The following is a 91105-nucleotide window of genomic DNA, read 5'->3' as shown; positions in this document are numbered from 1 at the left end:
GGGTTTAATATCAGAAGATTCAATGGGAAGTGCATTGTTAAACCTCAGAAGGAAAAGGTAAAGGAAAAACTCAACCAGATTAAAATATGGTTAAAAAAACATCCAAACGCTAAACCTGAAGCGGTTATAGATGTCCTAAATCCAATACTGAGAGGTTGGGGAAACTACTACAAACATGGAGTCAGTAAAAAAACCTTTGCAGACTTTGATTACAAATTAGTCAAAAAGCTAATTAAATGGAGCAAAAGGAGACATCCAAACAAAGGCATGAAATGGGTAATTCCCAAATATTTTGGCAGAATAAAAGGGAACAAATGGGTATTTAAAGCGGATACTAAAAACAGACAGGGCGAAGATACAACCAAGTTTATCCTTAGATTGGCTACCATACCAATCATCCGTCATGTCAAAGTAAAAAGTGATGCCTCCCCAGATGACCCCCAACTGAGAGAATACTGGGAAAAGAGAAAGACCAAAATAGGCAAGAATCATTATGCCAAGGGGTCTAAGCTCTACAGGATTGCAGAATTGCAAAACTGGAAATGCCCCGTTTGTAAACAACACTTGTTTAATCAAGAGTTGATAGAGACACACCATAAACAAGAAGTGGCATATGGAGGAAGCGACGAGGAATATAACCTTGTTCACGTACACCAAAAATGTCACAGACAAATACATGGTAAACGAGCTAAGTCAAAGATAGCTTGAGCCGTGTGATTGGAAACAGTCAAGCACGGTTCTTAGAGGGGGAGGATACGGCGACGTATTCCTCTCTACTCGACAAGAGTAAAGAAGGTTTGTATGTAGCGGTACTAGAACGAGGATTTAATAGCTATATGCGACCACTTCGAGAACTTTCTCTAGATAATCTTCCTTCCGAAAAGGCTTTAGAACAATATGTACGTTGTCTTCTAGAAAATTTAGTCAAGAATCCTAACTGGCCACTGATTATGTGTTACGAAGCACTGCAAAATCAGGGTAAGTATTATCAACAAATTAATATTCACAGCATTGATGAAATATTGATTGCTATCTTGGAGCAAGGTGTCGCAGATAAGAGCTTTCGTTCCCTCGAACCCAAGATGATCGCTAACGATATTATTGGTATTTGTGTGTTCTATTTTTTGAGTAGGGAAGGTCTAAGTCATATTTACCCTGGTAAACAAATGTTGGGCAAGCAGATGTTGGAATTACACACTCAACAGGCAATTGAATTAATTATGGCGGGAGTCCGCGCCTGATACAAGTTCGCATATGCGACCTGGGGGCGAATTTCTTTAAAAGAGAAATAATACAAGGGTATATAGCAATTTGCCACAAAATGACGTATTATTTAGAACCTCTCGGAATCGATCGCCTCAAAAAACAATCGGTTAATTTGTTACTTAGCTTTAAAAATGCCGACTTTAAAAATATTTCTCCCCAATATTCTATTAGTTTAAAGCACATCATACTTAGCCCTACGTTAATAATGCTAGGATCGTAAATACCATAGTATTCAGCTTCTTCTATGATTGCCTCTTGAGTAGAAATAGCTAATTTCATCCAGTTAGTTATTATTAGCAGATAACTTTGTTGATATAAAACTGTAACTAAGCACATAGTTTCTACAACCTTAGATTTTTCTAAATCGTATATGCTGCCTAAAATTATTCGCTTGAGTCGTTATTCCCAAATTTACTAGAACCAAAGTCCTAATAGATTGGGTGTTGTATTTTCAACATTGTTTAGTTGTGTACGAGCAATTACTTTTCTACAGGTAAGTCGGGTGTCCTACTCCATTCATTCCAAGAACCATCATAGTTTTTGACCTTGGGATAACCTAGTAGATATTTCAAAATAAACCAAGTGTGTGCCGAACGTGCGCCCACGGCACAATAGGGAATGATTAATTTATCGGGAGTTATGCCTTTAGAAGAATAAATCTCTCTTAATTGCTCGACAGATTTAAACGTTCCATCTTTATTATGAGCCAGTTCGTAATAAAGACTAATTGCTCCTGGAATATGACCTCCACGTTCGTCGGCTGTAGGTGGATTCATCATATATACTTCGCCACTATATTCTTGAGGAGTGCGGACATCTAAAATAACAGTATTGCTGTCATGCAAGGACTCTTCGACTTGCGGTAGGAGAACGCGCAAATTATTGTCGAAAGACTTAACTTGATAGTTAGTAGGCTCAATAACCGTTTTTTCGGTCGTCAGAGGATAACCGTCTTCAATCCATTTTTGACGACCGCCATCTAAAATACGTACATCAGCATGACCGATAACTTTCAGCAGCCAAAATATAAAACCAGAAGTAGCAGTAAAATTACCATGAACCGCAACTACAGTAGTATGGTTATCGACTCCAGATTTTGCCATTAATTGTTCTATGGCGGTTGGCTCAAAATCAATTTGAAAATTAGGTTTCATTGGTGCAGTACCATCCCAAAAGACAGACCCAGGAAGATGACCTCGTTGGTAAGCTTCTGGATTTAAGTCCATTTCAATAATGCGAACGCGAGGGTCTTCCAAATGATGGGCTAACCAATCAGTAGTTACTAGTTCGGGATGTGTGTAATCGGACATAAGTTATAACCTTTAAATAATTCAACTTATGGCTATGATAGAGATCGGGCTAAAGTGCGGATAGTCCTCAAACGGGTACACTTTGTTAATCGATATCAATGAGTTCTCTAAAATCTCTGGTTAGCGCGATCGCTCTTGCCGAAACTCAGTTACAGCTTGAAGATTCCGTCACTGGTAAGATTGGCGAATATTTTGCAGCCAAACGCTATCGACTATTTTTGTTATCGCAACTTCCTGCTGTGGCTAGTCGGTCTAAATTATTTAAGTTGGCTATCTCTACAGAATATAATCCCGTACTGCGCTATCTCTTAGAACATCACGCCCCCGTCCACGAAGAGGTATTATTACCGACGGAAAAATGGAAAACTATCTGTCCGCGTTTCGACCACGCTCACGTGATGGTAGGACCGATCGTCGATGGTGGTAATTTAATTGGTGGTTTGGCTCTAACGCGCGATCGCCATTCTCTGGCTTTTAACAGTCAAAATTTGCTCGATCTCAGTGCATTATGTCTGCATATCTCTACACGGTTGACAAAAATCCAGTCACCGCATAGACAATTAAATAGCGATTGTCTCAAACTAGTTACTCCCCGCGAACTACAGATTGCTCGGTTAGTCGCTCAGGGATTGACCAATGCCGAGATCGGTCGAAGTCTTTGGATTACCGAAAATTCGGTCAAACAAGCTTTAAAACGAATGTTTCGCAAACTAGGAGTTGCTTCTCGCACTGAAGCTATCGCGCTCTTATTTTGTTCGTCTACAACTGATTGCTAGGACAAATTTCTCATCATTAAATTACTTCAGTTACTATCTTGGTCGTTAGTGAAAAATAGCAGTTGAGAGTTCAGAAAACAGTTTCAAACAAAGAAAGGATACAACTGCTGTATTTACTCAAAAGCGAAGCGAACAAGCTCAGACAATAACGATAGCAGCTAATATTTTAGAAGCCATTTATAGGGGAAGAGCCGAGATACGTGCAAAATAGTGCAAGATAGGCTTTAAATCCTTACTCTGCCTGAGTTATAGCTAATAATACAAATCAACTATCGAATCTAAAATATGATAACTAATCAGTCCAAAAACTCTCGAATCTAGAAGGATTTAGCTGGGTGTAGCGAACGGTATGCTGAATATTTCGATGTCCCAAATAATCCTGAATCGCTCTGGTATCCTGTCCATTAGTTGCCAGATAATAACCACAGGCATGGCGTAACTGATGGGGATGAACTCTACCTTCGATTCCTGCCAATTTTCCTGCCCTGGCAACAATATGACGAACCGAACGAGTAGACAGAGGTGCTTTTCTTTCGGAAACAAAGACATACTGTGTATCGGGATAATCTTTCTTCAATTGTCTCAAAGCTCTTAACTCAGGAGAACGAAGGGGATGTACGCTATGATGACCGTGTTTAACTCTTTGAACCTCTAGATAACCAGAAGTTAGATCTAGTCTCGACCATTTAAGAGCGACTAATTCTGCCGTCCGCAGACCGTGACGAAACATCAACAGAATCATTGCAGCATCTCTGACTCTATTCCTGCCGACACTTTTGGCAGCTTTCATCAAAGCCTGAACCTCTGATGGTCGCAAATATTCCCTTTCTCCTTTCGAGGATTGTTTGACAGGAGGGAAATTTTTAAACTTTGCCGAAAAAGAACCTGGAGCAGTTACTTGTAGCATAGGTTGATACCTCATGCTGCGGTCTATGTCTTAATGATACTTTGCCGAGAATGATGTCTTTTAAGCAAAGTAATGTTTCGTAGCACGAATAAAGATCAAAGCAATGCTGTAATCTCAATAAGAATTGTTAGTCGAGTTTATCTGCGGAGGCGATCGATATTACCGTAATTAGTCGAACTGCTTATCCTCAGTTCAAACGTTATCCATCTAACAAAGAACTACACGAACTTTATACCCCAACGGTCGAAGAAATAAAATTTGTTACCAGTCGTACCAGAAGCAAAACAGGACTGTTGGGCTTAATGGTAATGCTTAAATCCTTCCAAAGATTGGGCTATTTCACTCATCCAGAATTAGTCCCTCAGCCAATTATTATTCACTTACGCACTTGTCTAGAATTAGATGATCGAGTCTCTCCTGTTCCTTCCTTACGGTCGATTCGCTACTATCAAGAAGCTATCAGAGAATATTTGAACATCAGTCCCTATGATAATCGAGGTCAAGAATTAGCAGCGATCGCTATTAGAGATGCAGCCTTTGTCAGAGATCATCCCGCAGATTTAATTAACGTAGCCATTGAAGAGTTAGTAAGACAACGCTACGAATTACCAGCCTTTAGCACTTTAGATCGTTTAGCCTGTCATATTCGCTCGATTGTAAATACCCGTTTATTCAAGCGAGTAGCCCGCAAACTATCCCCCACTGATAGGCAGAACATAGATGGCTTGCTAGTTCCCGATACTGTTGAGAATACTAATGCCAATCTCAACCTCCTCAAATCCCCTCCCAAAAGTCATAAACTCAAGTACATCAAAGAACTACAGGATAAGTTCGATACCATGATGCTGGTGGGAGATGCCCAAAAATTACTCTCATTTATCCCTGCGACCAAAGTTAAATCCTTTGCTGCACTAGCCAGAACTCTAGATATTTCTGAATTTAACGATTTTAGGCTGCCCAAACGCCGAACTTTACTGTTGTGCTTGCTCTACCAAGCTCAAGTGAAAACTCGCGACCACATGGTAGAGATGTTTCTCAAACGGATTAAAAAAATCCACAACAATGCCAAAACCAAGTTGGAGTATTTAAGAGAGAAATATCTCAATCAAACCCAGACTATGTTGGAAATGTTTGGCGAGATTCTGGTTTTCTCCGAGAAATCCCCAAGCTATACTCAATTGGGAAAGCAGGTACAGGGCTTGTTAGACAATAATGGCGGAACTCCTTTACTACTAGAACAATACTCGGAAATTGCCTCTGTTAATACCAAAGACCATTTTCCCTTACTCTGGTCGTTTTATTCCCCCTATCGTAAGGCATTATTTGACTTGGTAAGATCCTTAGAAATTTGCTCTACTTCCAACGAACAGTCAGTCATCGAAGCAGTACGGTTTGTTCTAGACAACCAGCACAAAAGAAGTAAACTTCTCAAAGCCAATTTAGACTTAAGTTTTATCGGCGAACAATGGCTAAAGCTCGTAGTTGTAGAAGTTAATGGCGAAGAATTGTTGGTGCGCCGTCAGTTAGAGATTTGTATTTTTTCCTATTTAGCTCAAGAACTCAAGACGGGAGATGCTTGTGTCATAGGTTCGGAGAACTATGCTGATTTTCGCCAACAATTATTACCCTGGTCGGAATGCGAACCAAAAATCGCCGAATACTGTTCTTCCTTGGGCATTCCCGATACCCCAGAAGAATTTGTCTCCCAACTGCAAGAGCGACTTACTACAGTAGCTCGCGAAGTAGATCTTATTTGCTCAAAGGGCGACCAGATAACCATTAATGAAGAGGGTATTCCCGTTCTCAAAAGAATTACCGCTCAAGATAAACCCGACGGTACAGAAGCTTTGTTTAACGCCATTCGAGAACGTTTGCCCCAGCGTAGCGTGCTAGATGTTCTCTGTAATGTAGAACATTGGCTAAATTGGACGAGACATTTTGGTCCTTTATCGGGCAGCGAACCTAAATTATTAAACCCTCAAGAAAGGTATATCCTGACAGCATTTGGTTATGGATGCAATATTGGTCCTAATGAGATGGCACGTCACGTCCGAGGAAAAGTAACTTCTCATATGCTTTCTTATACCAATCGCCGTCACGTTACCAGTTCTTATTTAGAAGCTGCGATTAAAGATATCATCAATGCCTATAACCGCCTTAGTCTTCCCAAATGTTGGGGTAGCGGAAAAAAAGCAGCAGCCGATGGAAGCAAATTTGAAATCTATGAAAATAACCTGATGAGCGAGTGTCATATTCGCTATGGGGGTTACGGCGGAATCGCTTACCATCACGTTTCCGATACTTACATTGCCCTGTTTACTCACTTCATTGCCTGTGGAGTTTGGGAGGCAGTTTATATCCTCGATGGGTTGCTGAAAAACACTTCTGATATTCAACCCGACACCCTCCACGCAGATACCCAAGGACAATCTTCTACCGTTTTTGCCCTTTCTCACCTATTGGGGATTAAATTGATGCCCAGGATTCGTAATTGGCAGGATTTAGATTTTCTCCGTCCCCATAAGGACGAAGTTTACGATTATATCGAGCCTCTATTCGATGATGTTGCTGAATGGAAGTTAATTCAGACTCATTGGCAAGACCTGATGCGGGTTGTACTGTCAATTAAAGCAGGAAAACTTTTACCTTCAACGGTTTTAAGGAAATTGGGTAGTTATAGTCGGAAGAATAGATTGTATCAGGCTTTTCGGGCTTTAGGGAAAGTCATACGCACCATGTATCTTCTGCGATTTATTTCCGATCGCGCTTTGCGACGAGAGGTTACTGCCTGTACTAATATCGTTGAGAGCTATCATCATTTTTTAGATTGGCTGTTCTTTGGCAAAGACGGCGTAATTACAGACAATGACCCCGTAGAACAAGAGAAGCGACTAAAGTATCTAGATTTGGTAGCTAGCGCGGTAATTCTCCAGAATACGGTAGATATGACTGGGGTAATTCGTTCTTTGAGTGCAGAAGGATTCAAGATTAATCGTCGGATGTTGGCAACTATGAGTCCTTATATCAACCGCAATCTCAAGCGATACGGGGACTACGTGGTGGATTTGAAGAACATTCCCCAACCATTTGAGGTGGCGATTAACCTGCCAGCTAGTATTTTTGAAACTTAAGCAGAGTAAAGGTTAAAGGGCTATCTTGCACTATTTTACACGTATCTCGGCTCTTCCCCTATTTACGTAGAGAAATTATCGAGATAGAAAGTATCTCCAGTGCTGCTAGAGAGCTAGTGCAAAAGTACCAGCAGGAAATTGTATCACCACCAAAAAATATCGAACTCAAAACCCCAATTAACCCCAGTCATCAATTTATTATCGGTAAAAGAAGTAGCCGCAAAGCAATTGAGGAGTTAATTAACCAAGCAGAGGAATTTCTGTTTATTTCTAGCTACATCATAGAAGATCGCAGTATTACCGAGTTAATTTGTCAAAAAGCAGCCATCCTACCACAAGGAGTCTGGATACTTACAGATCTAAACAATGAAGTTGTAGATGCGATCGATACCCAGGTAGAAGATATCCCCAGTTCGAGAGAAGCTTATCAACCCTCCGATGCCAAAAAAGCTCAATGCTTAAAACTGCTTTTAGCTGCGGGTGCGCGTATTCGTGGTGGTGCTTTTCATCTCAAAACTTATATCTCAGAAACAGCAGCTTATTTAGGTTCGTGTAATCTAACTGGAGGAAGTTTAGACTTTAATTTAGAAAGTGGTTTCATCTGTCAGGGAACTACTACTCATCAAAATTTGTGGCAATACTTTATTCGCTGCTGGGAACATAAAACCAAGTACGATATAGTTCCCTTGCCGTCTGGATTTATTCAACGTACTCTTAATAATTCGTCACCTGACAGTAAATTTAGTTCTCAGACACTTTTAACCCCCAAGCAGTATCGAGAGGATTTATCTTGGGAATTGAGTAAAGGTTCGGAAAAAGTAGCAATATACAGCCGCAACTTTTCACCCGATACAGAAATTCTTAGTTTACTTGCAACTCGCTCTACTAGTGTCTATGCTGACGGTTTTATAAATAACCCCAACCATCGGATAACAGCCTATTTAAAATCGGGAGTTCACGCCAAAGTTACGCTTATTGGCGATCGCGTTGCCTATCTTGGCGGAGTTAACTTCCAGTTTTCACGACGCGGATTTAGTTTAATTGACCTAATGTATAAAACTTGCGATCGCGACGAAATCATGCAAATTCAAAGACAATTATCAGTTTCATCTTTTTAATTAGAGGATTTATTTTATGGCTCGTTTATTTAATCTCGAATCATATCCCAAACTTTGTACAAACACCAATCTATACGAATACAAAACGCAAACCGAATACAAAACGCAAATTAATAGCTCAGTTGCCTATAAAAGTTTTTTAGATAACTATAAAGAACTAGGTTATCGTAATGATTCTAATTATTCTCAAGAATTAACTATTACAGAAGAATCAATTCCTTTAAAACATTTGGGAATTAATTTAACTGAAGGCAGTGATAATATATATATTATTAGCGATCGCGTCGATTCTTTATCACTGAAGAACTTTCTCAAGCAAGGAGAACGCTATATTTATCGCAGCGTTTACCACTACTGGAATTACCGCCAACAAATTGCCAATAACTTAGATTTGGATAGTTCTGTTGTGTTTATCGATCTCAACAGCTTAAGTGACGAACCTTATTGCTCTTTACAATTTATAAAGCGATTGCCAACAGATTATTATTTCACCCCAATTGTTGATAATAGAAACGAAGTAAATACTGATTTTAAACCTACTTTAGATATTAAAAAACTTCACGACAATATTTACCGCAATTTAGCACAGGCAATAATATCTCATAACTTTCCACAACTAGCTACTGATAACAATAGTATCAAGCATCTAAAGTCATACTTACAAAAGATTGAAATTTTTAAAATAGCTCAGTCCCAAAGCGATTTAGGAGAGTTCTTTGTTGTTGTTGAAATTTTAGCAAGAGACAAAATTTACTATAAGTCGGTAAGCCTAGCAGTAGAACTATTAGAAAATATTGTTATAGAAGAAATAGATGTTGAGACAATCGCAAAATTTACTCAAAACTACTTACAACAATCATTTGTCTTAATTAGTGACTACAATTTTTTACCTGAATTCAGAAAAGCCTTAGATAGTAGCAATGTTTTTATTCCCGACGCTCGCTTGCAGGAATTTCCACAAATCTGGGAAGAAAAACAACAATACAACTTTCCTTTATTCGGTCAATACCTCGACAAAATCAAATTTCAAATTAAAAGACAAGGAAAACTAGAATGGATTGAAGTTTTATCTAAAAATCAACAGGAGCATATTTATTACGAAGGAGATTCCAAAGCTAAACGATTTATTGCCCGCATACAGGAAACAGGACAAGATTACTTTAAATTAAAAAATTCATCTACTATTTTACCAATCAAGATAAACGATCGCGATTATTGTGTTAATGGAATTACTCAAGAATATATAATTATTCATCCCTTATCAGAATCAAAAGCAAAACCTGAAGAACTAGAAGTAAGAATTGAATTTGTTGTCAAGCTTGGTTCTATACCAAAACTAAGAGTAACAGATAAAGAAAATAAATATAGTATTGAATCCCAGTTGGGCGATCGTATAGCTATCGAAACTTCTTTAAATTGTATTCCTTTAAAAACTATTTTAGAATATCGAGAACAACAGTTTAAAAATAAAATTCCCAACCACGATTTATGTAAAAAAATAGCTGTTTCTATATCCTCAGTAAAAGAAATAGCTTTTTTTGAAAAATTGCCTTCGATTGCCGCGCCTATTCAATCTGCCAACCAAACAATAAAATTATTTAGAGATAATAAAAAAATAGAACCATTTCTTTATATAAATACTAACCATGATATTCTAAAAGACTTGAAGTTTTATATAAGGCGTTTTTTTGAGCGTGGTATAATCAAAGCGATCGCCAATTACTTTGAAGACGTATCTACACTACCTGGTAACGAAAAACAAAATATTCATAACGCTATCATCAATGTATTCAACTTCATAGGTAGGACACATGAGCTTTCAGAACCTTATTTGTCTTCGCTATTCTTCGAGCGACAATACATACAAAAAGCAACTAAAAAAATTGGTAGTCAGTACTATACATTTCTTGCTAAAGTTGCTTTTAACAAAAATTTTCAAATATCGTACTTTAGTATTTTTGATTTATCTTTTAATGGCAAAGTTCCATGTTATCAACTAACAGATTATCTTTGGGGATATAGCCGAGTGCTATTATGGTACTCAGAATTTTATTGTCAATATCAAAATAACGAACTAAACTATTTAAAACATTTTACATTAATTACTAATCATTTGCTCGATGATAAAATTGTTGCTGGAAGTAATCAGTCTAGAGGATATCAACAAGATGCCTTTTTAGCACTAATTTATTTACTGACCTTTCGAGAAGCAGATTCACAATTTTGCTCTACTGATACAGAAGAATATCAGCTATCAAAAAAAGTAATCAAAAAATATAAAAAATCTTTGGTATATTTAAAAACAGTTCCCAATATATCTCTCAATAAATATTTTGAAGAATTATTAAAAGGTAAAGGAACTCTAGAAAATACCGAAGGGTTTCTCGAAGGATAATTAATCAATTGAATAAATGTTGAAAAGTTTGTTCGATACTAGTAGCTGAACTGCTTTTAAATAGCCACAGAGTAGTTTCCCAGCAGAAAAAAGAAACACCATTATAAGCAGCATTTCTAACTATTTCCACCTCGCGTTGAATTTGTTCGCTTGTTTTTGGTGAATGAAACGGTCCAGTATAAAGACCGATAGCAATTGGAGTTTTTTGCTTTAGATAACTCAAGCTATTGTTATTTAGTTCGCCAGCTAATTTGTTAGTAGGGCGATACACCTGTACGATAACCTCGTCGAGTAAATCTAATTCTACCCAGCGCGACCAATTTTGTAGATATTTTTGGTAAGCAAAATCAGGTAAATTTGGAGACAGAGATATAACAGCTTTGTCATTAGCAGCACGGACTTTTTTTACCAGTTGAGTCATAAACTGAGTAATTTTTTCGGCTCGCCATGCAAGCCATTCTGGATCTGAGAAATTATTGGGCGGACTAGAACCATAATGTTCTTGGCGATATAACTCAATTGTGTAAGAATCGTATCCAAACTCAACAGGCAGTCCAAAATGGTCATCTAACTGAATACCATCTATTGAGTATCTTTGAACCACATCAACTATTAGATCGGTAAGGAAATTTTGCACTTCAGGATGAAATGGATTGAGCCATCCTTGATTGAGTCCTGTAATTTCCTCTTTAAAGTTAAATAATCGTTTTGGTATCCAATTTGGTTTATTCCCTCGGTAATTTTTTACAATGTCTCCGTTTTTGGTTGTAGTCAGCCAATCTGGATGTTTCCGAGCAATAGCGGACGTAGTAGGAATCATTAAGCCATACTCAAACCAAGGAATTAACCGTAAGTGTTGACGATGAGCTTGATAAACTAAGCTAGAGAGAATGTCTTCATGAGTCAAAGTTGTTAGAAAATCTTGCTTCCGTCCTTCTGCTTGTTGGGTTACTGGACTAGGATAGAGAGTATAGCCTCTATTCCAAACAGCAGGATAAATAGTATTTAGTTGGTGTTTGGCTATATTAGCTACTACTTCGTCTAGTCTAGTTGTATGGTAGGCAAGAGATGAACCATAATTGGTCATCCAAATTCCTCTTAATTCTTGCCCTTTAACAATTTGCTCGACAGCAGGAGCTTGCCAAAAACATATAATAAGAAAATACGATACAAAAAATATTGTTAATCGTCGATACCACTTGAGCATAAAAAAACTGTTAAAAAGAATTAATGCAGTTAGCTCCGTCAGTCAATAAATATTAATTTTTCGCTCTTTTATAGACTTCAAACCGTACTATCTTAGCTTCTACAAACTCAATAAACTAGCTACTGACTGTTCTACTTATCACTGCTATCGTTCCAATTGTCTGCTTGTGACTCAAAAATATTTTGCAAGGATCTGTCATTGGCTTATAACCAGATTAAAACCTATTTTTTCGATGGAAATGGGAACACTAGGCATAGTGTAACTATTGAGCATTAAATGACAACTGTATACAATCCTTATGAAGATTGGGGCTATAAATTTACTGGTAAAGCAATTGATAGTTTTATTCGGGATATCGAAGGCGAGGCAACTTTAAATAAATATCCAGAATTTTGCGCTCGCCGCGATCGTGCCGAACAGTTAATGTTCGACCTCTTTGGTTCAACCCCCTATTTATTTTATGTACGTCGCATCGAACAAGGTCATAATCTAGGGGAGCAAAAATGGGAATTAATTTTAGCAACAGATTTAGACAACATTCTTAAGTTTCCGACAAAGCTTGAAGACAAAGGATCGACTTTAAAATTAGTATCTATTGTCAATAACGATGGATACGGTGGTTTAAGAATTATTTATGCTCGGTTGCGTCCCAAACATGAAGGAAAAAAAGATAGTTTTGCTCAGTCTTGTTATATTCGTCTTCGCTCCAATTATCAATATGGCATTGGAGTACCACCCGAAGCAATAAAACGCATAATAGATAAGCCATTTAAAAAAGATTATGTTCCAACTGATGAACAGTTAAAGGCTTGGAAAATTTTTCTGAAAGTTTTAGAACGCTTAGCTAGAGAAAAGCAATTTTGTGTACCTTTTGTCAGTCATAATTACGGTGAAGCCACTAGAAATATAACTTTTAAAATTGATGCTCGCTCTGCAACTGTAGATAGTCAAGCTGAGGACAGGATCGAATTAGATGCTTTTTGGCAAAGAGCTAAACGAGCGCGTAATCAAAACATCAAGCTAAAAGAAAATAATCTAAGCGATAGCGATGGAAGAAAATTAGGAACGATTGAATCAATAGATTCTGAAAAGAACTTGCTCAAAATTAGCTTAGATGATGAAATCTTCGACTCTCTTGCTGAAGGACATTATGCCTTACCACAAGAAGGACTGCTATCTTTTGAGGCAGTTGGCGATCTTGTTGCGATCGGGTGGCAGAAAAAAGCGATAAAAGCTTTAGAAAACGGATGGACGCAAAATCCCTATTTAGGTCAGTTTCTGTTTGACGCTTCTCAAGCTAGAGAACCCAAAGAAAACATTCAAATTCAGCCACAAGATTTATTGTTAAAAACTATTAATCCCTCTCAAAAAGCTGCTGTAGAGACAGTGCTATCTGCACCAGATTTAGCATTAATTCAAGGACCACCAGGAACGGGTAAAACTACTGTAATTGCAGAGATTTGCTATCAGGTTGCTTTACGAGGCGGACGTACCCTAATCGCTTCTCAAGCTAATTTAGCCGTAGATAATGCTCTGTCACGATTACAACACAATCCTGTAATTCGCGCTGTTAGGAAAGGAAACAAAAACTCCGTTGGACTTGAAGGAGAGCCATTTCTCGAAGACAAAGTAATTAAAACTTGGCTACAAAATACCTCCGCAGACTGCGAACAACGTCTGAATCAAAAACTCGAACTCGCCAAGATTCTGCGTCAACTGTTAGCGTCAGCAGAACACTTTGACACCTATCTCATAACAGAAGAAAAATTTCAGCCGAAACACAAACAATTAGTAGCTCACCAAGTAATCTTAGAAAAAGATTATCAACATAAACATCAAGCTCATGCGCTCGCCCAAGAGAAACAAAAGGAAATAGAATTACTCTATGGGAATTTAGAGGCTATTCTTGCCTCCTCACCCCCGGTAAATTGGGATTGGACAACAATAGTTAATTGCTTAACAAAACTTACTCCCTACACAAATAAAGATGATTCTGTCGAACAATTAGCGATAAATGTAGATAAGGTAACAGTCCTCGTCAAAGAAATTGACTTAGTTGTTCCAGAGTACAATCTATTTGTTATAGCAGGATGGCTGCAAGACAACCTACCTCTAAAGTTAGCTGAAGCTCGTCTGGTCTTAGATCGTGCTAAAGATGCGAAAACAGCTATGGTTGAGGCTAATTCCGCTTGGCAGACTTTTCAAGAATATTCTGCTAAAGATAGCGAGTTGAAACAAGAACAGCAGGAAATCTCAGACGCTATACAAAATAGACAACAACAAATTGCCACTTTACATGAATGCTTGGATATAGTTCAAAATACTATTTCAGAACTAAATTTATCGATAAAACTTCATTACTTGCAAATTTTTAGGGAGTTAGAACCGCTATCTGTAAAATTTGCCGACTATATTCGAGCAGAATCAACTTTTGTCTCTCAGCAGAAGCTATTACAAGAATGTAAAGCAACTATAGAATCAGAATATCGAGTAAAAAAAGAAGACTGCAAAGAAGCCGAACAAAAAGAGCGCGAGATTAAGTTTCTTAAATTTAATTTAGAGGGATTACTAGCAAAAGTACCGAATGTAAACTGGTACGAGTTAGAAGTCATTGACTTGTTAGCACGTCTCCAACCTTACGTAGATAAAGAAACATCGGCACGAGGCTCGACGGAAAACGTCATTAACGAGATTAGAGAAATAGCTATTAAATTTAATATCTTACCCTCAGAATATCGACTATTAGGTTGGGTTGGATTGTACAACGGCATATCTACTCAACTAGCATCAATTCAGACAGCACTGTCTTTGGCTCAGAATGTGGCTTTGGCAATGTCTGAGATAGATTTCGCAGCCCAAACTTTAATAAAAAATAAAAATTTGATTGCTCAGTTACAAGCAGAAAAATCAAAAATTACTCAAAAGCAAACTGAGTTTCAGAAAGAATTAAACAATTTAAATCTTCAAAAATCTAAGCTAAATTTAGCGAGCGCGGATTTGCAAAAATGGTCGCAAACAGCTTATCTAAAACTGTATGAAGCGAGTGAGCAGTGTTTTCAGCATCAGCAAAGCTTAACAAAATATTCACTTCAGTTACCAGTTTCTTTTGTCGAAATAGCAAATAGCGATCGGGCTAATAGTAAACCTTGGGAAACTTGTTTGCGTTTTGGCAATAACAAACTAAGTAAATTAATTACTCAGTATCATGAATGGAAAGAGATTTTGGTAATTTTTCGTTCGATAGATTTGATGATACAGGAAGGGAAAAACTTAGTAAATGTTAATCCTCAAACTCTTAGTAGTAATACTGTTGATGAATTTTTCAATGCTATTGCTGAAGAAATTAATTCTTTAAATCCCTTACAGGCAATTAAAAAATTACAAAATCGAACTCAAACAACTCTCGGACAAATACAAAAAAAGCTTGGTACTTGGAATCAGCATTGGCAATTTATTAACTATCAGCAACGTAGAGGACTGTTAAGATCTGAACTAAGAGCGATCGCCCAGCATTGTAATGCCATTATTAAACAAAACAAACTAAAAGAACTCGAATCAATTTTCAAACAAATTACAGATGAAACAACTAACGGCATATTTACAAGTTCTCAGCAATTCTTAGATAAGACTAGCGAAGAAATAAACCACAAGGTTCGGCAAATCCAAGAACGATTAAATGAACTTAAAAATGACGAACTAGGAATACTCAGGCAAATATCTTTGGCTCAGGAGTCAGTAAAAAAATCTCGCAACGAAGGCAAATATAACTTTAGCCAAGTCTTAACCTTGCTAAGACAAATGAATGAGTCACCAATTTTACCCGAATCATTACGCAGTATAGCAAAGCAAGATTTACAACCTTCAGATATACGCAGGTTAGCACCACAATTTTTAGGACAAGTAAATTATTATCAGAATTGTTTCGATAAGCTTGAGGTTTTAATTCCAAAACTCAATCCTTTTAGCGTACTTTCAAATGTTAATAGGTTAATTACAGTCGCTCTAGATAGCTGTAGAGAGAACAATGAAAGCCTAGATCGAGAAGTTAAAAATGCTCGACATCAATTAGATAAAATAGATATTCAATTAGAGCAAAATCTAGAAAGTTTAAAAACTCAACGCTCTCAAGCAAAAACTGAAACAGAAGAACTACTTAACCAGCTAACAGAACAGCTAACAGAACAAACAAGATCGGAAACAGATATTCACAGGCAAATACTAATAACAAAAGAGCAAGTAAAAACCAGTAAAAGTGAAGCCGAACACAAGATAGAGCAATTTATCGAACTTTGGCAAGAAATCAGAGAAAGTTCTCAACTACTTCCTCAGTTACATACTTTTTTCAATAAATGCTTTCAAAATCCTAAGACTGGTATAGCTGACTCGTCGGAACTATCATCACTAGTAAAAACCCACGAAAGTCAAATCGAGCAAATAGAAAACTTAATTCCTCAACTTAATCCTTTTCCCGTACTTTCAAAAATTAAAAGTAAAATTGACATCGATCTTCAACAGCAACAAAAAACTACCGTCGAAGCATTCGAGCGACTGCAAGATTCTCAAGCTCAACTCGATGAAATTAAAACTCAACTACAGCAACAAACAAATGCGATCGAACAGGAGCGTCATTGGTGGCAGGAATATTGGCAAACTGTTCCGAAAGATCTCAGACCAGAAGAAGAATTTGCAGATTTATTCGAGCTAAATTTCTTACGCAAATTTAGACTTCAGTTCGAGATTTGGCGACAGCAATTAGGAGGAACAGAGGCTTATCTCAACCGATATCAAAATCTAATTTCTGACTGGATTGAGAGACTAAAAAATCCATCCGAGCAAAATCGTCACGAACTAAGACGAATTTATTTAGATAACGCCAATGTCATTGGTATTACCTGTAGTCAATCAGCTAGGGGAGATTTTTCTAAAGAGTTTAAATCTTTTGATGTAGTCATTATTGATGAGGTTAGTAAATGCACGCCTCCTGAGTTGTTAATTCCTGCTTTAAAAGCCAAGAAACTAGTGCTAGTAGGCGACCATCGACAGTTACCACCTATGCTCAACAATGACACTGTAGAAGAAATTGCTGAAGAATTGGGGACTACGACAGAAGAACTTAAATATTTAAAACAATCTCTATTCAAAAACTTGTTTGAATCTGCTCCAGAGAGTATTAAAAAGATGCTGACCATTCAGTATCGAATGCACCCTCAAATTATGGGAGCAATTAATCAGTTTTATGAAGATAATCTTGAATGCGGTCTGACTAATCCAGAAGAGCAACGCGCTCACTATCTAGCTAACTCTTATATTAAAAATAACAATCATGTAGTTTGGGTAAAAACTCCTCTTAATCAGGAATTCAAAGAAATATTTCATTCTCCTGGATATACTAACCCTAAAGAAATTGAAGTTATTGAAAACATTTGCCAACAATTCGAGCAAACTTGGTCTGTAAAAGTTCGGCAAGGACAACCCAGAAAAGAAATAGGCATTATTACTTTCTATGGTCGTCAACTAAAACTAATAGAAGACATTCTAGACTTTGATAAGTTTCCTTCTCTGCATATTCGTACTGGTACAGTTGACAGATTTCAAGGCATGGAAAGACAAGTCATCATTGTCAGCATGGTACGAAATAACGAACGAAAAAATGTTGGATTTGCCAAAAAGCCAGAGCGGGTAAATGTTGCTTTTTCTCGCGCTCAAGAATTACTGGTAATTATTGGTTGTCACTCACTGTTTACAAAATCGACCGAATATTCTGAGATTGCACATCTAGCTAACTTACATGGAGGTTTAATTGATGTTTCTGACATCTTCCAAGCGACCAATTGACCCAGAATTAAAAAATATAGTAGAAGATATCGAACAAAAAAGTCCCAGTTTATCAGTTTTAGCTGCACGTCAGTTACGCTACTGTGTGTTTCAAACTTCCATAAAAATTGAAATTTCTAAATCGCGCCAATTAAATATATTAGAAGATTTTATTTTCCGCGCAGGTATTGAGTTTGATCCTCTACCAACTGAAGACGAATTAGCTACTGTCCTTGGATTAGACCCGATATTTATCAAAAATACCACAGCAACCCTGCGGAATTTGCATACTTTAGAAACAGAAACCAAATCTGTTATCAAACTTACCTCTGTTGGACAAGAATTTTATCGCGATCGCTCTGTACCAGAAGCTCCAGAACCCAAAACGATATATGCTATATCAGAACCATTAAACAACAGCCTTAGTTTGAAATCTTCTCCTATCGAAGAGCGAGAAATAAACCATCTTCAAGATCTGACAGACTATGTAATAGTTGATGATAATATAAATCGTGTTTCTAGATTATCGCTCTCAGAATTACGAAAACTACTAATTCAAAATCCAGATTTAGAATTTCACTCTCCTGAAAATGGAAAATTCGTTACTTCTTTTAAAGCAGGAGACATCACCGAAACAATTTGGAAAACTTTGTCATTAATTGTTATTTTTGATGTCTTAGAGAATGTTTTTAGAATTCAAGCGAGAGAAGGAAAGAGAGTTTTTTGGTTAGATGATTTATTAGCCAAAGATAAAATCAACCTAAATGCTTTATGTCAGTTGACAGATGAAGAAATTAATAATTGGGGTGAAAGAATTGCCGATCGCAAAAATGCTGAAGTTGAAAAGAGAGTTGAAATAATCAGACAGAAGGCATTAGATAATCTTCGCCAACAACAACAGCAATCTAGTTCTGAATCGATAAATATCGAAGCTGGTACTGCCGTACAGTTACGTGGTGGTAAAATTTCTCAGGAACTAGCAAATATTTTAGATTCTGCTCAACATCAAGTTCTCATTTATTCTCCTTGGATAAGTGCAAAAGTTGTCAACGATAGATTTATCAAACGCCTCCAAAATTTGGCTAACAAAGGAGTTTGGATTTTAATTGGATACGGAATTGCCCAGAGTGAAAAAGAGGAAGAAAGACCAATTCCAGAACAAGTAAAGGAACAATTACAAAGTATTTTAACCAAAGAAGGAATATCTGCGGTTCAAGCTTTTTGGTTGGGTGGTTCTCATGCCAAAGAATTAATTGTTGACCGAAAAGTTCATCTTTTAGGTTCTAATAACCTTCTTTCTTTTCGCGCTAGTTCTGGCTTGTGGGATGAATCAGTATATAAAGTAACGATACCAGAACAAGTTCAACAAGCTTACGAATTTTATGCCCGACGTTTTAAAGCTAAAGCAGAAGAATTGTGGAACATTTCTCTGGAAAATAAAAATATTGAATTAGCTACACAAGCTCTTTGTTTGTGGGGAGCATTGGGGATGGAAGAAATGGCATTAATTCAAATAAAAGCAAATGACTGGGAAGAACTTTATTCCGTATGGATTTCTCTAGTCAGACAAGGAATAAGAGCGGAGAAAATACTACCTGATTCAGCTTGTTTTCAACAATTAAAAGGGCTAGAGCAATTGAGTGAGCAAAATTCTATAAAAAAATCCAACAAGACTTATAATTTATGATGTATTATGTCACAGTATTTTTACATTGAGGCTACGATTTTGATGCGATTACCCTGTGGCGATAAATAGACAATTTCTTATTGCCATTTTAGGTTTTCGTATCTATCATAGTTACATAGCAGCTACACAAGCTAGTAAAGTACAACGTTTAACGTCAATAAAAAACTTTTCAATTAAACCTACATAACAAAGAAAGGAAATTGGATTTACCAACTATCAATTTTGATGCCCTAAACCTTGAAATCTGGGCAAGAGGGTTTGATGATTATTATGTTGCCGACGAACACCATCAATCGGGTCGAGATTTACACACTGTCTCTTGTGACATTATCGAACACATCGGACATCTATTTTGGGAAGCTCAAAGAAAAGAGTGGATGGTTAAATACGGTTGCTATAACGAAGAAACTCATTTCGGAATTTTTTCTCCCCAGAAAATGAACGAGCTTGACCGAAAACTACATCTAGCTGAAATAAGCTTCTCATCTAGTCGAAGACCTGGACTACAACAGTTTCTTTTTATCCAAGATTGGGAACAAGAACAGCAATGGCAACAAGCAGAACAATACTGCCGACAATTCGAGCAGTACTACAACGAAGTTCATCATACAGGATTTACCAAAAATCAAATCGCTAGATATGAATACTATCGTTCCATAGTTAATGATATTTGGGACATAATTGAAGCCCGATATCGGGCGGGTATTCATAGAAAGTTTGATTATGAAGATGCCTACGAACAATGGCAATGGGGCTGCTACTTTAATACCGACGCATCAAAGCTAGAAAGAATAGCCATGTTTGCCGTCGAGACAGACTTGACCACAATGGGTTGTTATATAGAAGAACCTTTTCCCAAATACATGACAGACAATTACTGGCATTTTAAAGAAATCGGTAAATGGCTGAAAGAAATTGAAAATTAATTTGTCGATTTCTAAAAACTGTTGTATTATTGTAATGTTACGTTATTAAGTTGATAACGTAAGCCAAGACATATTTAGGACTTTTCGTCCTCCTACCGACCAGCCCAAGGGCTGAGTGTGTCTATTTACAGGAGGATGTCAATGTCTCTACTAGGTTTACGTTTTCGTGCGATCGCTTCTCACCTTCAATTACTCGACTATCAGCATCAAGATTTAGCTTTTGAAAAAGTTTCTAACTTAGTCGCCACCCAACTAACAAACCGATGGGAAAGGGCGATCGCTCATCGACAAGACCCTGAAGATCCCTACACTGTTTGGGAACTGCTCTATCTAGATGCCGTAATCAATCTAGAAGATTGCCAGGGAAAATTTACTCGCGTAGGAGTATCTTTAGTAACGGAGGAAAACAAAGCATATCGCGTTCTCAAACAGGCTCAAAAGCCAGCTTTTAACAAAGTGCGTAAAAGCTTAAAAATTTATCGCTATTGGGTGTTTTGTGTCGAGCCAAAATATTTTCCCGATTGTGGGGAATGGGTAGATATTCTCTATAGCGAGATTGATAAACCCAATCGAGAAGGTAGTTCTAGACTAATTATTTTATAAATCATCTAATCGCAATACTATATTCTCTTACGCTGGAAGCGTAGGAGGATATCTATTAATAACTCAAAACATAAATCAAAATAATTTTACCGATTTAGAAAACTTGAAAATAAAAAATAAAATTATTGACGTTTTATAAGCCGTAGAATATCTTTGAAGTGTTAGCCTAACACGCAGCTCGCAGAAAATACATGCCTAAAACTCTTACCAAGTTAAATAGCAAACAGCAAAAAACTCTGGAGGATGTTCTTAAAAACCCTATAGCAGCTAATCTGGTCTGGAATGATGTGGAAAGTCTCTTCCGCGCACTAGGATGTCAGGTAAAGGAAGGTAATGGCTCAAGAGTCTCGGTCGTCTCGAACAATACTGTAGGACACTTCCACAAGCCGCATCCTAGTAACGAAACCAACAGGGGAACGGTAAAATCTGTAAGGCTATTTCTGCATAATGCAGGAATTATAGTAGAGTAATCTACTAAATAAAAAAGGGGGGGTAGGTTTATCCTTACCCTCTATTATTTATAGAGGTTGATAAAATAGAAATTGAAGTGTAATGTAGTCAGCTTAAAGTTAGCTAATTAAGGATAGAGAAAATGATGCTGTTTAATTACAAAGATTATGTAGGCTGTGCAGAGTTTGACGAAGAAGCAGAAATTTTCTCAGGTAGAGTTATCAATATTAACCGCGATATAGTAACTTTTTGGGGAGAAACTCGCGAAGAAGCCTATCAAGAATTTGTTATTTCTGTAGATGGTTATTTGGAATTTTGTGAAGAAGAACATCGCCAGCCTGAAGCTCCTCTCTGCATATCATAAATTTTTATGCTCTTGTGTCAACAATTGACCTTTCTCAATGCCTAATTATTTAACCTCAAATGATTAGTCGGTTTATGCACCTTTCTACTTTCTTTTGCTTTTGTGTAAAAAGCGTTTGGTCGCCATCCCATTTGGCTTATCTTTACCAAAATATTTCTCACTACGATAGCGCAACCAAACTTTTAGCTGTTGTGGAATTTGCTCTTTTTGTTCTGGTGTCAAAGTCTCATAAAGTACCAATGCCTTTTCTCTTTCTCCTCTGCAAGCAGCATTATTATGAGCATCCCAATAACTCCGCGCTACCCTAATGCGCCTACATACTTCTTTGACCTTATCCTTATCCTTTAGTTCTTTATTTTTCTTCTTTTTGGCAACCAAATGACCCTCTTCTTTTCTACAAATGCTGGAGCTTCGTCAATTTTAACGCGAGGTAGTTCACAACAGATCGTGTTTGATAACTACTCACCCCAAAAATTCTAGCGATCGAGCCAGTCTGGAATCACAAAGCCATCAGTTTGAAGATTGCACGATATTACCGCACCATTGTTGGTATATTTATTGGCGATTCTGACGTAGTTATTTAAGCCAAACACGAAGTTTTGGTGATTATCGCATTTAATTGACATTTCTTTGATTTTTTGTGCCTTAATTTTCAGAAAATGTGAAGGAGTGTAATTATATTTATGTTTATTAGTTTTGATATACCAAGCCATAGCGTGTAGCAACCAAAAGTACATTGTGTACAGATCTCTATCGCCTTTACCTTGATTATCAATTAGTGTCTGACATTTCTGGCGATACTCTCGATTGCCAATAATATTATTAAAAGTTGGCAGAATTTGTTCTAATCTACTTAATTCAACTTCTGGATCGCCCCAAATATTATTACTCTTGAAAAATGATAGGTCTTCTAAGATATTTATTTTCTCTACCTTTGGTATAGCTATATTAGCATCGGCTATAGTTTTATATCCTATATTTTGAGTACGCTTGCTATCTATTTGTAATTGTTCGGAAGAAAGCAAAAGTCGCTCGCGACAATTATCAGCTTGTTCTGTCATCCCAGCTAGTTCGTATTGTTCGGCAGCTTGTGACCACTGTTTTTCCATCTCAAATAGTTTTGCAGCCCTTACTGGCATTCCAGCTAAGGCGTACTGCCCGGCAGCTTGTTGCCATCGTTTATTGCTCTCAAAAATTTTAGCTCGGCAAAGAGTAACTTCTTTGAGCATTCCAGCTAGGGAATACTGCTCACTAGCTTTTTTCCACTGTTTGTTATTCTCAAAAATTTTGGCTTGGCATCGAGCAACTTCTTTATTTTCACAAACTTGTTGTCTTTTTACATTACCTAATTCACCCCAGCAAACAGCAGCCTGTTGCCACTGTTTTCTAGCCTCAAAATCATTTGCTCGACATCTATCGGCTTCTACGGGCATCCTAGCTAATTCGTATTGTTTGGCAGCTTGTTGCCACTGTCTGTTACTTTCAAGACTTTTAGCTTGGCACAAAATAACTTCTTCGTTCATTCCAGCAAAGGCATACTGCTCGGCAGCTTTTGCCCATTGTTTGTCTCGCTCGAACAATTTTGCAGCCCTTACTGGCATTCGGGCTAAAGCGTACTGCTCGGCAGCTTGTTGCCATCGTTTATCGCTCTCAAAGCTCTTAGCTTTGCAGAGAATAGCCTCTTCTGACATTTGAGCTAATTCGTATTGCCGAGCAGCTTTGTCCCACAGCTTTATTTTTTCATATTGTCGTGCAGCTTCTATCGGCACTCCAGCTAACGCATATTGTCGAGCAGCTTTGAACCACTCTTGCTTGTTTACAAAATACCAGGCTCTATACTCAGCAGCCTTTTCTGGCATTCGGGCTAACTGATATTGTTGAGCAGCTTTGAACCACTCTTGCTTGTTTACAAAATATTTAGCAATATCTTCAGTAGATTTAGCGATACATTTAATAGCCTTTTCTGGCATTCGGGCTAGTTGATATTGTTCTGCTGCCTTTGCCCATTTACGATCGCGCTCAAATAGTTTGGCAGCTTCTTGAGGCAGCTTGGCTAGTTTGTATTGTTCTGCTGCCTCTTGCCATTGTTCTTTAGTTTCAAATTCTTTGGCAGTTGCTATTCTTGTCTCAACTTTTTTAAGCTCATTGTCACTTTTTAGCCAACATTTACGAGCCTCTTTTGAATAGTTTAGTTTTTCCCAAATTAAGGCTGCATCTTCCCATTCAAGTTCTAATTCTAAAGCGCGAGCTTGACAAACTTGTTGCTTATGGGTATTATCTGCTTTGCTCCAGTAAATAGCAGCTTGGCTCCACTGCGCTTCTTTTTCTAATAATGAAGCAGCTTGTTGCCAATCTTCTAACTTGACAAAAAATTCGGCAGCTTTAGTATATTCTTCTTCTTGTAAAGCTAATTTAGCTGAAGCTTGCCATTTTAATTCAGCGTCTCCTGAGTTTTCAAAACATTCAATGGCTTGACGATAGCGTTTATTATCCAGATAATATAGCCCTTTTTCTTGCCAGTCCCGAACTGTTGATTCGAGTCGCTCCATTCGTACAGATTCAGCATCTATTTGCTGCACTAAATCTACTAACTCTCCTTGATTCCAAACTACAGAAAGTCGCTCTTCCCAAACATTTAAAATTCTACGAGCGCGAGTAATAGCAACATAAAGTAAATTTAGTTCCAACCTTAATTGGGGTATCTCTTTATCTTTTAGTACAGGTATGCCTTTAATAGCCTTTGACCATAAATCTTGGTGAGGTAGAAAAAACTCAACTAAAAAAACTGTATCAAATTCTAATCCTTTAGCCTCTTCAATAGTAAATACCAAACTAGAATCTAGCTCAGTGCATAATTTTTCTTTTTGCTCTTGAGTTCTAACTAAGACTGCATCTCCTGAATAAAGCTGTTTCACAATAGGTTTAATATTTTCTGGTGGTGCATTAATTAACCGCGCAGATTTTTCTATCAGGACAGATTTACTAGATTGGCAATCAAGATAGTCGGAATCATTTATTTTTTCTAGCAATAGTCGCGATCGCAATATTAAAATTTGATTCGCTAATCTAACTAATGAGTCAACACTACGAAAGTTAAAATGAAGTTTCTTCTCGACAACTTGTCGATTGATTATACTAAGATGCTCGCTATAGTAAAATAGACTCTTTAAATCTTCCCAGCGAAAACCACTAGGACTAATCATTTGGTAAAGATCGCCAGCAAAGACAAGATGACCATCGGGTGCAATAAGCTGCATTAATAGATATAGCTGTAATTCGGTTAAATCTTGTACCTCATCACAGACAATCATCTGATAAAAGTATTGAGGCTCATGCTGGATGTATTTAAGAGCTTGTCTGGCTAGATCTATTTCATTAAAGCGTTTCTCTTCTTTCAAATAGTTTTGATACCATTGAGCTATTTTATAGATATTAGGACGTTCTTGCGGGGCAATAACTGACGATTGATTTTTACCTAAAGCTTCGTATTCTGTTAATGAAAACGCTTCTGCATCAGTTCTAAGACATGACCCTTTAATGATGCTGCGAATTTCATCCCAAACTAACGCAGCAGGATAAATTCTACTAATAGATTGATGGCAATACAATCGTTCAAAAACTTGATAGTCAACTTCGTTATATTCGAGATAAGTTTCGCCAGCCTTTAGTAAAATCTGCGAACATAAATCTCGAATTGTCTGAAACTGAAACCAAGATTCGATTTCCTCAATTTTCTTACCGACTATTTTTTGAAATTGCTTCGAGGTTTCCTTAACTAAAACAGGATTGTAAGCTACGTAAAGCCGTTTTCCAGAATCAAAACGTTCCAAGCTTTTAAGCAACTGATATAAACCTACTGTTGTTTTACCAGTGCCAGCACTGCCAGATAACAATAAATTACCATAATGATTTACTAAAGCACTTTCTTCTACTGAAAGTCTTAATGGCAAATTTTCATCCTGCTCGACAATTGCTTTATGCCAATCTAATTCCGACTCTAATACCTGCCATTGAATATTACCTAACAGTTCGTCTGTAATATCTTCAAGAATCTGTAATTCTTCATCAATAGCCTCTAGAATAGCGTCTAGTTCTTCTTCCAAAAGCGCGTCGCAGTTTGTTTTTAAATTACCAACTTCTCTAATTACCTCGGCATCTAGCCATCGTGCATCGGGAGTTCTAATTCTGGCTTTGGCTCGCTGAAAAACATCATCGTGATCTAAACAAATATCTTGAACTGCTATATACACTAGCGGTTGTTTCGTATCGGGAGCGATCGATTTTTCATAGGTATAAATAAGCCGAATCGCACTAGTTATTCTAGCTTCCCATACTCCTTTAGCAACACCCTTAAGCTTTTTTGCTCTTAAACCAACATCAAAACTTTGCTGTCTTAGTTTGTCTATACATTTCCAAGTACTGTTTTTCCAATCCTCCTGAAATTTTTTAGTACGAAGAAATTCAGTGACATCAGGATGTAAAATTACTGGCAGAAGCATAAATAAGATAATTTTAAAAGCTTTATTATTTAAAGTTCCCTAAAATCTTTTAAATCTAACAGTTTTAATGAAATAAACTCAATTTCTTGTCCAATTTGGAACTATAACTCAAATTTAGTTAATTGCTCGCTATTTAATTTTTTATTCTAATAAAGTGTATAAAAACAAATGAAACACAGCATGAATAGATTTGAACTTCAAACTCTAGCCAATAAAAGCGTTGTTCGGGTTGTTTGAGCGAAGCAATGGCAGGAATAGAATCTTGATTAGTAACTGATGCTTAAGCCATCCTCTAACTGGTTTTTGCTCTGACCAATTGAATGAATTAATTCTGCTAAAAATTCCTTGAATTTTGTGTTTTTCACTCAGTGCTACGATACGATTGCTTATAAGAGCCATCACAAAATGCTTGTCTAAATTCTGTAGAATAAAGCTCATGTTTTCTTTTGAGGAAAACTATAATTTAATTACTTTCATCTTCAGTTAGTCGTTTCAATGACGTTTTATTGAAAGCAGGAAAAGTGAAATTAGGATATTGCTCGATCGCTTGTTGTAATTCATCAAAAATTGGGCTATCTATTCCAGTAGCTATACACCAAACTCGCGCACGAGTCAGAGCAACAAAAGTTTCATTTCGTTTGTGAAGTTCTTCTTCCTGTTTCCATCCAAGTGGTTGAGTTGCATAGTGAAAACGACAGGCATAAACTTTCCATGCTTCATTTCCCTTGGCACGATATATGTTAGATATAGTCACGCAATCATCTTTACGGAAAATACTGGGATTACCATTAACACCAGCAATATAGCTGTCAACTCCGTATTGGTCTAGCGCATTCTGAAGCTCGTATAAATAGGGTTTTTCATAATCTCCGCACAAAGCAGTAATCATAATGTCCCAAGGATCGAATCCTAGCTCGATATCTTTGGCAACCTGTCGAGCAATCCATTCTCTTTCTTCTCGTTCGGTATTGAACGGTTGAATAGTTAGCGATGTTCCTAAAGCATCTTTTAGATCGAAATCATCTTGGTCGATTGGATGGGGACTAGAAGAAAGCGATCGCGTAATAGTAACTGGTTTGCCAACGCTTCTGAAATCACCCTCAACTTCGTATCCCAAATTTTCCCATTCTTTTTTATGTGTAACTCCTTGTAGAGAGCCTTCTTTACGAAATAGCCCCATATTAATTGCATGGGCAGTCATCAGTAATTGTCGCGGTGTTCGATAACAAGTATTCATATTATGAGCTTTCTGAATACCATCTTCATATACAAGCGGCGTTCTATATGTTGAAGGTTTATCTGGAAGCTTATTACCGCCTAAGTCAACTACTGGTGTGCCATCAGGATTATTTCCGAAAATTGTTTTTGGTCTAGGGACAAGAAGAGAACCAATTCCTTGTGCCTCATCATAAGCCCAGTAGAGTCGTTTAGGGTCAGACAAAATTTGATAAGCTAATTGATAAAATATTGGAGGCAAATCCTGTCCTTCGTCGATCAATAAAGAATCATATATTGTAGGAAATAGCTCTAAGCTTTTTGATTGACCAAAAAACTTTTCAAAAATTTCTTTTTTCTCTAGTACTTCTTTGCCCTCCGAAGAAATTATTGTAGATATTGCATGATTTATTTCTTTGTTTGATTTTGCTTTTAGTTGTGTTTCTAATTGAATAATTACATCTTTAAGCAAGCACAAACAGATATATTCAAAAGATTCTCCAGGTGAGCCATAACCTACCTCGTGTTTTACATCGTTGACAATTTTGGGTCTGACTCCAGATCTTAAAGCTAAATTATAGTAGAATCCATCTTGTTCTCTTCCACCCCAAGCGTGCAGCACTTTCAGTTTTGTCCAGTCTGGTTCTTGATTTTCAGGGTGCATTTCTCGATGATAACAAGCTATAAGTTCGAGAATTTGGTCGTATAAAGAACGAGTGAAAAAGATAAAACCAATTGTCCAATCAGGATGTTTAATATAAATTTTTGCTGCTCTTTTTGCTAACAATACAGTTTTTCCAGTTCCAGCTAAACCACGAAGACGTTGCGCTCCACTCGGTACTTCAAAAGCAATTTTCTGTTGAGTTTCATCTAATATTTTGAGTCTAGATTCAATATTTTGAATAACTCTAAGAGGATTATTTGGTGGTGTTCCTGTAGGAATATCACGAGGTTCTCTTGATGGTAAGATTCCCCCTAAAACTCCTTTAACCAACTCCCACTCGCGATCGCTTAATTTTTGTTGACGATTTTCTGAATCTTCAGTTAGCTTTTTCTTCAAAGCTGTTGAAGTCAGACTCTCATAAACTAATACCACTCCTTGAGTAGATGGTAGTTGCCCGAATCCTTTTGATTCCCATTCTTTCTGTCTAACGTTTGGAAGTGCTACTCGAAAATTAAAAGAAGATACTAATCCGCGAGTTTCTCTACGTTCTGTCAATTTGTTTTTGATAGCAAACATTTCATCTTCTGCCTGAGCAACTGGCGTATCAGTTTCTCGATACCAGTTCTTCATCTGCCATTCATGCCCTTGAATACTATTGATATTGTTTATAGAGCATCCCTTACATTCGATTACCCATAGCCCCAACTTCCGATGCAACATGAGAATGTCTGGTTCACGATTAAGTCTGCCAGTCCTAGTAAAAATTGGATATCGATAATACGCTACTCCTTCTTCATCTTTAAAAGCTCCTTTCAGCCATTCCCAAACTTTTTTCTGAGCTTGATTATCGTCAAATGGTTCGTAGGGGAAAAAATCCATACTACTAACTCCATCAATTATTTACTTTATTTGTAGGGTTTTGATAATGAAACTATTTATTTAGACAAATACTGCGATCGCGCTCTGCGCGCTGGCTGAGTCCGAAGGACTTGCTACGCAATCGCCAATCGCAACTCCTCACCTCGTTCTCCCAACTCTGTAAGCTTTGTCTCGATTAGCTTTGAAGCAGCAGATGAAGGCTTTGTTTTCCCTCGCTCCCATCTACTGATGCTAGAAAAAGAAACTTCCAAACTGTTTGCCAATTCCTCTTGTGTTAATCCTGAAACCTGCCGCAGTTCTCGAATTAATTGACCTACAAAGGGTTGCTTGAGCTTTTTGATTTTTAGTATTTCCATTAATACTGCTGGCATTCAAGACAGCACGGACATCTCACGGTGCTTTCTAGCCGAAAGCATCCGTGTCCTCTTATGACTAAGCAAGTGCTGTGTATTTCGCTCACTATCTTGGCTACTCGATCGATATAAAGGCTGTAATTCAAGTACAGTTCTTGCTATGATGAGCGACACTTACAAACAATAGATATATGCTTAACAATAGTCAGCGATCGCTAGCCACGCAAGCTGAGTCTACGACTTGCGTTGCGCTTCCGCTTATCGGCAAAGCCCAAGTCACGCAGCTAATCGCAATTACTCATTTACAGGACTTGCGCACTTCAGTACTGAAAACCTTGATTTACCGTTACAGACTTGCTGCTCAAACAGCGAAATTTTGTTCAACTGCGTAAGTCCTGATTTAATTAATTTATGTGGTCTGTATATATAATTCGATGTTGCGACAATTCTCTTTATACAGGGATTTCCAATGATGTCCCCAAACGTTTTAAGGTTCACCAATCGGGCAGTAACCAAGCTGCTAAATATACCAGAAATAAACATCCCCTACAGTTAGTTTTCAGCAGTGAAATAGGAAACAAATCGGCTGCTTCTCGTGCCGAATATCATCTTAAAAGACTATCAAAAAGAAACAAGGAATTACTTGTAGCAGGTAAAACTTCACTCTTAAACTTGGGAATTATCGAAACAAAGATTTGAGCGATCGCCACAGCATCTCTCTTCAGTAATAATTTGCTCTAATGAACGTAAATAATTGCCAAAAGCTTTGATTGAATTAAAACGTTATTTAAGAAACTACATTGGGCAAACTAGAAAATACCTGGAAACCTAATTCGTTTAAAGATATTAATTATGAATAATTCGCTAATGGTAATTTTTCCCTATAAATTGCACAATACTTGGGTTTTTGACGACTCTACAGTGGGATTACAGCAAGAACATGCCCTGGAGGGCATCGCCGTTGCATTTGCAACGTCGGCTCSCGAAGCGCGAGCGTAAATGGAATCCCAGAAATAATCGATCTTTTAGTTGAGAACAAAGAACTAGCTAATGCTAAGGAAGGATTTAAACTCATTTTTTCTCAGACTCCTTTCCCTGGTTACGATCTAAAATTAGCCTGGAAGTCAGAAGAATATGGTGGCAACTGGTACTATTGCCAACAATACGATCTTGAAGGTTGGTTATGTCCAGCCTTATTTAAATACTTTAATCGCGCCCCGCAAAACATTTATTGTCAGGCACAGCCGAAGAACTAATCTGCAAAGTTAGATTGTGGTTATTAATTAACAACTGGTATAAATGTGAGGTGGCAGTGGAAACATCGACTTTAAATCGCGGAGAATTACTACTACTACCCATTCTCCGCGATCGCTATCCACTGTAAAAAAACACCATTTTAATTGGCATTCCCTATTGCTGTATCTTGGCATTGATGAGTGTGTAATAATTTGGCTGCAACTGTCTACAGAAAATCCTGATTGTAGATGTCATGAATATTAAACTATTACCTAATTAGCAACACCCTAAAAAACATTGTTTTACAATTAGCATAATGTTTTTTGAGAAAATACTAAGATTCCAAATGAACTTTTCTCATCCACCCCATGAGATTTTCAATCAAATTTGGCGAACTTGGGGAAAATTGTTTTAATTTGCTTGTAGGTTGGTCAGTAATGACACAGATTGCACCTTCAAAGGTATTCAAAGGATCTAGTATACTTTGACTAAATCCCGTCCATTCTGTTTCTAACGCAGTTGAATCGTAAAATACTAAAACTATTAGTTTGTCCGTATTGCGCTGTAGCGAATGCCAATAAGACTTAAGTAAAGGCATAGTTTCTGGTTCGCCATTATCTCTTAGCGGACATTTCCAATCAAGCATTTGGTCATAGATTTCAACAGCAGGATTATTGCGATCGCTTATTTGTCTTTGATTAATACAAATTAATTGAATGCGGTCTTTAAAAATGTCATCTTTATCAATTGAACTTAAAAGCTCAAGAGGCAGGTTCTCTAAATTTAAAGCTAGTATATACGAGTTAGCACCGACACCTTCAAATTCTGACATTTCTTGATGGGAAGGAATTTGAGAATTGTGCCAAGCTCGATGAAATTCGGGATATGACATAGTTTGAGCGCAGTGCCAAAAGATTTTATCTAACTTAGCGTTTTCTTTTTCTATAGATGAATATTCTTTTAATATAAAAACTGTTTGATAAGACTGTGGTTCGGCAATGTTTTTAATCAAACTGTTTACAATAGTATGGGTCAGTTTTTCGTTCTGTTCGACTATCATTTTGAGCAAAACATCAACTACAGCTTGATTTGCTATACTAATTAAACCTAGTTTCCTGATAATAAAAGATTTTCGGATTTCTAAACTTGAATTATTTTCTAAAATGCCGATTAGTAAGTTAACAGCCTTTGAATTGTTTGGTGAAATACAACCTAAAGTACAAGCAATATCAAAGCAAAGGTTTAAATTATTGGTATTTTCAAGCAATTCCGTCAAAACAGCAATTGCTTCTTCATTATAAGTTTGATAACCGCTTTGAGCTAGTAAACTAAGAATAGAAGTAAAATTGTTTTTTGAAAGTTCTGTGTCAAAGTTACTTTCATATTTTAAGTTCTGTAATATTTCAATTAAAGACTCTGTTATCTTTGAGTTTTTGAGTAAATTTTCTTCTAATTTATCTGGCTCGACCACAGTTCCATGAGTTGCATTCTTAGCTTGTACCCAAGAATCAAGTAAAAACTGTAATACTTGAATATTTCTGGAATCAAGTTCTAGAATTTTTAAAGCTGCTCTACAGCGAATTAACGTATCAGGGTAATTATACAAGTCATCGAGAACTTTATTACAATTTGGCAAACGGTCGATACAACTAGAAATATTATCTATTAAAGTCAAAGCAATTGTTTTACGAACAGATTTATTTAAATCTTCATTCAGCAAAATAACCAAATTCTCATATATTTTTTCAAAAGCAACATTTTCAGAGATTTTTTGAATAACTTCACTGCAAATATCTTGATTGCAATTCTTTTTTACTAGCTTTATTAATCTTTCTAAAATACTATTGTTAGTAACAGCTATTTTAGACAAATTTGTTAGTATTCTTGGAATATTTTCTCTTTCAAATCTACTATTAAAAGAAGTATGACGTAAAAAGTCAAACAAAATTTCTAGAGATTGATAATGTTTTGAGTTTACTTCAATTAATTCTGTAGCAACTTCAGTTTTAATTTTTTCATCAGACAAATTGTATAAAGCTTTGTCTAAAGTTCTGCATACAATAGTATTTTTAGAATCGAGTCTTTTTAAAGCTTTAGCGGCTTCGTATTTTAATAACCAATCGTTTGAGTTGCTAATATAATTAGAAAGAAGTTGAATAGCTTCGATGTTTTTTGAAGAAATTATATTCAACCAATTAATAATTTTGATATATAATTTTTCTTTAAAATTAAAACTTAATTCTTTTTCTAAGATATCGATCAGCAACCTAGTTACTTCACTATTACTTATTGCAACTCTAGCTAACGTATCGCCTGCTGCATCAAAACTTTCAGCGGCTTTTTCTAATTTCTCATCTAAACCAAATTGCCGCTTAAGATTTTTTTCTTCTAAAGTTTCTTCTCTTATTACACTTTGTTCGAGAGCTATTTTCCATCTTTCGCTATTTAAACATTTTTGTCCTAATTCATCTTCTACATATAAAGGCATTTCTTCAAGTGAAGGAAGTTGTTCTGTTTCCTTGGAAATTTTATACTTACGATAGTTTCTTAATTTGACAATTCCATCATAGCCAACATTAAGAAAACGTATTATAGCTTTGATAATCTCCGAATTGCCAACTTTTATTTTAAAAAACGGAAAATACTCTTCTGAAAAGTTTGGTGGCTCGTGAATATCAAATTCGCAATCTATTTCAACTAATTTTTTCCAAATGAAAACATTGTCTATCCAATGAATTAGATGTTCGGTAACTACTTCATGTTTGGGAGCGAGTTCATTCAAATACCAAAAATGCTTAAAGGATACTTTACGTTCTTTACAATTGTCAATTTCCCACCAATATACTGTATTTAATAAAGCCTCTAAAACAATGTTTCTGTCCGCTTGTTTTAATGCTTGTTCGGCAAGTTTTATCAAGTTTCTAGGAGCTTCGACCCAGTCCTCAGTTTCTCCATCAAAATAACCATATACCCATCCAATAATTTTTTCAAAAATTTTTATATTAAATTTATTTTCTTTGAATTCGGCAGCTATAGCCGACATTACAAAGTATGTTTTGGCTGAATAGTAGTTATATTTGCCATATAATTGAAAACATAAATTGCTAAACTCCATTAAAGCTTTAATTAATTTGTCTTTTTTATCAACGGAAATATTTTTTCTTCCAAACCATAACAACATTACTTCCTGCCATTGCGGTTCGAGATAACGATATTTTCCTTGAGAGGGATTAGTAGGTACGTGGTCTAAGAAAAAATGCCAGTTATCGATCGCACTAGCAGCAAAATATTCTTCAAAAGTAGGATGATAGAAAGCATAGACTTTTTCAGTAGGATTTTCTGCTGCTACACCCACTTGATTGAGCCAGCCTAGATTTTGTGCTACCTCAAACAAAGATTCTTCTAAATATTGACTAATAAAAGTTTCACGTAAGCGAAAACGCGATTCGTTTCTATCTATTGCCTGTAGTGCTAGCTGTCCTAAAGCAACATTTAATTCGGTTTGGCTAAATCTTTCTCTGACTTTCCCCTGATTCCAATTATAAAAAGAGCTAACAAACCGCTGGTACAATTCTGCCTTAGTTGTAGGAAGCCGCTCTTGGCTCAAACTATTTTGCTGTTGCCAGGAATAACATAGCAACATCAGACGTAGAGGATTTTTGATTAAATCGTTAATGCGTTCTTTTCCTGGTTGTTTGAGAAGCGAGCGCAAGTTTTTTCCCTTTTGAGTGTCACTCTTCTCAAACCATTTACCGATAAACTCGTCAACCTGTTCGGAAGCAAAATCTAGATTGCGGTAAACATCAAAGTCATAAAGGGCATTTTTATTAGCATCCCAAACATTAAGACGACACGTTAATACTACCCGTACATTATTTATCCAACCTTCACTTAGTTGTGAGGTAATATGCTGCAAGGGATTATCTACTGCCATTTCGTCTACTCCATCGAGTAGCAGCCACACTTTACCACTCTCTATTAGTTTTCCAAATGCTTCTTTTAATTCAGAAGAAACTACGAACTTCTGAGTAGCGTTTCTCAGCCAATCTTCTGACAAATAATCTCTTAGCGATTTTGTACCCATCTCACTTAATGAGAGCCAAATTGGTGTACTATCAGTATCTTCTTTTAAAATCCAGCTAGCTATCTGTTGTAAAAGAGTAGTTTTACCTGCTCCTGGCTCGCCAATAATGGCAATGGGTTTATTTTTAGAAGCAATTTGCTCGAAAAACTGTTTGTTTTCAATGGGAATTAGTTTTTCCTGGTATAACTCCGAACCTCTTTCTGGCTCTCCTTCGTTGCAATCGCGTTTTTGCCTTTGTTTCCGTTCTACTATTCCTAAAGGAACATACACCTCATCTCGTTCTAACTCAATTCCATCAATTGCTGTTAAAGAATTACTAGTTAAGCGATCGAATTTTTGTGCTTCTAACACATTGCGACTAACTATGCGCCAGTCAATCTCTGCCTCAATACTTTTTTTGGTTAGTTCGGATAATTGTGTGTAGTTTGGCTCGATTAATTCTTTTCGCTGCTGTTTAACTTTTTCTGCCTCTTCTAGCTTATTAATAGCGATTAGCAACAATTCAGTACTGTGCAAGGCACGATAAGTAAAATCATAGTTAAATCTATGTATTTCATTATGTGAGAAGAAATTGCGAACCTCACGTAACTCGTTTACTATACTGCGTTCGGTGCGATCGAATCCGCTTTCAATACAAAAAGTATCCCAGCAATAGTCAATAATTTTAAACAAAACCAGAGGATCGTTCCACTTAGGTACATCGCCGTTAAAGTTATCAGAATTGAGACGTTTTTTAAGTTTGTTATTCCAGTCTATAGATTTTTTACTCAAATTTTGTTTGACAAAATCAGAAAGAGGCGGAGTTAAGACATGAAACAATATTCTACAAACAAGAATCTGATTATTTTCAAACTTTATTAAATTATTATTAGTCATTACTTTTACTCAAGTTAAAATAGTGCAATGTTTTTATCAATTAGGCTTAAACCATTGATAGCAAACCAACTGTATATCTTCTCTTTTAATTACTTCTAAAATACTGAAATTAATTGTTTCTTCAATCTCGTTATAAAGCTTGTTATCGATAAAAAACTCATCAAGCTCATAAATCAGCAAATTTAAATCTTTATTTGCAACAAAATTATTCCAAATTAACTTGATATCTTTTTCAAAGACGCGAAGATTGACTGTAGTAATAACATTTAATATTTTTTCTTTTGCTTCTTCATCTACAGTTTCAAGTCCAAATAAACTCGGTTGCGCGAGTGCCTCATTAATTTTTTGAAAGACTTTGTTGAGCTTTGGTCTTAGTTTGCTGCTGGTCTGCTGCTGCTGAAAATAAGTCAGCAAGTGACTCGTTGCAGTATCTAAAACTCTAAAGATAGCAGGATCGAACTGTACGGGTGGCAACTCATTTGGAGGTGGAAAATCTGATTCTTCGCACTTAAGCCAGCTAAAGATTTTACGCTTGTCAGTCTCCAACCTGTCTGGTTCGGTAATAATGTGTCCGTTAAAACGAGGATAAAAATGCCAAAAATGTTTATCTCTAGCTCGGAAAGCCAAAAATAATCCACCATCGCGAATATTGGGATCGGGAATATTAAAGTAACGAGTACTATGTATTCCTAAAGGTATTTCTTCAACTGCTTCTGCGGTTTTTTGTTGAATAAACTCCAGTAGAGGTAAACGCATTTCATCGAGAGATACTAAATCTGCTGCTTGTTCGAGAGCTTCTAAAATAGCTTCTTTCTCTGCCTGAGTATCTGCTTGTTTTAGTCGATATAATTCCTCTAAAGACTTTTCAGATATAGTTTCTCCTAATACGCTAGCGTCAAGTCCCACCTCGCGATCGATTGTTGCAATTCTCTGCTGTAGGCGTTCTACCAATCCGAGTAGATTTTCTAAACCTTCTTCTGGAAAACAGTTGTAAACATAAAGAGTCTCGTAATCAGTTCCCAAGCGGTCGATTCTCCCCGCTCTTTGAATCATTCTGACAGGATTCCAGTGAAGATCGTAATTTACCAGTATTCCTGCATCTTGTAAATTTTGTCCTTCCGACAATACATCAGTACAAATGAGAATATCAATTGGATTCTGCTGCAATATACCCAATTCTTCAGGATGCTGATGATTGGCTTTGGGAGCAAAACGCTTGACCTTTTCTTCGCGATGTTTTCCAGAACTGTCACCAGTGATCAGTTCGATTACTGGCTCTCTCATTTGAATCAGCCACTCGCGATCGCTAACTAATTGCTCGTACAAATACTTTGCAGTGTCTTTGTAGTAACTAAATACTAGAATCTTTTGACCTTTGAGTTTATTTAATAGCAACTCCTTGAATGCTACTAATTTGCGATCGTAATCCTGAAGATTTTCTACCGACTGCTGAATTTCATCTAAGGACTTGAGAATACCATTGAGAATATTTAGGTCGGATTGAATTTGCGCTTGCAGGCGATCGATTTGGTAATCTTTTGGCTCCACTTCTTCTAAAGCACCAATAATAGTCTCGATCGCTTCTTCTCCATCTTCATCCGTTTGAGTAGCGAGAAGCAACTTACGGAAATTCCTGCTATCTAGTAATTTTTTTTCTCTCGTCAAAATTTCATAAAATTTGGCTTGAAAATTCCTTTGATTGCCAATACTGTTAGTAAATGCGGTAAGAGAACTTTCCAAACGTTTGAGATAAAGAGCTTTCTGGAGAGAAACTAAAGCATCGTTGCGTTTGATTTCATTTTTTTCTTGGTTAGAGGTGCGCTTCTTAAAAGCTTTGATATTGTAAGGAGCAAGTTGAAGTAGATCGATCCGCTCGGCAATACCAGCATAAAGTCCAGCAAAACTAGCTTCAAAGTTATAGGTAAATTGCTCTAACTCTCTCTTGGGAAAGTGAATAAGTTTGCCACCGACCCTAATTTCTTCTCCTGCTGCCTGTCGCCTGATAACATCTTGACGACTGCGCCTGACCATTGTTTGTAAGAGCAATTCTGTTATTTCAACCTCGCCCTTAGCTAAAGCTCTGAAATAACCTTTTAGTTTGGAAATTCCCCATTCTCTGTAATATGTTTCCTCACCACGAGTCAGTAATAAAATCTGATGGTATAGATCGAAAACACTGTTATTGATAGGAGTGGCAGTAAGCAACAGTACTTTCTTGTTGCGGTTGCCAGTGGTAATCAATTTAAGTAGATTGTTAAAGCGATTTGTAGCACTATTACGGAAACTATGGGACTCATCAACAACTACGATGTCATAGTAATGATATCGACGAAGATCGAAATCTTTGCGGCTTACCGTTTCTTGAGAGACAACATCAGCGTAAATATTATAGTCACGTAACTTTTTAATCCAAACCAGATCGCGTAACTGAGCGGGACATACTACTAAAGCGCGAGGAACGTGACCAGGGCGGCGGTCTTTAATCAAGTAATAATCTAGTACGCGCAAACCAATATAAGTTTTACCCAAACCAACTGCATCAGCTACGATACAGCCTCTATGCTTCTCAATTAATCTAACTGCTCTTTCAAACCCTTCCTGTTGAAAATTAGCTAATTCTAAAGAAGTGCGATCCCCCTCTCCTACAACTGCATCATCTTTAAATAGTTCGTAGAGTGCTTTGAGAAATACCTGATAAGGAGTATAAGGCTTGCTGCCAAACTTAGAGGCATCAAGAGCATCAATGAGCTTGGCTTTGTAATCTAGATCTACACTAGGGTCGTTCCAAAATTTCTCAAACCAGTTTTCTCTTAAATCACGGGCGATCGCCTGGTTTTTGTTGAGAATATTTAATTCGGTATTACCGCTAATGCCAGAAGGGGTAAAGTTACTCGAACCTACAATACTAAAATGGTCAAAGATATAGGCTTTAGCATGAAGAAACTGCGATTTTTCACCCATAGCTCCAAATAACCTAACTTGTATATATTCCTGTTGTAGATAGGCTATTAGTCGATCGATTTGGTTTTTATATTCCTGCTTAAATGGTTCATTTTCTAGCTGATGCTGAATATTTTTGCGAAAGTAGCGAATTAAATCGATGCGATCGCTCTCTGCTGGACGAATGGCAGGGTCGCGCCCAATGAGAAGGCGTAAGTTGATAAGACGGTTCATAGCTTCTTCCAAACGCAACCATGCCTCAATGCGGAAAAAGCCAGTAGCAATATCGAGAACGATTTGCTGTTCGTTCTCAATCAATATTTTAAGAATATCCTCTAATTTATGTTGGGAATTATCTATATAATCTGGTAGTGCCATATTTATACTTGACAATTGAATTTAATTACGAAGAAAAAATATACATTTAAATTCGGGTTTTATCGGACAAGTTTCATCGGTAATATTATTATCATTGAGATATACAGTTCTAATATTTTCTAGATTTTTTAATGAAGTAATATCGGAAATATTATTACCGCTTAATACGAGATACTTAAGATTAACTAAAGAAGCAATTGGCGAAATGTCATGAATTTTATTTTGACCTAGTTTTAACTCCTCAAGCTCAGTTAGACTTCTAAGAGGAGTTATATCTGTAATCTGATTTCTTCCAAGATCTAAATATTCTAATTTATCCAATTTTTGTAGAGATTGAATATCAGATACATTAGCATGGTTGAAGGTAATACTAGTTAAATGAGTCAGCGTTTGAAAAGGTCTTAAATCTAAACTTTCGTTATCTTCACCAAAAATGACAACATAGTTTATCTTTAGTAATCTGCTACTGGCTAAATTGCAATCTGATGTATCTACTTCATTTAGTAATTCATCTATAGTATTTCTCGTGCTTTTCTCAAGATTATTTTTGTTGTTACACCAATCAGCAAAACCAGTAAACTTGTTTATGTCTATAGTTTCAACAAAATTATTTTCTACTACTTTATTGTTTGGTTGGCTCTGATTTTTAAAGGACAACCAAAAAGAAAAAATAACTACTCCTATTAAAAATATTTTATGATTGTTGTTAAAGCTCATATATTATTAGCATTTAAAAATTTAATTTAGTTTAAATCAAAATTTATTATTTTTATTTCTTGTGCAGTTAAACCGTAGAGGTATGCTACTTTATCATTTATTTCTGCTTCCCATTCTTCTACATTTTGTTTTTTAGCATTCAAGCATTTTTGAACTAAATTAGATATAGAGTTCTGCTCTTTTTTTGAAGCTTTAGAAATTGGAATTTGAAAAAGATTTTCTCTGTAAGCTTGTAAGTAGCCATTTTGTAAATCAGTACAAATATGACTAAGAAACCACCACCCTATTGAAGAATTTAAAATAGCTGCAACATATTCGTTGATTCTCGAAACTGTATAAAGAGCATCGTTATGTAAAAAATTATTTTTATCAAAAGCAAATGTCGCTACATTCATAAAACGACCAAGAATAATTTTAGGGGTTTCAAATTCATCCCAATAAGCACAAGACCTTAATTCCCAAAAGTATTTACCTTGATCGCAGCGTTTAACTAACCTTTCTCTAAATAACTCAAACCGAGCATAAATAGCTGGATAAGTTTTAGCAAAAATCTTTTCAGCTTCTTTATCCGATTTATTAGACCAAAGATGTTGTTTGTTTTCAGAAGATTCTATTTTGATTAAATATTGTTCGGCAAAGTTTACACTCCACCTTTTTACATCCCTTCCTCTCAGAAACGGCTTCAATACTTCAGCCGATGATGAATGTTCGGCAATTAGGCGATCGCGTGTGGCTCGATCGACTACAAAAGCTTCATTCAATCCAGTTTTAATACCGTAATAAAACCTTCCATTTACATACTTCCCTAATGGTGTACCAGCATTCCGTAGCTTATCCAACAACCGCAGCACTTCGGGAGATTCCAACCGCCAGCCATCGGAAGTTAGTTGTTGTTGAGCGATGTAAAAACTTTGGGTTTTAAAAACATTAGCAAATTCACTGAGGGGTTGTTCTTTGTCCCAATTCAAAATACGAGTTTGACAATCTTCTGATTTAGCTTTGCTAACCTGGATAATGCTAGGGTAAGCAATCGCTTCAAAAACAGAAGCATCTCCAAAATCAATTAAATACCGTACCGTCGCCCGTTCTCCCAAATACTCGCGTAGCTTCTCACCATAACCAGAACGGAAATATTTATTGGAGGAAATGTAAGTTAGCACACCACCCGATCTTAGTAACCGATACCCTTTTTCAAAGAAGTAAACATAGAGATCGGCAACTCCCGTATAGCATTCATACTCTTCTTTTAGGGCTGGTTTTAGTTCTTTTATTTGCTCTTGTCTTACGTAAGGAGGATTACCAATTACAATATCAAACCCGCCTTTTACTTCAAAAACATCTCGAAAATGTAGGTAAACCCCGTCCAGTTTGAAAACTGGAGTTTTGGCTCAAAATCAAATAGGCTGATTAAGAGAAGAAAAATAAGATCGATTTGATGTTAAAAGTAGATTACGCTCGTTGGAATCAAAGCAAAGAGTTATTAAGAACAGAGGCATTGGCTGCCAAACATCCTCGAACAAGAGAGAGACTGATGGCATTGTATGAAATTAGTGAAGGGAAAAGTGCTACAAAGGTAGGGGAACAAACCCGAAGAAATCCCCAAACAGTAATGGAATGGGTGCATCGTTATAATCAAGAAGGTCTCAAAGCCGTCGAGTATCAAAGAACGGGAGGAAGAAACCCTTTTTTTCCGAAACGGTGCGAAAAGATTTAGGGAATCAAATCCAGAAAGCTCTTTTAAGGTCAGCATTAGCACCACAAGAAAGAGGGAGGAAATCTCAAGGGTTTCCACGTTGGACGTTAAAAAGATTCGTCCACTGGCTGAAACAGAAGTGGAAGATAAATTGTTGTCGAGAGACAGTCAGAAAAACTCTTAAGCAGATGGGTTTTTCCTGGAAGAAAGCGAAGAAGTTGCTTAATAAAGGCAATACCGCCAAAAGAGCTGAATTTGTCGAACAAATTACTGAATTATTAGAGGATGCACTTCATCAAAAGCGATTAATTATCTATATTGATGAAGCCCATATACATTTAGATACCGATGAAGGTTACGGTTGGTCAATTCGGGGAGAAAGGTTTTGGGTCAGCTCTAGTTCTCCTGGAAGAAAGAAAGTCTCTTTTTATGGTGTTTACCTCTATAATCAGGCGCAAACCAGAATTTTTCCTTATGAGAAAGCAGAGAAAATTAATACCATTGATGTTCTCAAAAAGTTGCGAGTCGAATTTCCCCAGCAACAAATAACTGTGGTTTGGGATGGCGCACCATATCATCGTGCTAAAGTGGTCACCGAGGCAGCATCAGCAATGGACATCCATCTTCTACAATTACCTGGCTATAGCCCAGATTTTATGCCTGTCGAACATCTTTGGCAATGGCTCAGAGAAGACATAACTTATCATGTTTGTTATGACCAACAACAAGAGTTAATTTCTGCTGTTGCTGATTTTCAGCATCTAATTAATACTACTCCACTGTTTTTAAGCGATCGCTTGTGGGTTAAAAAACACCTCGATCCAGAAGAAGAAAAACTACGGTTTTCAAAGTAGATGCGGTTTAATACTGAAAAAATGAGAGCGATCGCTTTTTATTTTCTACATCGAGCGACAACTTATCTAATTCTGATATTTGGGCTGCTATTGCTACTTGTTTCTTTTCAGTATTTTTAGTAAGTTTGCCTTTTTTACTAATAGTATTATTGAGTTTTTCTTCTTCGCTTTTCCAGAAATTAAGGCGTTCGGCAATAGCAACTCTAAAGATATTTGCTTCTGCTTCTAATATCTTCTTTTTTAACTCGGCACGTTCGTCAGTTTGAGCATCGAAATACTGCTGCTGTAGTTCTAATAGAGGCTGAATTGCTTGTTGTATGGGTGTAACTTTGAGTTGAAGCTGTACTGCATCTCTATTAGTTACTGGATCTGGAATGAGAACTTCTCCGTTGATGGTAGAGATTAAAGAATCGCCACACATTAATTTATATTCGAGATTGGGCAATGGTTCTACATCGTCAATATCGGGAATATCAACCACTAGAGACAGCCACATTCTCAATTTACCTATTTCTATCGCTTCTGGCTTAATATCTACTCCGTAAAGGTTATTAGCGATAATGTTTCTCTTGAGCCTATTTATTGCCAAACTGCCTCGTCGAATGGGATTCCCTTCTCGTTCGGCAATAGATTGATAGGCATTTAGTATTACCTGCATCATGCCCATTGGAAAAGCAGCCGAGCCGACAGCGGGGTCTAAGCATTTAAGACTTTGTAATGCCAGCTTTAACTTTCGCGCCTGTTGGCGTGATATTAATTCTTTAAAGTAGTCTGCTGGCTGTTCGGGGTCAAACTCGATAATCTTTTTGACCGTTTCTAAATCCATTTCCGTCTCATCAGACAGATAACGAGCCAACACCTCAGTACACATGAAATGAACAATCTCGCGAGGTGTATAAAAAGTACCGCTTTTGCCTCTTTCTTCTACCTCCAGCATATTTTCAAAAACTTTACCCAACATCTCTGGATCTACCGCTACATCTTCATCTCCTTCAACGTTTTCGGCTACAGTAAAGTTATAACTGTTAAAGAAATTAAGAATGCTATTAGACTCGCCTGGATCGAATAAGGAGTTCGGTATTTCTATTCCCTTTGGTGTCTCTAATCCTGCGGCATCTTTTATATTTTTTCCATAGTCTCGATTAAATAAACCTCCATTAAGGTAGGGAATTTTACCCCAAGGAGAATTTCCATTAGGACGCTGTTTATTCAAAGTTTCAAAAAATAAAGGTTCTAAAACCTCGATATAGTAATCACTATCTTCTACGTCTAGTTTTAGCTTTCGATACTGCGTACTTAAAAAAGAGCGATCGCCAGCCAAAAATTCCTTCTTCTGTAAGAAATAGAGAAACATTATTCTTCCCAGAAAACGTTGAGCGAATTGATGTAGGCGATCTCGATCTTCAAAATAAGGATGGTTATTGCGATCCTTAATTACCTGTCGAACGCGATCGAATAATTCTTTGTAACCTTTGAAAAACTGCTTGGTTAATTTCTCAACATCAAAAGCTTCGCACTGAGCTTGATATAGTTCTAGAGGATTTTTATCTCGAACGGCAATCGCCTCTAATCTATCTCTGTCATAGTTCGTTGGATTGGTGCGATCGATCGACAGTTTGCGAATCCCAACTCTTAAGTTCATCTGCTCGTCAAAACTCTTGCGAGGATTAACTAGCATTAATTGGTTGTAATCTTTAGTGCCAAGCAACAGAAAATTGGATGGTCTTCTACATAAACTCTTGGCGATCGAGCGCATTCGACTACTGGCAACCGAAGGCGAACTGAATTCCTCTGGCTGTAGATGAAATAGCAATACTTGCAGTTCGCTATTTCCTTGATTGGCAATTAGATATGCGTTTTGAGTAGCTTCAGTACTACGGGCTGGTAACTCTAAATCGTTGACATCAAGTTGATTGGCTTTAGCGTTATAACCTAACTTACTAAAAAGAAAAGCTATTTTATCTGGTGTTTGGATCTGTCTTAGATCGTCGAGTTGCAGTAATCTTGTAGGCATCGAGCGCAAGGGGATTTACATAGAAAAAAGGCACTAAGTATCCCCCCACACATCTGTAGATGCGTTGGTGTTAGATATTAGTGAATGGTGAAATTCCGTCTTGCTTAGTAACAGGAAGGGTCTATAGCTTTAACTATTGGACTCGGTAGCATACTGCTTGAGCAGCTTCTCACCTCTTTCTCCCAACTCTGTAAGCTTTGTCTCGATTAGCTTTGAAGCAGCAGACGAAGGTTTTGATTTCCCCCGTTCCCATCTACTGATGCTAGAAAAAGAAACCTCCAAACTGTTTGCCAATTCCTCTTGGGTCAAGTCAAGTTGTTGTCGTAACTCCTTAATAAGTTGACCTACAAAGGGTTGTTTGAGTTTTTTGATTCTTGGTATTTCCATTAATGCTGCTGGCATTCGAGAGTGCTTATGACTAAGCAAGTGCTGTGTATTTCGCTCACTATCTTGGCTACTCAATCGATATAAAGACTGTAATATCAACGCAGTTCTAATTGTGATAGGCGGCACTGACAAACAATAGAGATATGCTTAACAATAGTCAGAGATAGGCAAAGCCTAAGTCGCGCAAGCCAATCACAATTACTCATTTAACTAATTCTATAAAGGCATGGCAGCAGAGACGAAAACTTCAAAAATCTCAATTGTTATTGGCAAATTGGGAATATTAAAAGAAAGTCGCCTGTACGAAAAAAATGGCTCGATTGACTGAAGATCCAAAACTATTAGAATTATTCATCCATCATGCTCCTGCGGCAATCGCTATGTTAGACAGACAAATGCAGTATTTGCTAGTTAGCGATCGCTGAATTAAAGATTATCGGTTAGAGAAAACTGAAATAATCGGTCGTTCTCACTATGAAGTCTTTCCTGAAATTCCCCAACGCTGGCGACAAGACCATCAAGATTGTCTCGCAGGAAAGGTAGAGGTTCTTACAAGTAAAGAAGATAGTTTTGTCAGGGCTGATGGCAGACTTGAATGGCTGCGTTGGGAACTACGCCCCTGGTTTGATTTTGAAGGTGAAATTAGCGGTTTGCTGATGTTTAGTGAAGTTATTACCGAGAGAAAAATATTAGAGCAACAACTGTTAGCTGAGAAAGAGCTAGCACAAATTACCTTAAGCTCGATTGGCGATGGAGTAATTACTACCGATGCTCTGGGTAAGGTAAGCTATCTCAATCCTGTAGCCGAACGACTTACTGGCTGGAGCCTGTCAGAAGCGACAGGAAAAGCGATAGGAGACGTTTTTCGGCTTATCGAGTGTTTTTCTAGAAAACCTCTAGTCAATCCCGTAAACTTAGTTCTAAAAGACAATCGAGTTCGCCAACTCCCTAAAGATACCCTATTGGTCGCACAAGATGGCACTGAAATTGCTCTTGAAGATTCTGTAGCACCAATTCAAGATACTCAGGGCAATCTTATTGGAACTGTTGTTGTGTTTCGCGATGTCACCAAAATTCGCGAATTAACTAGCAAATTATCCTGGCAAGCTACCCACGATACTTTAACTGGTCTGTCTAATCGACTTCATTTTGAAACTCAAGTAAAATTGGCAATTGAAGACTCTCAAGTTAATAAGACTCAACACGTTATAGCTTATCTCGATTTAGACCGCTTTAAAAGCGTTAACGATATTTGCGGTCATTTAGCTGGAGATGAACTACTCAAACAAATAACCGCACTACTCAAACAAAGAATTCGGACTTCAGATGTTTTCGCCCGTTTGGGTGGTGATGAGTTTGGAATCTTGTTCTACAAATGTAACTTTAAAATAGCGCAAAACATTGCCGAACAGCTTCGACGCTTAGTTCGAGACTTTGATTTTGTTTGGCAAGATAGAGTTTTTAAAATTAGTGTCAGTATCGGTTTGGCTGCGATTGCTCCAACTACAAACAATCTAACCGAGATTTTAAGTCGGGCAGATACAGCCTGTTATGCTGCCAAAAGAAAAGGGCGTAATAGCGTTTACCTAAGTAAAGCGACCAATTATTAACCGTTAAACAAACCGCTACAATATTTCTTTTCAGTTATAGCTTGCCGATATTTTTTAGATGTTTGAGGGAATGCTGTTAGTATGAAATTTCTTCTCAGCCATCTTGCTCATGAAAACTTCAGATACTTCTCAAGTAATGTTCTGTACCGACGAACTAATGAATGCTGCATCAAATCGCTATCGCATTGTGGTTCAGGTAGCCAATCGAGCTAAACGCCGCCGTTACGAAGACATGGATAATTACCAAAACGAGTCAGTTCAAAAACCCGTTAATCGAGCCATTGTTGAAATGTCCGATGAGCTTACTCAATCAGAAATTATCGGCGAAAATGAGGATTTTTCACCAAGAACTTATTAGAGGCAAGCTTCAATTTGGGCACAATAAGTAGGTAATTAGCACTTTTCTCATGAGAACAATAACTGTCATCTGTGCCTCACTTTTAATTTCCAACTTAACTTCCGTATCTGTAGTTGCTAGCTCGATACTAGAAAATGTCAAAGTTGTTAGCATTGGCGACGGAGATACCATTCGCATCGAGAAAAACTCTCAAACTATTACCATCAGATTAGGCTGTATTGATGCCCCAGAATCTCGCCAAAATCCTTATGGCAACAATGCTAAAGCTCGTTTACAAGAGCTTTTGCCTGTCGGACAGTCTGTCAGCTATCAAGTTATTGATACCGATCGCTACGACAGAACCGTTGCCGAAGTCTATCGGCGAAATCAGTCGATTAATTTGACTATGGTTAAAGAAGGTCATGCTGTTGTCTATCATCAATATTTGAACGGCTGTAAGTTAACTAAAGATTCTTACCTTGCTGCCGAAAATAATGCCAAGCAGAAACGACTTAACTTCTGGAGTGCTTCGGAATTAGTTATGCCTTGGGACTTTCGCAAAGGCAGAAGTAGTTCCAGCCAACCAACAGCTAATCAAAATAATGATAGTAATTGCGATGCCAGCTACCCAGATGTCTGTATTCCGCCCTATCCACCTGATTTAAATTGCGGTGATATCAGCTTTCGACGCTTCAAGGTCAAAGGTAGCGATCCTCACAACTTCGATCGCGATCGCAACGGTATTGGCTGCGAATCTAATTAAATCATACGACAAAAAAAATGCAGTTTAAACGACATTCATAGTAGAATGAATTAGTAAGAACTTAAATTGTACACATGGCTCAAACCATACCCAAGTTACAACCAGTTTTACCAATTTACAATTCTGGTGAATTGAGTCTCAAACAACTAGCTAGTTTTATTGGGGTCAATCAGTCTCAAATGGCAAAAATAGCTGCGGTCAATCCTCGTACAGTCGATCGCGACATAGCTTCAGAAAAAACTACCAAAAAGCTACAGCCCTTAATTCATTTATTAAAGATGCTCATGCTGCTGACGGATGGTTCTGCCGATAATATTCGCTCTTGGCTAAAAGAACCGTTAGTTGAATGGTATGGCGAATCCCCTTTAGATAGTTTGCTAGAAAACGATCTGCAAGCTGTCGAACAACTTGTTGGCAGAATTTACGAAGGCGATTCGGCTGGCTATTGACATCTCAATGGATAATGAAGCAGTCAAACGACAGCAGCAGTTGCTGCAAACCATCGAACAGGTAGATTTAGAGCGAGCTACGATTGCCTCAGTCGATGGTTATTATTACCGTACTACGAATCTTCGCTACGCTAAAGACCCCCTAGCAACTATCGGAGCCGAAAAATACGGAGGAAGATACAATTTCAAGCCTCCTGATGGCTATTCTATTCCCTGCCTTTACTGCGGCGAAGAAGATCTTACCGCAACTACAGAAAAGTTCTACGGTTTGAAGCGTAGCCGTACTTCCTTACCGCCTCATGCAGTTTTTGCTATTAAAGTTACTTTAAACCACGTTCTCGATTTAAGCGATCGCGTCTACTGTCAGGCAGCTAATATTGATTGGCAGGGAATCAATCAACCTTGGGAATATTTTCAAGATCGGTTGAAAACACCTTCTTACAGTCAAAAAATTGGCGAACTTGCCTATAATTTTGCTTCAGTTGAAGCAATTAAGTTTGTCTCAACCAAACAGCCTAGCAAACACAACTTGGCTATCTTTACAGATAAACTATTATTCAGTTCGATAGTAAAAGTTTACGACCCTAAAAACGATCTCAACCAAATTTAGCTTTATGAGCGAACTAATCAGAAGACGACAAAGAAAAAGAGCCGATACCTCAGATCCTTTTATTGAACTTTCTACCAAATCATTGTCACCCCCACAAGACATCGAACCAACTTCTGCCGATGTTCCTCCAACAAACTCAGAACCTATTACCGAAGAAAAACGACAATTACCTGTTTCATCTTCAGCCGCAGATAAGCAACGATATATAGACCGCATTTGTGCCGAAATAATAGAAGACAACCACCACTGTGACTTGGCTGACTCGGAATATTGGGACGGCTCTCATAACCGTTCGTCTTCTTATAGCGAACCATTATCCGACGAGTATTGTCACTTTCTCGGTGGTTATGAATAATTTTTATCTGCCATGCAGCCGAAGATTCGATACCTTGTAAAATTACAACTCTGGCAGAGTTAACAGCGGCAATTGAAACTTTGTGAAACCAAAAAATGCTAATTCTAGCTAGCAACTTATATCAGTATTTATGTACTATAATTTATTGAGTAATCTAAGATAGCCATAGCATAGTCTGAATGCAGATAATTTGGTTTCGTCGCGACCTACGCTTAAACGATAATGAGATTGTTGCCGAAGCTTGTAAGAACCAGCAAGAAGTTTTGCCCTGCTTTATTATCAACCCCTGGTTCTATCAACAACCAGAAATAGGAACGGCAAGAGTACGATTTTTATTCGAGTCTTTGACAAATTTGGATGCTAACTTAAGAAAGCTAGGTAGCAAACTGTATCTTTTTGAAGGCGAATCGGTTGCCGTTATCCGAGCTATTACGCGATCGCTACTAGCGTTGAACAAACAACCCAAGCTCTATTTTAATCGCGATGTACAGGTGCAATATGGTATCGAGCGCGATTGCCAAATTCTAGATTTCTATGGGCAGCATAACTTAGAAACACATCTTGGTAAAAATCATTTCCTGCAAAATGAGGAATGCTACGAAACTTACTGGCGGGATTATCATAATTATCAGGAGCGATCGCTTTATCCCAGACCCAGAAAGATTAATACTCCTCAACTCGCTTTAGGACAGATAGATTATGACGGACTCCAGCAGAAATATTGCCGCTACTTCCAGACACGGAAGCTGTACTATTTCCTTGGCGGTGAAAATAAGGCAGATAAGACACTTCAGAATTTTTTAGACTACAGGTATCGGGGCTATCACTGGAAAATGTCCCGTCCCTGGCTAGCTCAACGGGGAGCTTCATCCCATCTATCACCGCATCTGGTTTTTGGAACGATTTCGACGCGCAGGATATATCAGTCCGCATCTAAGTTACTACAGGAACTATCACCCCAATCAAAAAACGCTTTCTCACTTAAAGCCTTTCTAGATCGCCTACGCTGGCACGATAAGTTTACTCAAAGACTATTCTTCCACCCCCAACTGGTAGTAAAAAATCGCTACCCAGAATTTGACGATTGGTATTCTCTTGAAGAACTAAGCGCAGAAAAACAAGAACTGTTTCTGGCTTGGTGCGAAGGACAAACTGGTTTTCCGCTAGTCGATGCTTCAATGCGGCAGTTAAATCGAATGGGCTGGATGAATTTTCGGATGCGTTCGATGTGTGCGACCTTTCTAACAATTAACTGTGGTGTTTCCTGGCATCATGGGGCGCGTTACTTCATGTCGCGTCTAGTTGATGGCGACATCGCTATCAATCATTGGCAGTGGCAAATGCAGTCGGGAATTACTAACCCTATGAGTAAGACTTTTAGAATTTACAACCCAACCAAAAATTTACAAGAGAAAGATCCAGACTTACAGTTCGTTCGCCACTGGATACCAGAACTGCGCGGTCACAGCATGGAACAACTATTAGCTAGAGATTATCAAAATAATAGCTACCCTCAACCAATCCTCGATTGGAAGCAAACCCGTTTGACCAACGGTAAGGTAGTTTCCCAAATAAGAGCTAAAGTTAGGGAACGCTTAGAAAAAGAAGGAGGGGAAGAATACAAAAGTGCTTTAGGTGCAAAAAAGACCGTAGAAAAATATTTTACAGCTAAAGACCGACAATATCGAAACTTGAAAAAGTCTTAATGATAAAGTAGACCGCAATTTAGGTTAATTAAGTACGTAAATTATATAGAGTTTTTGGGAACTATAAGCAGCAGATAGAAAATATTAGAGCTTAAGAATTGTTCATCATGAGTACCGCCAACAATAAGCAAATAAATCTAGAGTATGCCGATTCGCTACATCAGGTGCTGAACATAGATTTATTGAAGGTATTTGCTTTTGGGATCGTTACTACCATTGGTATTTATGGGGGAATTTTACTCACTGGTAGTTCCTATTTAATTGATTTGCTTTACAATCGTGGCTTTACTCAGTATTTAGTGATTTTTTTGGCAAGCTGCGTATCTGTGTTTATCTGCTTTAAATTCAGAAAAATTTATGCCGAGCGCAAGCTATTGACCAAAGAAATCATTCCCGCTCGAACTGCTTTTATCAATCATAACTCCTATGAAATAGCTAGTTTGCAGAAAAGTTTGGCACAAGCTAAAAGTTTGCTTGCCATTCGCTGTAGTCGAGTAATCGCTTCCTATATCACTACAGGCGACCGCCAAACCGTAGCCGATTTTATCACTGATGATTCTTCATTTTTTACCGCAGCTTCGGCATCTTCTTATGTTTTACCTCGTATTGTAGTTTGGGCAATTCCGCTACTGGGTTTTATCGGAACTGTTGTCGGAATAAGTAGTGCGGTAAATGGATTTTCTAGCTTTTTATCTAGTGCCGAAGAAATCGAACAGATTAAAGAGGGCATTGGTTTGGTAACTAGCGGTTTGGCAGTAGCTTTCGATACAACACTGTTAGCTTTGCTTCTCAGCGTTTTGGTAATGCTTCCTTTAGTAGCAGTAGAAAGACTAGAATCCCAGCTATTGCTGTCGGTCGATATCTATCTTAACGATCGCATTTTATCTAAGCTCAAGAACAAAGAGCTAGAAACTCAGGCTGCGGCTAATAGTCCTACCGAAAAAATGGTTGAAGAAGTCAGTCGAGTACAGCAAATAAATTCTCAGTTACTCAAACAAATCGAGCTAACCACTTCAGCATTAGAACAACAAGCATCTGTGGTCGAACGTCTCCAACAAAACGTACAAACAGATAGTTCTTCAAAATCTTCAACTTCTTCTCAATTAGATTTTGTTTTAGAACGGGTAAATCACAATTTATCCCAGCTAGAACCCATACTTAGAGAACTCAATCTACCCCGCCGTTTAGTATTAGTCGAAGAAAAAAACAAAGAATCCTAACTAATGCACCAACGTCCTACTACTCCAACTACTGAAGTCGAGTTGTTTCCTTTTCTCTCGGTTTTATTTTGCACGATCGGTACGCTGATTTTGATTGTAGTACTGTTGGTAGCTCAGGCTGCTGGCAGTAAAAAAAACATCACTATTGTTTCTAAAAGTAATTTACTCGAACAAACCAAGCAACCACGCTATATTGAAGCTCAAGGAGACGGCATAATCATTCATCCGACAAAAACCTTTGTCGCAACTAAAGATATAGCTACTAATAATTCTGCTTTGAGTAAGCTGTTTGCCGAAATTAAGTCCCGAAACCAAGAATATTTAATTGTTGCTATTAGACCTGACGGAGTGAAGGTGTTTGCCGAGTTGAGAGAGTTAATTGAAGCTGAAGGAATCGAGCTTGGCTACGAACCAATAGATAGCGATTGGCAACTAAAAATCAAATGAAAAAAAGACAATATTTGAACCAAACTAATCCCACTCAAAATTTTGATTCTTTTTTAGACATCCTTACCAACACGGTTGGAGTTTTAATTTTTATCTGCCTGTTTGTCTATTTGGTTGCAGCACAAGCTACAAATGTCATCCGCACTCCTATGGCAACAGATACTAACAAAACTCCAAAATTTTTTGAGGTACGCGACGGACGAGTTTACTTTCTTAACAGCGATGAAGTGCAGCAGAAAGTCGAGCGTTTTGCCGAATCCCTTCCTCAATGCTATAAACCTAATATTCCCGATCGCTTTCACCCCGATTTATATGATTATTATCTGGAAAAAGCTTTAGAGTATCGCGACTGCTACGAAAGAAAGACTGCGGCTATAGAAAATCTGGAGATCGATACCAAGTATTATGATGTTTTTCTCAGTGAGAACACTATTGCCTACAAACATAAAAAAAATGTCGAAGGAGAAATCCCGTCACAGTTAACTCTAGATACATCTGAGTTTCAAACCACGTTAGAAAATATCAATCCTGAAACTGAATTTTTAGCTTTTCTGGTCAAGTCTGATAGCTACGAAGCCTTTCGTGCTGCTCGTAAAATAGCCTGGGACTTGGGTTTTGATGTTGGTTGGGAACCCCAAACCGTTGACGAACCACTTATTTTTAGCTCTGGCGGGCGCAGTATTGGCATTCAATAGTTTTTTGCCAATTTTTACCAAATACTTTTTCCGAAATATCGCACTAAAAAATTAATACTTACAATCGCGAGAAAAGTTGCAACCAATCAACATTTTCAGGTCTTTCTCCATCGTTGACAATTGAAAAATCTTTATTAATAGTATTGTCAGAAAATAATGATTCTACGCAAGCGTTAGCTACATCGATACGACTGGTTTCTCCGCTAAAGCAATCGCCTGATTCTATTTTTACTCCTTTCTTACCATCAGTTTTAGCCCGAAGCAGTGTATTTAAATCATAGGAAGTATAAGGACCATCAATTAATCTAGCTGGTCTGATAATTGTATAAGGAATACCAGAACTAACAATCGCTTTTTCTCCTGCCAACTTAGCATCAAGTACCCCGAAGGCATTAAGAATATTGTAGGGCAGTTCATCTTTTCGTAATACCCCTGCCGAAGAGACAAATACTAATCTTTTTAAATCTGACGGTGCAGCAGCAACTAGGTTCTTTACTCCTTTACTATCTACTGCTTCAGGAGTATTAGAAGGTTGAAAGAAATTGGTAAAATCCCAACGCAGAGAAGGAAAAGCAGTAGTTCCCGTACAGCAAATAATATAATCTATATCCCGTACAGCTTCAGCTAGAGTATCGGAATAACGAATATCTCCCTCCACAGCATCAACTCTATTGTCGAACATCGATCTTGCTTTAGCTCTGGTTCTAGTCAAAGCCCGAACCTGAAGATTTTTAGCTAGTAGTTTTGCTACCACTAACTGTCCGACACCACCCGTAGCACCTGCAACCAGAATTTTATCTCTTTCCGATACCATATTCGATCGTTCGACTTTTAAACATCATTCAAATAATAAGCGATTGCCTCTGGCACCCACGAAGCGAATGCTAGACTTCTAGTAAAATTATCTCAAAGTAAAAGTTATCTAGCCAATAACCTTGAACAGACCAATCAATCTATTTGAATACGAAGTCACTGCCAAACAGCATTTAAAACCAATGGCTCTCGATTATTACCAGAGCGGTGCTTTGGATGAAATTACTTTGAGAGAAAATCGTTTAGCCATCAATCGCTATCGACTTCGCCCCAGAATGTTAGTCGATGTAAGTCAGCGTAATTTGACCACCAAACTCTTAGGACAAACTCTAAACGTACCCATTCTCATTGCACCGATGGCTTTTCAGTGTCTAGCTAATTCAGAGGGTGAAATTGCCACTGCTCAAGCCGCAGCCACTAGTGGAGTGGTAATGATACTCAGTACCTTGTCTACTAAAAGTTTAGAAGCAGTCGCTACTCAAAAACAGAATACGCCTCAATGGTTTCAACTCTATATTCATCGCGATCGCTCTCTTACTGAAACCCTGGTACGACGAGCCGAAGCTGCTGGATATGAGGCTTTATGTTTGACCGTAGATGCCCATATGTTAGGCAAAAGAGAAAGCGATCGCCGCAATCAGTTTACTTTACCTAAGACAATGGAACTGGCTAATCTCGTTTCCATGACCAATTTGGCTATTCCTCAAACGTCACAAGAGTCGGGTTTGTTTGCCTATTTTGCCCAACAAATAGATCCGAGCGTTACCTGGAAGGATTTAGAATGGTTGCAGTCGATTACCTCTTTACCCGTGCTAGTAAAAGGAATTTTGCGAGGCGATGACGGTCTAAACCGCATCTACTTTGAAAACCGTAGTTTTTCTTCTTCTGGATCGAGGTGTTTTTTAACCCACAAGCGATCGCTTAAAAACAGTGGAGTAGTATTAATTAGATGCTGAAAATCAGCAACAGCAGAAATTAACTCTTGTTGTTGGTCATAACAAACATGATAAGTTATGTCTTCTCTGAGCCATTGCCAAAGATGTTCGACAGGCATAAAATCTGGGCTATAGCCAGGTAATTGTAGAAGATGGATGTCCATTGCTGATGCTGCCTCGGTGACCACTTTAGCACGATGATATGGTGCGCCATCCCAAACCACAGTTATTTGTTGCTGGGGAAATTCGACTCGCAACTTTTTGAGAACATCAATGGTATTAATTTTCTCTGCTTTCTCATAAGGAAAAATTCTGGTTTGCGCCTGATTATAGAGGTAAACACCATAAAAAGAGACTTTCTTTCTTCCAGGAGAACTAGAGCTGACCCAAAACCTTTCTCCCCGAATTGACCAACCGTAACCTTCATCGGTATCTAAATGTATATGGGCTTCATCAATATAGATAATTAATCGCTTTTGATGAAGTGCATCCTCTAATAATTCAGTAATTTGTTCGACAAATTCAGCTCTTTTGGCGGTATTGCCTTTATTAAGCAACTTCTTCGCTTTCTTCCAGGAAAAACCCATCTGCTTAAGAGTTTTTCTGACTGTCTCTCGACAACAATTTATCTTCCACTTCTGTTTCAGCCAGTGGACGAATCTTTTTAACGTCCAACGTGGAAACCCTTGAGATTTCCTCCCTCTTTCTTGTGGTGCTAATGCTGACCTTAAAAGAGCTTTCTGGATTTGATTCCCTAAATCTTTTCGCACCGTTTCGGAAAAAAAGGGTTTCTTCCTCCCGTTCTTTGATACTCGACGGCTTTGAGACCTTCTTGATTATAACGATGCACCCATTCCATTACTGTTTGGGGATTTCTTCGGGTTTGTTCCCCTACCTTTGTAGCACTTTTCCCTTCACTAATTTCATACAATGCCATCAGTCTCTCTCTTGTTCGAGGATGTTTGGCAGCCAATGCCTCTGTTCTTAATAACTCTTTGCTTTGATTCCAACGAGCGTAATCTACTTTTAACATCAAATCGATCTTATTTTTCTTCTCTTAATCAGCCTATTTGATTTTGAGCCAAAACTCCAGTTTTCAAACTGGACGGGGTTTAAAAGCATTAGAACATGGAGCTAAAGGCATCATCGTTTCTAATCATGGAGGAAGACAATTAGATGGGGCGATCGCTACTTTTGAGGCTCTCCCAGAAATTGTCGAGGCAGTGGGAGACAAAATCGAAATTTTAGTAGATGGTGGGATTCGTCGGGGAACCGATATTCTCAAAGCTTTGGCATTGGGCGCGAAGGCGGTATTAGTCGGTCGTCCAGTTTTATGGGGTCTAGCTGTAAACGGAACGAAGGGGGTTGCTCATGTGTTGCAATTGTTGACAGAAGAATTAGATTTGGCAATGGCTTTAAGCGGCTGTGCTTCCCTCGAAGACCTTGACTCTAGTTTAGTACAATTGAATTAAAATTGGCTCTGAGTCTATCGATCTTATCAATCTTTAAATGTCGATGTTCGTTTTTCAAAAGCAGCGATTACGCTCCGCGTACTGGCAGAGCCAATCGCCAAACCTCTAACGCTTCCAAATACCTAATTTATTTTCTCTAGCTATTTCTTCTGCCCATTTCAATTCTTCATTGCTAAGACAATGACTAAAATTTCGTTCATCATGTCTAGCCATACCTTTTTCTACCATCCAAGTATTAAGGTGAATCTCTGACTCAAAATCGGGCTTAAGCATTACCCAAGCTTCATAAGTTTCCTTTCTTTTCTCAAGCTGAACCGTACCATCACCTTTATTAACAAGCGATCGCAAATAATCTCTAGCTTCCTCTCCTACTGCTGAAATGCCACACAGGCGAATGGTTTTAGTTTCATTATCACGAACTATAGTAAAGCGATCGCTTGCCGTAACCTCAACTACTTGCCAGGGATTATATTTAATAGATCTAGATTTATACTCCAGCCAAGAGTAAGAGCTAGTAGAAATTAGAGCGATCGCACCAGAGACAAGAATTAAAGGTTTGCGATAGCGGAGATAAAAGAGAAATAGCTTGGCTTTCATTGACTGAGAAAAAACATTTACTTTAGTTTTCCCAAAGACAAAGCTAAGTCAAACAGAATCATCCATCCAGCCACATTCAGGACAATCATAGTGAACTAATCTTTCATTAAACCTATATCTGCACTGAGGACAGACACCAGTAAACACGGGATGAGTATCGAGTATCTCTAGCTGTTCTGCCTGAGTGTAGCTAGAGGGACGATTGGGAATTAGTTCGTCGTTGTACCAGCTATATCCTTCAGGACTCCATTGTTCTGCTTTCTCTGCATTCGGGTTTGGTCTAAAATCCATGCAGCGTAGCGAAGCCATGCCGTCAGGCTTATCGCTTGTTACACCATCAGGATGCACCGCGCAAACAAAGTAAGGATTATGGGCGTAGAGGAGACAGCGATCGCAGTCGGGAATTTTCATATAGCGTCAACTGAGAGCAGCAGCTAGGAGCAAAGCACTATAATAGCTGACTTCTGGAATAGAACTGCATCATAACAACTAATAATCCTACTGCCACAGCCCAAATTGCCAGTGTCCTACAACTGACTGAATCCGATGTAATTCGCTCAAATAAACGTTTGCCTCTTTGATAAATAGTCATTTCTATCATCCTCCGAACTATTAAATGTCAACTAAGTCATTATTTAGTCAGGATTTCAAATTCAATTTTCTGAAAAGTCAACGATTGCCATTCAGTCTGTAACTAATTATTGCTGACGGCTACCACACCACGAATGCCATCAATAGACATCTAATAACGACTTATACCTAGATTGTGTACCAAGCTTCTCAACTTGTTTGTAAATAGTCATGAGACTTAACCAAAAGCGTAAGAAATAAGAGACTTTTTGGAGTAGTGATGACGCAATTTTGTACTTAGAGCTTAAACGCAGTCGGGGATCTTGGGCATGATGGATATTGTTCGATTTGGCTCTAAGTCACCAAAAACAAATAATAATTACATTGTCTAAATCCTATTCTTACAACACGAATTTAAAATCGCAAAAAACTTTTTTCAAAAAACAGTAGACAAACTAAAAAACAGTGCTATACTACAAAAAGCTAAAACAAGGAGGTCGAAACCAATCATGAGTACAGCTAGTGGAAAAATGAATATTATGAATAGCGCAGCAAATCTATATTCCTGGCAACTCAATATGATGGAGTCCTCTTACCCAGAGCATAGTTTTAGTTTATGTTGTTATCCCCAACATATACAGATACAGAATTTTTCGCATATATAGTTTCAGTTATAGTTTCAGAGCTATCTGACTATTGCAAGAGTAAGAATTACATAGTCACGATGAAATATTGCGATCGTGTCATAATTCAAGCTCAGTATATATTTAATCAACTCAACAATTACTTTTCTTGTATGTATTGGGGGTTTTTCATAAAATGCTCAATCTACTGCATAGCCACGCTATGAGAGAAAGTCAGTCTATCAAAATCGAATCGTTGCTACTTAGTTAGGGTAAATAGCTCGAACTTATTTTGAACAGTCGTGACATTCTGAAGTAATTTTTAGTGGATGGGTGCAGTTTTACGCTTGTTAGGGAAGCTAAACTTTGCACGTTGTAAGCCAATGAGTTACAGAAATTAAATATATGCAAAACTCACGGGTTAGATAGCTCTTACCTGACAAACTTAAATAAATACTAATAGTCTTCTAAGAAAACGCTGTTTTTCCTGCCTGTAATAATACACGTATTACACAAGTTTTTGCTGCCAAAAAACATGATTTTTTTGACAATTAATGACTATTTTTATGGTTTTAATTGACTTTAAAAATCTAAATTAGAACCTTGAAAATTGAATATTACAATACATTTTTTGCATCGGTAGCCAAGTTGGTTAAGGCGGTAGTCTGCAAAACTACTAATCACGAGTTCGAGTCTCGTTCGATGCTTAAAGCAGCGTAGCATAACGGTCAATGCGCCAGCCTCATAAGCTGGAAGATATGGGTTCAACTCCCATCGCTGTTACCAGGGGGGATGGTGTAACGGCAACATCAGAGTCTCCAAAACTCTTGTTCTAGGTTCAAATCCTAGTCCCCTCGCTATGGTGCTGTAGACAAATTGGTAAAGTCACCTGTCTTTCAAGCAGGATTTTTGCGGGTTCAATTCCCGTCAGCACTGTTATTGCCCTATAGCTCAATGGTAGAGCGGTGCGCTGCGGACATCTCACGGTGCTGAACTAAATTCAGCACCCGTGTCCTTGTTAACGCAAGGGTTGTAGGTTCGAGTCCTACTAGGGCAGTAAGGAGAGGTCGCTATTGGCAAGGCAATCTGTTTGCTAAACAGTCGTAGAACTTAAAACTCTACTGTGGGTTCGACCCCCACTCTCTCCGCCTATGTGTGTTGCGTTCTACTGTAAACAATTTACAGCAGATAATGCGATCGCATCATGGGTTGGTATCCAAACTGGTTAAGGAGCTTGACTGTAAATCAAGTGCGTATATGCTTGGGGGTTCGAGTCCCTCCCAACCCACCAAAACATTATCCCCCAGTAGCTCAGTTGGTAGAGCGTCAAGCTCTGGAGAGCTTCCAGATTCGGAGAATCTGGGCTTGCCATAGGCAAGCGAAGAACAGAAGGTCATTGGTTCAATTCCAATCTTGGGGGGCTGATGGGAAGTAGGCAAATAGGCAAAGCCGTCGCACTTTGAATGCGAAGTTTGGGGGTTCGATTCCCTCCTTCCCAGCCAAAAAAACAAGCTCCTGTAGCCCAATCGGAAGAGGCAGCAAGTTTAAGCCTTGCTTAGTGTGGGTTCGAGTCCCACCAGGAGTACCAAATGTTTGCCCTCGTGACGGAACTGGCATACGTGCTGGTCTTAGAAACCAGATTTTGTGGGTTCGACTCCCACCGAGGGTACTAACGGGATGTAATTCAGAGGTCTAGAAGCCATGTTTTGGGAACATGGAGTCGTTGGTTCAAATCCAACCATCCCGATGAACCCCTGTAACCCAATTGGAAGAGGTGTCAATCTCAAAAATTGATTGTTGCTGGTTCGATTCCAGTCAGGGGTATCGGTCGATTTTGAATCGGTCGTAAATATGGTGTCTGAAGTCGAAGCGGTCGAGACGCTGGTTTGTGAAACCAGTTAATAGCGAGTTCGAGTCTCGTCGGACACCCCTTGGAAGTTGCTGCTAAATGGATGGCAAGCGTGTGACTCGTTAGACACAAAAGTACCACAAGTACGTGGTGTCTACGTGGTAAAAAGATGGAAACGTTAAATTACGTTAACAAAATAACAAAATTTAATCATCCAAACTGAACCATGATAACTAAATAACCTGTATAGGTGAGAACTACCCAATAGGGTAGCTAAATATTAATAAAAGCATAACAGTTCAAGCCCTATCCTCTCGGTGTTGGGAGTGAAAGCATAACCCCTACTGTAGCGACTGGTCATCAATCGGTAAAGCGGGGTTAGACGAGGTACTAACTGATAGTCTGAATTGGTTAGCCTCTAGCAAGAAACCCAAGAGTAGAGCGAACGCTCGAAGTACCGAAATTACCGTTATCTACAAACAGCCAAATCAAGACTGATAGGCTGTAACCAAAAAGGTGAAACTGCAAATGGTTACGTCTCATCTTCTCATGAGTACGTACAACATCAACCGCAGTCGGTAAATAGGTAAAAGTCAAAAACATCGTTACCCATAAGCAGCTAAATCAGAATTGATAAGCTGCAACCAAAAGGTGAAATTGCAATGGTTATCTTTCAAAGCTTGCGTGAAAGAAACAACACTAACCGCAATCGGTGAACAGACACACTCTAAAGGTTCATATCAACAGGTTATTTGGAACGAGGAAATCCCCTAGTAACTCTTACCCAAAAAATAAAAACGGGTAAGCAGTCAACCAAGACGCAACATCTCAATAATGAGGTCACTAGGGGCGAAGGATTGAGGAAAAAGCCAATGCCTTAACTCGAATTAACGAGTATCGCCTTACTGAAACAAAAGTAAGGAAGGGTAATGCCAAGGATATGCCCACGTCCTCACTGTTTTCTGGAAAGTAGTGATTTAGTAACAGTAAATATGTCTAAGACAGATTACCAACATAGCGATTCCACAAGCGGAGGAAACCCCCATGTGGCTCGCCATCAAAATAATACTGTGGAATGGAATCAGTTAAATTGGAGGAAAATCCAAAAGGCTGTATTTAAGCTGCAAAAGAGAATCTACCAAGCTTACGTCAACGGTGAAGAAAAAAAGGGAAGAAGGCTACAAAAGACCCTCATTAAATCCTACTACAACCGATTGTTATCCATAAGAAAGGTGTCTCAGGACAACCAAGGAAAAAAGACAGCAGGGGTGGACAAAGTTAAATCCCTAACACCCAGACAACGTCTAAACATGGCAGAAAACCTAAAACCTGGAGATAAAGCCAAACCCATTAGAAGGGTATGGATACCGAAACCTGGGAAAAAGGAAAAACGCCCCTTGGGAATCCCAGTGATGCGCGACAGAGCAACACAAACATTAGTGAAAAACACTCTAGAACCAGAATGGGAAGCAAAATTCGAGCCAAATAGCTACGGATTCAGACCAGGCAGGGGAGCGCATGATGCCATAGGAGCAATCTATAACGCAATAAACAAAAAACCAAAATATGTATTGGATGCGGATATAGCAAAATGCTTCGACAAAATCAATCACCAAAAGTTATTAACAAAGCTCAATACCTTCCCAAAAATAAGAAGGCAAATCAGAGCCTGGTTAAAAGCAGATATTTGCGACTTTGTAAAACACGAAAGGAATCCAAACCATGAAGGAACCCCCCAACACGTAGATCGAAGGTTCGTGCGACGAAGTGCAACCTGTCGCTGAAACCCTTGCTGTACAATTAATACAGCGATTTGATGTTTTGATCGTAGTGATCGCCAAAACATAAGTTACATAAATGTTTTTAAAAACGCATTCATAGCAAAAAAACTTTGCCTAAAATGGAGGTTGGGATATATCAAAACATCTATACCAAAGCATTGTAACTCCGTCTTGAATTTTCAAAACATTGCCTAAAAGGAAGCAAACTAGGCAATGTTTTGATAAGTAATTTCGATTAAAAATGGCTTCAAATGGGGTTGACAAGAGTACAATGACTTCACCCTGCACTTCGTTGCACGAACCTTCTATTACCGCCCCCAAGGCGGAGCAATAAGCCCGCTATTGGCAAATATAGCCCTACATGGAATGGAAGAAAGGATAAAAGAATTCGCCGCCAGTCTAAAAGGATGTAAAAGAGATAATAAAAGATCTCTAGCTCTAATTAGATACGCAGACGACTTTCTAATAATCCATGAAAACCTCGAAATAATAAAACAAAGTCAAAAAATAATTAGTGATTGGTTGGCAGAATATGACCTAGAAATTAAACCTGAAAAAACCAGGATTGCACACACCCTAAAAACACATGATGGCACAAAACAAGGATTCAACTTTCTTGGATTCAATATACGCCAATACCCAGTAGGGAAATACAAATCCGGAACAAATTCACATGGTAAAAAACTAGGATTCAAAACACTGATAAAACCAAGTGATGAAAGCATCAAAAGGCACTATGCCCAGATAGCGGAAGTCATAAGGAAACACAATGCAGCACCTCAAAAAGCACTAATCTCAAAACTAAACCCCATAATCAGGGGATGGTGTAACTACTACAGAACAGTCTGTAGCAAGAAAACATACTCCAAAGTTGGCAATCGTATGTTTAAAAGGTTACAGAGATGGGCGAATAAAAGACACCCTAATAAAGGGAAAAAATGGATAGTAAACAAATACTGGAAAAGAGTAGGCAACAACAACTGGGTCTTTGGGGAAAGAGGAGGAATAACCCTAATCGAACACCCTACCATAGCCATAAAACGACACACCAAAGTCAAAGAACACGCATCCCCTTACGATGGGAACACGACATATTGGGCAACAAGAAAAGGAAAACATCCCGAACTTAAAGACTCAATATCCCAATTGCTTAAAAAGCAGAAGGGCAAATGCAATTGGTGCAAGTTAAACTTCCAAGAAGGAGAATTAATCGAAAAAGACCACATAATATCCAGAATTATAGCTGGAAACAAAAAAGATAATCTCCAACTACTACACAGACACTGCCATAACGAAAAAACTAAGGAAGACCTTAAGTTAATCAAAAAACACAAGGTAGAAATGCTCAACGCAAATAAAAAGCGAAAGGCAGAAAAGGAATACAAAAATCTCATGAAACAATTCAACAAACTGAATTGGATATGGATAGATGATATTCCGACCTTAGTAGGTACTCATAAAGAGCCAGGAAAGAGAGGAGCCGTGTGAGGTGAAAGTCTCACGCACGGTTCTGAAGACGAGTCGCCTCGGTAACGAGGTGGCTTAGTTTAACGGTCTTGAAAATCGTAGTACGGCAAAAGATGTCGTAGGGGTTCGATTCCTCCAACTTCCGTTTGAGATTTCACTAATCATAATCAACCTTTTTTCTTGATGCCTTTAATTGACCACGTTTGGCTTTGTTATCTAACCGTCTTTTTCTTGCTCCTTTAGTTAGTTTAGTTGCAAGTCTCTTCTTCTTGGGAGTTAATACGCTTTTGATTAAATCCTTAAGTCGCCTTAAAGCATCTTCTCTATTCTGCTGCTGAGTACGGAACTGTTGGGCTTTAATAACAACAACGCCATCGGTTGATATTCTAGAATCATTTAACTTCAACAGCTTGTATTTGTAGCGGTCGGGAAGTGAAGAAGCTTCAAGATCGAATCGTAAATGTATTGCAGTAGCTACCTTGTTTACATTTTGTCCACCTGCTCCAGTCGAGCGTACAGCTTTTAACTCTATTTCACTACTGGGAACACTAAGTTGCTCTGAAATTTTTAACATTAAGATTGTTGCTAATAACCAATGGTAATCTTAATACTTTCTATTCCTACATTGAGTGCTTCTTCTGCCGTGTAGTAAATTTCTTGAGGTTTACAAACCCATCCATCCCAGAAAGCGATCGCATAACAAAAGTATTCCTCAACACGATAAACTACCAACGTCGCGCCACTGATACCAATTAAGTATTCAATCATTATTTCGTTCTACTCGCCCTATTTTTCGGTTGTATCTGTGGCTAGGTTTCCCGTTTGGGTCTGGTTTTCTAAAGCCTAAGAAATACATTTTTTACTCTGCCCAACCGAACCCAATTAATTATAGTTTCCCCTACTAAAATTGTCTTATTTGGTTCGGGATAAAACCACTACTGCCTATGGGATACAAGCCACACTACTGTTATTTTATCGGGCTAATTAAGATATAAATAACGAAACGAAATTATACAGAAACTCTAAACTAAACCACTTATCAAACAGCAATCGGAGAAACAACAAACATGACATTAGTAAGATACAATCCTTGGCAAGAAATGACTTCTTTACAACGTCAATTAAACAGCTTATTTGATAATGCGGATGGCTTCAATAACTTAGCCAAAGTACCTGCCGCCGAACTTACTGAAACCGATGATGCTTTACATCTCAAACTAGAAGTTCCTGGCATGGAAGCTAAAGATTTAGACATTCAGGTAATGGCTGACAGAGTAGCGATCGCAGGAGAACGTAAATCTGAAATTAAAGAAAAAACTCGCTCTGAATTCCGTTACGGTAAATTCCAAAGAGTAATCCCTCTACCTGCCAGAATTCAAAACACTAACGTCACTGCCGAGTACAAAGACGGTATCCTCAATCTGAGTTTACCTAAATCTGAAGAAGAAAAAAACAAAGTAGTTAAAGTAAATCTCGGTGAAGCTACCGCTTAGTCTTTCAGGGATAGCGAACTAGTCAAATAGTTTGATAATCAAGCCCAGTTGCAGTTGATGTGACTGGGCTTTTGTTTAAGATGCACTCACTTATTTTTGAGCTAAACCCAATCGCTACTTAAAGAATAATCAAACAAATTCACCCTTTTTAAGGAGAAAAAACAATGAAGTCATTAATTTAACCTATTTTTGTCGAAACAAGCTTATCTATCTTTAGCTTTCTATTGCTTGTTATCCTATTCGTCTAATAATTTTGAGTTCGATTTAATTTTTCAGGCTGAATGAAAAGATAGAGAAAAGCGATTAGATATGTAAATTACAAGCGATCGCCTCGCTCACTTGACAAATTCTCACCAAGAAAGAAACTTAAATTTTGATGGTTAGTGGTTTGACTCGTGTTAATCTAGCTGCTTTGACAGTCAATTATCATCAAAAGTGAGCGAACAGCAACTTAGTTTATTTAATGTCCGACCAGCCTATCAAGTAGAGCAACCGCAAAAGCTCATGAGCAAAGATGCTTTACTTAAATGGAAGTCTAAAATATTCGAGCATCAGCAACACACTCTTAACACTAAGCCACCACAACAAACTAGCCTGTTTGATGCACCATTAGCTCACTATGATAGTGATGAGATTAACCCCTTTGAACTGAAGCTGCATTCTTCTCAGTTCTACAGGATGAAAGAACATGAAGATAAAAACTGCATCTATTTTGTTATTGATAATGCTTTACCCCTACTCCTCTATGTTGGTGAGACTATGCAAACGGCAAAACAGAGATGGAATGGTACGCATGACTGTAAAGACTATGCGATGAACTATGTCGAACTGCACCGCAAACACAATCTGGAAGTCAGAGTTTGTAGTGCTTTTTGGTATCATACACCTGGCGATCGCACTGCTCGTTTAAAGCTGGAGCGAGAATTAATATTACGCTGGCTCAGTCCCTTTAATAAAGAAAATTGGCGTAGATGGGGACAACCGTTTGGGAAGATTTAATATAAGAACAGTTATCATTGGGAGACTATAAACATGAACTTGCAGAAAGTTTTATTACCTCCTGTTTGGTTTTTACTATCGATTATCTTGATGGTAGGACTGCATTTGGTGCTACCCGTCAGACAGCTATTTTTCTCACCCGTTACTTATTTAGGAATTGGAGCTATCGCAGTCGGAATAATTGTGCTTCTGTTTTGTGCCTACCTGTTTCGACAAAAGAATACGGCGATCGAACCTTTTAAAGAATCGAGTTATCTACTTAGAGAAGGAATCTTTAACTACAGCAGAAATCCTATTTATTTGGGCATGATAACTGTCTTAACTGGCTTGTGGCTTTATTTAGGAACTCTGACTCCCGCAATCGTTATTCCTGTGTTTGCTTGGCTGATTCAAGAAATGTTTGTCAAAGAAGAAGAACAAATGCTCGAAGCTAAATTTGGTGAGGAGTATCGAGAATACAAAGCTACAGTCAGACGTTGGATTTAAAATTGATGACAGCAAACAGAGATGTAAAAACCCAACTTTATAGTCCAGTTAGTTCTAGGCAATTGAAATAATTTTAGCGATCGCATTATCTGGCAAACCTTTTTTTAGTAGTGAAAACTCTTCTAAATAATTTCCTTCAAGAATACTAATTTCATCTTTTCTACCCATAGCAGAACGACTATTTAGGACAGATTTAAACCATAAAGTAGAAAAAGGAATTCCTAGATAAATAGAATCATTTGCATCCCAAGTAGGCTCGATTATTTCTTGTTGTTTGTTAATTAACCAACTATGTTTTAAAGGAATTAATACATCAGGAGCTAGTGCATAACCTTCGCAATAAATTAATTCAGGATATTCTTTAAGTAATTGTTGACAATTCCAGTAACAACTTTTAAGGATACCTCGCTCGATATTTTGAGTAAAAAATTGATTGAATTCACTACCGCAATCTAAAACTAGTTCTTCAAACCCTCCATACTTCCAGTCAGGATGCGGATATATTTGTCTAATTAGTTTTACCTGTTGTTTGAGCAGACTTTTAAGATTATCAATTGTTATCATCTTCATCTAGTTTATTAATTGCTCAATAGCATCACTCAACGGCAATGTCCCCAAAGACTCGTTATTCGTAGTTGCTTTCTTATGAGGAAATATTTCATTCCACAAGTTGTTATCTCTAGACCAATCAATCTGAGTTGCTATTTGAGTAATTGTAAGGTTTCCCTGCCGAAGTTGATATATCAAACAACCTAATATTTCTAAGCCAATACTTAAACCTAAAATGTAGGTGCTGCGAAAGTTTTTTACTTCTTCAGGAGTCAATTTTTCTTTTTGGGATAAATTGGTTGTTATTGGACAGCCAGAAAAGAACTCATTAAGTATTTCACTCAACTCAATCCCTACTTGCTCAATTTCTTTCTCATCGTCATATTCAGCAAGTGATGCGTTACTGTTACCATCCATTGCACAACCAACTAAACCTGCAATGTAATTGAGGGTGTAAATATACTTAGAACCAGAACCAGGAGAAGCTGAATCTAAGCGAGTGCTACCCCGAAAAAGATTTACTCTGCGTAGAAGTTCTAAAGCGATCGCATCTCGACCTTCAGAGCCGAAAGCTACCAACAAAGAATTGGATATTGTCGTTCCTTTTGCCATATCTGTGAAATCAACATTCGCTTGTCTCGAACTTTTTTCCAAGATTAAAGTTAATGGAATTTGCTCATTTGCTATTAGTTCTCGATGCTCTGAATCTATAATTGAAGCGATCGCGCCTATTCGATGTTGACCATCAGTTACATCTAAAGGAGTAGCGTTAGGAATACTTATAATATATAGGCTTGAACCAATAGATTCACATTTGATTAGCTCTGGGTCAACATTGGCAGTTAATGCTCCTACGATCCATTTCTTACCTGCACTTGCCTGCTTTAAAATATATTCTTTTATCTCTAATAAATGAGATTCGATAATTGGACGCGATATATTTCTGAACAAGTTGGGAATTTCAGAAGCATAAATGATTATCTGAATAACCAATCTTTGTCCTTGATTATTGCCAATTCCTAATGATACTCGTTCCTTTCCATAATTCTCTACCTGTTTGGCATAAACAGTTTTGGAGCAAAGTTCAGCAAACGTTGTTTCTTCCATTATTAGTATCCTTGATACTCCATTTCCATCAATTTTTCTAGCTTACGAATAACTAAAGCAGCATTAGTTTCAGGATTACCATCTCTATCGTCCCATCGTTCCTTCTTTAACCATTCTCTAAGTTCTGGTGTCGGTCTAAATGACCAAGTAGGATTTTCTTTATCGTATTTAGCTTTAGATTGTTTAATCTTTTCTGGGTTATTTTTGTCCCAATTGTTTTTGGTTTCTCTGTATTTGTCTGGCATGATTTGTTGTCAATAAATATATTCGGTTGCTTATTCCCCAACGATAAATGTCAGGGAATAAAAATTCATTTCGATGAATATTAATTTAATAAATCCAAAACTATGTAACAGTTTTTAATTGAGTCGCTAATAGACAATGCACTTCTAGGATTTCTCAACACTGAATAATATCTTTTCTTACCTAACCCGATAATGCTATCAGTCAGATCGTCGAAATCATCCTCATCTAGTTCTAGTTCATCTCGGTCTAACTTCTGTTGCAACTTTTCCTGTAACTCTTTAAACATTACGAGCAATGCTTGTTTATCAGCAGCATATTTAGAACTGAGACGACGAGCGATCGCTATGTAGTTATCATCAATTACGGCTTTAAAATCCTCCACAAACTGCCAGAAATAATCTTCGATTAAGAGTGGTTCTTCATGGTCAAACATAGAATTTCGTGCCGTTAAACCATCAATTACAAGTGATTCAAAATCATTGACCTCTATCCAGACTGTAGCTCCAGAGCATCTAGCTTGTTCTGCATCCTGAATTAGCTTTCCTCCTCTGGTAAATTCTACTTCTTTGCAATAAATACTGCCTTTGTAAGTATTGACCGCGATCGCTGGTTTGTCTACCAGTTCTCCCGTCTCTTTTGTAGCTTTTTTGTTTGCCGCCATCACCTGACGGTTGATGTAAATCTGTGCTTTCATTGAACTTATACCTGAATTGTATTTGGGTTAGGACGATCGCTTGTCTCTTGGTCGGGAGAGCGATCGCCCATATCTCTATTTTACTTCGTAAACGAAGTAAAAACAAGTCTGTATTAAGTTGTATGACTGAATTTCTGGGTAAAGAGCCAACTATAGAAGATTACTGGCGGTCGATTATTCTGTATGGGAATAATGTCGCCTGTTACAAATTCGCACTAGGCAAAGCTTTACTAGAAATCGCCCCAACTGGTAAGACTTTTATTACTTTAGAGGAGTTAGCAGAACCGTTTTCTCGTTATATTACAGAGCATCTCAAGCTGGCAGAAAAGCAAACTACATCACGTTCTAGTAGTTTTTTAGAGGCTTGCGATCGCTTCAATCAGAGTGAAATTAGCAAGGATGAATTGATAGCAACTACAGTCCGACAGGGATTTGAGAATGTCATTGATGCCTTTCACAACGTCAATAAATCTGAGCTTCCCGTCCGTTTCTTTACCGACGAGCGTAGAAGTCAGAATAAAGGTATTGCCCTAACCGACAGTCTGTTAGAACTACCCGAACTATATCAGGGTCAGAACTTACCCCAAGAAGTAGAGGCAAGATGGCGTTTAGTCGAGACAGCTTGGAAGCTAAAAATATCGAAGCATCTAATTAAAGTAGACTACGACCATGAGAAGAAGATTATTTTTACTGGCAGTAACAACCGCCGAGTGGATGTCACCTCTTGTCGTGATGCTTTAAATGGCTATCAAAAAGGCAAATGTTTTTATTGTTTTGCAGATATTTCAATTGAAAGCGGATCGGTAGATTTAGGAGATGTCGATCACTTTTTTCCGCGCAAGCTAATTTACCACAACATCGCTCATCCTATCGACGGGGTTTGGAATTTAGTTTTAGCTTGTCAGAGTTGTAATCGCGGTACTAGAGGTAAGTTCGACCGATTACCCGAAAAGCGTTTTCTCAAACGGTTGCAGATTAGAAACGACTTTTTTATTAGCAGTCATCACCCTTTAAGAGAAACATTAATTCAGCAGACAGGCACGACACCTACGAAACGAGCTAAGTTTTTAGAAGATAATTATCAAGAAGCTTCTACTGGCGCACTAATCAACAGCAGTTGGCAACCAGAATACGAACATCCACCAGCTTTTGGAGAAGATGAGTAACAGTGAGAACCGAACACAACAAACTCGTTCGAGATAAAATACCAGAAATTATCCGCACTTCTGGCAATCAGTGTGAAACAACAACTTTAAGTAATTTAGATTACATTGAAGCTCTACGACAGAAATTGGTAGAAGAAGCTAAAGAAGCAGCGATCGCTCCTGATAAAGATTTGCCCCAGGAACTAGCCGATGTTTATGAAGTAATCGATGCTTTAATTGCTGCTACTGGAATTGAGCCAGAGAAAGTTAGAGAAATCCAAAAACACAAGCGATGCCTTCGGCTAGCTTCGCAATCGCAGCGAGGAGGATTCGATAATAAAATAAAACTGCTATGGACGGAGACGAATAAACAACCATGACTGAATACAGATGTACTCGTAATGCACTTTACTTACACGAATGCCTTGGGCGCGACGATATAAGAGAAAGGCAAGGACATTATATTCATGCCGAGAGTGAGGAAGAAGCATGGCAGAAGATGGCTCTCAGATATCCCGATGAAACCGAAGCAGGGTTTACGGTGCAAGACTGGTCGGAAAATTCGGGTAGAAGCGTTGTTATCCTCAGAAAAGAACGCGATGAAGCTGGTAATGAAATTTTAATTAACAGTGAAGGTAAAAAAGCCATAACCGATGATGATGGTGATGTTATCGGTTATGAAGACGAACTAGAGTAAAAGTTATACTGGTGTCTCTATTTTCATACCGTAATAAATTTAGATGTTTAAAAGAATTGCTTCTGATGCACTRGGACTRAGCGACATTGGAATTATTGTCGAGCCTRAAGATTACGATAAAGTAGAATCCGATGACTTTATCCTGCACGAAGAGAAAGAAAAAATTTATTTCTTAATCAAATCCAAGGCAGATGAGTATTGTTTTACCAATCAGGCTTTAATTCATGTCGATGGTACATCCGCAGTTAGTAAAAGGCGAACTTTGAAACGTTGGAATTACAGCAACCACTATATTCAAAATGTAGTGCTAGAAACGGCTGGTACTGTAGATTTAGACATTGAAATCAAATTTAATATTGGCTCTCACTATTACTCTATTGATGTTGGGAAAAAATACATAAAACAATTGAGGAATTTATACAAAGCTTTAGTCAAAATTAGTTTGATTCAAGAAACAAACGATCGCTATCTCAAATACGCTGAAAACAGCTTGGAAATCGCCTCACGTTCTGTCAATCGCTCCTCAAGTAATAGAACTCTAGAACAAGAATTTAAAGCCATCAATGAGTATACCTTTGAGTGGCTGACACACTTTCATGAAACCTATAGCGTCAAAGACTTTGCTTCAGTCTTTGAAATGTTTATTCAGCCCAACTCTTAAATTAGCTTTCAGCCCGCCACACATAAATACGATTCTGCTCTGGATACTTACTCCTAGAAACCAGCCAATTGAAGCAATAAGTTTCATGCTTCTTGCTCATAATGGCGCGATCGCTGTGAATATCATCATTGCCAATAAAAACATAGGTAACTCCTGTATCTAATATTTCCTCCTCATCTGGAGCGTACTTATGACCTGCATCGATGTCTTCTGGATCTTTAGTCTTTAACGTCCCCCAAGAGGTAATTACTGTTTCTGGCTGGTATTTCTCAATTGCTGCGATCGCATCTAGCTTTTCTACTGTTGGTGGTGGATTAGTTGAAGGTTGGTTGAGTATTTCATGGACTAACTTTACTGCTGGTATCTGCTCTGAATAGTTGTCGATGCCTTTGATGCCGAGGTGATGGTAGAGATAGTTATTACCCGCACCAATTTCTATGGCTTTATCGAGATTAAAATTATCTTTGAGCCAGTCGATTAATTCTACTGTGGGAATTTGATAGATAGCCCGACAGATACACCAAACTCTGAGGTCTGTGTAGTCTAAACTCTGATAGAAGTCAGCAGGTTTTAATTTAATGATTCCTCGTTCGTCTAGGAGCAGGCGATCGTATTTCCGTAAGAACTCTTGGATTTCAGGATTGGTGTCGATGTTCATTTCAAATGGCGGAGAAAATCAATCCGAAGATAGTCATTATGCCCTTCCAGTAAAACTATCCTTTTTTTCTTTTGCCAGAAGATTTGTGAGATTTCTTCTTTTTACTATTGGTCTGATTAGAACCAAATCCTTTAGCTGTCTTAGTTTTGCGACTAGCTGGAAATAACGAATCAAAAATTTGCTTCTCAGACAAACGACTACTTTGAAGTTCTTCACGGGTTTTTAGCCCAAAATCTACTTGAATATCTTCCCAATCTCCAACAATAAAAGTATCTACGCGATTGGCTTTAAAAGCACGTTCTATGACTGCGATTGTTTCAACTGCCTCTAAATCCATCAAGTTGCAAATCAACAAAGCACTCAAAGTGGGGTCGTTAACTTTAAATTTCTCTAATTCTTGAGCAATAATAGCTATATTTGATTCGCGGGTTTCGGGATACTTATAACAAATAGCCTCCAGACTTTCTGCTGCATTACTTCTAGCATATAAATCGTTAGAAGAATCGGCTAAAAATTCTTTGAGTAGAGGAATAGAATCTTTACCAATCAGCGTACAGAGGGTAGGAAAATCGCCGCTAATCCAGTCATCATCTCGGTCGTTTAACAATTCTAATAAAGGTTTGAGAGCTTCAATTGCTTTTAGTTGACCTAATGCCCGCCAAGCATGAACGGGACTCCAAACTTCTTTGCTATCTGAGTCAGCTAGATTCAGTTCTTCATCCGTCGCCATCTTTATCAGTTCGGGTATGTGTTTATCTTCAAGATTTAGCTCCCGAACATAGTTGCGCCATTTTTTGTAATCGCGACATTCACCGTAATTGAGTAATTCTGCAACTGGAGGTTGATAGTCAGTGATGCTCATCGAGTGCATTAGAATTCTCTACTTAGATTACCTCGATTCTCGATCGCACCGTATATCTGAGGCTTAATTGTACTGCGAAGATACAAAGGATGACGGGGACAACCTCTTTTTGTAATGCCTAAAGAGTAGAGATGATTATGATTTTGTAATAACTCAAGAATATATAAATCTTGTTGTTGCCAAGTACCATGATTACCCCAGGCTAGGATGATGCGATCGCTCTTTAAAACAGTTTCTAGAATATAGCGATCGTTATCTCTGCCGATTGGTTCGGCTGCTTGCTTGAGTAGTGATGGCTTAGGTGTTCGATAGGCAAAGAGATTAACTACTTCTAATCTGCCATAGCCCCACAACCTAGCAAAGTTAATGCAGCGAGTGATAGTAGGATCGTTAATTTGGGCATCGGCACGACTAGGATTGAGCATGATGAAGGAAACAGTTTTGCTGCTGCTGTCCCATTCACGCCAAAGTAGATAGCGATAGTTCCCTGTAATTACTGCACCACCTCGCATTGTTTTTTTATTGCCTTTGTAAGAAAATTCTCAATATAAAACCCCACATCAATTGAACCATCTTCATAGCCCCACCAAGTTTTATCGATTATCTTTCCTTGACCATCTTGAGCAACAAATTCCCAATCGGCAGGAGGAATAAACTTCTGTTCTATTTGTAGGTCTTGGTATTGATAAAGAGTAGTTTTGTCAGACTTACTAATGATGCTGACAGGATAGGGATAAATTCTTTCCTTAGTTCCAGCCTGACAATAGCTGTCATGTACCAGCCACTTAACTAACTCCTCATCTGCTTTATTGTAGGTAATTGCGTTACAGTCTAAGCTTGCGTCAATCATAGGCTGAAGAGTATCGTAAGCTTTCTAGCAGCAGTAGTAGTTTCAAAGAAAATGGTTGTGGTGGACATGAAGAGGGTTGCATAATTAATTTCTCACCCTCAGCATTCCCAAATTTAAAGATAAGAAGTCTCATTCTTGAAGCGTAGCGAAGCCATGCCGAAGGCTTATCGCGCTCCAATCATTGACTCATAAAGACCGTCGAGCATAATTAGTTTCTCATCACCGTTGAGTTGAAGTACTAGAAACACAGGATGCGAAACCACTAAAAATTGGCGATCCCGCCCTCATAGACGCACACTCTCAAGTTTTTTACCAGCATGAGAATTCTATTGCTCTATGTGACAATTTCCGAGGTTTATTAAAAAACACTAAAATTGCTAGACATAATTGTTAAGTTGTGTTCGTAACTCAAATTCAGTATTTTACTGAGGAGAAACATCATGACAACTCTATTAGTTAGCGTTTTAGTTTTGGGCTGGCTTTTAGCTGCTACTATCGGCACTTATGCTTACTTTGCCAACGGAGACAACTGAACTTCCAACAAGACCGCTTCAGGTTTGAAATATTTCCACATAAAGGAGGGAATAATGACAGATTTAACCAAGTATAAAGCTAGATTAGCTTGTGTAGATTGGCTAATAGATATTTATCGACAGCATCCTAGTATGCGTCAAGTAGAACTTTTTAAAGAACAACTCAAACGGAAAAAACAGGAAGATAAAAATATTTATCAGTCCGTCAAAGAGAAACTAGCTTCTTGCTAATAATAACTTTGGCTGGAGCGATACCTATTCGTTCCAGTCATAGCTCGAACTTTTCTTGTTTGAGCGATCGCGCCAACTCTCTGTCTTAAAACCCACCACCGCATAACTTTTAATTAATTAATAATAAATTCTATCTCTTATAGGATAATAGGGAAAAATTCTGTTTTCTATATAATAATAGCGATCGCCCTGATTTCCCCCGCGTCGATTTCTCCAGTTTCTTCTTTGAATCGCTCTTACGTCAAAATATTCTACTCCTGAGATGTCGTATTCTCTAAGTTCTTTAAGATCATCCCGAATCGAAACTGCTTCATCCTCGCTCTTAAAATTCCAACTGCCTTGACCTCCAGCACTAAGATCGTCAAAATTAAAGCTATCGGCAGTTCGGCTTTGAGCGTTGCTTGGTAGTGTAGAAAAATTGACAACTATGATTCCTAAAGCAACCGCGCTTAAGTGTATTGCTCCCTTTGCAGTAGTCAACATAGTGTTTTGATATTTAGTCTATTACCTTTAAAATGTAGAAAAAAATTTGTCACCCCCGCATCCACGTTGGGAATGATATTTAGATATTTGGCTGGTTGATGCCGAGCGATCGCTCATTTACGATACAATAATTTCCGTCCAGCGATCGCGCTTATATCATGCCGATAGATTCGAGACTTTACCCCGACAATTGGAAAGAACTAGCTTTGACAGTGAAAGAAAGCCGAAACTGGTGTTGTGAATGCTGCGGTGTTGTGAATGCTGCGGTAAGAAGTGTTATCGTCCTGGGGAAAGACCAGATAATCTAACTCGCTCGGAATGGACGGCAGATATTCTTCAGGTACACCATCGCAACCATGATACGAGGGATAATCGATTGTCTAATTTATTGTCTGTCTGCGCGGCTTGTCATTTGAATTTGCATCGGAGTAAGTATAGTAGCGTTAGTGAAGGGCAGCTATCTTTGTGGTAGGTTAAGAATATTTATGAACGGTGAGAACGAGAATAACTTTTTACGTCGATAAAGTTCCAGGTCAACCACTGAAGGGACGAGGTTGGATCGATATATCAAATATAGAAGTAGCTAAACGTCTCGATATTCCCTTGATAGGAGAACATACATATTCCAGAATCTACATTARAGTTAGCCAGGAAGATGCTGAGTACGAATCTCTAAAATCTGATGATTACTTTTACGTCAGCGAAACTCGCGGTTTTTGGGTATCTAAAAATCAAGACGGTTCTCTGAAAGTAGCCATTAATTGCAATCGAGGCAAAGCAGGAGGCAAAAARTTTACTGTAGTCGAWYCMAGAGAAACAGTTAAAYTSATAGTYCAAAAAACTYTAACYGTAMAGGCTGTYTGTGCTTGGGTGARAACTTGGGCGAGTGAAGGYWCAGAAATTATTACYCCWGGWGGAAAAACYATTTCGCTTGYGGGAGAYAATYTRAGTCARAAATCRGAATATGTTTATTTCATYYACAGYSAMGAGAGYASRGCRRTMAARATAGGACGTGCCAARAATGTAGAAAAGAGACTTAAATCCTTGCAAACTGCCCATCCCTATGAACTGAAAGTAATYARRACAATCAMAGTTAAAGAAGGAAAAGCTGCTAAAGAAYTWGAAAAYAGTTTGCAYYAWAAGTTTAACCATCTCAGRTTGTCAGGTGAATGGTTCAAAGCCGAACCAGAACTATTGGACTTTGAGTAAAGAGCGATCGCCTACATCTTTGTTATATTTCTCATTAATACATCGAGCATTAAACATTGGATATCGAACAGCTTCGACAGAGATACTTACATTTAATAAATGAAGAACTACCAGCACAGGCGAAGCAGCGTAATTTTCCCGTAAGTCTAAATCATTGTTTTGCCAGAATCATTCTCGATAATCTCTTCAATTGCTGTTGGTATGAAGTAATCGATCGCAAACAGGGTGCAGCTTACAAACAGCTATCGGTAGAACAGCTAGAAAAAGCGATCGCCATTGCTGAAGATATAATCGATAAACCAGATAGCTATGTTCGGGAGTTAAATAGAAATAGTTTAAGGTGGCGGAATAAGATTTGAGTTTAGTATGTATTTACTTGTTTGCTTTTCGGTAGTCCCAAGGTGCTTGGTGTGAGCCATTCCAAACTCCTAACTTTTCTTCTTTTGCTAACCGTTCGGCGATCGCATAATCATTTCCAGTAGGACAGTTACCCGAATACTTTTCGTAGTGCCAAGCATAGCCATCTCTGACCATCTGGAGGTTGAGATTAATTGCCGAACTTCGTCTATCGTGGGCATAAACTTCAGCTACAGTCCTGTCGTATCTATCTTTCTCAATCGGTACGAGTAACAGTTTGCCGTTAGCCTGTTCGACGAGCGATCGCAGATAATCTCTAGATTCGATGCCCAACGGCTGTTTTTTCTCTGGAGCATCTATTCCACAGAATCTAATTTTTAATTCTTCCTGACCTCTGATGACTCTTAAGGTATCGCCATCATAGATACTTCCAGGCTTGAGTTGCCATTCCTCGAACTTTTGACCATCTTCTACGGCTGTAGGTTCAACTGACCGAACAGATTGCTGGCTATTTTTATCTAACTGAGAATAAGCGGCAAGTCCCAAGCCGATAAAGAGAGCGATCGCATTGGCAAATGTTTTAAACTTCATTGCTAGGAGTTACAGATGGCAACAATCTTACTGTTCCCAGATAGAGCTAATAATCATTCCTTTCTTACCCAGCGATCGCCTTTGAATTCCCAATCTTTTAATCTCTCAGCTACATTCGGTATAGCATGACCATCGCGACGATAGCGATAGATGAAGATGCTGCTGAGATTTATCAGACTACTCAACTCGTCATCGCTCAACCCTTCTCTTTCATCTGCTGGTGGTTCTGGTTCTGGTTCTAGCTCTGGTTCAGCTTTAACAGCAACGGTATTAACACCCGATAACTTAGCCTCTACTTCTTCGAGTCTTGTATCTAAATCTCGAACCCGCTCCTTTAACTCTGTGTCTGTTTCCTCAACATCGGATAAAGATGATTCTAACTGTCCGATACCAAGCTCGATGAGTTTGAGGATGGTGGGTGTTACTTCAGGTTTGCCACTGCGATGATGTATCTTGGCATGAAATTGGTCAACAGCGATCGCACTAATTTGGTCATAAAGTTCATTGGGAAGGCGAATATCGACTCTCGTAACTTTATCCGTCTGTCGGCTAGTCATATCGGATAGTATCGGTTTTTATCGGATAAGCTCGATAGTATCATTAGATGAAACCAAACCAACCAGGAAGCGATAACAAAGAAGTGAGACAATAAAATTAAACTAAAAAGGGAAGCTTCCCGACGACAGCTCGTGCGTTCCCTTGCGTCTTGCGCCGACGCGGGTTCACTCGCCAATCAGTGAAACTTCCCCAATGGTTAAAACCTAAATCAAGTATAACAATGAGCAACATACAAATCGAAACCGACCTCAAAGAAATCCTTGGAGAATTAAAGAACGGTCAAAAGGAAATTCTCAACAAAGTTGAGGAAACTAACAACAAAGTAGAAGACATCGACAAAAGGTTAGTCAGGGTAGAGACTAAGCTCGACGGCACAGTAGAAGACATCAAAGAGATTAAAGGCTCACAGAAAGCTCAAATCTGGACATTAATCGGAGTTTTGATTACTGCTGTTGGTGGTTTTATCGTTGCGGTGGGTCGCTCCGTCCTCACATTCAATCCTTAATTTTTCTCTAGTACGAGTGGGTTATTTTTTTAAAGCCTACTTGTATAACAAAAGTGTCTATATTGTTATACTTTTTTTAATACCTCTGTATTAATGACTATTCAGAACAAAGTTACTAATGCTTCGAGCGATCGCGAGTTGATTTTAATTTGGTTGGGTGGCAAATCGGAAACGACCCAGATAAGTTATCGCTCGACGGTAGAAAAGTTCATTGAGTTTATTGATAAACCGTTGTCTGAGGTGAAGTTAGATGATTTACAGCTATGGGAGCGCGGATTAAAGGCTCGATTTAAGCTTACCACTGTAGCGAACAAAGTTTTAGTAATTAAGTCGCTATTTAGTTTTGCTGTCAAGACGGGGTATTTAACTTTAAATGTAGGCAGCTTCATTAAGCCACCGAAGGCTAAAGACGATTTGGCGGAGAAGATTTTAGATGTATCCGATGTGCGGGGATTGATTAAGTATGGGGTCAAGAACGAACGCGATCGCTTAATATTACTTCTCATGTACGGCTGTGGCTTGAGGGTGTCTGAAGTTGTGGGGCTAACTTGGAATGATTTTAAAAAGCATGGTAGCGGCGGAAAAGTAACGGTATTTGGGAAGGGTTCTAAAACTAGAGTGATAATTATCCCCGATTGGCTGTGGGCGAGGGTCAAAGAGTTTGAAAAATACCATCGGGTCAATCAGTATGTTTTTATTAGTCGCCACCATAATAAGATGAATCGCGTTGTGGTGCATACGATGATTAAACGAGCTTGCAGGAGGGCAGGGATTGATGAGAGGGCATCCGCGCACTGGTTAAGGCATTCTCACGCCAGTCATAGTTTAGAAGCTGGTTGTAATTTGAGGTTGTTGCAGCAGAGTTTGGGTCATGCCAGTGTGACTACTACTGAGAGGTATCTGCATATCAGTCCTGACAGTGGCAGTAGTCAGTTTATTGATTTTTAGATGATTTCGATTGGGAAAGGCGACCGCTTTCTTAAGAAATTAGTTCATAAAATCTGTCTTATTTCAAAACACATTATTATTTAACGTAGAAAACAATACAAAAATTATGCCTCCTACTACAACAAGTGCCTCTCCTGATGAACCTTTTGAAAGTGGGTACAAAATTCGCAATCATTTAAATAATATTGAAAATAAAATACAAGAATTAAATTCTATTCAAAAAAACAATTATTTGACACAGTTAGCAAAAAGCGTTTCAAAATTAAAAGAAGTATGTGATACTATCAACAATAACAAGACTATCAATAGTATAATAAAAGTTACAACACCTATAATCGATATCTTAAATAAGGAAAGTACAACGGAAACAAATTGGCAAATCATTAATAATATTAAAACAATAATTGATATTCTTAAAACCCATGATGACGACAAAATATCAATATTTTTCGATGGAATAAAAGAATTAAAAATTAATTTAGAATCATATAATTCATTTCTCTTTAGCCAGCGTAAAAACAGTAAAAAAACGCTGCTTCAAAATATTAAAAATTTATTTTCAAAAGACGATCAATATTGTTGGATAGAATACGAGGATTATCGAGATTATTGTTTTCAATGGAGAATGCACATAAAATTTGAGGGTAGTGTTTTTAAAGTATCTGAAATATCTAAACTTTTGTATTTATTATCTTCAGCCTTAGATTCAATATCAGGTGTAGAGGTTTTACTAGAATCTCAGAGTGTAGGAAGTAGAAGGTATGACATAACAATACTTTTCAAAACTTTTATAGAAAAAGAACAAGTAAAAAATATTTTAAAAAAAATCTTTTCAGCACTAGAATCGGAAAAAATAGATAAATATATTGAGCAAACAAATCAAATTAAAGAAGACACAAATAAAACTAAAACACAGACACAAAAAATAAAAGAAAATATCGATAGATTACCAAGCATAGAACTAAAACAACAAATACATATATTTGAATTAGAACTAAAAAAACAAGAAGTAGAAAGAAAAATTTTGGAAAATAAACTATTTAAAGCAGAAAAAGAATTAAAATTATTAGAAATCAAAGAAAAAGAACTTGATATTGCCAGGAAAGAGTTAGATCATCTACAAAGACTAACTTATGAAATGCGAGAAGGATTTCTTCAAAATAAGCCTTTATATTTAGAAATAAATAATATTCCATATATAAAAAGCGAAAACGGCAAAAAAATAAAAATAGAAAATGATTTGGATTTAATAGATCGAAACACTATTGTTAATCCAGATAAAGAAATTATTCAAAACAATGAAGAAGATATAAATGAAGAACCAACAGAAGATTAAAAATAATAATCGCTAATTTTAAATTATTAAAAGCGATCGCTCTACTTCTCCCCTCTAATATCCAATGTCCTCTAGCAGTAATACTTCTCTCGTTCTGTCCGAGTATCTTCACCCGTCTTACTTTTTTGCTTGATAATCGGGGCAGCTATCCCCACTGTATCCATAAGGATGAACTGCACATACTAGCTCGACACCGCCATAAATTTGACCGTGATGATGTTTACAGATTTGACAATCTGGCAGAATTTCAATCGTGTATGCTACTTCATACATCTCATCTTCTTGTCGTTGCAGCTTACTCATTACTTTTCTTAAGACGTTTTTCTCGGCTTTTTAATCTACTCAGTTTTTGATTATTGCAAACAAGCGATCGCTATTCATTTTCAACTTTTATCATTCCTGCGGCTTTAGGGTTAAAGTTTTCGGGAAACATCGTATCGGGCAATTTAGAATGGTCTTTGGTATACTTGGCTCTTTTTAGGTACAAATTATTAAGGTCAAAAGACCTCAAGTTCACACCACTTAAATTAGAATCAGCCAAATTAATTTTTTTCAAACTTGTACTACCAAATTTGGCACAAACCAGACTAGCTCCCTCAAGGTCTGCATGACTTATATAAGAATTTCTTAAATTAGCATTTTCTAAGTCGGCATTTTTCAATTCTGTACCATTCAAAATAGCACCAATTAAACAAGCATCTTTCAGGTTGGAATTATTCAAGCAAGCACCCGATAAATCAGTACATATTAGATAAGCATTACTTAGATTGGTATTCTCAATAAAAGTACAGCTTAAATTGGCACTACTTATTTCTGAACCACTCAGATCGGCATGACTTAAGATAGCTTTTCTTAAATTGACTCCTGATAAACTGACCTCTCTCAACAAAGTAGGTGTACTTCCTGAAAGTTTATTTTGAATCAAACTCGCATCAGATAAAAATTGAATTACCTGTTTATTTCTTTCAGGATCGAGTTCTCTCAATACAGACAAAGTTAAAGCTCTTGCGGCTTTAACTTCAGGACTTCCAAATGGCTTAAGAGAAAGATGTTTCTCAACTAAAAGCTTTGTCATACGCTCAAAATAGCCATTCAATGCTTTTTGTTTATTTTGCTCGTCGGAAATTTTATCTTGTCGCTTCGCCGATTCCAAAGTAACTTTTTTGGCAATCAACCAAAGTGTCAGTGGAGTCGAAATTATGCTTGCCCATCTATACAATTCTTCGTAGCCTAAATAAGCCCACTGCCAAAATTGATAGTTACCAATATCTAAATTATTAAAATCAATAAGAACTTTATTCAGCATTTCTCGTCAAGTGCTTCAACTCCGTCACCGTTTCATTTTTCTCAATCTCAACCCCTACAATCTGCTCGATAGTGCGATCGCGCCGATTCTTCATACCCAATAACTGACTCGTACTACCCCTACCATACTTATAAGCAATCCTCACCACTTCCCTTTGCTGTTCTAAAGTCTCCAGTTGAGATGTCAGCAGTTCATGTTTGCGGTTGGCAGCATCAATATCTAAAAGCAGATGCAGCACTTTATCTTCTAGCTTTAGCTTCTCTGCTTCCTGCTGCCGCTCTAGTTCGGCTTTAGCTGTCAGTAAGTCTGCGGTTCTGATTTCGAGGTTGGCGATCGCTAGATTATCCCTCTGCATCCCACCACCACCGAAGAAATTTTGAATAATATCAACTGGATTGGTGGTGATATAGTTAGTCCACTTTTTCTTACTGGTGTAGTCGATTCTTTCTTCTGTAACTGCCAACCGTCGCTCGATTGCGGTAATTCGATCGCTCGTCTGCTGGAGTTTATTGGAGTTGGCGATCGCTCGTTCGGTAAGCTGTTCTACACATTTATTACTGCTGTTGAGACAGGGAATTTTTTTGTTCTCGACGGCGTTTTCTTTCTGCTTCTCGATCGGTTTCGACCATGAGGGTGACTTCGGCTGTGAGGCTGCCATCGGGGGATTGACCGAGCCAATTAACACGCCTAACAGTACCAGCATAGGGAGATTTAACAACTGAAAGGGTAGCGATCGCATTCTCAACATTATTCAATTTCTCCTGTAGCTGTGTTACCTGATATTCTCTGTCGGTCAATCTTTGCTCGTATTCTGCTAATTGTCGTTGATAGTTGAGCCTTGCTTGATTCATCTCTTCTACGCGACGGGCGGAATTAATTGATGCTTGATACTCCTGATATTTCCTACTATCTTTGGCACTCTGCATCTTACCCATAGCTAGCTGGTAATCTCTAACTGCTGCGGTGTGTTCCTGTTTTAGCTGTTTTAACTTTGCCTGTTCGTGTTCGAGGATGATGGAGTCGAGGTTTTTAACTCCTGAAAGGTAGCTTAGTTCTTCCTGCTTGAGTTCTACTTCCGATTCAACCGAGGCGATCGCTGCCTTGGTTTGCTCTACTGCTGCTTCGTGTTCGAGATAACTTACTGGTGGTAGAGCCATTACTGTTGGTACTGCTTGGGGTGCTGCTGGTGGTGTAATAGAAGCTGCCTTTAATCGGTCGAGTGATAGCTGAAGCTGTTTCTGTTGGGCAGTCAGTCTGGTTCGTTCTCGTTCGCGATCGGCAATGATTTCACCTTTGGCTACCCGTTCACCTTCACTAACTTTGAGGTCGTCTGGTTCTGTGACATTGACAGTGATGTTTAAGCGTTTGGGTGTAGTAGTTTCTGTCTGTGTAACTTGAGCGATTGCTGTTGCCCAACTTGGTAGGGGGTAAATGTTAGTGGAGATTATAGTGAATGCGATCGCTGCTATGACTAGCGCATAGACAACTAACTTGCTAACCCTCTTCATTAATATCGAACCTCATATCGGTGGGAATATATAGTTCTATTGTTCCCACAGGCTAATGGTTTTCGAGCAGAGTAGTTTATGTTTGGTGCGTTCTAAGTTTGGGGGCAAGCGATTGCCACTGTTCTTAGTCCATGAAAACACTAAAAAAAGTTTTATTTATAATTTCCAACCCAAAATTATGAGTTAAGCTGAAGTACAACTTTTGTATTAAATGGTTTTTATGCGCGTTTCAAGCACAGACATTCGGAAATTTATACAACAAGGATGTTTAAAAATTACGGGAAATATCAATCATGAATTTGAGTCGAGTACTCAAATAAGACCAGCTTCTATAGACATTCATGTGTCTAATATATTTTGGAAATTCAAGCAAAAAGAATCTGATGAAATAGATATTTTAGATTTAGATAAAGCCAAAGAAATCAAACAAAATCCAGAGCTACTATACGATAGAATTGAGCTAAAATCTCATGAACATTTAACTCTCGATCCTGGAGATATAATATTAACCGAAACTTTGGAAGAAATTGAATTACCTAATTTTTTATCAGCAAGTTTAAAGGGAAGAAGCAGTTATGCAAGGCTTGGTATTTCTATTCATTGCACTGGAGATTATATAAATCCTGGATACAAAGGGCATATGCCTATGCAGATAGTGAATCATAGTCCAAAATCAGTAAAGATTTATCCATTTTTAAAATTGGCGCAATTAGTATTTTACAAATTAAGTTCTCAGCCTGATATAAACTATCAATCGTTGCCTAACACTATTTATAATTCTGATAATTGCGATACAGAAGGTTTATCCCTATGGTTTGTAGATAAAGATATTGAAAATTTCGCCAATAGAGTTAGCGGAAAGAAATTTGCCAAAGATACTGAAGACAAAATCAGAAATCTTGTAGAAAGAAGCGAAAAGAGAATCTTCAAGCAAATGGAAGAACATCTAGCGAGAAACAAAATAACAGAGCCAAACCAAATTGAAGAGGAAATCAAAAATTATGAAATCAAAGACGTGAAAAGAGACAAAAAAATGCGTCTTACCTTTTGGTTTTTTTCAATAGTTTTTGGTGCAGATTTAAGTATTTTAATTCCTTCAGTAATTGAAGCAGTTAGCACCAATGATTTTCAGAATCCTATGTTTTGGATTAGCTCAACTATTCTCATATTTTCAGTAATAATTTTATGGATTACTTTTGATTACCGATTCATTGGTTTATAAACTTTAACTACATTATTTTGCTCACATATTTTTTTTTAGTTCTTGAATAATATGCTGAACACCTGAAATAGCTCTATCAAGAAACCAAAATATTTCTTCATCAATAATAACAAAGCTTATATAAGAAAAAGTATATTCACCAGAGCCATTAAAGGGAAAATTATGCAAAACCATTAGCGGGCTTCTTTTAAATGGAGTCTGTTTATCATCTTTAAAATGTGAACAATAAGTCATCCCATCACTTGTTCTTGTCACCACACCATATCCAGATGTGCGTTGAATTATATTAAATTGTTCGTGTTTATTTTCATTACTAAGAGAAGCAAAATCAGCTAACCAATTATTATCAACGGAAGCAAAAGGTTGAAAAGTTTCCAAGATAGAAAGTAATTCTGGTTTTGAGGAGAGAACCCCAGGCATAAGTTTACCAACGCGGGATTTAAAATCACTCTGTTTAAAATCTTTTGACACAATTGGAAAGTAAATTGCCTTCTTAATTATTTTATCCCTACACTGTTCACAAATTTCTCTGGCGCAGTAATCAAGAGCTGAACGTAAATGGTCAAAAATTTCCTTGACTATGATTTTCAATTCTATACTGACAACTCCTTTTAGAAGAGCTTCTTCGTAGGAATCACCATGATCCCCAATCTCGCCACGAAGCTTTTTTGCTCTATTTACTAAAGCTTCTGCCATTTCAAAGCGTGTCGTCATATTTTTAGTTTGTTAGGAAATTTGACCTTGATATCTACTTTCTAACTATCTTTAGTTCAACTGTCCCGACCGCATACTGTACTTTCAACGATGCGATCGCAATTAATATCCCACCTTCCGCACGTCAAAATGTAGTATCGAGCAAGTCAGCAAAAATGACCAGCCAATCCTCACTCATCTTGAGTTGAAATACTTAATTGAAGAGTAGTTCGCGGGTCTTGTTCGCGAACAATGCTCATTTGGTTCAACTTATTATCATTAGTCATTACTTATTGATAATAAGTGAACGTCAAAAACTTGGTCACAATAATTTTTAGAATACAGATATGAATTAATTTCAGATTAGCTAAAATTTTATCAACTACCCAGATAAAATATAATATTTTTGACAAGATAATGGGAAAAACTTTAAAGTAAACTGACGTTCATCGGTGAGATTGGCAATTTGTTTCATCCCTGAAAATACTACTAAATGAATGCCTTGAAAACATTGAAATATCCAACGCAATGTTGGTCTTTCTGTGGGTTGACCTAATTGATTTTTAATACCTGTTTTTGCCGTTTGTAAAGCAGAACGAATCTGTCTTTGTCCAAGAGAATAAACCAGAAGGCATAATCCCATCAGCATAGCCATTGTCTCAACTCTTTGAGGAGTTTTCAAGAAAACACTGTCAGCAAAAAATAAAGGATCTTTGAGGAAGGCAAAACCCCTTTCGGGTGCTTGTTGTTCTTTGTATTTTCGTAAGATATCATCTGAATTAAAGGACTCATTATTTAACTTATTGGTGGCGATTATAAATCTTCCTGCTTTTCTTTTTAGAGAGGTTATTTTCTGATTGTCTGCTTGAATGAACGCAGTTATTTGATATCTAGATTGTTGGTTTCTTGCTGACTTCTCTGTGACTATAGACTGAGAGACGAGATGATATTTAAGTTTTGAGCTTATTTGTTGTAACCTCAAATTAGCTTCAACTTCAGTTTCAAAATCTTTTTTAGATAAGCTCGCTAATTTTGGCGAGACCAGTTGACATTCTTTGGCTATTTTTTGTTCGAGTTGTTTGAGGTCTGATTCTTTCCTAGGTTGACTTTCTACTACTAACCATCTTTGCTTTATTCCCGCATAATTATTTTCTATTTCTTGACATGAATATCCTTCAATCTCACTGGCTATAAATTCTTCAGAAGATAAGTTACTCACTATTTCTTTTGCTTCTTTGATTGACAAAGGAACTCTTGTTACCCATGACATTTCCTTCATCAATTTTAAGTTATTCTCACTATATAAGGCACTATCCGATACTATAGTCGTCTCGAATTTTAGTTGCTTTTTGTATTTTCTGGCAATTTCTCCAAATACTTTTTTATCACTCTGATTTCCCGAACCTGTTTCGATAAATATTGGAATATCTCCATCTCCTGAAACTATTAGATTCAAGATAAATTGTTTTAAATGAGGACACGCCTTTCGAGGTCTCCTCGAAAGCGTGAGATGTCCGTCTGGTCGATGGTCTCTTGAATAACCATGAGTTATTTTTATGGGTATTTCTTTTACTACATCAGCTTGAGTGCTTGCTTCTCCTGAAGGGTCTTGTAATAATGGTAATACTTCTGAGTATTCTCCATGAACTGAGAAAGAGCTAGAATCTAGGTGAGAATATTCTAGATTGACTTGATACTTTTTTACCGCAGCTAAAGCTATCAACAGAAATAATTCTGATATTCCGTATGAATAACATTTATCTATTACACGACCAATTTTATCATCGTTTAAATGTTCGGGTAATATTCCTTGTCCCAATAAATGTTCTGTTGCTTTGTCCTCAAAAAATTGTGGGAATAAGTATAATGGTCTGGATACAAATCCTAATCCATTAAGAATAATTGCTTTGATGATTACTCCTGGACTTACGATTTCTTTGGTGTTTGTTCCTAGTTGCTCATCTACTATCTCTACCAGGGCTATTTCATCCATTATTCCTGCTATTATTCCTAGATGATTGATAGTTTTGATTTCTAGATTTTCTAACTGGTTCATTTCTGGCTCTACCAGTTTTTAAGTAAAATTCAAAATGATTCTACCTCTATCAAATTCGATGATTTATTAATTTTTGTCTAATCTTCTAATCTTCTGAGTATTTATTACTATTCATTTTGTGGTCAGCCTTGATTTTTCCGTTTCGTTCTGCTGATTGTCCTAATTGCTTTATATTACATCTTGACGTGCGGAAGATGGGTAATATGATTAACATTTTGGGAACTATAGATGAGAATTTACTCTTTTTGTATTTATCATGGCTAAAGTTACCCTTCAAGTAAGAACACGCGACAATCTATTAGAGCTACTTGCAAATAATGAGTCTGGAGCTTGGGTTGTTGGTAAAGATAAAGTCCAGCAAATCACTCACGTTCAGGTTGTTAACTTTGAGGGTACGCAGATGATTGAAGGTGTATTCGATCGCAATGCCAGTCATTATGTTGTTATAGAAAACAAAGACAGACTGGTCATAAAGTTTTTAGACGGACGTATTGTCAACTGCAATATCAAATTTAACGGAGAGAATCCAGTTCGTTATGTTTGAAACGCCAAATTAATAAGTTATTATTGACCGTTGTGTACTACAAACATTAGAACTATCCAATTATGAAACGCGACTGGGATTTAGTTCGTTGGATTTTAGGTGAAGCAGAATCTCGAAAGGGTGGATATCCATTAGTTCTCACTATTGGTCAATACAATAGTTCACATCATAAACTAAACATTGGCGAACGTGATTTTGACGAAGTTTGCGAGCATATGCTGTTACTTAATGATGCTGGTTTAGCTGAAGTACGTGAACTTGGAAGAACATATACTGGTTCGGTAGGAGTAGCACTTGACCGTCTCACAATGGCAGGTCATGATTTTTTAGATGCTGCACGAAACGAAAAGATTTGGAAAAAAGCCATGAAAACCGTAGGAGAAAAAGGAGGAACAGTTACTCTTGGAGTTCTTACTCAATTACTGGGGGCATTAGTCAGACATGAATTCGGATTTTAATAGTTGGCTGGTTGTCTAAGACCGAACTATCTTCACTTCCACACCCCCCACTGCATACTGCCCATTTAAAAGTGCGATCGCCCGTTCCAACCCACAATAACTAAACTTAATGGTACTACCAGTTAAATTAGCTGTAGACATCTGGTTAGGCTCGATGGGTATCTGAACATCTTCAGGAAAATCGATCGCCAGTTCGCCATTTAAGTAAATCTCAGCACCAGGATAAGCTTGCTGTAGTTCTAGCAATGGTTCTACAGCATCTTCATCGTTAAAGGTAATATTTCTAATCTCAGTAGTTGCAGCTTCTCCAACGTCAGTAGTCACTTTACTAGTAATTATCTGCTCTCCAGTCTTGTAGACACCCTCCCCATCGGTAACAACAAACTCACTGCCTTCCGTACCGAGGATTAAATATTTACCATCGGCATTGGTGCGATCGCTCGTCCAATAACCTGCGATCCTCGCGTATACTTTATTGGTGCTGGCGTTCTCGTTATATACCCTAACGATGCCATCTCTTAAGCCGAGATTCTGTGAGACTTTCTGAGTTATGCCCCCACCGTTAGCTAGATAAATTCCTAATGAGAGGAGGGCGATCGCAATACCCAATACCCATAGTTCGCCAGCACCACCAGTCTTTAATCTCCGTCGCGGATTGGATACAGATATTGCCCAAGCTGGTTCTGGGTAAAATAACTGCACTCCCTGCTTGGTAAAGGTATCGGAGAAACAGGCGAGGAGATGACCCAATGGTAGAGCAATTAAGCTAAATGTTTGTTCTAGCAAAAAGTAACCCCCCAGTAAACTCACAATGGCGATCGCTGCGGTTGCTAGTAGTGAATGAGTGATAGATCTATGGGGAAATCTGTCTTCTATCCAAGAGCTAATCGGAAAGAAGATTTTACCGATGGTGCTAGTGGTGGTGTCGATGTCAGGGATTTGTGAGCCAATAATAGCTAGTCCTAACGGTAAAGGTTCGGCAGTTCCAAGTATTAGAGATGTTCCTGCTGCTGCGATCGCGCTACTGGCTAAAAATCCAGGGGCAACTTTACTCGATACGGTAATTCATCAAAAACAGGCGATCGCGGACACTTCAGGACAATCGGCAACGGTTTGGGAGTTACCTGGACGACCAGCTAGTGAATCGGCTTCCGAATACGAAAAATTATTTACTGAAATGCTCAAACAACTACCATGACCAAAAAACCAAGAAAGTCACTCGATGATTCTTTAGCCGAAGAGTTTGTTTTTGGTGGAGATAAACCCCAAACGGGAGCAGCACCAACACCTGATGTTGAGATAGAACCAGAGGAAGCAACTGCTAGTGAGTCTGAAGCAACTCCTACTGCACCAGTTGAAGAACAGTCAGTTACAGAGAAACCGAAGAAGGAATCTAGTCTAATGCAAAAACTACAGGTTGAAGCCAAAGAAGGAACTAAACGTTTTACTATCGATCTAAGAGAGTCAGTACACCGCAAACTGTCTATTCTGGCTGCCAAAACTGGCAGAAGTAAAGCCGATATCGTCAGGATGCTACTTGATGATGCACTTGAAAACATAAATGAGTAGTTGTTTAATGCAGTAAATAATTAAGTAATGCAGTAAATATGAAACGTTTAATTATTTTTTGTTTGCTAGTTTTCTCGTTTCTCTCTGTACCATCACCAGCACTAGCTTGGAACGGAGCGGGACACATGACCACTGGCGCAATCGCCTATCGAGAACTACAACAAAATGACCCCAGTGCCGTTGAAAGAGTAATCGAACTCCTGCAAGCCAATCCCGAAGCCGAAAGACTGTGGCGATCGCAACTAGAACAAGTAGAAGCATCGGAACAGGGACAGCTTTTGTTTATGTTGGCTACCCGATGGTCTGACGATATTCGCGGTGACGAGCGTTACGACCGCCCTCAATGGCACTATATCAATTTCCCTTACAAACCAGACACAGAGCCAGAGTCAGACACAATTGAAGAACCAGATCCAGAAAATATCCTGACTGGTTATGCTCAAAATCTCGATGTGTTGACTGGTAATGCTGATAAGAGCGAATAGGCGATCGCTTTATGCTGGATATTTCATTTAGTTGGCGACGTACATCAACCACTGCACACTACGACTTTGTTTAGTGAAGAATTCCCCGAAGGCGATTGGCGAAGCCACCTCCCTTTGGGAGATCGCGGTGGTACGAGATTTTACATCAAGGTCAAGCCCGAAAATAAAACCACCATCAGCCTACATAAATTCTGGGATGATGCAGTAGGAAGCTCTAGAAGATATCAAACGGTAAGCAATAGAGCCACCAAACTAAGATTAAATCCAGAATTCAGTCGCGATCGCTACAGTAACAACTAATCCCTATCAACTCGCGATCGATATCTTCGGCATTGGCTTTCTCACTGCCGATAAGATAGCCGTAAAAGTGGGAGTATCCCCTTACTCTAAATTTCGCTATCGGGCTGGTGTGCTTCACGTCCTGAGTAAAGCCAGTGAAGATGGTCATTGTTATTTACCCGAAAGCGAGATTATTCCCTTTACCAAAGAGTTACTGACGACAGACGAACATCAGGCAGATGAACAGGCGATCGCTGGCATCCTTTCTGAGATGGTAACAGAGCAACAGTTAGTTAAAGAAATAGACGAGGAAGTACTTTACTACAAACCTAGTTTCTATCACTCCGAACAGCATCTAGCCAAACTGTTAAAGCAGAAGCTAGAAACTAAACCAGATGTAGATATAGAGCGCGTTAATAGATGGATTAACAGATTTACTGCCGCTAAAAATATCACTCTATCTTCACGACAGGTAGATGCTGTAGTGACGGCAGCCATCGAGAAGGTTTCGGTTCTGACTGGAGGACCAGGAACGGGAAAAACCTTTTCAGTCAACACCATTGTCAAGCTCTGGAAAGCGATGGATAAAAAGCTTCAGGCAGGTGCGCCCACTGGTAGGGCAGCTAAAAGACTAACAGAGGTTACGGGAATCGAAGCTAAAACCTTGCATCGGCTGTTAGAGTTCGACCCTTCTAAAATGGGCTTTAAACGCGATGCTGACAATCCCTTAGACTGCGATGCTCTA

At 38.0% G+C, this 91105-nt stretch carries 89 protein-coding genes, 14 tRNA genes and 4 pseudogenes; 68 read left to right on the top strand and 39 right to left on the bottom strand.

The window, feature by feature from the left end; genetic code table 11:
* Together KV40_RS25910 and KV40_RS25905 are read left to right on the top strand one after the other, a co-directional pair.
* Positions 1-708: group II intron maturase-specific domain-containing protein (locus KV40_RS25910; protein WP_036487379.1), on the top strand; the 708-nt coding region annotated here is incomplete at its 5' end.
* Between the two features lie 5 nt (positions 709-713).
* Complete coding sequence (locus KV40_RS25905) at positions 714-1241, top strand: hypothetical protein (RefSeq protein ID WP_216595728.1); 528 nt, start codon at positions 714-716, stop codon at positions 1239-1241.
* An 88-nt stretch (positions 1242-1329) separates the two neighbouring features.
* Here KV40_RS25905 and KV40_RS25900 read toward each other — a convergent pair whose 3' ends face one another.
* Both KV40_RS25900 and KV40_RS25895 read right to left on the bottom strand, forming a co-directional pair.
* Positions 1330-1545 (bottom strand): hypothetical protein, encoded by a 216-nt coding sequence (locus KV40_RS25900; protein ID WP_172657344.1) that lies wholly within the window; start codon positions 1543-1545, stop codon positions 1330-1332.
* A gap of 200 nt (positions 1546-1745) precedes the next feature.
* On the bottom strand, positions 1746-2576 hold the full coding sequence (locus KV40_RS25895; protein ID WP_036487376.1) for a sulfurtransferase: 831 nt from the start codon (positions 2574-2576) through the stop codon (positions 1746-1748).
* Between the two features lie 98 nt (positions 2577-2674).
* Here KV40_RS25895 and KV40_RS25890 point away from each other — a divergent pair, with 98 nt between their 5' ends.
* Positions 2675-3352, top strand: a complete 678-nt coding sequence (locus tag KV40_RS25890) for a LuxR C-terminal-related transcriptional regulator (protein ID WP_036487374.1) — start codon at positions 2675-2677, stop codon at positions 3350-3352.
* Between the two features lie 292 nt (positions 3353-3644).
* Here KV40_RS25890 and KV40_RS25885 read toward each other — a convergent pair whose 3' ends face one another.
* Positions 3645-4259 carry a tyrosine-type recombinase/integrase gene (locus KV40_RS25885; RefSeq protein WP_036486562.1) on the bottom strand — a complete coding sequence of 205 codons (615 nt, stop codon included), beginning with the start codon at positions 4257-4259 and terminating at the stop codon, positions 3645-3647.
* A 158-nt stretch (positions 4260-4417) separates the two neighbouring features.
* On the opposite strand from KV40_RS25885, the gene KV40_RS25880 reads away from it, so the two are divergent.
* The 3 genes from KV40_RS25880 (at position 4418) to KV40_RS25870 (ending at position 10903) form a co-directional block, all read left to right on the top strand.
* On the top strand, positions 4418-7390 hold the full coding sequence (locus tag KV40_RS25880; RefSeq protein ID WP_036486564.1) for a Tn3 family transposase: 2973 nt from the start codon (positions 4418-4420) through the stop codon (positions 7388-7390).
* A gap of 116 nt (positions 7391-7506) precedes the next feature.
* Entirely contained in the window at positions 7507-8508 is a 1002-nt protein-coding gene (locus KV40_RS25875) for a phospholipase D family protein (protein WP_052055972.1), read from the top strand.
* Positions 8509-8899: 391 nt separating this feature from the next.
* A complete protein-coding gene (locus KV40_RS25870) occupies positions 8900-10903 on the top strand; it encodes a hypothetical protein (protein WP_156114185.1) in 2004 nt (667 codons plus the stop codon).
* A gap of 4 nt (positions 10904-10907) precedes the next feature.
* On the opposite strand, the gene KV40_RS25865 is transcribed toward KV40_RS25870, so the two are convergent.
* Complete coding sequence (locus tag KV40_RS25865) at positions 10908-12110, bottom strand: glycoside hydrolase family 10 protein (RefSeq protein ID WP_036487370.1); 1203 nt, start codon at positions 12108-12110, stop codon at positions 10908-10910.
* A 276-nt stretch (positions 12111-12386) separates the two neighbouring features.
* Here KV40_RS25865 and KV40_RS32655 point away from each other — a divergent pair, with 276 nt between their 5' ends.
* From KV40_RS32655 to KV40_RS25830, 6 genes are all read left to right on the top strand, one after another.
* Entirely contained in the window at positions 12387-17945 is a 5559-nt protein-coding gene (locus tag KV40_RS32655; protein WP_052055971.1) for an AAA domain-containing protein, read from the top strand.
* Positions 17914-19611 (top strand): phospholipase D-like domain-containing protein, encoded by a 1698-nt coding sequence (locus tag KV40_RS25850; protein ID WP_052055970.1) that lies wholly within the window; start codon positions 17914-17916, stop codon positions 19609-19611. Before KV40_RS32655 ends, KV40_RS25850 begins: the two co-directional genes overlap by 32 nt.
* A 200-nt stretch (positions 19612-19811) precedes the next feature.
* Positions 19812-20537 carry a hypothetical protein gene (locus tag KV40_RS25845; RefSeq protein ID WP_036487368.1) on the top strand — a complete coding sequence of 242 codons (726 nt, stop codon included), beginning with the start codon at positions 19812-19814 and terminating at the stop codon, positions 20535-20537.
* A gap of 141 nt (positions 20538-20678) precedes the next feature.
* Positions 20679-21140: a hypothetical protein gene (locus tag KV40_RS25840; RefSeq protein ID WP_036487366.1), complete on the top strand. Its 462-nt coding sequence runs from the start codon at positions 20679-20681 to the stop codon at positions 21138-21140.
* A 191-nt stretch (positions 21141-21331) separates the two neighbouring features.
* Positions 21332-21610 (top strand): type II toxin-antitoxin system HicA family toxin, encoded by a 279-nt coding sequence (locus KV40_RS25835; RefSeq protein WP_036487364.1) that lies wholly within the window; start codon positions 21332-21334, stop codon positions 21608-21610.
* Between the two features lie 122 nt (positions 21611-21732).
* Entirely contained in the window at positions 21733-21954 is a 222-nt protein-coding gene (locus KV40_RS25830) for a type II toxin-antitoxin system HicB family antitoxin (protein ID WP_156114184.1), read from the top strand.
* An 84-nt stretch (positions 21955-22038) separates the two neighbouring features.
* On the opposite strand, the gene KV40_RS25825 is transcribed toward KV40_RS25830, so the two are convergent.
* The 4 genes from KV40_RS25825 to KV40_RS25805 form a co-directional block, all read right to left on the bottom strand.
* Complete coding sequence (locus tag KV40_RS25825) at positions 22039-22332, bottom strand: hypothetical protein (protein ID WP_052055968.1); 294 nt, start codon at positions 22330-22332, stop codon at positions 22039-22041.
* Between the two features lie 98 nt (positions 22333-22430).
* Positions 22431-26453: a UvrD-helicase domain-containing protein gene (locus tag KV40_RS32650; protein ID WP_052055967.1), complete on the bottom strand. Its 4023-nt coding sequence runs from the start codon at positions 26451-26453 to the stop codon at positions 22431-22433.
* Positions 26454-26916: 463 nt separating this feature from the next.
* Positions 26917-29211 carry an NERD domain-containing protein gene (locus KV40_RS25810; RefSeq protein ID WP_036487360.1) on the bottom strand — a complete coding sequence of 765 codons (2295 nt, stop codon included), beginning with the start codon at positions 29209-29211 and terminating at the stop codon, positions 26917-26919.
* A gap of 113 nt (positions 29212-29324) precedes the next feature.
* The gene (locus KV40_RS25805; RefSeq protein ID WP_216595726.1) at positions 29325-29582 is read right to left on the bottom strand and encodes a DNA-binding transcriptional regulator; all 258 of its coding nucleotides are present in this window, start codon (positions 29580-29582) and stop codon (positions 29325-29327) included.
* Between the two features lie 393 nt (positions 29583-29975).
* On the opposite strand from KV40_RS25805, the gene KV40_RS25795 reads away from it, so the two are divergent.
* The 4 genes from KV40_RS25795 to KV40_RS35310 all read left to right on the top strand — a co-directional run bounded on the left by KV40_RS25795 (position 29976) and on the right by KV40_RS35310 (position 30948).
* Entirely contained in the window at positions 29976-30263 is a 288-nt protein-coding gene (locus KV40_RS25795) for a GIY-YIG nuclease family protein (protein WP_036487345.1), read from the top strand.
* 153 nt (positions 30264-30416) lie between these two features.
* Positions 30417-30563: a hypothetical protein gene (locus KV40_RS36420; RefSeq protein ID WP_216595725.1), complete on the top strand. Its 147-nt coding sequence runs from the start codon at positions 30417-30419 to the stop codon at positions 30561-30563.
* A complete protein-coding gene (locus KV40_RS37470; RefSeq protein ID WP_371260837.1) occupies positions 30530-30820 on the top strand; it encodes a DUF6717 family protein in 291 nt (96 codons plus the stop codon). The genes KV40_RS36420 and KV40_RS37470 overlap by 34 nt, the downstream gene beginning before the upstream one ends.
* Positions 30796-30948 (top strand): hypothetical protein, encoded by a 153-nt coding sequence (locus KV40_RS35310; protein ID WP_156114183.1) that lies wholly within the window; start codon positions 30796-30798, stop codon positions 30946-30948. Before KV40_RS37470 ends, KV40_RS35310 begins: the two co-directional genes overlap by 25 nt.
* 186 nt (positions 30949-31134) lie before the next feature.
* Here KV40_RS35310 and KV40_RS32645 read toward each other — a convergent pair whose 3' ends face one another.
* The 4 genes from KV40_RS32645 to KV40_RS25770 are packed head-to-tail and all read right to left on the bottom strand — an operon-like array spanning position 31135 to position 41099.
* On the bottom strand, positions 31135-35760 hold the full coding sequence (locus tag KV40_RS32645) for an NACHT domain-containing NTPase (RefSeq protein ID WP_052055966.1): 4626 nt from the start codon (positions 35758-35760) through the stop codon (positions 31135-31137).
* 36 nt (positions 35761-35796) lie between these two features.
* On the bottom strand, positions 35797-39078 hold the full coding sequence (locus tag KV40_RS25780) for a helicase-related protein (protein WP_036487343.1): 3282 nt from the start codon (positions 39076-39078) through the stop codon (positions 35797-35799).
* Positions 39079-39099: 21 nt separating this feature from the next.
* Positions 39100-39795, bottom strand: coding sequence for a leucine-rich repeat domain-containing protein (locus KV40_RS25775; protein WP_052055965.1), 696 nt, complete (start codon positions 39793-39795; stop codon positions 39100-39102).
* A 26-nt stretch (positions 39796-39821) separates the two neighbouring features.
* Positions 39822-41099 (bottom strand): Eco57I restriction-modification methylase domain-containing protein, encoded by a 1278-nt coding sequence (locus KV40_RS25770; RefSeq protein ID WP_256381170.1) that lies wholly within the window; start codon positions 41097-41099, stop codon positions 39822-39824.
* A 131-nt stretch (positions 41100-41230) separates the two neighbouring features.
* On the opposite strand from KV40_RS25770, the gene KV40_RS25765 reads away from it, so the two are divergent.
* Positions 41231-41509, top strand: coding sequence for a helix-turn-helix domain-containing protein (locus tag KV40_RS25765; protein ID WP_036476788.1), 279 nt, complete (start codon positions 41231-41233; stop codon positions 41507-41509).
* A complete protein-coding gene (locus tag KV40_RS25760; protein ID WP_072013741.1) occupies positions 41494-42342 on the top strand; it encodes an IS630 family transposase in 849 nt (282 codons plus the stop codon). The genes KV40_RS25765 and KV40_RS25760 overlap by 16 nt, the downstream gene beginning before the upstream one ends.
* A gap of 7 nt (positions 42343-42349) precedes the next feature.
* Here KV40_RS25760 and KV40_RS25755 read toward each other — a convergent pair whose 3' ends face one another.
* Both KV40_RS25755 and KV40_RS25750 read right to left on the bottom strand, forming a co-directional pair.
* A complete protein-coding gene (locus KV40_RS25755; protein ID WP_036487410.1) occupies positions 42350-44356 on the bottom strand; it encodes an Eco57I restriction-modification methylase domain-containing protein in 2007 nt (668 codons plus the stop codon).
* A 129-nt stretch (positions 44357-44485) separates the two neighbouring features.
* Positions 44486-44758: a DNA-binding transcriptional regulator gene (locus tag KV40_RS25750; protein ID WP_216595723.1), complete on the bottom strand. Its 273-nt coding sequence runs from the start codon at positions 44756-44758 to the stop codon at positions 44486-44488.
* A 410-nt stretch (positions 44759-45168) separates the two neighbouring features.
* Between KV40_RS25750 and KV40_RS25745 the strand changes: the two genes are divergently transcribed.
* From KV40_RS25745 to KV40_RS25700, 10 genes are all read left to right on the top strand, one after another.
* Positions 45169-46353: a diguanylate cyclase domain-containing protein gene (locus KV40_RS25745; RefSeq protein WP_256381169.1), complete on the top strand. Its 1185-nt coding sequence runs from the start codon at positions 45169-45171 to the stop codon at positions 46351-46353.
* Positions 46354-46462: 109 nt separating this feature from the next.
* A complete protein-coding gene (gene rpoZ / locus KV40_RS25740) occupies positions 46463-46711 on the top strand; it encodes a DNA-directed RNA polymerase subunit omega (protein WP_072013907.1) in 249 nt (82 codons plus the stop codon).
* 49 nt (positions 46712-46760) lie between these two features.
* The gene (locus tag KV40_RS25735) at positions 46761-47453 is read left to right on the top strand and encodes a thermonuclease family protein (RefSeq protein ID WP_036487339.1); all 693 of its coding nucleotides are present in this window, start codon (positions 46761-46763) and stop codon (positions 47451-47453) included.
* Positions 47454-47527: 74 nt separating this feature from the next.
* Entirely contained in the window at positions 47528-47902 is a 375-nt protein-coding gene (locus KV40_RS25730) for an MbcA/ParS/Xre antitoxin family protein (protein ID WP_036487337.1), read from the top strand.
* The gene (locus KV40_RS25725; protein ID WP_172657342.1) at positions 47865-48512 is read left to right on the top strand and encodes an RES family NAD+ phosphorylase; all 648 of its coding nucleotides are present in this window, start codon (positions 47865-47867) and stop codon (positions 48510-48512) included. Before KV40_RS25730 ends, KV40_RS25725 begins: the two co-directional genes overlap by 38 nt.
* A 4-nt stretch (positions 48513-48516) precedes the next feature.
* A complete protein-coding gene (locus tag KV40_RS25720) occupies positions 48517-48867 on the top strand; it encodes a hypothetical protein (RefSeq protein WP_036487333.1) in 351 nt (116 codons plus the stop codon).
* Between the two features lie 179 nt (positions 48868-49046).
* Positions 49047-50573 (top strand): FAD-binding domain-containing protein, encoded by a 1527-nt coding sequence (locus KV40_RS25715; RefSeq protein ID WP_036487331.1) that lies wholly within the window; start codon positions 49047-49049, stop codon positions 50571-50573.
* Between the two features lie 107 nt (positions 50574-50680).
* The gene (locus KV40_RS25710; RefSeq protein WP_052055963.1) at positions 50681-51793 is read left to right on the top strand and encodes a MotA/TolQ/ExbB proton channel family protein; all 1113 of its coding nucleotides are present in this window, start codon (positions 50681-50683) and stop codon (positions 51791-51793) included.
* Positions 51794-51796: 3 nt separating this feature from the next.
* Positions 51797-52240 carry a hypothetical protein gene (locus KV40_RS25705; RefSeq protein ID WP_036487329.1) on the top strand — a complete coding sequence of 148 codons (444 nt, stop codon included), beginning with the start codon at positions 51797-51799 and terminating at the stop codon, positions 52238-52240.
* The gene (locus KV40_RS25700) at positions 52237-52935 is read left to right on the top strand and encodes a hypothetical protein (RefSeq protein WP_036487327.1); all 699 of its coding nucleotides are present in this window, start codon (positions 52237-52239) and stop codon (positions 52933-52935) included. Before KV40_RS25705 ends, KV40_RS25700 begins: the two co-directional genes overlap by 4 nt.
* A gap of 58 nt (positions 52936-52993) precedes the next feature.
* Here KV40_RS25700 and KV40_RS25695 read toward each other — a convergent pair whose 3' ends face one another.
* The gene (locus KV40_RS25695; RefSeq protein WP_036487325.1) at positions 52994-53749 is read right to left on the bottom strand and encodes an SDR family oxidoreductase; all 756 of its coding nucleotides are present in this window, start codon (positions 53747-53749) and stop codon (positions 52994-52996) included.
* 121 nt (positions 53750-53870) lie between these two features.
* On the opposite strand from KV40_RS25695, the gene KV40_RS25690 reads away from it, so the two are divergent.
* The gene (locus KV40_RS25690) at positions 53871-54704 is read left to right on the top strand and encodes an alpha-hydroxy acid oxidase (RefSeq protein ID WP_081942937.1); all 834 of its coding nucleotides are present in this window, start codon (positions 53871-53873) and stop codon (positions 54702-54704) included.
* Here KV40_RS25690 and KV40_RS25685 read toward each other — a convergent pair.
* Positions 54605-55453, bottom strand: a complete 849-nt coding sequence (locus KV40_RS25685) for an IS630 family transposase (RefSeq protein ID WP_072013741.1) — start codon at positions 55451-55453, stop codon at positions 54605-54607. The two genes, KV40_RS25690 and KV40_RS25685, sit on opposite strands and share 100 nt — an antisense overlap.
* Positions 55438-55716, bottom strand: a complete 279-nt coding sequence (locus tag KV40_RS25680) for a helix-turn-helix domain-containing protein (protein WP_036476788.1) — start codon at positions 55714-55716, stop codon at positions 55438-55440. Before KV40_RS25680 ends, KV40_RS25685 begins: the two co-directional genes overlap by 16 nt.
* Positions 55717-55795: 79 nt before the next feature.
* Between KV40_RS25680 and KV40_RS25675 the strand changes: the two are divergent.
* Positions 55796-56155: pseudogene (locus KV40_RS25675) on the top strand (alpha-hydroxy acid oxidase); the annotation flags it as partial.
* Between the two features lie 105 nt (positions 56156-56260).
* On the opposite strand, the gene KV40_RS25670 reads toward KV40_RS25675, so the two are convergent.
* Together KV40_RS25670 and KV40_RS25665 are read right to left on the bottom strand one after the other, a co-directional pair.
* Positions 56261-56752: a thermonuclease family protein gene (locus tag KV40_RS25670; protein WP_052055962.1), complete on the bottom strand. Its 492-nt coding sequence runs from the start codon at positions 56750-56752 to the stop codon at positions 56261-56263.
* Positions 56753-56800: 48 nt separating this feature from the next.
* On the bottom strand, positions 56801-57163 hold the full coding sequence (locus KV40_RS25665) for a hypothetical protein (RefSeq protein ID WP_036487321.1): 363 nt from the start codon (positions 57161-57163) through the stop codon (positions 56801-56803).
* Between the two features lie 1415 nt (positions 57164-58578).
* Between KV40_RS25665 and KV40_RS25660 the strand changes: the two genes are divergently transcribed.
* The 16 genes and pseudogenes from KV40_RS25660 (at position 58579) to KV40_RS25600 (ending at position 63063) form a co-directional block, all read left to right on the top strand.
* Positions 58579-58652 (top strand) — tRNA-Cys (locus KV40_RS25660).
* A 3-nt stretch (positions 58653-58655) separates the two neighbouring features.
* Positions 58656-58731 (top strand) — tRNA-Met (locus KV40_RS25655).
* Positions 58732-58802 (top strand) — tRNA-Trp (locus tag KV40_RS25650). It begins immediately after the preceding tRNA gene.
* Positions 58803-58806: 4 nt separating this feature from the next.
* Positions 58807-58881: transfer RNA gene (locus KV40_RS25645), tRNA-Glu, on the top strand.
* 4 nt (positions 58882-58885) lie between these two features.
* Positions 58886-59002, top strand: a tRNA-OTHER gene (locus tag KV40_RS35305).
* A gap of 3 nt (positions 59003-59005) precedes the next feature.
* Positions 59006-59093 (top strand) — tRNA-Ser (locus KV40_RS25640).
* Between the two features lie 58 nt (positions 59094-59151).
* Positions 59152-59236: transfer RNA gene (locus KV40_RS25635), tRNA-Tyr, on the top strand.
* A gap of 9 nt (positions 59237-59245) precedes the next feature.
* Positions 59246-59365, top strand: a tRNA-OTHER gene (locus tag KV40_RS35300).
* Between the two features lie 5 nt (positions 59366-59370).
* Positions 59371-59447: transfer RNA gene (locus KV40_RS25630), tRNA-Gln, on the top strand.
* Positions 59448-59456: 9 nt separating this feature from the next.
* A tRNA-Leu gene (locus KV40_RS25625) sits at positions 59457-59533 on the top strand.
* Positions 59534-59540: 7 nt separating this feature from the next.
* Positions 59541-59614: transfer RNA gene (locus KV40_RS25620), tRNA-Leu, on the top strand.
* Positions 59615-59618: 4 nt separating this feature from the next.
* Positions 59619-59692: transfer RNA gene (locus KV40_RS25615), tRNA-Pro, on the top strand.
* Between the two features lie 3 nt (positions 59693-59695).
* Positions 59696-59769, top strand: a tRNA-Leu gene (locus KV40_RS25610).
* Between the two features lie 30 nt (positions 59770-59799).
* Positions 59800-59874 (top strand) — tRNA-His (locus KV40_RS35295).
* An 849-nt stretch (positions 59875-60723) separates the two neighbouring features.
* Positions 60724-61533, top strand: a pseudogene (locus KV40_RS25605) (reverse transcriptase N-terminal domain-containing protein); the annotation flags it as partial.
* 324 nt (positions 61534-61857) lie between these two features.
* Positions 61858-63063 carry a group II intron maturase-specific domain-containing protein gene (locus tag KV40_RS25600; protein ID WP_256381168.1) on the top strand — a complete coding sequence of 402 codons (1206 nt, stop codon included), beginning with the start codon at positions 61858-61860 and terminating at the stop codon, positions 63061-63063.
* Positions 63064-63199: 136 nt separating this feature from the next.
* On the opposite strand, the gene arfB is transcribed toward KV40_RS25600, so the two are convergent.
* Complete coding sequence (arfB, locus tag KV40_RS25595) at positions 63200-63616, bottom strand: alternative ribosome rescue aminoacyl-tRNA hydrolase ArfB (protein WP_036487319.1); 417 nt, start codon at positions 63614-63616, stop codon at positions 63200-63202.
* Between the two features lie 11 nt (positions 63617-63627).
* Positions 63628-63810, bottom strand: a complete 183-nt coding sequence (locus KV40_RS25590; protein WP_036487317.1) for a hypothetical protein — start codon at positions 63808-63810, stop codon at positions 63628-63630.
* Positions 63811-64109: 299 nt separating this feature from the next.
* On the opposite strand from KV40_RS25590, the gene KV40_RS25585 reads away from it, so the two are divergent.
* The 3 genes from KV40_RS25585 to KV40_RS25575 all read left to right on the top strand — a co-directional run bounded on the left by KV40_RS25585 (position 64110) and on the right by KV40_RS25575 (position 66020).
* Complete coding sequence (locus KV40_RS25585) at positions 64110-64535, top strand: Hsp20/alpha crystallin family protein (protein WP_036487315.1); 426 nt, start codon at positions 64110-64112, stop codon at positions 64533-64535.
* 435 nt (positions 64536-64970) lie between these two features.
* The gene (locus KV40_RS25580) at positions 64971-65534 is read left to right on the top strand and encodes a hypothetical protein (RefSeq protein ID WP_036487313.1); all 564 of its coding nucleotides are present in this window, start codon (positions 64971-64973) and stop codon (positions 65532-65534) included.
* A 33-nt stretch (positions 65535-65567) separates the two neighbouring features.
* Positions 65568-66020 (top strand): isoprenylcysteine carboxylmethyltransferase family protein, encoded by a 453-nt coding sequence (locus tag KV40_RS25575; protein WP_052055960.1) that lies wholly within the window; start codon positions 65568-65570, stop codon positions 66018-66020.
* 54 nt (positions 66021-66074) lie between these two features.
* On the opposite strand, the gene KV40_RS25570 is transcribed toward KV40_RS25575, so the two are convergent.
* The 4 genes from KV40_RS25570 to KV40_RS25555 form a co-directional block, all read right to left on the bottom strand.
* Complete coding sequence (locus KV40_RS25570) at positions 66075-66584, bottom strand: hypothetical protein (RefSeq protein WP_172657341.1); 510 nt, start codon at positions 66582-66584, stop codon at positions 66075-66077.
* 6 nt (positions 66585-66590) lie between these two features.
* On the bottom strand, positions 66591-67676 hold the full coding sequence (locus KV40_RS25565) for a DNA sulfur modification protein DndB (protein WP_052055959.1): 1086 nt from the start codon (positions 67674-67676) through the stop codon (positions 66591-66593).
* Positions 67677-67678: 2 nt separating this feature from the next.
* On the bottom strand, positions 67679-67921 hold the full coding sequence (locus KV40_RS25560; protein WP_052055958.1) for a hypothetical protein: 243 nt from the start codon (positions 67919-67921) through the stop codon (positions 67679-67681).
* A gap of 80 nt (positions 67922-68001) precedes the next feature.
* Entirely contained in the window at positions 68002-68616 is a 615-nt protein-coding gene (locus KV40_RS25555; RefSeq protein ID WP_036487307.1) for a hypothetical protein, read from the bottom strand.
* A gap of 122 nt (positions 68617-68738) precedes the next feature.
* Here KV40_RS25555 and KV40_RS25550 point away from each other — a divergent pair, with 122 nt between their 5' ends.
* Genes KV40_RS25550 through KV40_RS25535 form a run of 4 tightly spaced genes read left to right on the top strand, consistent with a single transcriptional unit; the run spans position 68739 to position 71119 of the window.
* A complete protein-coding gene (locus KV40_RS25550) occupies positions 68739-69782 on the top strand; it encodes an HNH endonuclease domain-containing protein (RefSeq protein ID WP_036487305.1) in 1044 nt (347 codons plus the stop codon).
* A 2-nt stretch (positions 69783-69784) separates the two neighbouring features.
* Positions 69785-70141 (top strand): nucleoside triphosphate pyrophosphohydrolase, encoded by a 357-nt coding sequence (locus tag KV40_RS25545; RefSeq protein WP_036487303.1) that lies wholly within the window; start codon positions 69785-69787, stop codon positions 70139-70141.
* Positions 70138-70458 (top strand): hypothetical protein, encoded by a 321-nt coding sequence (locus KV40_RS36415; protein WP_072013905.1) that lies wholly within the window; start codon positions 70138-70140, stop codon positions 70456-70458. Before KV40_RS25545 ends, KV40_RS36415 begins: the two co-directional genes overlap by 4 nt.
* Positions 70459-70501: 43 nt before the next feature.
* A complete protein-coding gene (locus tag KV40_RS25535) occupies positions 70502-71119 on the top strand; it encodes a PH domain-containing protein (protein WP_036487301.1) in 618 nt (205 codons plus the stop codon).
* Between the two features lies 1 nt (position 71120).
* Here KV40_RS25535 and KV40_RS25530 read toward each other — a convergent pair whose 3' ends face one another.
* From KV40_RS25530 to KV40_RS25515, 4 genes are read right to left on the bottom strand one after another with little or no spacing between them, the layout of a single operon-like run.
* Positions 71121-71777, bottom strand: coding sequence for a hypothetical protein (locus KV40_RS25530; protein ID WP_036487299.1), 657 nt, complete (start codon positions 71775-71777; stop codon positions 71121-71123).
* A 55-nt stretch (positions 71778-71832) separates the two neighbouring features.
* Positions 71833-72639: a DUF1186 domain-containing protein gene (locus tag KV40_RS25525; protein WP_036487389.1), complete on the bottom strand. Its 807-nt coding sequence runs from the start codon at positions 72637-72639 to the stop codon at positions 71833-71835.
* Positions 72640-72647: 8 nt separating this feature from the next.
* Positions 72648-73151 carry a DUF1643 domain-containing protein gene (locus tag KV40_RS25520; RefSeq protein ID WP_036487297.1) on the bottom strand — a complete coding sequence of 168 codons (504 nt, stop codon included), beginning with the start codon at positions 73149-73151 and terminating at the stop codon, positions 72648-72650.
* Positions 73133-73489: a hypothetical protein gene (locus KV40_RS25515; RefSeq protein ID WP_036487295.1), complete on the bottom strand. Its 357-nt coding sequence runs from the start codon at positions 73487-73489 to the stop codon at positions 73133-73135. Before KV40_RS25515 ends, KV40_RS25520 begins: the two co-directional genes overlap by 19 nt.
* Positions 73490-73929: 440 nt before the next feature.
* On the opposite strand from KV40_RS25515, the gene KV40_RS37465 reads away from it, so the two are divergent.
* Together KV40_RS37465 and KV40_RS35290 are read left to right on the top strand one after the other, a co-directional pair.
* Positions 73930-74022 carry an endonuclease gene (locus KV40_RS37465; RefSeq protein WP_371260834.1) on the top strand — a complete coding sequence of 31 codons (93 nt, stop codon included), beginning with the start codon at positions 73930-73932 and terminating at the stop codon, positions 74020-74022.
* A gap of 54 nt (positions 74023-74076) precedes the next feature.
* The gene (locus KV40_RS35290) at positions 74077-74253 is read left to right on the top strand and encodes a hypothetical protein (RefSeq protein WP_156113976.1); all 177 of its coding nucleotides are present in this window, start codon (positions 74077-74079) and stop codon (positions 74251-74253) included.
* A gap of 117 nt (positions 74254-74370) precedes the next feature.
* On the opposite strand, the gene KV40_RS25510 is transcribed toward KV40_RS35290, so the two are convergent.
* On the bottom strand, positions 74371-74736 hold the full coding sequence (locus KV40_RS25510) for a hypothetical protein (protein WP_036487293.1): 366 nt from the start codon (positions 74734-74736) through the stop codon (positions 74371-74373).
* A gap of 241 nt (positions 74737-74977) precedes the next feature.
* On the opposite strand from KV40_RS25510, the gene KV40_RS33750 reads away from it, so the two are divergent.
* From KV40_RS33750 to KV40_RS25500, 3 genes are read left to right on the top strand one after another with little or no spacing between them, the layout of a single operon-like run.
* On the top strand, positions 74978-75208 hold the full coding sequence (locus tag KV40_RS33750; RefSeq protein ID WP_216595722.1) for an HNH endonuclease: 231 nt from the start codon (positions 74978-74980) through the stop codon (positions 75206-75208).
* Positions 75209-75228: 20 nt separating this feature from the next.
* Entirely contained in the window at positions 75229-75945 is a 717-nt protein-coding gene (locus tag KV40_RS37460; protein ID WP_036487291.1) for a GIY-YIG nuclease family protein, read from the top strand.
* Between the two features lie 56 nt (positions 75946-76001).
* Positions 76002-76304 (top strand): hypothetical protein, encoded by a 303-nt coding sequence (locus tag KV40_RS25500; RefSeq protein ID WP_036487289.1) that lies wholly within the window; start codon positions 76002-76004, stop codon positions 76302-76304.
* A gap of 13 nt (positions 76305-76317) precedes the next feature.
* On the opposite strand, the gene KV40_RS25495 is transcribed toward KV40_RS25500, so the two are convergent.
* Positions 76318-76893, bottom strand: coding sequence for a thermonuclease family protein (locus KV40_RS25495; RefSeq protein ID WP_036487287.1), 576 nt, complete (start codon positions 76891-76893; stop codon positions 76318-76320).
* A 53-nt stretch (positions 76894-76946) separates the two neighbouring features.
* Positions 76947-77450 (bottom strand): hypothetical protein, encoded by a 504-nt coding sequence (locus KV40_RS25490; RefSeq protein WP_036487285.1) that lies wholly within the window; start codon positions 77448-77450, stop codon positions 76947-76949.
* Between the two features lie 221 nt (positions 77451-77671).
* On the opposite strand from KV40_RS25490, the gene KV40_RS25485 reads away from it, so the two are divergent.
* From KV40_RS25485 to KV40_RS25475, 3 genes are all read left to right on the top strand, one after another.
* Complete coding sequence (locus KV40_RS25485; protein WP_036487283.1) at positions 77672-77956, top strand: hemolysin XhlA family protein; 285 nt, start codon at positions 77672-77674, stop codon at positions 77954-77956.
* 93 nt (positions 77957-78049) lie between these two features.
* Positions 78050-78904 (top strand): tyrosine-type recombinase/integrase, encoded by an 855-nt coding sequence (locus tag KV40_RS25480; RefSeq protein WP_036487281.1) that lies wholly within the window; start codon positions 78050-78052, stop codon positions 78902-78904.
* 106 nt (positions 78905-79010) lie between these two features.
* Positions 79011-80240, top strand: a complete 1230-nt coding sequence (locus KV40_RS25475; RefSeq protein ID WP_036487279.1) for a hypothetical protein — start codon at positions 79011-79013, stop codon at positions 80238-80240.
* A 117-nt stretch (positions 80241-80357) separates the two neighbouring features.
* Here KV40_RS25475 and KV40_RS25470 read toward each other — a convergent pair whose 3' ends face one another.
* The 4 genes from KV40_RS25470 to KV40_RS36410 form a co-directional block, all read right to left on the bottom strand.
* Complete coding sequence (locus KV40_RS25470) at positions 80358-80543, bottom strand: hypothetical protein (RefSeq protein WP_036487277.1); 186 nt, start codon at positions 80541-80543, stop codon at positions 80358-80360.
* Positions 80544-80613: 70 nt separating this feature from the next.
* Positions 80614-81546 (bottom strand): pentapeptide repeat-containing protein, encoded by a 933-nt coding sequence (locus KV40_RS32640; RefSeq protein WP_052055956.1) that lies wholly within the window; start codon positions 81544-81546, stop codon positions 80614-80616.
* Entirely contained in the window at positions 81536-82204 is a 669-nt protein-coding gene (locus KV40_RS25460; RefSeq protein ID WP_156114181.1) for a hypothetical protein, read from the bottom strand. The genes KV40_RS32640 and KV40_RS25460 overlap by 11 nt, the downstream gene beginning before the upstream one ends.
* Positions 82101-83054 carry a hypothetical protein gene (locus KV40_RS36410; protein ID WP_036487275.1) on the bottom strand — a complete coding sequence of 318 codons (954 nt, stop codon included), beginning with the start codon at positions 83052-83054 and terminating at the stop codon, positions 82101-82103. Before KV40_RS36410 ends, KV40_RS25460 begins: the two co-directional genes overlap by 104 nt.
* 220 nt (positions 83055-83274) lie before the next feature.
* Here KV40_RS36410 and dcd point away from each other — a divergent pair, with 220 nt between their 5' ends.
* Positions 83275-84276 carry a dCTP deaminase gene (gene dcd / locus KV40_RS25450; RefSeq protein ID WP_172657340.1) on the top strand — a complete coding sequence of 334 codons (1002 nt, stop codon included), beginning with the start codon at positions 83275-83277 and terminating at the stop codon, positions 84274-84276.
* A 21-nt stretch (positions 84277-84297) separates the two neighbouring features.
* Here dcd and KV40_RS25445 read toward each other — a convergent pair whose 3' ends face one another.
* Positions 84298-84972: a hypothetical protein gene (locus KV40_RS25445; RefSeq protein ID WP_172657339.1), complete on the bottom strand. Its 675-nt coding sequence runs from the start codon at positions 84970-84972 to the stop codon at positions 84298-84300.
* Between the two features lie 379 nt (positions 84973-85351).
* Entirely contained in the window at positions 85352-87025 is a 1674-nt protein-coding gene (locus KV40_RS25440; protein ID WP_036487268.1) for an IS1634 family transposase, read from the bottom strand.
* Between the two features lie 256 nt (positions 87026-87281).
* Between KV40_RS25440 and KV40_RS25435 the strand changes: the two genes are divergently transcribed.
* Positions 87282-87569 carry a hypothetical protein gene (locus tag KV40_RS25435; RefSeq protein ID WP_036487266.1) on the top strand — a complete coding sequence of 96 codons (288 nt, stop codon included), beginning with the start codon at positions 87282-87284 and terminating at the stop codon, positions 87567-87569.
* 62 nt (positions 87570-87631) lie between these two features.
* On the top strand, positions 87632-88027 hold the full coding sequence (locus KV40_RS25430) for a DUF2513 domain-containing protein (RefSeq protein WP_036487264.1): 396 nt from the start codon (positions 87632-87634) through the stop codon (positions 88025-88027).
* 15 nt (positions 88028-88042) lie between these two features.
* Here the strand turns inward: KV40_RS25430 and KV40_RS25425 are convergent, their stop codons facing one another.
* Entirely contained in the window at positions 88043-89020 is a 978-nt protein-coding gene (locus tag KV40_RS25425; protein ID WP_253274389.1) for a metal-dependent hydrolase, read from the bottom strand.
* 19 nt (positions 89021-89039) lie between these two features.
* Here KV40_RS25425 and KV40_RS36845 point away from each other — a divergent pair.
* The 4 genes and pseudogenes from KV40_RS36845 to KV40_RS25405 form a co-directional block, all read left to right on the top strand.
* A pseudogene (locus KV40_RS36845) lies at positions 89040-89225 on the top strand (ParA family protein); the annotation flags it as partial.
* On the top strand, positions 89222-89596 hold the full coding sequence (locus KV40_RS25415) for a hypothetical protein (protein WP_036487260.1): 375 nt from the start codon (positions 89222-89224) through the stop codon (positions 89594-89596). The pseudogene KV40_RS36845 and the gene KV40_RS25415, both read left to right, overlap by 4 nt.
* Positions 89597-89634: 38 nt before the next feature.
* Positions 89635-90381 (top strand): annotated as a pseudogene (locus tag KV40_RS36840) (S1/P1 nuclease).
* A partial coding sequence (locus KV40_RS25405) for an AAA family ATPase (RefSeq protein ID WP_156114186.1) occupies positions 90344-91105 on the top strand: 762 nt, incomplete at its 3' end. The pseudogene KV40_RS36840 and the gene KV40_RS25405, both read left to right, overlap by 38 nt.

It is taken from the genome of Myxosarcina sp. GI1 (assembly GCF_000756305.1).
Classification (GTDB): Bacteria; Cyanobacteriota; Cyanobacteriia; order Cyanobacteriales; family Xenococcaceae; genus Myxosarcina.
Note: the sequence above shows the minus strand (reverse complement) of the source record. Positions and strands in the feature narration are given on the sequence as shown.

Bases quoted from the DNA above. Each gene is read 5' to 3' on its own strand.
- KV40_RS25900 (WP_172657344.1), bottom strand. From the start codon at position 1,545: ATGAAATTAGCTATTTCTACTCAAGAGGCAATCATAGAAGAAGCTGAA.
- KV40_RS25895 (WP_036487376.1), bottom strand. From the start codon at position 2,576: ATGTCCGATTACACACATCCCGAACTAGTAACTACTGATTGGTTAGCC.
- KV40_RS25890 (WP_036487374.1), top strand. From the start codon at position 2,675: ATGAGTTCTCTAAAATCTCTGGTTAGCGCGATCGCTCTTGCCGAAACT.
- KV40_RS25885 (WP_036486562.1), bottom strand. From the start codon at position 4,259: ATGCTACAAGTAACTGCTCCAGGTTCTTTTTCGGCAAAGTTTAAAAAT.
- KV40_RS25865 (WP_036487370.1), bottom strand. From the start codon at position 12,110: ATGCTCAAGTGGTATCGACGATTAACAATATTTTTTGTATCGTATTTT.
- KV40_RS32655 (WP_052055971.1), top strand. From the start codon at position 12,387: ATGACAACTGTATACAATCCTTATGAAGATTGGGGCTATAAATTTACT.
- KV40_RS25850 (WP_052055970.1), top strand. From the start codon at position 17,914: ATGTTTCTGACATCTTCCAAGCGACCAATTGACCCAGAATTAAAAAAT.
- KV40_RS25840 (WP_036487366.1), top strand. From the start codon at position 20,679: ATGTCTCTACTAGGTTTACGTTTTCGTGCGATCGCTTCTCACCTTCAA.
- KV40_RS25835 (WP_036487364.1), top strand. From the start codon at position 21,332: ATGCCTAAAACTCTTACCAAGTTAAATAGCAAACAGCAAAAAACTCTG.
- KV40_RS25830 (WP_156114184.1), top strand. From the start codon at position 21,733: ATGATGCTGTTTAATTACAAAGATTATGTAGGCTGTGCAGAGTTTGAC.
- KV40_RS32650 (WP_052055967.1), bottom strand. From the start codon at position 26,453: ATGCTTCTGCCAGTAATTTTACATCCTGATGTCACTGAATTTCTTCGT.
- KV40_RS25810 (WP_036487360.1), bottom strand. From the start codon at position 29,211: ATGGATTTTTTCCCCTACGAACCATTTGACGATAATCAAGCTCAGAAA.
- KV40_RS25805 (WP_216595726.1), bottom strand. From the start codon at position 29,582: ATGCCAGCAGTATTAATGGAAATACTAAAAATCAAAAAGCTCAAGCAA.
- KV40_RS25795 (WP_036487345.1), top strand. From the start codon at position 29,976: ATGTGGTCTGTATATATAATTCGATGTTGCGACAATTCTCTTTATACA.
- KV40_RS32645 (WP_052055966.1), bottom strand. From the start codon at position 35,760: ATGACTAATAATAATTTAATAAAGTTTGAAAATAATCAGATTCTTGTT.
- KV40_RS25780 (WP_036487343.1), bottom strand. From the start codon at position 39,078: ATGGCACTACCAGATTATATAGATAATTCCCAACATAAATTAGAGGAT.
- KV40_RS25775 (WP_052055965.1), bottom strand. From the start codon at position 39,795: ATGAGCTTTAACAACAATCATAAAATATTTTTAATAGGAGTAGTTATT.
- KV40_RS25765 (WP_036476788.1), top strand. From the start codon at position 41,231: ATGTTAAAAGTAGATTACGCTCGTTGGAATCAAAGCAAAGAGTTATTA.
- KV40_RS25755 (WP_036487410.1), bottom strand. From the start codon at position 44,356: ATGCCTACAAGATTACTGCAACTCGACGATCTAAGACAGATCCAAACA.
- KV40_RS25750 (WP_216595723.1), bottom strand. From the start codon at position 44,758: ATGCCAGCAGCATTAATGGAAATACCAAGAATCAAAAAACTCAAACAA.
- rpoZ (WP_072013907.1), top strand. From the start codon at position 46,463: ATGAAAACTTCAGATACTTCTCAAGTAATGTTCTGTACCGACGAACTA.
- KV40_RS25735 (WP_036487339.1), top strand. From the start codon at position 46,761: ATGAGAACAATAACTGTCATCTGTGCCTCACTTTTAATTTCCAACTTA.
- KV40_RS25730 (WP_036487337.1), top strand. From the start codon at position 47,528: ATGGCTCAAACCATACCCAAGTTACAACCAGTTTTACCAATTTACAAT.
- KV40_RS25720 (WP_036487333.1), top strand. From the start codon at position 48,517: ATGAGCGAACTAATCAGAAGACGACAAAGAAAAAGAGCCGATACCTCA.
- KV40_RS25715 (WP_036487331.1), top strand. From the start codon at position 49,047: ATGCAGATAATTTGGTTTCGTCGCGACCTACGCTTAAACGATAATGAG.
- KV40_RS25710 (WP_052055963.1), top strand. From the start codon at position 50,681: ATGAGTACCGCCAACAATAAGCAAATAAATCTAGAGTATGCCGATTCG.
- KV40_RS25705 (WP_036487329.1), top strand. From the start codon at position 51,797: ATGCACCAACGTCCTACTACTCCAACTACTGAAGTCGAGTTGTTTCCT.
- KV40_RS25700 (WP_036487327.1), top strand. From the start codon at position 52,237: ATGAAAAAAAGACAATATTTGAACCAAACTAATCCCACTCAAAATTTT.
- KV40_RS25695 (WP_036487325.1), bottom strand. From the start codon at position 53,749: ATGGTATCGGAAAGAGATAAAATTCTGGTTGCAGGTGCTACGGGTGGT.
- KV40_RS25680 (WP_036476788.1), bottom strand. From the start codon at position 55,716: ATGTTAAAAGTAGATTACGCTCGTTGGAATCAAAGCAAAGAGTTATTA.
- KV40_RS25670 (WP_052055962.1), bottom strand. From the start codon at position 56,752: ATGAAAGCCAAGCTATTTCTCTTTTATCTCCGCTATCGCAAACCTTTA.
- KV40_RS25665 (WP_036487321.1), bottom strand. From the start codon at position 57,163: ATGAAAATTCCCGACTGCGATCGCTGTCTCCTCTACGCCCATAATCCT.
- arfB (WP_036487319.1), bottom strand. From the start codon at position 63,616: ATGTTAAAAATTTCAGAGCAACTTAGTGTTCCCAGTAGTGAAATAGAG.
- KV40_RS25590 (WP_036487317.1), bottom strand. From the start codon at position 63,810: ATGATTGAATACTTAATTGGTATCAGTGGCGCGACGTTGGTAGTTTAT.
- KV40_RS25585 (WP_036487315.1), top strand. From the start codon at position 64,110: ATGACATTAGTAAGATACAATCCTTGGCAAGAAATGACTTCTTTACAA.
- KV40_RS25575 (WP_052055960.1), top strand. From the start codon at position 65,568: ATGAACTTGCAGAAAGTTTTATTACCTCCTGTTTGGTTTTTACTATCG.
- KV40_RS25570 (WP_172657341.1), bottom strand. From the start codon at position 66,584: ATGATAACAATTGATAATCTTAAAAGTCTGCTCAAACAACAGGTAAAA.
- KV40_RS25565 (WP_052055959.1), bottom strand. From the start codon at position 67,676: ATGGAAGAAACAACGTTTGCTGAACTTTGCTCCAAAACTGTTTATGCC.
- KV40_RS25560 (WP_052055958.1), bottom strand. From the start codon at position 67,921: ATGCCAGACAAATACAGAGAAACCAAAAACAATTGGGACAAAAATAAC.
- KV40_RS25555 (WP_036487307.1), bottom strand. From the start codon at position 68,616: ATGAAAGCACAGATTTACATCAACCGTCAGGTGATGGCGGCAAACAAA.
- KV40_RS25550 (WP_036487305.1), top strand. From the start codon at position 68,739: ATGACTGAATTTCTGGGTAAAGAGCCAACTATAGAAGATTACTGGCGG.
- KV40_RS36415 (WP_072013905.1), top strand. From the start codon at position 70,138: ATGACTGAATACAGATGTACTCGTAATGCACTTTACTTACACGAATGC.
- KV40_RS25530 (WP_036487299.1), bottom strand. From the start codon at position 71,777: ATGAACATCGACACCAATCCTGAAATCCAAGAGTTCTTACGGAAATAC.
- KV40_RS25525 (WP_036487389.1), bottom strand. From the start codon at position 72,639: ATGAGCATCACTGACTATCAACCTCCAGTTGCAGAATTACTCAATTAC.
- KV40_RS25520 (WP_036487297.1), bottom strand. From the start codon at position 73,151: ATGCGAGGTGGTGCAGTAATTACAGGGAACTATCGCTATCTACTTTGG.
- KV40_RS25515 (WP_036487295.1), bottom strand. From the start codon at position 73,489: ATGATTGACGCAAGCTTAGACTGTAACGCAATTACCTACAATAAAGCA.
- KV40_RS37465 (WP_371260834.1), top strand. From the start codon at position 73,930: ATGACAACTCTATTAGTTAGCGTTTTAGTTTTGGGCTGGCTTTTAGCT.
- KV40_RS35290 (WP_156113976.1), top strand. From the start codon at position 74,077: ATGACAGATTTAACCAAGTATAAAGCTAGATTAGCTTGTGTAGATTGG.
- KV40_RS25510 (WP_036487293.1), bottom strand. From the start codon at position 74,736: ATGTTGACTACTGCAAAGGGAGCAATACACTTAAGCGCGGTTGCTTTA.
- KV40_RS33750 (WP_216595722.1), top strand. From the start codon at position 74,978: ATGCTGCGGTGTTGTGAATGCTGCGGTAAGAAGTGTTATCGTCCTGGG.
- KV40_RS25495 (WP_036487287.1), bottom strand. From the start codon at position 76,893: ATGAAGTTTAAAACATTTGCCAATGCGATCGCTCTCTTTATCGGCTTG.
- KV40_RS25490 (WP_036487285.1), bottom strand. From the start codon at position 77,450: ATGACTAGCCGACAGACGGATAAAGTTACGAGAGTCGATATTCGCCTT.
- KV40_RS25485 (WP_036487283.1), top strand. From the start codon at position 77,672: ATGAGCAACATACAAATCGAAACCGACCTCAAAGAAATCCTTGGAGAA.
- KV40_RS25480 (WP_036487281.1), top strand. From the start codon at position 78,050: ATGACTATTCAGAACAAAGTTACTAATGCTTCGAGCGATCGCGAGTTG.
- KV40_RS25475 (WP_036487279.1), top strand. From the start codon at position 79,011: ATGCCTCCTACTACAACAAGTGCCTCTCCTGATGAACCTTTTGAAAGT.
- KV40_RS25470 (WP_036487277.1), bottom strand. From the start codon at position 80,543: ATGAGTAAGCTGCAACGACAAGAAGATGAGATGTATGAAGTAGCATAC.
- KV40_RS32640 (WP_052055956.1), bottom strand. From the start codon at position 81,546: ATGCTGAATAAAGTTCTTATTGATTTTAATAATTTAGATATTGGTAAC.
- KV40_RS25460 (WP_156114181.1), bottom strand. From the start codon at position 82,204: ATGGCAGCCTCACAGCCGAAGTCACCCTCATGGTCGAAACCGATCGAG.
- KV40_RS36410 (WP_036487275.1), bottom strand. From the start codon at position 83,054: ATGAAGAGGGTTAGCAAGTTAGTTGTCTATGCGCTAGTCATAGCAGCG.
- dcd (WP_172657340.1), top strand. From the start codon at position 83,275: ATGCGCGTTTCAAGCACAGACATTCGGAAATTTATACAACAAGGATGT.
- KV40_RS25445 (WP_172657339.1), bottom strand. From the start codon at position 84,972: ATGGCAGAAGCTTTAGTAAATAGAGCAAAAAAGCTTCGTGGCGAGATT.
- KV40_RS25440 (WP_036487268.1), bottom strand. From the start codon at position 87,025: ATGAACCAGTTAGAAAATCTAGAAATCAAAACTATCAATCATCTAGGA.
- KV40_RS25435 (WP_036487266.1), top strand. From the start codon at position 87,282: ATGGCTAAAGTTACCCTTCAAGTAAGAACACGCGACAATCTATTAGAG.
- KV40_RS25430 (WP_036487264.1), top strand. From the start codon at position 87,632: ATGAAACGCGACTGGGATTTAGTTCGTTGGATTTTAGGTGAAGCAGAA.
- KV40_RS25415 (WP_036487260.1), top strand. From the start codon at position 89,222: ATGACCAAAAAACCAAGAAAGTCACTCGATGATTCTTTAGCCGAAGAG.